General features: G+C 69.5%; 104 protein-coding genes, 2 tRNA genes and 1 riboswitch (2 of these 107 only partly in view). Of the genes, 48 read left to right on the forward strand and 58 right to left on the reverse strand.

The genetic code is table 11. The annotated features are described in order from the left end of the window. The 7 genes from gyrA to dnaA all read right to left on the reverse strand — a co-directional run. On the reverse strand, positions 1-63 hold the 5' end (the start) of the coding sequence (gene gyrA, locus AB0L75_RS06440) for a DNA gyrase subunit A (protein ID WP_365176196.1). 2535 nt of this gene lie to the left of the window's left edge; the window shows 63 of its 2598 coding nt (coding positions 1-63); its start codon is at positions 61-63; its stop codon lies beyond the left edge, outside the window. Positions 64-105: 42 nt separating this feature from the next. After that, positions 106-2214 (reverse strand): DNA topoisomerase (ATP-hydrolyzing) subunit B, encoded by a 2109-nt coding sequence (gene gyrB / locus AB0L75_RS06445; RefSeq protein ID WP_365176198.1) that lies wholly within the window; start codon positions 2212-2214, stop codon positions 106-108. Positions 2215-2642: 428 nt separating this feature from the next. Further along, positions 2643-3188, reverse strand: a complete 546-nt coding sequence (locus AB0L75_RS06450) for a DciA family protein (RefSeq protein WP_365176200.1) — start codon at positions 3186-3188, stop codon at positions 2643-2645. After that, a complete protein-coding gene (gene recF / locus AB0L75_RS06455) occupies positions 3185-4309 on the reverse strand; it encodes a DNA replication/repair protein RecF (protein ID WP_365176202.1) in 1125 nt (374 codons plus the stop codon). Before recF ends, AB0L75_RS06450 begins: the two co-directional genes overlap by 4 nt. A gap of 89 nt (positions 4310-4398) precedes the next feature. Continuing rightward, the gene (gnd, locus tag AB0L75_RS06460) at positions 4399-5277 is read right to left on the reverse strand and encodes a phosphogluconate dehydrogenase (NAD(+)-dependent, decarboxylating) (protein ID WP_365176204.1); all 879 of its coding nucleotides are present in this window, start codon (positions 5275-5277) and stop codon (positions 4399-4401) included. 184 nt (positions 5278-5461) lie between these two features. Then, positions 5462-6592 (reverse strand): DNA polymerase III subunit beta, encoded by a 1131-nt coding sequence (gene dnaN / locus AB0L75_RS06465; protein ID WP_365176205.1) that lies wholly within the window; start codon positions 6590-6592, stop codon positions 5462-5464. An 883-nt stretch (positions 6593-7475) separates the two neighbouring features. After that, entirely contained in the window at positions 7476-9482 is a 2007-nt protein-coding gene (dnaA, locus tag AB0L75_RS06470; protein ID WP_365176207.1) for a chromosomal replication initiator protein DnaA, read from the reverse strand. A gap of 395 nt (positions 9483-9877) precedes the next feature. On the opposite strand from dnaA, the gene rpmH reads away from it, so the two are divergent. From rpmH to AB0L75_RS06515, 9 genes are all read left to right on the forward strand, one after another. After that, positions 9878-10015: a 50S ribosomal protein L34 gene (gene rpmH, locus AB0L75_RS06475; RefSeq protein ID WP_003956500.1), complete on the forward strand. Its 138-nt coding sequence runs from the start codon at positions 9878-9880 to the stop codon at positions 10013-10015. 21 nt (positions 10016-10036) lie between these two features. Next, the gene (gene rnpA, locus AB0L75_RS06480) at positions 10037-10408 is read left to right on the forward strand and encodes a ribonuclease P protein component (RefSeq protein ID WP_365176209.1); all 372 of its coding nucleotides are present in this window, start codon (positions 10037-10039) and stop codon (positions 10406-10408) included. Next, positions 10405-10770, forward strand: a complete 366-nt coding sequence (yidD, locus tag AB0L75_RS06485) for a membrane protein insertion efficiency factor YidD (RefSeq protein WP_365176211.1) — start codon at positions 10405-10407, stop codon at positions 10768-10770. Before rnpA ends, yidD begins: the two co-directional genes overlap by 4 nt. 3 nt (positions 10771-10773) lie before the next feature. Further along, positions 10774-12060 carry a membrane protein insertase YidC gene (gene yidC / locus AB0L75_RS06490; protein ID WP_365176213.1) on the forward strand — a complete coding sequence of 429 codons (1287 nt, stop codon included), beginning with the start codon at positions 10774-10776 and terminating at the stop codon, positions 12058-12060. Positions 12061-12075: 15 nt separating this feature from the next. Further along, positions 12076-12588: a R3H domain-containing nucleic acid-binding protein gene (locus AB0L75_RS06495; RefSeq protein ID WP_365176215.1), complete on the forward strand. Its 513-nt coding sequence runs from the start codon at positions 12076-12078 to the stop codon at positions 12586-12588. Positions 12589-12704: 116 nt separating this feature from the next. Beyond that, positions 12705-13421 carry a 16S rRNA (guanine(527)-N(7))-methyltransferase RsmG gene (rsmG, locus tag AB0L75_RS06500; protein WP_365176217.1) on the forward strand — a complete coding sequence of 239 codons (717 nt, stop codon included), beginning with the start codon at positions 12705-12707 and terminating at the stop codon, positions 13419-13421. Positions 13422-13780: 359 nt separating this feature from the next. After that, positions 13781-14854, forward strand: a complete 1074-nt coding sequence (locus AB0L75_RS06505; RefSeq protein ID WP_365176474.1) for a ParA family protein — start codon at positions 13781-13783, stop codon at positions 14852-14854. After that, on the forward strand, positions 14851-15951 hold the full coding sequence (locus AB0L75_RS06510; RefSeq protein WP_365176219.1) for a ParB/RepB/Spo0J family partition protein: 1101 nt from the start codon (positions 14851-14853) through the stop codon (positions 15949-15951). The genes AB0L75_RS06505 and AB0L75_RS06510 overlap by 4 nt, the downstream gene beginning before the upstream one ends. Before the next feature lie 316 nt (positions 15952-16267). Beyond that, positions 16268-16885, forward strand: coding sequence for a GNAT family N-acetyltransferase (locus AB0L75_RS06515; RefSeq protein ID WP_365176221.1), 618 nt, complete (start codon positions 16268-16270; stop codon positions 16883-16885). Positions 16886-17013: 128 nt separating this feature from the next. On the opposite strand, the gene trxA is transcribed toward AB0L75_RS06515, so the two are convergent. The 7 genes from trxA to AB0L75_RS06550 form a co-directional block, all read right to left on the reverse strand. Further along, positions 17014-17343, reverse strand: a complete 330-nt coding sequence (trxA, locus tag AB0L75_RS06520) for a thioredoxin (protein WP_365176223.1) — start codon at positions 17341-17343, stop codon at positions 17014-17016. 49 nt (positions 17344-17392) lie between these two features. Next, on the reverse strand, positions 17393-18355 hold the full coding sequence (trxB, locus tag AB0L75_RS06525) for a thioredoxin-disulfide reductase (protein WP_365176225.1): 963 nt from the start codon (positions 18353-18355) through the stop codon (positions 17393-17395). Positions 18356-18508: 153 nt separating this feature from the next. After that, positions 18509-19444, reverse strand: a complete 936-nt coding sequence (locus AB0L75_RS06530) for a hypothetical protein (protein ID WP_365176227.1) — start codon at positions 19442-19444, stop codon at positions 18509-18511. Next, complete coding sequence (gene sigM, locus AB0L75_RS06535; protein WP_365176229.1) at positions 19441-20166, reverse strand: RNA polymerase sigma factor SigM; 726 nt, start codon at positions 20164-20166, stop codon at positions 19441-19443. Before sigM ends, AB0L75_RS06530 begins: the two co-directional genes overlap by 4 nt. A 25-nt stretch (positions 20167-20191) precedes the next feature. Then, positions 20192-21913 (reverse strand): protein kinase family protein, encoded by a 1722-nt coding sequence (locus AB0L75_RS06540; protein WP_365176231.1) that lies wholly within the window; start codon positions 21911-21913, stop codon positions 20192-20194. A gap of 118 nt (positions 21914-22031) precedes the next feature. Continuing rightward, positions 22032-24389 (reverse strand): murein biosynthesis integral membrane protein MurJ, encoded by a 2358-nt coding sequence (gene murJ, locus AB0L75_RS06545; protein WP_365176233.1) that lies wholly within the window; start codon positions 24387-24389, stop codon positions 22032-22034. Positions 24390-24435: 46 nt separating this feature from the next. Next, the gene (locus AB0L75_RS06550; RefSeq protein ID WP_365176235.1) at positions 24436-26835 is read right to left on the reverse strand and encodes a DUF6049 family protein; all 2400 of its coding nucleotides are present in this window, start codon (positions 26833-26835) and stop codon (positions 24436-24438) included. Positions 26836-27113: 278 nt separating this feature from the next. Here AB0L75_RS06550 and AB0L75_RS06555 point away from each other — a divergent pair, with 278 nt between their 5' ends. Further along, positions 27114-28556 (forward strand): CCA tRNA nucleotidyltransferase, encoded by a 1443-nt coding sequence (locus tag AB0L75_RS06555; protein ID WP_365176237.1) that lies wholly within the window; start codon positions 27114-27116, stop codon positions 28554-28556. A gap of 110 nt (positions 28557-28666) precedes the next feature. Here the strand turns inward: AB0L75_RS06555 and AB0L75_RS06560 are convergent, their stop codons facing one another. The 4 genes from AB0L75_RS06560 to AB0L75_RS06575 form a co-directional block, all read right to left on the reverse strand. After that, the gene (locus tag AB0L75_RS06560) at positions 28667-29161 is read right to left on the reverse strand and encodes a hypothetical protein (protein ID WP_365176239.1); all 495 of its coding nucleotides are present in this window, start codon (positions 29159-29161) and stop codon (positions 28667-28669) included. Between the two features lie 124 nt (positions 29162-29285). Continuing rightward, the gene (locus AB0L75_RS06565; RefSeq protein ID WP_365176241.1) at positions 29286-30548 is read right to left on the reverse strand and encodes an MFS transporter; all 1263 of its coding nucleotides are present in this window, start codon (positions 30546-30548) and stop codon (positions 29286-29288) included. Between the two features lie 146 nt (positions 30549-30694). Continuing rightward, positions 30695-31777 carry an inositol-3-phosphate synthase gene (locus AB0L75_RS06570; protein WP_365176243.1) on the reverse strand — a complete coding sequence of 361 codons (1083 nt, stop codon included), beginning with the start codon at positions 31775-31777 and terminating at the stop codon, positions 30695-30697. Between the two features lie 43 nt (positions 31778-31820). Further along, the gene (locus AB0L75_RS06575; protein WP_365176245.1) at positions 31821-32498 is read right to left on the reverse strand and encodes a helix-turn-helix transcriptional regulator; all 678 of its coding nucleotides are present in this window, start codon (positions 32496-32498) and stop codon (positions 31821-31823) included. A gap of 786 nt (positions 32499-33284) precedes the next feature. On the opposite strand from AB0L75_RS06575, the gene AB0L75_RS06580 reads away from it, so the two are divergent. Both AB0L75_RS06580 and AB0L75_RS06585 read left to right on the forward strand, forming a co-directional pair. After that, complete coding sequence (locus tag AB0L75_RS06580) at positions 33285-35552, forward strand: transglycosylase domain-containing protein (protein WP_365176476.1); 2268 nt, start codon at positions 33285-33287, stop codon at positions 35550-35552. 129 nt (positions 35553-35681) lie between these two features. Next, a complete protein-coding gene (locus tag AB0L75_RS06585) occupies positions 35682-37226 on the forward strand; it encodes a glycosyltransferase 87 family protein (RefSeq protein WP_365176247.1) in 1545 nt (514 codons plus the stop codon). An 81-nt stretch (positions 37227-37307) separates the two neighbouring features. Here the strand turns inward: AB0L75_RS06585 and AB0L75_RS06590 are convergent, their stop codons facing one another. The 3 genes from AB0L75_RS06590 to AB0L75_RS06600 form a co-directional block, all read right to left on the reverse strand. Further along, positions 37308-38339, reverse strand: coding sequence for an alanine racemase (locus tag AB0L75_RS06590; RefSeq protein ID WP_365176249.1), 1032 nt, complete (start codon positions 38337-38339; stop codon positions 37308-37310). An 83-nt stretch (positions 38340-38422) separates the two neighbouring features. Beyond that, positions 38423-39544, reverse strand: coding sequence for a peptidoglycan bridge formation glycyltransferase FemX (gene femX, locus AB0L75_RS06595; RefSeq protein WP_365176251.1), 1122 nt, complete (start codon positions 39542-39544; stop codon positions 38423-38425). A 174-nt stretch (positions 39545-39718) separates the two neighbouring features. Beyond that, positions 39719-40036: a hypothetical protein gene (locus tag AB0L75_RS06600; RefSeq protein WP_365176253.1), complete on the reverse strand. Its 318-nt coding sequence runs from the start codon at positions 40034-40036 to the stop codon at positions 39719-39721. 272 nt (positions 40037-40308) lie between these two features. Here AB0L75_RS06600 and rpsF point away from each other — a divergent pair, with 272 nt between their 5' ends. From rpsF to rplI, 4 genes are all read left to right on the forward strand, one after another. Continuing rightward, positions 40309-40599 carry a 30S ribosomal protein S6 gene (gene rpsF / locus AB0L75_RS06605; protein ID WP_004950685.1) on the forward strand — a complete coding sequence of 97 codons (291 nt, stop codon included), beginning with the start codon at positions 40309-40311 and terminating at the stop codon, positions 40597-40599. 76 nt (positions 40600-40675) lie between these two features. Then, positions 40676-41263 (forward strand): single-stranded DNA-binding protein, encoded by a 588-nt coding sequence (locus tag AB0L75_RS06610; RefSeq protein ID WP_365176255.1) that lies wholly within the window; start codon positions 40676-40678, stop codon positions 41261-41263. Between the two features lie 57 nt (positions 41264-41320). Further along, positions 41321-41557 (forward strand): 30S ribosomal protein S18, encoded by a 237-nt coding sequence (rpsR, locus tag AB0L75_RS06615; protein ID WP_003949403.1) that lies wholly within the window; start codon positions 41321-41323, stop codon positions 41555-41557. Positions 41558-41575: 18 nt separating this feature from the next. Then, positions 41576-42022, forward strand: a complete 447-nt coding sequence (gene rplI / locus AB0L75_RS06620; RefSeq protein ID WP_365176257.1) for a 50S ribosomal protein L9 — start codon at positions 41576-41578, stop codon at positions 42020-42022. A gap of 122 nt (positions 42023-42144) precedes the next feature. On the opposite strand, the gene AB0L75_RS06625 is transcribed toward rplI, so the two are convergent. Continuing rightward, positions 42145-43482 (reverse strand): MATE family efflux transporter, encoded by a 1338-nt coding sequence (locus tag AB0L75_RS06625; protein ID WP_365176259.1) that lies wholly within the window; start codon positions 43480-43482, stop codon positions 42145-42147. A gap of 482 nt (positions 43483-43964) precedes the next feature. Between AB0L75_RS06625 and dnaB the strand changes: the two genes are divergently transcribed. Together dnaB and AB0L75_RS06635 are read left to right on the forward strand one after the other, a co-directional pair. Then, positions 43965-45443 (forward strand): replicative DNA helicase, encoded by a 1479-nt coding sequence (gene dnaB, locus AB0L75_RS06630; protein ID WP_365176261.1) that lies wholly within the window; start codon positions 43965-43967, stop codon positions 45441-45443. A gap of 346 nt (positions 45444-45789) precedes the next feature. Next, entirely contained in the window at positions 45790-47175 is a 1386-nt protein-coding gene (locus tag AB0L75_RS06635) for a serine hydrolase domain-containing protein (RefSeq protein WP_365176263.1), read from the forward strand. A 65-nt stretch (positions 47176-47240) separates the two neighbouring features. On the opposite strand, the gene AB0L75_RS06640 is transcribed toward AB0L75_RS06635, so the two are convergent. Together AB0L75_RS06640 and AB0L75_RS06645 are read right to left on the reverse strand one after the other, a co-directional pair. Next, a complete protein-coding gene (locus tag AB0L75_RS06640) occupies positions 47241-47693 on the reverse strand; it encodes a GNAT family N-acetyltransferase (protein ID WP_365176265.1) in 453 nt (150 codons plus the stop codon). A 9-nt stretch (positions 47694-47702) separates the two neighbouring features. Beyond that, positions 47703-48161, reverse strand: a complete 459-nt coding sequence (locus tag AB0L75_RS06645) for a MarR family transcriptional regulator (RefSeq protein WP_365176267.1) — start codon at positions 48159-48161, stop codon at positions 47703-47705. 143 nt (positions 48162-48304) lie between these two features. On the opposite strand from AB0L75_RS06645, the gene AB0L75_RS06650 reads away from it, so the two are divergent. Next, positions 48305-49513, forward strand: coding sequence for an MFS transporter (locus tag AB0L75_RS06650; RefSeq protein WP_365176269.1), 1209 nt, complete (start codon positions 48305-48307; stop codon positions 49511-49513). A gap of 113 nt (positions 49514-49626) precedes the next feature. Beyond that, positions 49627-50046, forward strand: coding sequence for a heme-binding protein (locus AB0L75_RS06655; protein ID WP_365176271.1), 420 nt, complete (start codon positions 49627-49629; stop codon positions 50044-50046). 72 nt (positions 50047-50118) lie between these two features. Here the strand turns inward: AB0L75_RS06655 and AB0L75_RS06660 are convergent, their stop codons facing one another. Beyond that, positions 50119-50985 carry a GNAT family N-acetyltransferase gene (locus AB0L75_RS06660; protein ID WP_365176273.1) on the reverse strand — a complete coding sequence of 289 codons (867 nt, stop codon included), beginning with the start codon at positions 50983-50985 and terminating at the stop codon, positions 50119-50121. Between the two features lie 149 nt (positions 50986-51134). On the opposite strand from AB0L75_RS06660, the gene AB0L75_RS06665 reads away from it, so the two are divergent. Next, entirely contained in the window at positions 51135-51767 is a 633-nt protein-coding gene (locus AB0L75_RS06665; RefSeq protein WP_365176275.1) for a haloacid dehalogenase-like hydrolase, read from the forward strand. Between the two features lie 192 nt (positions 51768-51959). Beyond that, positions 51960-53288: a globin domain-containing protein gene (locus AB0L75_RS06670; protein WP_365176277.1), complete on the forward strand. Its 1329-nt coding sequence runs from the start codon at positions 51960-51962 to the stop codon at positions 53286-53288. 4 nt (positions 53289-53292) lie between these two features. Here the strand turns inward: AB0L75_RS06670 and AB0L75_RS06675 are convergent, their stop codons facing one another. From AB0L75_RS06675 to AB0L75_RS06695, 5 genes are all read right to left on the reverse strand, one after another. Beyond that, positions 53293-53775, reverse strand: coding sequence for an NUDIX hydrolase (locus AB0L75_RS06675; RefSeq protein WP_076089889.1), 483 nt, complete (start codon positions 53773-53775; stop codon positions 53293-53295). A gap of 88 nt (positions 53776-53863) precedes the next feature. Next, positions 53864-54769 (reverse strand): LysR family transcriptional regulator, encoded by a 906-nt coding sequence (locus AB0L75_RS06680; RefSeq protein ID WP_365176280.1) that lies wholly within the window; start codon positions 54767-54769, stop codon positions 53864-53866. A gap of 219 nt (positions 54770-54988) precedes the next feature. Further along, entirely contained in the window at positions 54989-56137 is a 1149-nt protein-coding gene (locus tag AB0L75_RS06685; protein WP_365176282.1) for a cystathionine gamma-lyase, read from the reverse strand. Beyond that, entirely contained in the window at positions 56134-56676 is a 543-nt protein-coding gene (locus tag AB0L75_RS06690) for a low molecular weight protein-tyrosine-phosphatase (RefSeq protein ID WP_365176284.1), read from the reverse strand. The genes AB0L75_RS06685 and AB0L75_RS06690 overlap by 4 nt, the downstream gene beginning before the upstream one ends. A 7-nt stretch (positions 56677-56683) precedes the next feature. Beyond that, entirely contained in the window at positions 56684-57061 is a 378-nt protein-coding gene (locus AB0L75_RS06695; RefSeq protein ID WP_365176286.1) for a phage holin family protein, read from the reverse strand. A 59-nt stretch (positions 57062-57120) separates the two neighbouring features. Between AB0L75_RS06695 and AB0L75_RS06700 the strand changes: the two genes are divergently transcribed. The 4 genes from AB0L75_RS06700 (at position 57121) to AB0L75_RS06715 (ending at position 59580) form a co-directional block, all read left to right on the forward strand. Further along, positions 57121-57438 carry a cupin domain-containing protein gene (locus AB0L75_RS06700; protein WP_365176288.1) on the forward strand — a complete coding sequence of 106 codons (318 nt, stop codon included), beginning with the start codon at positions 57121-57123 and terminating at the stop codon, positions 57436-57438. Between the two features lie 150 nt (positions 57439-57588). After that, positions 57589-57801 (forward strand): DUF5326 family protein, encoded by a 213-nt coding sequence (locus tag AB0L75_RS06705; RefSeq protein ID WP_365176290.1) that lies wholly within the window; start codon positions 57589-57591, stop codon positions 57799-57801. A gap of 528 nt (positions 57802-58329) precedes the next feature. After that, positions 58330-59043, forward strand: a complete 714-nt coding sequence (locus AB0L75_RS06710; RefSeq protein WP_365176478.1) for an IclR family transcriptional regulator C-terminal domain-containing protein — start codon at positions 58330-58332, stop codon at positions 59041-59043. Between the two features lie 99 nt (positions 59044-59142). Beyond that, positions 59143-59580 (forward strand): SsgA family sporulation/cell division regulator, encoded by a 438-nt coding sequence (locus tag AB0L75_RS06715; RefSeq protein ID WP_365176292.1) that lies wholly within the window; start codon positions 59143-59145, stop codon positions 59578-59580. A gap of 141 nt (positions 59581-59721) precedes the next feature. Here AB0L75_RS06715 and AB0L75_RS06720 read toward each other — a convergent pair whose 3' ends face one another. Then, positions 59722-61299 (reverse strand): YibE/F family protein, encoded by a 1578-nt coding sequence (locus AB0L75_RS06720; protein ID WP_365176480.1) that lies wholly within the window; start codon positions 61297-61299, stop codon positions 59722-59724. 81 nt (positions 61300-61380) lie between these two features. Next, a riboswitch (TPP riboswitch) is annotated at positions 61381-61558 on the forward strand. Between AB0L75_RS06720 and thiC the strand changes: the two genes are divergently transcribed. Then, a complete protein-coding gene (gene thiC, locus AB0L75_RS06725) occupies positions 61551-63335 on the forward strand; it encodes a phosphomethylpyrimidine synthase ThiC (RefSeq protein ID WP_365176294.1) in 1785 nt (594 codons plus the stop codon). Its footprint overlaps the riboswitch before it by 8 nt. A gap of 179 nt (positions 63336-63514) precedes the next feature. Here the strand turns inward: thiC and AB0L75_RS06730 are convergent, their stop codons facing one another. The 3 genes from AB0L75_RS06730 to AB0L75_RS06740 all read right to left on the reverse strand — a co-directional run bounded on the left by AB0L75_RS06730 (position 63515) and on the right by AB0L75_RS06740 (position 67108). After that, on the reverse strand, positions 63515-64375 hold the full coding sequence (locus AB0L75_RS06730) for a hypothetical protein (RefSeq protein ID WP_365176296.1): 861 nt from the start codon (positions 64373-64375) through the stop codon (positions 63515-63517). A gap of 180 nt (positions 64376-64555) precedes the next feature. Continuing rightward, positions 64556-65635, reverse strand: coding sequence for a metallophosphoesterase (locus tag AB0L75_RS06735; protein ID WP_365176299.1), 1080 nt, complete (start codon positions 65633-65635; stop codon positions 64556-64558). A 360-nt stretch (positions 65636-65995) separates the two neighbouring features. Continuing rightward, positions 65996-67108 (reverse strand): LacI family DNA-binding transcriptional regulator, encoded by a 1113-nt coding sequence (locus tag AB0L75_RS06740; protein WP_365176301.1) that lies wholly within the window; start codon positions 67106-67108, stop codon positions 65996-65998. A 430-nt stretch (positions 67109-67538) separates the two neighbouring features. Between AB0L75_RS06740 and hisC the strand changes: the two genes are divergently transcribed. Beyond that, on the forward strand, positions 67539-68618 hold the full coding sequence (gene hisC / locus AB0L75_RS06745; protein WP_365176303.1) for a histidinol-phosphate transaminase: 1080 nt from the start codon (positions 67539-67541) through the stop codon (positions 68616-68618). Positions 68619-68692: 74 nt separating this feature from the next. Here hisC and AB0L75_RS06750 read toward each other — a convergent pair whose 3' ends face one another. Further along, on the reverse strand, positions 68693-69076 hold the full coding sequence (locus AB0L75_RS06750; RefSeq protein ID WP_365176305.1) for a cyclophilin-like fold protein: 384 nt from the start codon (positions 69074-69076) through the stop codon (positions 68693-68695). A 208-nt stretch (positions 69077-69284) separates the two neighbouring features. On the opposite strand from AB0L75_RS06750, the gene AB0L75_RS06755 reads away from it, so the two are divergent. From AB0L75_RS06755 to AB0L75_RS06770, 4 genes are all read left to right on the forward strand, one after another. Further along, complete coding sequence (locus tag AB0L75_RS06755) at positions 69285-70793, forward strand: cytochrome ubiquinol oxidase subunit I (protein ID WP_365176307.1); 1509 nt, start codon at positions 69285-69287, stop codon at positions 70791-70793. Positions 70794-70808: 15 nt separating this feature from the next. Beyond that, a complete protein-coding gene (gene cydB / locus AB0L75_RS06760; RefSeq protein WP_365176309.1) occupies positions 70809-71828 on the forward strand; it encodes a cytochrome d ubiquinol oxidase subunit II in 1020 nt (339 codons plus the stop codon). Between the two features lie 59 nt (positions 71829-71887). After that, entirely contained in the window at positions 71888-75397 is a 3510-nt protein-coding gene (gene cydD / locus AB0L75_RS06765) for a thiol reductant ABC exporter subunit CydD (RefSeq protein ID WP_365176311.1), read from the forward strand. A gap of 143 nt (positions 75398-75540) precedes the next feature. Continuing rightward, positions 75541-77196, forward strand: coding sequence for a GAF domain-containing protein (locus AB0L75_RS06770; RefSeq protein WP_365176313.1), 1656 nt, complete (start codon positions 75541-75543; stop codon positions 77194-77196). A gap of 23 nt (positions 77197-77219) precedes the next feature. Here the strand turns inward: AB0L75_RS06770 and AB0L75_RS06775 are convergent, their stop codons facing one another. The 6 genes from AB0L75_RS06775 to AB0L75_RS06800 form a co-directional block, all read right to left on the reverse strand. Next, positions 77220-78089 carry an HAD-IIB family hydrolase gene (locus tag AB0L75_RS06775; protein WP_365176315.1) on the reverse strand — a complete coding sequence of 290 codons (870 nt, stop codon included), beginning with the start codon at positions 78087-78089 and terminating at the stop codon, positions 77220-77222. 148 nt (positions 78090-78237) lie between these two features. Further along, positions 78238-79140 (reverse strand): LLM class flavin-dependent oxidoreductase, encoded by a 903-nt coding sequence (locus AB0L75_RS06780; RefSeq protein ID WP_365176317.1) that lies wholly within the window; start codon positions 79138-79140, stop codon positions 78238-78240. A gap of 80 nt (positions 79141-79220) precedes the next feature. After that, positions 79221-79784 carry an RNA 2'-phosphotransferase gene (locus tag AB0L75_RS06785; RefSeq protein ID WP_365176319.1) on the reverse strand — a complete coding sequence of 188 codons (564 nt, stop codon included), beginning with the start codon at positions 79782-79784 and terminating at the stop codon, positions 79221-79223. Between the two features lie 138 nt (positions 79785-79922). Next, entirely contained in the window at positions 79923-80852 is a 930-nt protein-coding gene (locus AB0L75_RS06790; protein ID WP_365176321.1) for a MerR family transcriptional regulator, read from the reverse strand. A gap of 368 nt (positions 80853-81220) precedes the next feature. Next, the gene (locus AB0L75_RS06795; protein ID WP_365176323.1) at positions 81221-82975 is read right to left on the reverse strand and encodes an SDR family oxidoreductase; all 1755 of its coding nucleotides are present in this window, start codon (positions 82973-82975) and stop codon (positions 81221-81223) included. Further along, positions 82972-83814: a M24 family metallopeptidase gene (locus tag AB0L75_RS06800; RefSeq protein WP_365176325.1), complete on the reverse strand. Its 843-nt coding sequence runs from the start codon at positions 83812-83814 to the stop codon at positions 82972-82974. Before AB0L75_RS06800 ends, AB0L75_RS06795 begins: the two co-directional genes overlap by 4 nt. A gap of 243 nt (positions 83815-84057) precedes the next feature. Between AB0L75_RS06800 and AB0L75_RS06805 the strand changes: the two genes are divergently transcribed. The 6 genes from AB0L75_RS06805 to AB0L75_RS06830 all read left to right on the forward strand — a co-directional run bounded on the left by AB0L75_RS06805 (position 84058) and on the right by AB0L75_RS06830 (position 88271). Continuing rightward, positions 84058-85038: an ABC transporter ATP-binding protein gene (locus AB0L75_RS06805; RefSeq protein WP_365176482.1), complete on the forward strand. Its 981-nt coding sequence runs from the start codon at positions 84058-84060 to the stop codon at positions 85036-85038. Further along, a complete protein-coding gene (locus tag AB0L75_RS06810; RefSeq protein WP_365176327.1) occupies positions 85028-85945 on the forward strand; it encodes an ABC transporter permease in 918 nt (305 codons plus the stop codon). Before AB0L75_RS06805 ends, AB0L75_RS06810 begins: the two co-directional genes overlap by 11 nt. After that, positions 85942-86853, forward strand: a complete 912-nt coding sequence (locus tag AB0L75_RS06815; RefSeq protein WP_365176329.1) for an ABC transporter ATP-binding protein — start codon at positions 85942-85944, stop codon at positions 86851-86853. The genes AB0L75_RS06810 and AB0L75_RS06815 overlap by 4 nt, the downstream gene beginning before the upstream one ends. 10 nt (positions 86854-86863) lie before the next feature. Next, entirely contained in the window at positions 86864-87583 is a 720-nt protein-coding gene (locus tag AB0L75_RS06820) for an ABC transporter permease (protein WP_365176331.1), read from the forward strand. A gap of 99 nt (positions 87584-87682) precedes the next feature. Further along, positions 87683-87925 carry a hypothetical protein gene (locus tag AB0L75_RS06825; RefSeq protein WP_365176333.1) on the forward strand — a complete coding sequence of 81 codons (243 nt, stop codon included), beginning with the start codon at positions 87683-87685 and terminating at the stop codon, positions 87923-87925. 261 nt (positions 87926-88186) lie between these two features. Then, positions 88187-88271: transfer RNA gene (locus AB0L75_RS06830), tRNA-Ser, on the forward strand. An 18-nt stretch (positions 88272-88289) separates the two neighbouring features. Here the strand turns inward: AB0L75_RS06830 and AB0L75_RS06835 are convergent. From AB0L75_RS06835 to AB0L75_RS06875, 9 genes are all read right to left on the reverse strand, one after another. Next, entirely contained in the window at positions 88290-89090 is an 801-nt protein-coding gene (locus AB0L75_RS06835) for an HAD family hydrolase (RefSeq protein ID WP_365176335.1), read from the reverse strand. Further along, positions 89087-90364: a serine--tRNA ligase gene (gene serS, locus AB0L75_RS06840; protein WP_365176337.1), complete on the reverse strand. Its 1278-nt coding sequence runs from the start codon at positions 90362-90364 to the stop codon at positions 89087-89089. Before serS ends, AB0L75_RS06835 begins: the two co-directional genes overlap by 4 nt. A gap of 551 nt (positions 90365-90915) precedes the next feature. After that, a complete protein-coding gene (pheA, locus tag AB0L75_RS06845) occupies positions 90916-91848 on the reverse strand; it encodes a prephenate dehydratase (protein ID WP_365176339.1) in 933 nt (310 codons plus the stop codon). 171 nt (positions 91849-92019) lie between these two features. After that, positions 92020-93303, reverse strand: a complete 1284-nt coding sequence (gene efeB, locus AB0L75_RS06850; RefSeq protein WP_365176341.1) for an iron uptake transporter deferrochelatase/peroxidase subunit — start codon at positions 93301-93303, stop codon at positions 92020-92022. 8 nt (positions 93304-93311) lie between these two features. Continuing rightward, positions 93312-95231 carry a copper resistance protein CopC gene (locus AB0L75_RS06855; RefSeq protein WP_365176343.1) on the reverse strand — a complete coding sequence of 640 codons (1920 nt, stop codon included), beginning with the start codon at positions 95229-95231 and terminating at the stop codon, positions 93312-93314. Between the two features lie 17 nt (positions 95232-95248). Continuing rightward, positions 95249-95746, reverse strand: coding sequence for a copper chaperone PCu(A)C (locus AB0L75_RS06860; RefSeq protein ID WP_365176345.1), 498 nt, complete (start codon positions 95744-95746; stop codon positions 95249-95251). Continuing rightward, on the reverse strand, positions 95743-96396 hold the full coding sequence (locus AB0L75_RS06865; RefSeq protein ID WP_365176347.1) for an SCO family protein: 654 nt from the start codon (positions 96394-96396) through the stop codon (positions 95743-95745). Before AB0L75_RS06865 ends, AB0L75_RS06860 begins: the two co-directional genes overlap by 4 nt. Before the next feature lie 112 nt (positions 96397-96508). Further along, positions 96509-97255 carry a YcnI family protein gene (locus AB0L75_RS06870; RefSeq protein WP_365176349.1) on the reverse strand — a complete coding sequence of 249 codons (747 nt, stop codon included), beginning with the start codon at positions 97253-97255 and terminating at the stop codon, positions 96509-96511. A 181-nt stretch (positions 97256-97436) separates the two neighbouring features. Beyond that, on the reverse strand, positions 97437-98300 hold the full coding sequence (locus AB0L75_RS06875) for a hypothetical protein (protein ID WP_365176351.1): 864 nt from the start codon (positions 98298-98300) through the stop codon (positions 97437-97439). Between the two features lie 186 nt (positions 98301-98486). Between AB0L75_RS06875 and AB0L75_RS06880 the strand changes: the two genes are divergently transcribed. Continuing rightward, a complete protein-coding gene (locus AB0L75_RS06880; protein WP_365176353.1) occupies positions 98487-98933 on the forward strand; it encodes an ATP-binding protein in 447 nt (148 codons plus the stop codon). A 34-nt stretch (positions 98934-98967) separates the two neighbouring features. On the opposite strand, the gene AB0L75_RS06885 is transcribed toward AB0L75_RS06880, so the two are convergent. The 3 genes from AB0L75_RS06885 to AB0L75_RS06895 all read right to left on the reverse strand — a co-directional run bounded on the left by AB0L75_RS06885 (position 98968) and on the right by AB0L75_RS06895 (position 103447). Further along, positions 98968-100335 carry a PLP-dependent aminotransferase family protein gene (locus AB0L75_RS06885; RefSeq protein ID WP_365176355.1) on the reverse strand — a complete coding sequence of 456 codons (1368 nt, stop codon included), beginning with the start codon at positions 100333-100335 and terminating at the stop codon, positions 98968-98970. 67 nt (positions 100336-100402) lie between these two features. Then, on the reverse strand, positions 100403-101887 hold the full coding sequence (locus AB0L75_RS06890; RefSeq protein ID WP_365176357.1) for an aminopeptidase P family protein: 1485 nt from the start codon (positions 101885-101887) through the stop codon (positions 100403-100405). 147 nt (positions 101888-102034) lie between these two features. Beyond that, positions 102035-103447, reverse strand: a complete 1413-nt coding sequence (locus AB0L75_RS06895; protein ID WP_365176359.1) for a PP2C family protein-serine/threonine phosphatase — start codon at positions 103445-103447, stop codon at positions 102035-102037. Between the two features lie 636 nt (positions 103448-104083). Between AB0L75_RS06895 and AB0L75_RS06900 the strand changes: the two genes are divergently transcribed. After that, complete coding sequence (locus AB0L75_RS06900; RefSeq protein ID WP_365176361.1) at positions 104084-104749, forward strand: bifunctional DNA primase/polymerase; 666 nt, start codon at positions 104084-104086, stop codon at positions 104747-104749. Between the two features lie 163 nt (positions 104750-104912). Beyond that, entirely contained in the window at positions 104913-105572 is a 660-nt protein-coding gene (locus AB0L75_RS06905; RefSeq protein WP_365176363.1) for a hypothetical protein, read from the forward strand. 242 nt (positions 105573-105814) lie between these two features. Here AB0L75_RS06905 and AB0L75_RS06910 read toward each other — a convergent pair whose 3' ends face one another. The 3 genes from AB0L75_RS06910 to AB0L75_RS06920 all read right to left on the reverse strand — a co-directional run bounded on the left by AB0L75_RS06910 (position 105815) and on the right by AB0L75_RS06920 (position 108646). Then, a complete protein-coding gene (locus AB0L75_RS06910) occupies positions 105815-106804 on the reverse strand; it encodes a DUF5926 family protein (protein ID WP_365176365.1) in 990 nt (329 codons plus the stop codon). 184 nt (positions 106805-106988) lie between these two features. Next, positions 106989-107627 carry an ATP-binding protein gene (locus tag AB0L75_RS06915; protein WP_365176484.1) on the reverse strand — a complete coding sequence of 213 codons (639 nt, stop codon included), beginning with the start codon at positions 107625-107627 and terminating at the stop codon, positions 106989-106991. A gap of 188 nt (positions 107628-107815) precedes the next feature. After that, positions 107816-108646 (reverse strand): glycerophosphodiester phosphodiesterase, encoded by an 831-nt coding sequence (locus AB0L75_RS06920; protein WP_365176367.1) that lies wholly within the window; start codon positions 108644-108646, stop codon positions 107816-107818. 214 nt (positions 108647-108860) lie between these two features. On the opposite strand from AB0L75_RS06920, the gene AB0L75_RS06925 reads away from it, so the two are divergent. Then, positions 108861-110333 (forward strand): trypsin-like peptidase domain-containing protein, encoded by a 1473-nt coding sequence (locus AB0L75_RS06925; RefSeq protein WP_365176369.1) that lies wholly within the window; start codon positions 108861-108863, stop codon positions 110331-110333. Positions 110334-110382: 49 nt separating this feature from the next. On the opposite strand, the gene AB0L75_RS06930 is transcribed toward AB0L75_RS06925, so the two are convergent. Further along, positions 110383-110880 carry a hypothetical protein gene (locus tag AB0L75_RS06930; protein ID WP_365176371.1) on the reverse strand — a complete coding sequence of 166 codons (498 nt, stop codon included), beginning with the start codon at positions 110878-110880 and terminating at the stop codon, positions 110383-110385. Positions 110881-111391: 511 nt separating this feature from the next. Between AB0L75_RS06930 and AB0L75_RS06935 the strand changes: the two genes are divergently transcribed. After that, positions 111392-111476, forward strand: a tRNA-Ser gene (locus AB0L75_RS06935). 593 nt (positions 111477-112069) lie between these two features. On the opposite strand, the gene AB0L75_RS06940 is transcribed toward AB0L75_RS06935, so the two are convergent. After that, the gene (locus tag AB0L75_RS06940) at positions 112070-112828 is read right to left on the reverse strand and encodes a GntR family transcriptional regulator (protein ID WP_365176373.1); all 759 of its coding nucleotides are present in this window, start codon (positions 112826-112828) and stop codon (positions 112070-112072) included. A 188-nt stretch (positions 112829-113016) separates the two neighbouring features. On the opposite strand from AB0L75_RS06940, the gene AB0L75_RS06945 reads away from it, so the two are divergent. The 5 genes from AB0L75_RS06945 to AB0L75_RS06965 form a co-directional block, all read left to right on the forward strand. Continuing rightward, on the forward strand, positions 113017-113349 hold the full coding sequence (locus AB0L75_RS06945) for a hypothetical protein (RefSeq protein ID WP_365176375.1): 333 nt from the start codon (positions 113017-113019) through the stop codon (positions 113347-113349). Positions 113350-113351: 2 nt separating this feature from the next. Next, the gene (locus tag AB0L75_RS06950) at positions 113352-114689 is read left to right on the forward strand and encodes an FtsK/SpoIIIE domain-containing protein (protein WP_365176377.1); all 1338 of its coding nucleotides are present in this window, start codon (positions 113352-113354) and stop codon (positions 114687-114689) included. A gap of 78 nt (positions 114690-114767) precedes the next feature. Further along, positions 114768-114995: a hypothetical protein gene (locus AB0L75_RS06955; protein WP_365176379.1), complete on the forward strand. Its 228-nt coding sequence runs from the start codon at positions 114768-114770 to the stop codon at positions 114993-114995. Between the two features lie 5 nt (positions 114996-115000). Further along, positions 115001-115168, forward strand: a complete 168-nt coding sequence (locus AB0L75_RS06960; protein WP_365176381.1) for a hypothetical protein — start codon at positions 115001-115003, stop codon at positions 115166-115168. Positions 115169-115240: 72 nt separating this feature from the next. Further along, positions 115241-115343: the 5' end (the start) of a DUF2637 domain-containing protein gene (locus AB0L75_RS06965; protein WP_365176383.1), read on the forward strand. Its footprint extends 494 nt past the window's final position; the window shows 103 of its 597 coding nt (coding positions 1-103); it begins with the start codon at positions 115241-115243; its stop codon lies off the right edge, out of view.

The raw sequence follows: 115343 nt of genomic DNA on the forward strand, positions 1-115343 counted from the left end.
GACACGCATGACGATCTCGCCGCCCTCGGTCTCAGGGTTTTCCGGAGTGTTCTCGTCGGCCATTACTGGTGAAGATCCTTCCTGGTGCGGTCAGCTGAGACCGACTCAGATGTCGAGGAAGCGGACGTCCTTGGCGTTGCGCTGGATGAACTGGCGGCGCGCCTCGACGTCCTCGCCCATCAGGACCGAGAACAGGTCGTCGGCCTGAGCGGCGTCGTCCAGGGTGACCTGGCCGAGGACCCGGTGCTCCTGGTCCATCGTGGTCACGCGCAGCTCCTCGGCGTTCATCTCGCCGAGGCCCTTGAAGCGCTGGATCGAGTCCTCCTTGACGCGCTTGCCGCGCTGGCGGCCCATCTCCAGCAGTGCGTCGCGCTCGCGGTCGGAGTACGCGTAGTCGACCTCGTCCCGGCCCCACTTGATCTTGTACAGCGGAGGGCGGGACAGGAACACGTGCCCGGCCTCGACCAGCGGCCGCATGAAGCGGAACAGGAAGGTCAGCAGCAGGGTGTTGATGTGCTGGCCGTCGACGTCGGCGTCCGCCATCAGGATGATCTTGTGATAGCGGAGCTTCTCGATGTCGAAGTCCTCGTGCACACCCGTGCCGAAGGCCGAGATCAGCGCCTGGATCTCCTGGTTCTGCAGGATCTTGTCGATCCTGGCCTTCTCCACGTTGAGGATCTTGCCGCGGATCGGGAGGATCGCCTGGTACTGCGGGTTGCGGCCGGACTTGGCCGAGCCGCCGGCGGAGTCACCCTCGACGATGAAGATCTCGCACTTGGTGGGGTCGTTCGACTGGCAGTCCGACAGCTTGCCCGGCAGGGACGCCGACTCCAGCAGACCCTTGCGGCGGGTCAGATCACGGGCCTTGCGGGCCGCCACGCGCGCGGTGGCCGCCTGGATGCCCTTGCGGACGATGTCCGCCGCCTCGACCGGGTTGCGGTCCAGCCAGTCGTTGAGGTGCTCGTAGACCGCCTTCTGCACGAAGGTCTTGGCCTCCGTGTTGCCCAGCTTGGTCTTCGTCTGGCCCTCGAACTGCGGCTCGCTCAGCTTGACCGAGATGATCGCGGTCAGACCCTCGCGGATGTCGTCGCCGGTGAGGTTGTCGTCCTTCTCGCGTAGCAGCTTCTTGTCGCGCGCGTACTTGTTGATCAGGCTGGTGAGGGCCGCGCGGAAGCCCTCCTCGTGCGTACCGCCCTCATGCGTGTGGATGATGTTGGCGAACGAGTACACACCCTCGCTGTAGCCGCTGTTCCACTGCATCGCGACCTCGAGGGACAGGCTCTTGTCCTTGTCCTCCGCGTCCAGGTCGATGACGGTGGGGTGCACCGCCTCTCCCTTGCGGGAGTTGAGGTACTTCACGAAGTCGACGATGCCGCCCTCGTAGTAGTACGTGACGGTCTTGACCTCGGCCTTCTCGTCCGCGCCCGCCTCGTCCGCACCGCTGGTCGCCTTCGCCGACTCGCGCTCGTCGGTGAGTTTGATCGTCAAACCCTTGTTGAGGAACGCCATCTCCTGGAAACGCCGCGACAGCGTCTCGAAGGAGTACTCGGTGGTCTCGAAGATGTCGGAGTCGGCCCAGAAGGTGACCGAGGTGCCGGTCTCGTCCGTCGCCTCGTGCTGGTCGAGCGGGGCCGTCGGAACGCCGAGCTTGTAGTCCTGCGTCCAGCGGTGGCCGTCGGTCCTGATTTCGACGGCGACCTTCGTGGACAGCGCGTTCACGACGGACACACCCACACCGTGCAGACCGCCGGAGACGGCGTAACCGCCGCCGCCGAACTTGCCGCCCGCGTGCAGCACGGTGAGCACGACCTCCACGGCCGGCTTGCCCTCGGAGGGCACGATGCCCACCGGGATGCCACGGCCGTTGTCGACGACCCGGACGCCGCCGTCGGCGAGGATCGTGACGTCGATCGTGTCCGCGTACCCGGCCAGCGCCTCGTCGACCGAGTTGTCGACGACCTCGTACACCAGATGGTGCAGACCGCGCTCGCCCGTGGAACCGATGTACATGCCGGGCCGCTTGCGGACCGCGTCCAGCCCTTCGAGCACGGTGATGGCACTGGCGTCGTAGGAGGCGGAGGCCGCGCCGGAGTCTGCGGCCGCGCCGTTCACGGGGGCCTCGGCGGCCTCGCCGTTCACGCCGTCGTCGGTGGACGGGATGTTCTCGTTGGGGTTGCCGGAATCGGCCACGAAGCGCCCTTTCTGGCACAGCACGAGCCGGGCTCGTCGGCAGGTTGCCGGAGCGGCTGCGGCATGTTGCGTTGGTAAGCCTTGATCAGCGTTGCTCAGCTTTTCCCGGGCGGTCCCCACATTGGGGCGGGATTGTCTTCCAGTCTACCGGTAGCTCTGACATCGATGGGGGTTTGCCGGTACCTGAGTCCCCATGTGCCGCCCTGAACCGGCCTCGACCGGGTCCCGATATGCGGATGGGGGCTCCAAGGGGCTCACAGCGGCACTCAGCGCTTCGAGGCGTCAACCCTTGGCTACTGGGGGGTCAGATGGCGATCCGGCCACGTTCCGGCCGCCGCCCGCACCGGTGCACACGGGCACGCCGGCACCCCGGCGCGACCCCACGACGTGAGGTACGTCACCCATGCGCCAGCCACGCGTCAGCCGTACGTAACGCCGGGCCCGGAGCCGCGTCAGCCGTACGTGTCGCCGGGCCCGGAGCTGCCCGGAGCGCGCAGCGGACCGTAACGGCGGGCCGGACCGCCCGGATTGAGCACCTTGATCATCCGCACGGTGCCGTGCCCCAGATCCTCGTTGAGCCGCGCCACCAGCGCGGGCGCGAGATGGCGCAGCTGAGTGGCCCAGGCCGTCGAGTCACAGCTCACGACCAGCACCCGCTCGTCCTCGTCGTACCGCTGCGGCACACAGTGCTTGGCCAGGTCCTCGCCGACGATCTGCGGCCAGCGGCCCATGACCCCGCCCACCGCCGCGGGCGTCTCCCAGCCGCGCTCGGTCAGCAGCCGGTTGATCGCGGCGCTCAGCGCCATCGGATCCCGGCCGTCGGCCCGCGCACCGGAACGCAGCCCGCCGCCGCGCCGGACGTGCTTCTTCTGCCGCGCCGCGTCGCCACGCGCGCGTGCCTGCTCCTTCGCCGCGCGCAACGCCACGCGCGCGAGGTCGACACCGGAGGGTTCGGGCGCCTTCTCCGGGTCCTTGGGGGTGGGCTTCTCGCCGCTCATACGCGCTCCACCGTCCCTCCGGACACGGTGTACCGCGCCCCGGCCAGTACATCCGGTACGTCATCGTCCACGGCGGCGGTCACCAGCACCTGCTCGCCGGGCGCGACCAGCTCGGCCAGCCGCTCACGGCGGCGCGCGTCCAGCTCGGCGAAGACGTCGTCCAGGACCAGCACCGGCTCGCTGCCCTCGGCCCGCAGCAGGTCGTAGGAGGCCAGCCGCAGCGCGAGCGCATAGGACCAGGACTCGCCGTGCGAGGCGTACCCCTTGGCCGGCAGCTGACCCAGCTTGAGGACCAGGTCGTCCCGATGGGGCCCCACCAGGGTCACCCCGCGCTCGATCTCCTGCTTGCGCGCCTGGGCCAGGGCCGCCATCAGCTGGGCGTAGAGATCCTCGCGCGCGTGGGCCTCACCGGGCGCCGACGGCTTGTACTCCAGCGCCAGCGGCCCACCGCCGGGGGCCAGCTGCTCGTACGCCTTGTCGGCCAGCGGCTGCAGCACCCCTATCAGGTCCAGCCGCTGCGCCAGCAACTCCGCGCCCGCGCGCGCGAGATGCTGGTCCCACACATCGAGCGTGGACAGATCCGCCCCCGTCCGCCCGCCGTGCCGGCGCGCGAGCGCGGCGGTCTTCAGCAGGGTGTTGCGCTGCTTGAGCACCCGCTCGTAGTCGGAGCGCACACCGGCCATGCGCGGCGACCTGGCCGTGATCAGCTCGTCGAGGAACCGCCGCCGCTCGCCGGGGTCCCCCTTCACCAGCGCGAGATCCTCGGGCGCGAACAGCACCGTCCGTACGATCCCCAGCACGTCCCTCGGCCTGACCTGCGAGGACCGGTTGATGCGCGCGCGGTTGGCCTTGCCCGGGTTCAGCTCCAGCTCGACCAGCTGCTGCCGGTCGCCCTGCCTGACCTGCGCCCGGATGACGGCGCGCTCGGCGCCCATGCGGACGAGGGGGGCGTCGGAGGCGACCCGGTGGCTGCCCAGGGTGGCCAGATACCCGACCGCCTCCACCAGGTTGGTCTTGCCCTGTCCGTTGGGGCCGACGAACGCGGTGACGCCCGGGTCGAGCGGAACCTCGGCCCGGGCGTACGAGCGGAAGTCGGCCAGCGAAAGATGCGTGACGTGCATGGTCGTTTCGCCGGCCTTCCCCAGAGTGCTGATGGACTGTGGATCGCGGGGGCGATCCTGTGGACAAGTTGTCGGCTACGGCCTGTCGGCTAAGCCTTCTTCTCTACGGCGTGGCCGCCGAACTGGTTGCGCAGCGCGGCGATCATCTTCATCTGCGGCGAGTCCTCCTGCCGGGAGGCGAACCGCGCGAACAGCGACGCGGTGATCGCCGGCAACGGCACCGCGTTGTCGATCGCGGCCTCCACAGTCCAGCGTCCCTCACCGGAGTCCTGTGCATAACCGCGCAGGCCCTCCAGGTGCTCGTCGTCGTCCAGCGCGTTGACCGCGAGGTCGAGCAGCCAGGACCGGATGACGGTGCCTTCCTGCCAGGACCGGAACACCTCACGGACGTCCGTGACGGAGTCGACCTTCTCCAGCAGCTCCCAGCCCTCGGCGTAGGCCTGCATCATCGCGTACTCAATGCCGTTGTGGACCATCTTCGCGAAGTGGCCCGCGCCGACCTTGCCGGCGTGCACCGAGCCGAAGTCGCCCTCCGGCTTCAGCGCGTCGAAGATCGGCTGCACCTTGGCGACGTTCTCGGCGTCGCCGCCGTACATCAGCGCGTAGCCGTTCTCCAGCCCCCAGACACCGCCGGACACACCGCAGTCCACGAAGCCTATGCCCTTGGCGGCGAGTTCCTCGGCGTGCTTCTCGTCGTCGGTCCACCGGGAGTTGCCGCCGTCCACGACCACGTCACCGGGCTCCAGCAGCTCGGCGAGCCGGTCGACGGTCGACTGGGTGGCCTCGCCGGCGGGGACCATCACCCAGACCACGCGCGGCCCGCTGAGCTTGCCCACAAGCTCTTCCAGGCTGTGGACATCCGCGAGGTCCGCGTTGCGGTCGTATCCGATGACGGTGTGGCCCGCGCGGCGGATCCGCTCGCGCATGTTGCCGCCCATCTTGCCGAGGCCGACGAGACCGAGCTCCATCAGTTGTGTTCCTTAGGTCGCTGTGTGGCGGGACAGGCACCTTCGTGCCGAGCCGAGCCTAAACCCGCCCCTTCACGCACAGCTGTGGGCATACGCGCTCATGCGTTACCCCCCTGACCTGCGACTTCTCGATGCACACCAGTGCCGGGCACCCACAGGGGCACCCGGCACTGTGGACAACCGGTCAGCCGCTGAGCCGGACCGGCATGATCAGGTACTTGTACGCGTCGTCGGCCTCGGCATCCAGCGCCGGCTTCCCGCTGAGCAGCGCCGGCTTCGTGGACGTCGTGAACGACAGCTGAGCCACCGGCGAGTCGATCGCGCTCAGACCGTCCAGCAGGAAGGTCGGGTTGAAGGCGATCGAGATGTCGTCGCCGTCCAGCTGGGCGTCGACCCTTTCCACAGCCTGTGCATCGTCGCTGGAACCGGCCTCGAGGATGAGCACGCCCTGCTCGAAGCTCAGCCGCACCGGGGTGTTCCGCTCGGCCACCAGCGCCACACGCTTGACGGCCTCCACGAAGGGCGCGGTCTCGATCACGGCGACGGAGTTGAACTCGGTCGGGAACAGCGTCCGGTACTTCGGCAGGTCGCCCTCGAGCAGTCGCGTGGTCGTACGACGACCCGCGCCCTCGAAACCGATCAGCCCCTCGCCCGCACCCGACCCGGACAGCGCCAGCGTGACACTGTCACCGGCGCCGAGCGACTTGGCGGTGTCCAGGAGCGTCTTGGCCGGGACCAGGGCGACCGCGGAGGCGTCGGGGTTCTCCGGCTTCCACAGGAACTCACGGACCGCGAAGCGGTAGCGGTCGGTGGAGGCCAGGGTGACCGTGTCGCCCTCGATCTCGATGCGCACACCGGTGAGGACCGGCAGCGTGTCGTCACGGCCGGCGGCGATGGCCACCTGGGACACGGCGGCCGCGAAGACCTCGCCGGGGACGGTGCCCGTGGCGTTCGGCATCTGCGGCAGCGCCGGGTACTCCTCCACAGGCAGTGTGTGCAGGGTGAACCGGGAGGATCCACAGACCACGGTCGCCCGTACACCGTCTGTGGAAATCTCCACCGGCCGGTTGGGGAGGGCGCGGGAGATGTCGGCGAGCAGCCGGCCGGAGACGAGGACGGCACCGTCCTCGTCGACCTCGGCTTCCACCGACACGCGTGCAGAGACCTCGTAGTCGAAGCTCGACAGGCTCAGCTGGCCGTCCTCGGCCTTGAGGAGGAGGCCGGCGAGGACAGGAGCCGGCGGACGGGCCGGGAGGCTGCGTGCCGCCCACGCCACTGCCTCCGCGAGTACGTCGCGTTCCACCCGGATCTTCACCGTAAGCCGCCTCCTGCTGTTGCTACTGAGTCCTCCGACTCGGTGTCACCGCCCATTGCGAAGGGAAGGACACCGGGGACCAGTCTGACGCACCGCACTGACAGTAGGTGCCCGTCGGGGTCAAGTCGGTCGGAGGGGCAGCCGGGCTCGAAACAGCGAGTTGTGCACAGGCCCCGCTTCAAAGCGATTGCCAGGCTCTCTCTAGTTGGAAGTAGTAGTAGGGCCTGTGGATACCGTGGATAACCACGTTTTCCCAGCTCAGAGGCGGAATTTTGTCCACTGGCCCTGTGGGCGGAGGCAGTGGACAACTAGGTGTCTCTGTGGAGAACAGAAAGTTCTGCACACACCGCCCACAGCCCGAGGGCAGTTCTCCCCAGCTGCGTCCCCAGGTTTACCCACGTTTCCCACACCCCAACCCGGCACCTTCGTGTGACGCCTTTCACTCGACGCGGTGATCGGGTGCGTCGGGTTGCCGAACAGTGGACAGCCATGTGGAGAAGCTGAGGATCGCTGGGGACAACTGGCCCCAGCCTGTGGGTCGTCGGTGGACAACTCCGTGCACACCCTGTGGATCTTCTCTTTGTCCACAGTCTGTGGAGATCGTTCGTCCACGATTCCACAGGGGGCTGAGCTGGGCGAACGTCGTATGAACAGGCTTCCTGTGGATGCCGTTCGGGACAACTCGGCAGTCCCCAACATGTGGACGGAAGAAAGTCGGCGAATCTGTGGAGAGCAGCCGTAACCCGGCACCTAATCGAACACGGGGTGACGGCCGAGCAACACTCCACGCGGCTCGGTGCACGGCGACCCTGCCAAAGGGCGCCCTCGGGATGCGTATCCCGAGGGCGCCCTCGACGTCGGCGTAGGCCCGGCGCGGCCGCCGTCAGCCGTTCTTGATGCGGTTCGTCAGCTCGGTGACCTGGTTGTAGATGGACCGCCGCTCGGCCATCAGCGCGCGGATCTTGCGATCGGCGTGCATGACGGTCGTGTGGTCGCGTCCCCCGAACTGCGCCCCGATCTTCGGCAGCGACAGATCGGTCAGCTCACGGCACAGGTACATGGCGATCTGCCGCGCGGTGACCAGCGCGCGCCCGCGCGAGGTGCCGCACAGGTCCTCCACCGTCAGCCCGAAGTAGTCGGCGGTGGCCCCCATGATCGCCGTCGCCGTGATCTCGGGCGCGCTGTCCTCGCCGCCGGGGATCAGGTCCTTCAGGACGATCTCCGTCAGGCCCAGGTCCACCGGCTGCCGGTTGAGCGAGGCGAACGCCGTCACCCGGATCAGCGCACCCTCCAGTTCACGGATGTTCCGCGAGATCCGGGAGGCGATGAACTCCAGTACCTCCGGCGGGGCGTTGAGCTGTTCCTGCACCGCTTTCTTGCGCAGGATCGCGATACGCGTCTCCAGCTCGGGCGGCTGGACGTCGGTGATCAGGCCCCACTCGAAACGGTTCCGCAGCCGGTCCTCCAGCGTGACCAGCTGCTTCGGCGGCCGGTCGGAGGACAGCACGATCTGCTTGTTGGCGTTGTGGAGCGTGTTGAAGGTGTGGAAGAACTCCTCCTGCGTCGACTCCTTGTCCGCGAGGAACTGGATGTCGTCCACAAGAAGGATGTCCATCTCGCGGTAGCGCTTGCGGAAGCTGTCGCCCTTGCCGTCGCGGATGGAGTTGATGAACTCGTTGGTGAACTCCTCCGAGCTGACGTAGCGCACGCGCGTGCCCGGGTAGAGGCTGCGCGCGTAGTGCCCGATCGCGTGCAGCAGATGTGTCTTGCCGAGCCCCGACTCCCCGTAGATGAAAAGGGGGTTGTACGCCTTGGCCGGTGCCTCGGCGACGGCGACCGCGGCCGCGTGCGCGAACCGGTTGGAGGCGCCGATGACGAAGGTGTCGAAGAGGTACTTGGGGTTCAGGCGCGCCGTCGGCTCGCCGGGGCCGCTCGCGGGCGCGGGCTTCGCGGCCAGCGGACCGGGGGCACCCGTCGAGGGGATGTCCGGGCGCCCGGGGCCGCCGCGATGCGCCGGGCCGCCGCCCGCCGGCTGCTCGGGCAGCTCACGGCGGACGGGGTCGCGCTGGTCGTACTCGGTCCGGGAGGGGTCGTAGTCCCCGCGCGGGCTGTCGTACTCGGCGCGCTGCTGTTCGTACGACGGCCGGTCCATGCCCTGCGGGCGGTAGTCCGAGGACGGCGCGCCGTAGGTGTCCGGGCCGGAGCCGTAGGCGTCGTGGGAGGACGGGGACGCGTACGGGTCGCGCTCGGGGAAACCGAGCCGCGGCTGCTGCCAGCCGTACTCGTCCTGCGTGGGACGCGGCCAGGCGCCGGGCTCGCGGCGCTGGTACTCGGAGGGATACGCCGGGCGCACGACAGGGAGCTGGTCGGCACGGCCGGCGGGCGGCTGGTCGGCGCGGGACTGCTGCTCGGCCGGCGGCTGGTCGGCGGCGCGGTGGCGGCCGTAGCCCTCGTACGGCCGGTCCTCGTACGGCCGCTCCTCGTACGTGCGGTCTTCGTACGTGCGGTCCTCGTACGGCCGTTCCTCGTACGACGGGCCGGAGGGCAGTTCCGGCTCTTCATAGCGCGACTTGGGCGCCTGCTGCACGGGCGCCGCGGGAGCCGGCGGCTCGCCCGCGGAGTCGTCCACGGTGATCGCGATCCGGATGGGGCGGCCGCACTCGCGGCTCAGCGTCTCGCTGACGATCGGCGCGAGACGGCCCTCCAGTACGCCTTTCGCGAATTCGTTCGGTACGGCGAGCAGAGCGGTGTCCGCCACCAGCGCGAGCGGCTGGCAGCGGCGGATCCAGTGCTCGTCCTTCACCTCGACACCCTGTCCGCGGCCCTCTCCGAGGAGCTGCTCCAGTACTCGTGGCCACACTGCGGCAAGATCGGCAGGTACGTCAGCCACAGGGCACGCTCTCTCACAGGTCCCACGAACGTGTGATCGCGGGACGGGTCGGGGTGTACTTCGGGTGGTCGGGGGGGCAAACCCGCCGGGGCGGGGGACAAAAGAACGAATCGGGGTTCAGCCACGGTAGTCAGCGCGGCGGGTGCGGTTCAAGTTGTTGTCCCCAGCCTGTGGATAGTGTCTCTCGGCGACCCTCGGTTTGACCGGATGGCGTAGCCCCGCGTACCGTAACCAGGTCGAGTTGTCGATGGCTGCTGCCGCCTGCCTCCGATGGGCACAGGTCACGTCAGGTGATCGGGAAGCGGTGCACTCGGGCGTGACGCGAGCTACTCGTGGGCGCACGGTGACAGCCAGGGCGGCACCCGCCACCACCGATTGATTTCTGGAGCCCCCGAGTGAGCAAGCGCACCTTCCAGCCGAACAACCGTCGTCGCGCGAAGACCCACGGCTTCCGGCTGCGTATGCGTACCCGTGCCGGCCGCGCGATTCTCGCGTCCCGCCGTAGCAAGGGTCGCGCCCGCCTGTCCGCCTGATCCCGGTCAGGTCATGCCGTCGTGCTGCCCACCGAGAACCGGCTGAGGCGGCGCGAGGACTTCGCGACCGCGGTCCGACGAGGACGCCGGGCAGGACGCCCGACTCTCGTCGTCCACCTTCGTAGCGGTGCCACGGACCCGCACGCGCCTGGGGAGAGCGCTCCCCCGACGCGTGCGGGTTTCGTCGTGAGCAAGGCTGTGGGTGGCGCGGTCGTGCGCAACTCAGTGAAGCGCAGACTGCGCCATCTGATGCGTGACCGTATCGCCCTGTTTCCCCCCGGTAGCCTGGTAGTCGTACGAGCGCTGCCCGGAGCGGGCGACGTAGACCATGCACAGCTGGCCCGAGACCTGGATGCCGCGATCCAGCGGCTGCTGGGAGGGGGCGCGCGATGAAGTACCCGCTGCTGGCTCTGATCAAGCTGTACCAGTGGACGATCAGTCCACTGCTGGGGCCGGTGTGCAAGTACTACCCGTCGTGTTCCCACTACGGCTACACGGCCATCGACCGGCACGGTGCGATCAAGGGAACGGCACTCACCGCCTGGCGCATCCTCCGGTGCAATCCGTGGTCGCTGGGCGGCGTGGACCATGTTCCGCCGCGCAAGCGCCCACGGTGGCACGAAATGCTGCGCAACGCTTGGCGCGCACGCAAGGGCGGGCCCTCCGCCTCCGAACCGGCCACCGAAGCGAAGCCTCCTTCCGAGCTTCCTTCGAGCCCGGTCGCAGAGACCTCGTCCCATGCCCAAGGAGCATGATTAGTGGACACGATTGCCAGCCTCTTCAGCTTCATCACGACACCCGTTTCCTGGGTCATCGTCCAGTTCCACAAGGTGTACGGCGCGATCTTCGGGCCTAACACCGGGTGGGCCTGGGGCCTGTCCATCGTGTCTCTGGTGATCCTGATCCGCATCTGCCTGATCCCGCTCTTCGTGAAGCAGATCAAGTCGACGCGCGCGATGCAGACGCTCCAGCCGGAGATGAAGAAGATCCAGGAGCGCTACAAGAACGACCGGCAGCGTCAGTCCGAAGAGATGATGAAGCTGTACAAGGAGACGGGTACCAACCCGCTCTCCTCGTGCCTTCCCATCCTGGCGCAGTCCCCGTTCTTCTTCGCCCTGTATCACGTGCTCAACGCCATCGCGACGGGCAAGACGATCGGCGTCATCAACGAGCCGCTGCTCGCCAGCGCCCGTAAGGCACACATTTTCGGTGCCCCGCTCGCGGCGAAGTTCATGGACAGTTCGGACAAGGTCGAGGCGCTCGGCGCCACGCTGACCGACGTCCGGGTCGTGACCGCGGTCATGATCGTCCTGATGTCGTTCTCGCAGTTCTACACGCAGCGTCAGCTGATGACGAAGAACGTCGACACGACGGTGAAGACCCCGTTCATGCAGCAGCAGAAGATGCTGATGTACGTCTTCCCGGTCATGTTCGCCGTCTTCGGTATCAACTTCCCGGTCGGTGTCCTCGTCTACTGGCTGACCACCAACGTGTGGACCATGGGCCAGCAGATGTACGTCATCCGCAACAACCCGACCCCGGGTTCCAAGGCCCAGGCCGCCTACCTGGAGCGCCTGACCAAGCACGTCACGCACTCCAGCAAGGTCCGCCGGCGCAGCGAGAAGACCATCGTCAAGGCGATCGTCGCCAAGGGCCGCGACCGCAACGAGTTCGAGCGCAAGTTCATCAACGCCCTGAACAAGGCCGGCCTCGCTGCCCAGGCCGACGGCACTGTGGTGAAGAGCGTGGCCGAGGCCACCGCACAGACCGAGGACGGGGTGGAGACCACCTCGGCGACCGGTGTCGGCGCCACGGCCCGGCGTCAGCAGCCCAAGCGCCAGTCCAAGGCCCAGCGTCAGTCCGGGCCCAAGCAGGCGGGCGGCACCACCTCGTCCACCTCGCTGGAAAAGTCCGACGAGCCGCAGGACGCCAAGCCCGCCGCTGCCAAGCAGGACACGAAGCCCGGCTCCGGCACCCGCAGCAAGGCCCAGTCCGGCCAGCGCAAGGGTGGCCCGCAGCGGCCCAAGTCCCCGTCCAAGAAGTAAGAAGGAGCCCATCCCGTGACGGAAGGCACCACCTCCGCCGCTGCCGAGGGTGCAGACACCCTGACCCGCCTGGAGCAGGAGGGTGAGATCGCGGCGGACTACCTGGAGGGTCTGCTGGACATCGCCGACCTCGACGGCGACATCGACATGGACGTCGAGGCCGACCGCGCCTCCGTGTCGATCATCAGCGACACCGGCGGCCGCGACCTGCAGAAGCTGGTCGGCCGGGACGGCGAGGTGCTGGAGGCACTGCAGGAGCTGACGCGCCTGGCCGTGCACCGGGAGACCGGCGACCGCAGCCGCCTGATGCTGGATGTCGCGGGCTACCGGGCCAAGAAGCGCGCCGAGCTGTCCGAGATCGGCGCCAAGGCTGCCGCCGAGGTGAAGAGCACCGGCGAGCCCGTGAAGCTCAAGCCGATGACCCCGTTCGAGCGCAAGGTCGTGCACGACGCGGTCAAGGCCGCGGGACTGCGCAGCGAGTCCGAGGGCGAGGAGCCGCAGCGGTTCGTCGTCGTGCTGCCCGCCTGATCGGTCCCACGTTCCACCGGCCCCGTCTGTAGAGCAGACGGGGCCGAACTTTGTCAGCCTGGTAGTTCTGGTGGCCGGTGCGCGGAGCGCCGGCGCTGTACGGAAGGACGGTCCCCGTGACGGAGGCAGCGGAGCTTCCCCCCGCGCCCGAAAAGGCGCGGGAAGTGTTTGGTGATCGCTTCGCCGATGCGGTCCGCTACGCGGAGCTGCTCGCCGAGGCGGGCGTGCAGCGTGGCCTGATCGGCCCGCGAGAAGTGCCCCGCCTGTGGGAGCGGCATCTGCTGAACTGCGCGGTGCTCTCCGAGGCCGTCCCCGAGGGAGTGACGGTCTGCGACGTCGGCTCCGGCGCCGGACTGCCGGGGATTCCGCTCGCCCTGGTCCGGGAAGACCTGAACATCACCCTGTTGGAGCCGCTGCTGCGGCGCACCAACTTCCTCACCGAGGTCGTCGAGCTGCTCGGCCTGGACCACGTCACGGTCGTCCGGGGCCGTGCCGAGGAGGTCCTGGGCAAGCTCCCGCCGGTCCATGTGGTGACGGCCCGGGCCGTGGCCCCGCTGGACCGTCTGGCTACCTGGGGCATCCCGCTGCTGCGTCCTTACGGCGAGATGCTCGCGCTCAAGGGGGACACAGCCGAGGAGGAGCTGAAGGCCGCGGCCACGGCACTCAGCAAGCTCGGCGCGGTGGAGACGTCCATCCTGCATGTGGGTGAGGGAGTGGTGGATCCGCCGTCCACTGTCGTGCGGGTCGAGGTCGGCGAGAGCCCCGGTGGTGTGCGGTTCGCTGCGAAGCGGGCGAAGGCGGCCCGGACCGGCCGCGCCCGTCGACGCCGCTGACCCTGGAGATCGCCGAGTCCGAGGGGGCGTCCGTGCCGGCAGGCGAGGGCGCCTCTGATCCGTCCTGAGGACGAGACGTACTCCACACAAGCTGCCAAACCTATGCAGGCCGGAGTGTCGCGAAGATTCGGTCGCCGCTGCTGTGCATCGTGTTTCACGTGAAACGTCGCTCACTGCTGCACGGCATCATCAGTCGCGGCCGCGCTGCGGCCGAACCTCGCGACCGCAAGCCTCTCGGTTCCCTGGGAGAGAATCCCGTTTCTCCGGGCACTCCGCCCCTCTCCCGAGGCACGGAGTTGTCCACAGAGGTGGATTTCTCCACAGAACACCAGGCCTCACTGGTTCACGACCCCGAAGACATGGGAGGCTCTGTTCATTGCGAGCCTGAAGTCGAGGAGAGTGAATCCTTGCGGTCCGACGCCAACATCGCGGGACCGATGACCGATCCGGTCCCCGGTCCCCGTACCGAGTCGATGGGGGCGGATGTTTCACGTGAAACACCGCCTCCGATGGACGACACTCCCATCGGCCGTGCGGCCCAACTGGCGGTAGAGGCTCTGGGCCGCGCCGGCGAAGGTCTGCCGCGACCGGAGCAGACCCGAGTCATCGTGGTCGCCAACCAGAAGGGCGGCGTGGGCAAGACGACGACGACCGTCAATCTTGCTGCTTCGCTGGCTCTGCATGGCGGCCGTGTCCTGGTGATCGACCTCGACCCGCAGGGCAACGCATCCACCGCCCTCGGGATCGACCACCATGCCGAAGTCCCTTCCATCTACGACGTGTTGGTGGAGAGCAAGCCTCTCGCCGAGGTCGTCCAGCCGGTCTCTGACGTGGAAGGTCTCTTCTGCGCCCCCGCCACCATCGATCTCGCCGGTGCGGAGATCGAGTTGGTGTCCCTGGTGGCGCGGGAGAGCCGGCTGCAGCGTGCGATCCAGGCGTACGAGCAGCCATTGGACTACGTCCTCATCGACTGCCCGCCCTCGCTCGGCCTGTTGACCGTCAATGCGCTCGTGGCGGGGCAGGAAGTCCTCATCCCGATCCAGTGCGAGTACTACGCACTGGAGGGGCTGGGCCAGCTGCTGCGCAACGTCGACCTGGTGCGGGGACACCTCAACCCCACGCTGCATGTGTCGACCATCCTGCTCACCATGTACGACGGCCGGACGCGTCTCGCCTCCCAGGTCGCCGAAGAGGTGCGCACCCACTTCGGCGACGAGGTGCTGCGGACGAGCATTCCCCGCTCGGTCCGTATCTCCGAGGCGCCGAGCTACGGGCAGACGGTGCTGACTTACGATCCTGGATCGAGCGGTGCCCTCTCGTATCTTGAGGCGGCCCGAGAAATCGCGCTGAAGGGCATCGGCATCAGCTATGACGCGAGCCAGGCCCACATCGGCGCCCAGAACGACCCGAGCATGGTGGAGGGGATCCAGTGAGCGAGCGACGGAGGGGGCTGGGCCGTGGGCTCGGCGCACTGATCCCCGCTGCCCCGACCGAGAAGAACCCGGCTCCGGCCGCGCTGGGAGGCGGAGCCTCCACCTCCCCGGCGGCGGTTCCGGTACTGACGACAGACCGCGGAGTGGCCGCCGCGAAGGTGGCCACACTGCCGCCTGTTTCACATGAAACCGAGGAGCCCCCGGCGAGCCCGGCCATGGACACGCCGGCTCCTCCGCTGGGGGCGCACTTCGCCGAGATCCCTCTCGACGCGATCTCGCCCAACCCGCGCCAGCCGCGTGATGTATTCGACGAGGACGCGCTGCACGAGCTGGTCACCTCCATCAAGGAGGTTGGCCTCCTGCAGCCCGTCGTCGTACGGCAGCTGGGGCCCGCCCGCTATGAGCTGATCATGGGTGAGCGCCGCTGGCGCGCCTGCCGTGAGGCCGGACTGGAGGCCATCCCGGCGATCGTCCGGGCCACGGAGGACGAGAAGCTCCTTCTGGACGCGCTGCTGGAGAACCTGCACCGCGCACAGCTGAACCCGCTGGAAGAGGCCGCCGCCTACGACCAGCTGCTGAAGGACTTCAACTGCACCCACGACCAGCTGGCCGACCGGATCGGGCGCTCCCGGCCCCAGGTCTCCAACACGCTGCGTCTGCTGAAGCTCTCGCCGACGGTGCAGAAGCGGGTCGCCGCCGGAGTCCTCTCCGCCGGCCACGCCCGGGCACTGCTGTCGGTGACGGATCCGGAGGAGCAGGACCGGCTGGCTCACCGCATCGTGGCCGAGGGGCTGTCGGTGCGAGCCGTCGAGGAGATCGTGACCCTCATGGGCTCGCGGCCCCAGAAGCCGCAGCGCCCCAAGGGCCCGCGCGCCGGTGCCCGGCTCTCTCCGGCGCTGAACGAGCTGGCGACCCGCCTGTCGGACCGCTTCGAGACCCGGGTGAAGGTCGACCTCGGTCAGAAGAAGGGCAAGATCACCGTCGAGTTCGCTTCCGTGGACGATCTCCAGCGGATCCTGGGCACGCTGGCTCCGGGCGAGGGGCCCGTGCTGCACCAGGAACTGCAGGAGGACGCGGCGGAGGATCAGGACGACTGATCCTTATCCTCTCGGCCTGCGGGGAGCGGACTGTGTCCGGTGTGTACCGGAACACGGCCCGCTCTTTGCTTTGAGGCGGTATCGAGAGAATCACATCGTGGATACGATGCGAACGGGTATGGCACATCCACCGGACAGCATCTGCATCTCTGAGTGGGGAGTCGGAGGCCATGCGATCGATGAGCCGCACCGGACTGGTGAGCGCAGGCCTGAGCCTCGGAGCGGTCGGCGGATTCGTCGGCAGCCTGCTCAGGGAACGGAGCGCTCTGACAGCCGCTCGTGATGCGGCGGGCGAAGGAAGCGAGGAACAGCCTTCATGGGGCGTCGGCTCGTGCCGCTCACGCTGGACAACCTTCAGGACCTTCCCCCACGCTGCCGCTCGTGTGTCTTCTGGGAGCTGGACCCCGTCAGTGGAGAAGCAGCCGTAAAGGCAGGCACCTCGGCCCTGGAGAAGGAGGGCTGGATCTCCGCCGTCCTCTTGGACTGGGGCTCGTGCGGCCGGGTGGTGTACGTCGATGACGTGCCGGTGGGATTCGCGCTCTACGCACCTCCGGCCTATGTCCCGCGCTCGACGGCCTTTCCCACGAGTCCTGTCTCGCCGGACGCCGTGCAGCTGATGACGGCGTTCATCCTGCCCGGCTATCAGGGCCAGGGATTGGGCCGTGTGCTGGTGCAGACGGTCGCCAAGGATCTGCTGCGCCGAGGCTTCAAGGCAATAGAAGCCTTCGGTGACGCCCGCTGGAAGGAGCCCGCCTGCATGCTTCCGGCGGAGCATTTGCTGGCCGTGGGCTTCAAAACGGTCCGGCAGCATCCCACGCATCCCCGGCTGCGGCTGGAGCTGCGGTCGACGCTCTCCTGGAAAGAGGACGTGGAGCTGGCACTCGACCGGCTTCTGGGAGCCGTCCAGAAGGAGCCTGCACTGAGGCCGCTGTAGCGTCGCTGGCGTGAGGGCCGGCGTCAGGCCAGGGACCTCATGCGAATGGGCCAACCCTTCGGGGTTGGCCCATTCGTGTTTCACGTGAAACATGCGCCCGCGAGAGGGCGCCGATCAGGTTTTCTGCCTTACTCGGCGATGAAGTCCTCGAGGTCCCGGAGGATCGCGGCCTTGGGCTTGGCGCCGACGATGGTCTTGGCGACCTCGCCGCCCTGGTAGACGTTCAGCGTCGGGATGGACATGACGCCGTACTTGGCGGCCGTGCCCGGGTTCTCGTCGATGTTGAGCTTGACGACCTCGATCTTGTCGCCGTGCTCGGCGGCGATCGCCTCCAGGGAGGGAGCGATCTGGCGGCACGGACCGCACCAGGCGGCCCAGAAGTCCACCAGGACGGGCTTGTCGCTCTTGAGGACGTCCTCATCGAAGGAAGCGTCGGTCACGTTCTTCAGGTCGGCCACAGGGGGCTCCTCAACTTGATCATGCGGTGGGGCGGAGAAGGGAAGAAGATCAGGCGGCGGCGGGCTCAGCGTTGTCCTCGTCCGCGAGGGCGGCGAGGAAGCGCTCGGCGTCCAGAGCGGCGGAGCAGCCGGTGCCGGCGGCGGTGATCGCCTGGCGGTAGGTGTGGTCGACCACGTCACCGGCGCCGAAGACACCGGTCAGGTTGGTGTGAGTGGACGGGGAGGCGACCTTGAGGTAGCCCTCCTCGTCCAGGTCCAGCTGGCCCTTGAACAGCTCGGTGCGCGGGTCGTGGCCGATCGCGATGAACAGACCCGTCACGGGCAGCTCCGACAGCTCACCGGTCTTGAGGTTGCGCAGCTTCAGACCGGACAGCTTCTGCTCGCCCTGGATCTCCGCGACCTCGCTGTCCCAGACGAACTTGATCTTCGGGTCGTTGAAGGCACGCTCCTGCATCGCCTTGGAGGCACGCAGGCTGTCCCGGCGGTGGACGATCGTGACGGACTTGGCGAACCGGGAGAGGAAGGTGGCCTCCTCCATCGCAGTGTCACCGCCGCCGATCACGGCGATGTCCTGGTCCTTGAAGAAGAACCCATCACAGGTGGCGCACCAGGAGACACCGCGACCGGAGAGGGCGTCCTCGTTCGGCAGGCCGAGCTTGCGGTGCTGGGAGCCGGTGGTGACGATGACGGCCTTCGCCTTGTGGACCGTGCCGGCGGTGTCTGTGACGGTCTTGATCTCACCGTTCAGGTCGACGGAGACGATGTCGTCCGGGATCAGCTCGGCACCGAAGCGCTCGGCCTGCGCCCGCATGTTGTCCATGAGGTCGGGACCCATGATGCCGTCGCGGAAGCCCGGGAAGTTCTCCACCTCGGTGGTGTTCATCAGCGCGCCACCGGCGGTGACGGCGCCCTCGAACACCAGGGGCTTCAGCGACGCTCGCGCGGTGTAGAGCGCCGCCGTGTAGCCTGCGGGCCCGGAGCCGATGATGATCACGTTACGGACGTCGCTCACGGCTTGATTCCTCGTCTCTGGTCTGCGTCAGTCGACCGGGGAGAGCCCGTTTCCGAACTCTCACCCCACCCAACGGATCCTACGGGGCGCGCATTCCCGGTGTGTCGGGGCACACGCCCGCTGCGCGGGGACTGACGGAAGGGTCCAGCAGACTCAGGGCCGGGGGAAGGAGTGCTTCAGGAGCACCTTGCCGGCGGTGCCGGGCTGTTGCCGGATGCAGGCCGCATCGACGACGTAGGCCGTGACCTGTGTACTGTCATCGGCATCGGGTACCACGACCAGATAGGCGGACTTCCCGTCGTACGTTCCCGTCTTGGCGCCCAGGACGTCGTCGCTCCGGTGAAGCACCGCCCGGACACAGTCGGGGACAGCGGCATTCGTCTGGAGCAGGGTGTTCGCGCTTTCGGTCGATTGCGGGGTGTTGTGCTCGGACTCGAGGCCTGACCGAGGCCGCTGGCCGTCGGATCCCGGGTGAGTCTTCTTCTTGGTGGAGAGCAGGTCCTTCACCTGGCTCTGGACACTGCTGCCGGAGAAGGGCTCGACGGAAGCCGTCGGCCTTCCGTGTGCGGTGGTGTCGGAGGAATGGTCGCCGAGCGACTGCAGTACCAGCGACCCGGCCCCAAGGACGGCTGCGGTAAGGACAGCCCCGAGGACCACCCGCCTACGCCGTCGGCCCCGCTCACGCCCCTTGCGTCCCGGACCGGTCGCCGCCTGAGGGCGCCCGGCGGGTCGGTCCGAGGGAGGCGATGTTTCACGTGAAACATGGCCCGCGCTGCCCTCATGGCCCGGCTCTGTCTTTGAGGAGACCTGGGTGCTCAGCGGATCCGGAGCGGAGGCGCTCAGCAATGCCTCGGCGGCGAGGGCGGCATCGATACGACCAGCCACATCGGCCGGCATGCGTTGCGCTCCCGACACGGATCCCAGCAGCCCCCGGATCTCCTCCAGCGCGGCATGGACGTCCGCGCACAGCTCGCAGGTCTTCAGATGGCGCCGTATGTCCGCGCTACGGTCCGGAGGGAGAAGGCCTTCGGTGAGGTCGGAGATCTCCGCGACGTCCGGGTGCCCGGCCGTGTCTGTCGTCGAAGTCACGCTCGCCCACCTCCGCCCTTCACTACGGCTGAATCGCTCGGTCCGGTGTCATCAGGGCTCTCGTCGGGAGACCCCGTTGCCGGTGGGACGGATGTCCCCTCCACCCGGTTCCGTCCGGCGCCGGGTTCTTTTCCGTTTCCGGAGCCTTCAGGCCGTAGATGGGTGAGGAGGGGCAGTAGCCGGGCTCTGCCCCGGGCGCACCGGCTCTTCACCGTGCCCGTGGGCACATCGAGGATCCGGGCGGCCTCGGCCACGGGATATCCCTGCATGTCCACCAGGACCAGTGCGGCCCGCTGATCATGCGGGAGAGTGCCGAGCGCTTCCAGCAGCTGCCGGTGCACATCGTTGCGCTCGGCCGGCGCCGAGGCCGACTCATGCGGCTCCAGTAGCTGCTCCAGCCGCTCGGTGTCGTCGACCGGCGAGGTCTTCCGTGAGGCCACCTTGCGCGCGCGGTCCAGACAGGCGTTCACCGTGATCCGGTGCAGCCACGTCGTGACAGCCGACTGGCCCCGGAAGGTATGGGCAGCCCGGTAGGCCGACACCAGGGCGTCCTGGACCGCGTCAGCGGCCTCCTCGCGGTCCCCCAGTGTCCGCAGCGCGACCGCCCAGAGCCGGTCCCGATGCCGCCGCACGATCTCACCGAAGGCATCGGTGTCGCCTTCCACATGGCGGGCCAGTAGATCCTTGTCGCCCACTCCGTCGTATCCGGCGCCGTCCGCCATCTGCCCCTCCAGTCCGGGTGAGACGTCAGCCCGTGAACTGAACTTCGCCGATGGCCTGCTTGAAGCCGGCGCCGGTGTACAGCACCGGGTCGTATCCCGACTTCGGCATGGCGGTCAGCCAGACGAGGACGTACTGCGTCTTCACTGACTTCTTGAGCTTCACCGTGGCGGTGGTGCCCGTGGTCGTGATGCTGCCGACCTTGTGCATCGAGTCCAGCGAAGCCGGCGAAAGCGAGTCGGCGGTCCACAGCTCCACCGTGGTGTGGTCGCCGCCATAGCGCAGATCGATCGTGGCCGTGCTGAGGTTCCTTGCCGAGCCGAGGTCATAGACGATACCGAGACCCGGCTTGTAGGGCGCGAGCGGCGGACCTTCGTTGAAGCTCCTGGTCTTCCAGTACGTCGACGCGTTGCCGTCGTGGGTCTTGTCGACCTCATCCGGGTGCTGGGCGTCGCCCCCGGCCACGAACTCCTGGGCACCCTCGATCTTTATCGGCGTCGGCTTGGGCTTCGCGGGACCCTTGTCGCCGTCGTCCGTCTGCTGGCTCTTGTTGGTGTCGTCGGACTTGCCGCTCTGGCCCATCAGCGCGTCCGCCAACTGCCAGCTGCCCAGGCCCAGGGCGGCGATGAGGAGGGCCGACACGGCCCACTTCAGGGCCTTGCCGGTGCGGCTCTGCAGCGGGGGTGGCGGGGCCGGGATCGGCTGGGTGGCGCCGGGGCGGGGTGCCGGGCGGCCGTACGTGCCCTGCTGGTAGGTCGTGCGCTGGTACTCCGGCGGGGCCGTGAACGCCGGCTCCGGCGGGCGGATGCGCGGCATCTCGCCGATCGCCTTCACCAGCTCTTCCGGCGTGGTGCACGGAGCCTCGTGGCGCGAGGCGGTGGCCCCGTCGTTGGCGAGTGCGCGCATGGCCAGTTCGGACAGGCCCCGGTGCACACCGGCCCGTACCTGGTCCGGTGCGATGAGGCCGACGCCCTTGGGTAGGCCGGACAGACCGTACGCGTCGCTCTCGTACGGCCAGCGCTGGGTCAGCGCCGCGTACAGCAGGGCGCCGATCGCCTCGGTGTCGGTGCGCTGCGGGGTGTCGGAGCCGATGCCGCGCAGCGCGGCGTTCACGGCCAGGCCCCGGATACGCCACTGACCGGTCGAGGCGCGCAGCACGGCGTTCGGGTTCAGCCGCAGATGGGCAAGGCCCTCGCGGTGTGCGGCGGCCATCGCGGAGGCGACCTGACTGACCATCTGGTAGGCGTCGTGCGGCTCCAGCGGACCGGGTGCGAGGAGCGTGGTCAGCTCGGTGGCGTCGGGCAGCCATTCGTGCACGACGTAGACGAGGTCGTTCTCCTCCACGGCGTCCAGGACCTGGACGAAACGGGGGTCGCCGAGCAGTGCGGAGGAACGGGCGGCAGCCAGCACGGAACGAGCCCGTGTGTGGTCCGCGGGCAGGATGTGCACGCCGACGGCCCGCCGGAGCTTCTCGTCGACGGCACGCCAACTGCTGAATCCGTCCAGACGGGTGACGCACTCCTCCAGCCGGTAGCGTCTGGCGAGCTTGTGACCGCTGTGCAGCTCGGGAGGCGAGGCCTTCTTCCCAGGACCCTCAGTCCCGCCGCTCCCCTGTGCCTCGTTGCTGTCCGTGCCCCGCTCCAGGTTCTTGGCCACCCCGTCGGCCGTGGACTGGTCCGCCTTGGCGGTCAGCGGTTGCTCACCGCTGTTGTCTGCCACGTCGACGGCAGCCGTGCTCCGTTCCGCCACCGTCGTCCCTGCCTCCCCATCCGTTGCGCGCTGTCCGACGCCGAAACCAATTGTGCCCACAGTCCGCCGCTATGCACGACACACGACGGCGGACGATGGTTGTGCGCCTACCCCCGCCTCAGCGGCCCAGACGCCCGCGGACCATGCCCACGAGCGAGTTGAGTTCCTCGATGCGCATCCGCCGGGCTGCGACGAAGAAGACGACGACCAGGACGGCCCCGCCGGCGACGAGCGCGGCGAAGGAACCGATGACGCCCTGGCCAAGGGTGTGTCCGATGCCGTAGCACGCCGCGCCGCTGAGCAGGGCCGCCGGCACCGAGGCGATGCACAGGCGCGCGTACGTCCGCATGACACGGGTACCGTCCAGGTCGCCGCCGAGCCGCTTGCGCAGCCGCCGCCAGGCGACGCCCACACCGATCGCATAAGCCAGGCCGTACGCGGCGGCCATGCCGGCCACCGCCCAGCGGGCGGGCAGCAGGAAGTAGCAGAGTGCCGAGGCGCCCGCGTTGACGGCGGCGACGATGACCGTGTTGTAGAAGGGCGTGCGGGTGTCTTCATAGGCGTAGAAGGCACGCAGGACGACGTACTGCACCGAGTACGGGATCAGGCCGAGGCCGAAGGCCATCAGCATGTAGCCCATGTTGACGGCCGAGCTGGTGCCCGCGGAGCCGAAGATCAGCGTGCACATCGGAATGGCCAGGGCGAGGAAGCCGAAGGCGATCGGGACGATGGCGACCGCGGTGGTGCGCAGGCCCTGGGAGATGTCATCGCGGACGGCGCCCGTGTCGCCCTCGGCGGCAGAGCGCGAGATGCGCGGCAGCAGGGCGGCCATCAGGGAGACCGTGATGATGGCCTGCGGCAGGCCCCAGATCAGCTGGGCGTTGGCGTACGCGGCGAAGCCGGTGCCCTTGATGCCGGAGTGCTCGCCGGCGGCGGTGGAGAGCTGGGTGACGACCATGGCGCCCGCCTGGTTGGCGAGGACGAACAGGACCGTCCACTTGGCGAGCATCGCGGCCTTGCCGAGGCCGTGGCCACGCCAGTCGAACCGCAGCCGGATTCGGAAGCCCGTCTCGCGCAGGTAGGGGATCATCGCCAGTGCCTGGACGATCAGGCCGAGCAGCACACCGACGCCGAGCAGGCGTTGGCCCTCCGGCGGGATGTTCGTGACGGTCAAGCCGGAATGCGAGGCCGTGCCGTAGACCCAGATGAACAAACCGAGCGAGACGATGATGACGATGTTGTTCAGGACCGGCGTCCACATCATGGCGCCGAACTTGCCGCGTGCGTTGAGGATCTGACCCATCACCACATGGATGCCCATGAAGAAGATCGAGGGCAGGAAGTAGCGGGTGAAGGTGACTGCGACCTCGTCGGCGGCCGGGTTGCCGGCGATGGTGGGAGACAGCAACCGCACCAGCAGCGGCGCCGCGAACATCGCGAGTCCGGTCAGCGCGGCCAGCGCCACCATCACCAGGGTCAGCAGACGGTTGGCGAAGGCCTCGCCGCCGTCCTCGTCCTCCTTCATGGACCGCACCAGCTGCGGCACGAACACGGAGTTGAGGCCGCCACCGACGGTGAGGATGTAGATCATCGTCGGCAGCTGGTAAGCCACCTGGAAGGAGTCGGCGAGGAAGCCGAGGCCCAGCGCCGCGGCGATCAGCGCCGAGCGGATGAAGCCGGTGAGGCGGGAGACCATGGTGCCCGCCGCCATCACGGCACTGGACTTCAGCAGCCCGCCCGCCTTGCCGCCCTTCTTCGTGGGCGCGGCGGCAGCCGCCTCTGGTTCCGCTTCGCTGAGCGGACCGGAGGGAGCCGGCGCCGCGGCCGGGGCGGGCACGGGCGACGGGGCCGGGTTCCCCGGGGCAGCCGGGTAGGAGGCTTCGGCGTACGGGTTGCCCTGCTGCGGGCTCTGGCCCTGTACCGGCGGGTACGCGGCGGCGGGACTGTACCCGCCGCCCGGAGCGGCGCCCGGCCGGGAGAAGCCCGGCGGGTCCATGGGCGGCTGCCCGCCGGTCTGCTGCTGGTCCTTGAAGAGATGTGCGAAGGCGTCCGGCTCGTGGTGCTCCTCGCCCGAGTGCGTGACCAGGTCGTCCACGCCCACGAACTGGGTCGTACGCGGGTCGTCGCCGTACGGCATGTGCGGGGTCGCACCGTCCGGCTCCGGCGCCGGCGTCTGCGCCCACACCTGCGGGTCGGGCGCGTAGGGCGACTGAGCAGGCGGGCCGTAGAGCGGCTGCTGCTGGTCGTAGCTGCCCGGAGGGGGCGGCGGGTGCGCGGCGCGGTCGTAGAGCGCCTCGGCGACCGGGTCCTGGGCGGCCAGGTCCTGCGCCCGGTAGGGGTCGTGGTCGTAGGCGTCCTGGAGGTACATGTCGGCCGCTTGCTGCGGCGGTACCTGACCGGGCTCCGGCGGCGGCGTCTCGGGGTAGCCCGAGCCGGCCGCGGCCTGGCCGCGATCACCGTCGTACGGCGCGTTCATGCTTTACCCCACCTCATCGTCCCGGGCCCACCGGCCACGACATCGCTCAACGGTCCACTCTCTCACCCGTCCCGGACGGGTCGGCGCTTTCCGGTGCGGTGTCCGGCGCAGGGTCACTCGGGTGCTGCGGGGCTTCTGCCCCGGAAGCGGAGCCGGATTCCTCCGGTTCCTCCGGTTCCTCTGCTTCCTCCGGGAGACGGTCCGCGGGGGCGTCGGGGTTCCCGGGTTCGTCGGTGGGATCATCCGCCGTGCCGGGGCCGTCCTCCTCCGACTGACGGGCCGCGGCGCGCTTGCGCTGGGTGTACATGCGGAAGCCGGCCAGGACGAGGAGGAGCACACCGCCGCCGATGACCAGCATCACAGTGGGCGTGATCTCGGTGACCTTCACGTCGAAGCTGACGGCGTTGCCGTATCGCTGGCCGTCCTCGGTGTACAGCTGGGCGACGACCGTGACCCGTCCGTTGGCGTTGGCCGAGGTGGTGAACTTCACGGACTGGCTGTGTCCGCCGGAGATCTCGACCGGCTGCTCGGAGTAGGCCTTGCCGCCGATCTTCAGACGGGTCGGCATGCTCGAGGTCAGGCGCAGGACCAGATGGCCGACGGGCTGGACGAGGTTGTTCTGGACGGTCACCGGGATGGTGGCGCTGCGGCCAGAGAGCTTGGTCTCCGACTTGTCGATCAGCTTGACCTGGTCGGCCAGGTTGTCGAGCCAGGACTCCACGCCGTTGCGGTAGCTGTTCGCTTCCGCGCTCCGGCCGCGCCACGACGCGGACATCTCACGGTTTATGGCCCGCCCGAACGGTGTGACGACGCGGGACTGGTCGGAGAGGATCACCTGGAAGCTGCCGAGCTTGTCCTGGGTGCGTGCGATCTGCTCGAAGGCCGACCGTGGCAGTTCCTGCGCACGCAGTGACGAGGGGTAGGAGGACGCCGACGGGATGCGCGTGGTGGCGTTCGGGTCGGGCTTGTCCTTGGCCGCGGCGCCGAGGTCCTGGGACTCGGACCAGTTCCCGCCCTGGAGCGCCTTCAGCGCCGCGGCCATCGCCTGTGCCTGGCTCCCCGTGGGCATGCGCTGCGGGGCGACCACGATGCTGCGCTGCTTGTCGGTCTGCGCGTTCACCTCGAGGCTCTGGGCCAGGAACTCCTGCACGGACAGCGTGGCCGAGCCCGCCTTCGTGAGGTCGCCCGTGAAGGCCGTGGACAGCCGGGCGTCGGAGACCACCGCCGTGGTGCCTCCGCCGACCGGGCGGGCGGCGGAGGGCGTGTACGGCAGTCCGGCGGTGTCCTGGAGGCTGTCGCTGCGGGCGATCACGCGGTCGGCTCCGGCGGAGGTCGCGACCTTCATGATCGCTGGGTCCACGGAGCCGTCCACAGGCCAGGCGAAGTCGGTGCTCGGCGTGACATGGAGCACGGTCTTGACGGTGGTGGCGGCGACGTCGGTGGCGTCCTTGAGGTGGCTGAGCGAGCCGGTGACGCTGGTGCCGTTGTGCGCGAGGGACGCGAGATCCGGGTCGGCGAAGGGCAGCGCGACTACCTCCTTGCCCGTCACCGCGTCCTGCAGGTCCGCCAGCCACTGCTTGGCGATCGCCTGGTGGTCCTTCGGGCCGGGCGTGGTGGCGTCGCCGTCGCCCGGCAGCCGGTAGTTCCCGGTCGCCATCGCGTCCACCGAGGCCAGCAGGTCCGGGTCGATCACCCAGGTGACATCCAGGTCCTTGCCCAGTTCCACCATCTGGGCCAGCCGGCCGCCCGGTGCCAGCTCCTTGGCCAGAGCGTCGTTGAGGAACACCGGCGTCTGGAGTTCACCGGCACCCGTCTTGGCCGTCATATGGACCGTGGAGATCAACGGCCACAGGAACGTCGTCTTCGTCTTGGTGTCAGCCTCGGACGGCTGCCACGGCAGGAAGGTCCGCTGGATGCCCAGCACCTGGTCCCAGGGCTGTGCGGCGGTCTGGCCGGAGAGGGAGACACCGAACTCGTAGACGCCGTCGTCGCCGAGGTCGAGCTTGTCCACGGGGACGGAGATGCTGAAGTGCTCCGCGACGCCGGGGGACAGCTTCGCGAACTTCTCCACGTACTTGCCGCCGACCTCGGAGCCGGTGCCGCCCTGAGGGTCGTCGGAGCGCTGGGCGACGCTGTCGATCGCCGAGCGGGTGTCCAGCAGGGGACCCACGCGCAGGCCCACATGGGCGCCCGTGACGGTCTGCTTGCCGTTGTTGGTCACCGTGCCCGACACGGTCAGCGTGTCCCCGTCCGTGGGGGCACTGGGGGTCAGCGTGTCCAGGGAGACGGACACCGTGTCCGCGGAGGCGGCCTGGGCGGGCGCCGCGGCGGGCAGCTGGAGCAGACCGGCCAGCAGCGGCGCACCGGCGAGCAGCGCGCCGGTGCGCCGCAGCCACCGGCGGGCAGGTGAGGCACTGGTCCCCTGGAAGTCAGCCGCCTCGGCCACGCGCTCGCCCGTCCCTCGTCGTCAGTGGTCGTCGGAATGTGCGTCCACGCATGGTAACGATGCGCGCTGAGGGTAAGTGCCGCGGTCTCCTCGACAAGATCGAAGAACACCGGTGACCCGTCCTCTATATCCAGTATCGAGTGGAGAGCTTCCGTACGCCGTGAGAGCAGTGCTTACGGCGGGTATGCCGGGAGCCTGTCCGCAGCCGCCTCCGGGGGCCGTGGACGGGAGGAAATGGAGGGCGCCCCTGGTCGCCGGGGCACGTACCCTCTTCTGTTGTGCCGAACCCCAACGAAGACACTCCCTCTGCCCTGAGCCAGGCGCAGCAGCGCGCGGTCGCCGAGCTGCTGCGGGTGGCCCCCGTCGCCGACGATCTCGCCCGCCGATTCCAGGAGGCCGGGTTCTCCCTCGCCCTGGTCGGCGGATCGGTGCGCGACGCGCTGCTCGGCCGGCTCGGCAACGACCTGGACTTCACGACCGACGCCCACCCCGAGGACGTACTGAAGATCGTCCGGCCCTGGGCGGACGCCGTCTGGGAGGTCGGCATCGCCTTCGGCACCGTCGGCGCGCACAAGGGCGGCTACCAGATCGAGATCACGACCTACCGGTCGGAGGCCTACGACCGCACCTCGCGCAAGCCCGAGGTGTCCTACGGCGACTCGATCGAGGAGGACCTGGTCCGTCGGGACTTCACGGTCAACGCGATGGCCGTGGCACTGCCGGAGAAGGAGTTCATCGACCCGCACGGAGGCCTGGAGGATCTCGCGGCGCGGGTGCTGCGGACACCGGGTACGCCCGAGGAGTCGTTCTCGGACGATCCCCTGCGGATGATGCGGGCCGCCCGGTTCGCCGCCCAGCTGGACTTCGAGGTCGCTCCCGAGGTCGTCACCGCGATGACGGAGATGGCGGGACGTATCGAGATCGTCTCGGCCGAGCGGGTCCGGGACGAGCTGAACAAGCTGATCCTCTCCGTCTACCCGAGCAAGGGGCTGGCCCTGCTTGTCGACACCGGGCTCGCCGATCATGTGCTGCCCGAGCTGCCGGCGCTGCGGCTGGAGAGTGACGAGCACCACCGGCACAAGGACGTCTACGAGCACACGCTGATCGTCCTGGAGCAGGCGATCGCGCTGGAGCAGGACGGTCCCGACCTCACCCTCCGGCTGGCCGCGCTGCTGCACGACATCGGCAAGCCGCGCACCCGCCGCTTTGAGAAGGACGGCCGGGTCTCGTTCCACCACCACGAGGTGGTCGGCGCCAAGATGACCAAGAAGCGCATGACCGCCTTGAAGTACTCCAACGAGCTGGTGAAGGACGTCTCGCGGCTGGTCGAACTGCACCTGCGCTTCCATGGCTACGGCACCGGTGAGTGGACGGATTCGGCGGTGCGCCGCTATGTGCGTGACGGGGGCCCGCTGCTGGATCGCCTGCACAAGCTGACCCGCTCGGACTGCACCACCCGTAACAAGCGCAAGGCGGCCGCGCTGTCCCGGGCCTATGACGGCCTGGAGGAGCGCATCGCTCAGCTCCAGGAGAAGGAGGAGCTGGACGCGATCCGCCCGGACCTCGACGGCAACCAGATCATGGAGATCCTGGGCGTCGGCCCCGGCCCTGTCGTCGGCAAGGCGTACAAGCACATGCTGGAGCTGCGTCTGGAGAACGGCCCGATGGAGCACGACGAGGCGGTGGCGGCGCTCAAGGAGTGGTGGGCCGGGCAGAGCTGATCTCTGCTGGGCCGGCACCGGTGGTGTTTCACGTGAAACATTCCGTCTGAGCCTGGGACGCCGAGGGGCGATGTTTCACGTGAAACATCGCCCCTCGGCATGTTCGAGCGCTACTTGTTGTTTCCCAGGCAGAGGACGAAGGAGTCGCTGCCTTCCTTCCACGTGATGGCAGCGGTCGTTCCCGTGACCGACTGGCAGGCGAGCATGGCGAGGCTGGTGCCGCCGTCCTTCTTGAGCACCTTGTAGTCCGCCTTCGGGTCGCTGCAGTTCAGCTGCTCGATCTGCGGGTGATCGTTGCTTCCCTTGTTCGTCAGGCAGTCTCCGACAGCCAGCTTCTTGGTGTCGTCATCGTGGTTGAAGTACCAGCCGCCGGCTATGACGATGAGGCCGACGACGATGCCGGCTATGCGCAGGTACTGCCTGATGCCGCGCTTCGGCCGCTGAGGAGGCATCGGTGCATACGGTGCCGCGCCCTGCGGGGGGAACCCGGGCTGGCCCGGCTGCTGCGGGTAGCCGCCCTGCGGCGGGTACGGGGCCTGGGGCTGGCCGTACGCCTGCTGGCCCTGTGCGAATGGGTTCTGGCCCTGAGGCGGCGGAGTCGTCACTTGGGGTTCCCCCTGGGAGAGTTGGTGAGCGGCACGCATAAGCGGCGCGTAAGACGCACGTAAGCTACCGGGCTCCGCTGACACTCCTGTAATTCAGAGGGACTCTGTGGCTTTGATGTGACACTCACCGGTGCTCAAAGCGGCCCATAGCGCGAGCAACCGCTCCGTAGATGACAGAGATGGTGACAACCAGCGTCGCCGAGCGGCCGTCCGGCGGCAGCATCAACGCGGCCACCGCGGCGGCACCGACGAAGGCGATGTTGAACAGGACGTCATAGACGGAGAAGACGCGCCCGCGGAAGCCGTCGTCCACCGAGGACTGCACGACCGTGTCGGTCGCGATTTTCGCGCCCTGGGTGGTCAGGCCCAGAACGAAGGTCGCGACCAGCATGGGGCCGACGGCGAACGGGAGTCCGAGAGCCGGCTCCAGGATCGCGGCCGCCGCGGCGCACACGACGATCCAGCGTCCCGGACCGAGCCGTCCCGCGGCCCAGGGCGTCACCACGGCCGCCGCGAAGAAGCCGGCGGCCGACGTGCCCAACGCGAGCCCCAGCAGGCGCAGTCCAGCGTCTGTGTTCGAGGCGAAGGCGTAGCGGCACAGCATCAGCAGCATGACCAGCAGGGCGCCGTAGCAGAACCGCATCAGCGTCATCGTGACGAGCGCCCAGGCGGCTTCCCGGCGTGGCGGTCCGGTGAGGTGGCGTACGGCTGCCGCCAGGTCGCGGGCGGTTCCGGCGAGGGCCACCGTCAGGCGGGGCTGTACCAACTCGGGGTCCGGCCCCAGCTGTCCGGGCGCGAGGCTCAGGGACGCGAGTGCCGCGCACAGGTACAGGAGGGCGCCGAGCAGCACCACCGCGGCGTCGGAGTCCGCCGCCACCAGCCGTACGACGAAGGCGAGGCCGCCGCCCGCGGCCGCGGCGAGTGTCCCGGCGGTCGGCGAGAGAGAGTTGGCCATCACGAGGCGCTCGTCGTCGACCACGCGCGGGAGCGCGGCGGACAGGCCCGCGAGGACGAAACGGTTGACGGCGGTGACGCACAGCGCGGAGACGTAGAAGAGCCAGTCGGGGACCTGGGCCATGATCAGCACGGCCGTCGCCGATGCCATCAGAGCACGCAGCAGATTGCCGTAGAGGAAGACTTGCCGGCGCCGCCAGCGGTCCAGCAGGACGCCCGCGAACGGGCCGACCAGTGAATAGGGGAGCAGCAGGACGGCCATGGCCGAGGCGATGGCGGTGGCCGAGGTCTGCTTCTCCGGGGAGAAGACGACATACGCGGCGAGCGCGATCTGGTACACACCGTCGGCGCCCTGGGACAGCAGGCGGATGGACAGCAGGCGTCGGAAGTACCGCAGGCGCAACAGGATGCGCAGGTCACGGACGACGGGCATGGGGCACAGCCTCACATATGCGGAAGGTCCCCGGGTCGGTGAACCCGGGGACCTTCACAGCCCTGGCAGGAGCGTTCTCGTACGAGCGGTCCAGCGCGCCTCGGCGCGCCGTGCCGTGTCGAGCCGGCGCGCTAAGCCGTGTCGGCCTAGCGCTCGACCTCGCCGCGGATGAACTTCTCGACGTTGTCGCGGGCCTCGTCGTCGAAGTACTGAACCGGCGGGGACTTCATGAAGTAGGACGACGCCGACAGGATCGGGCCGCCGACGCCGCGGTCCTTGGCGATCTTCGCGGCGCGCAGGGCGTCGATGATGACACCCGCGGAGTTCGGGGAGTCCCAGACCTCGAGCTTGTACTCCAGGTTCAGCGGGACGTCACCGAAGGCGCGGCCCTCGAGGCGGACGTAGGCCCACTTGCGGTCGTCGAGCCAGGCCACGTAGTCGGACGGGCCGATGTGGACGTTCTTCTCGCCGAGGTCCCGGTCGGGGATCTGGGAGGTGACGGCCTGCGTCTTGGAGATCTTCTTGGACTCCAGGCGCTCGCGCTCGAGCATGTTCTTGAAGTCCATGTTGCCGCCGACGTTCAGCTGCATCGTACGGTCGAGGATGACACCGCGGTCCTCGAACAGCTTCGCCATCACGCGGTGCGTGATCGTCGCGCCGACCTGGGACTTGATGTCGTCACCGACGATCGGCACACCGGCCTCGGTGAACTTGTCCGCCCACTCCTTGGTGCCGGCGATGAAGACCGGGAGGGCGTTGACGAAGGCGACCTTGGCGTCGATGGCGCACTGCGCGTAGAACTTCGCCGCGTCCTCGGAGCCGACCGGCAGGTAGCAGACGAGAACGTCGACCTGCTTGTCCTTCAGGATCTGGACGACGTCGACCGGCTCGGCCTCGGACTCCTCGATGGTCTGGCGGTAGTACTTGCCGAGGCCGTCGAGGGTGTGGCCGCGCTGGACGGTGACACCGGTGCTGGGCACGTCGCAGATCTTGATGGTGTTGTTCTCGGAGGCGCCGATCGCGTCCGCGAGGTCGAGGCCGACCTTCTTGGCGTCGACGTCGAACGCGGCGACGAACTCGATGTCGCGCACGTGGTAGTCACCGAACTGCACGTGCATCAGGCCGGGGACCTTGGACGCCGCGTCGGCGTCCTTGTAGTACTCGACTCCCTGCACCAGCGATGCCGCGCAGTTGCCCACGCCGACGATGGCTACGCGAACCGAACCCATTCCGGTTGCTCCCTGTGTGTACGAGTGAGGCCCTTGGTGGGACTCACGTGGCGGTGTCGTCGGGCGTATCCGTCCGGGGGGTGTCCCCGGCACGGGGCAGGCCGCCCGTCGCTCCAGATGTGGTGTCCTGCTGAGCGGGGCCCCCGGATGCGGAACCTCTCAGGTCCCGCCCGGCCCGCTCGCTCTCGATGAGCTCGTTCAGCCAGCGCACTTCGCGCTCCACGGACTCCATCCCGTGGCGCTGGAGCTCGAGTGTGTAGTCGTCGAGGCGCTCCCGCGTGCGTGCCAGGGAGGCGCGCATCTTCTCCAGGCGCTCCTCCAGGCGGCTGCGCCGGCCCTCCAGCACGCGCATCCGCACATCGCGCGACGTCTGCCCGAAGAAGGCGAAGCGCGCGGCGAAGTGCTCGTCCTCGTACGCGTCCGGGCCCGTCTGCGAGAGCAGCTGTTCGAAGTGCTCCTTACCTTCTGCCGTCAATCGGTACACGATCTTCGCTCGGCGTCCGGCGAGGGGAGCGGCGTCCTCGTGAGTGCTGCCCGGTTCCTCGATCAACCAGCCGTTGGCGACCAGCGTCTTGAGGCACGGGTAGAGGGTCCCGTAGCTGAACGCGCGGAACACACCCAGGGACGTGTTGAGCCGTTTACGCAGCTCATAGCCGTGCATCGGGGACTCGCGCAGCAGGCCGAGCACGGCGAACTCGAGGATGCCGGAACGTCGGCTCATCGTCGCCTCCTCTCGGTCCCGCTGGTCGCTCCCGCGGGTCTCACAGTGCTTCTCAGCGTCTTTATCTCGCGCTGATGTATCGACTCGATACATCACGACGATAGAACGGCCTTCCGCAGGCGACAAGAGGGGCGGTGGTGAACGGGGTCACATCACCGATTCATACGGTGCGGGTTGCCTGTTTTGGGGTGAACTTCAGGGCTCGGCAGGTTTTGGCGGTGCGTAGTCTGTGCGGCATGCAGACCACCGGGAACCAAGTGACGCCTGGGGGGCGTCGTCGTCCCCGGTGCAGTACGGGTGAATGCAGAACCGACCACATCCGTACTTCGGGGGGACCGGAAATCAGCCGCCGTTCCAGGCGCGCACGGGTGCGCCTGCCCGAGGAGTAATCGTTCGATGAGCGAGCACCGTCGCAAACCGCCGCAGCCGCAGGGAGGCGGACGTGCCGCGGCCCGACGCGGCCAGTCCGGCTCGTCCTCCGGTCGCCGTGCGGCACCGCGAGGCGACACCGGGTCCCCATCCGACTCCTATGGCTCCAGTTCCTATGGGTCGGACTCCAGCGGTCCCGGAAGTGAAGAGCGTCCCTACGGCAGCCGTGCAGAGGCCCGCCGGGCGGCGCAGAGAGGCAGCCGCCGCAGAGGCGCCGAAGCGGGCCCGGGCGGCCGGCGCGGCGGTCCGGGCGGCCCGACCGGTCCCGGGCGCGGCAGGGGTCGTGTGCCGACCGCGCCCGTCAAGAAGCGATTCATCGACTATCCCCGGGGAGGACGGTACGGCTGGCGCCGCTGGGTGCCCTCCTGGAAGCTCGTCTCCGGGCTGTTCATCGGCTTCGTCGGCAGCCTGGTGGCGCTGGTCGGCGTCAGTTACGCGATGGTCTCGATCCCCAACGAGAACGACGCGGCCAAGTCCCAGAACAACGTCTACTACTGGGCCGACGGCACACAGATGGTGGCCACCGGCACGGGCGTCAACCGGCAGAACGTCAGCATCGACCAGATTCCCGATGCCATGCAGTGGGCCGTGATCTCGGCCGAGAACAAGAGCTTCTACCAGGACTCGGGCGTCGACCCCATGGGTATCGCGCGCGCCGTGCTCAACATGGCGCGGGGCGGCCAGACCCAGGGTGGCTCGACGATCACCCAGCAGTATGTGAAGAACACCTATCTGAGCCAGCAGCAGACCCTCACCCGTAAGTTCAAGGAGATGTTCATCTCCATCAAGGTGGGGACGAAGCTCGACAAGAAGCAGATTCTGCAGGGCTACCTGAACACCTCGTACTTCGGCCGCGGTGCGTACGGCATCCAGGCGGCGGCGCAGACGTACTACGGCAAGAACGCGGTGGACCTCACGCCGAGTGAGTGCTCGGTTCTCGCGGCGCTGCTCAAGGGCCCCACATACTTCGACCCGGCGGGCAACGCGGACCTCGACCCCACGGCGACACAGGCTGCCAACACGAAGCGCTCGCAGGACCGCTCGAGGTGGATCCTCGAGCAGATGCACAACGATCACCACCTCAGCGACGCCGACTACCAGAAAGCCATCTCGAAGTACCCCGTGCCCGACGGCCGCAAGGCAACCAGGGGCATGACCGGCCAGATCAGCTACCTGGTGGACACGGCGAAGAAGTACGTCCTCGCCCACTCCGACATCACGGAGGCGCAGTTCGACCAGGGCGGCTACCAGATCAAGACGACCTTCCAGAAGGCCAACGTCATCGAGCTGGCCGCGGCTGTGAAGAAGATCCAGAAGGACCGCATCGATCCAAAGCGCCGAGACCTGGACAAGTACGTCCAGTTCGGAGCGGCATCGGTGAAGCCCAAGGACGGTGCGATCGTCGCCCTCTACGGCGGTGACGGCTACGAGAACGGTCACTTCACGAACAACGCCGACACCTCCGGTGTCCCGGTCGGTTCGACGTGGAAGCCGTTCGTGCTCGCCGCGGCCATGCAGTACGGGACCTACAGGTCCGACGGGCAAGGCATCTCTCCGCTGAGCAAGTACAACGGCAACGACCATCTCAAGGTGCTCAACCAGGACGGCAGCACGGTTCTGAAGAAGGACAACTCGGTCTTCTATCAGCGCAACGAGAGCGACTACAAGTGGGGCTACATCACGCTGCGCAAGGCAATGGAGCAGTCCATCAACACGCCGTTCGTCCAGCTCGGCATGGATGTGGGGCTGACGCACGTCCGGGATGTCGCCCAGGCGTCCGGCATCCTCAAGGACAGCTTCTCCACGCTCAACCCGTCGTTCGCCATCGGTACCTCGACCCCGAGCGCGATCCGCATGGCCGACGCGTACTCGACCTTCGCGGCGTCCGGCCAGCACACGGACCCGTACTCCGTGACCTCGGTGAAGAAGGACGGCCAGGATCTGCCGGGCTTCACCAAGCCGAAGATCACCACGGCGATGCCGGCCAATGTGGCGAACAACGTCACGGACGTCCTGCAGAACGTCATCCAGAACGGTACGGGTCAGAACGCCAAGGCCCTGGGCCGTACGGCAGCGGGCAAGACCGGTACCACCGACAGCAACAAGTCGGCCTGGTTCGTCGGCTACACCCAGCAGCTGTCCACCTCGGTGGCGATGTTCCGCGAGAACCCGAAGGACCATGAGCTGCTGTCCATGAACGGCACGGCCGGCGTCCCGTCGATCCACGGTGGTGACATCCCGACGTCCGTGTGGACCGAGTACATGCAGGCCGCGCTGAAGGGCGACAACGACAGCGGCTTCCCGGACGCCACCGAGATCGGCAAGGTGCAGGACGAGCCCGGTGCCCCGTCTCCGAAGCCGACCCCCAGCATCACGCCGAGCCCGACGCCGAGCAACTCGCCGAGCCCGTCGCCCAGCCAGGCGTCTCCGTCTCCGTCCCCGTCGGCGAGCGACACCTGCCAGTGGAGCTGGGGCAACCCCTGCAACGGCAATGGCAATGGCGGCACGGACACGGGAGGCACCGACGGAGGCACCACTCCGACGCCGAGCGTCACGGATACAACCGGCCCCGGCAACACCCGTGGCAACGGCAATGGAGGCATCTTCGCAGGTCAGAATGGTTAGCCGCCGGTCCTGACCGGTTGGCGTCATTTCACCCACCGCGGGTGTTTCACGTGAAACACGGGCCGCCGTACCTTACGAGGTGCGGCGGCCCTCGGTGTTCTCCTAGGCAGGTACGGCAGGATGTGTCCCATGCCCAGTGCAGAGATGACGCCCGCGAGCATGCACGAGCCCGAGCCCGTGCGGCCCGCCACGGCAGAACCGGTGCGGCCGACCAGTGAGGACGAGATCGCCCGGGCCGGCAGTGAGCTGATCGGGGGTCCGCTCGGGCGGCGCGCCCTGCCAGGCACCTCCTGGTGGACCCCAGTCCGGGTCGTCCTGCTCGTGGCGATCGGTATGTTCGCCCTCGGCCTGGTCCAGAAGGCGCCCTGCTACAACAGCGCCTGGTTCTTCGGTGCGAGCAGCCAGTACACCCACGCCTGCTACTCGGACATCCCGCACCTCTACCAGGGCCGCGGATTCGCCGACCATCTCGTGCCGTACTTCGACAAGCTCCCCGACGACATGTCCGGTGGCATGGGCTACCTCGAATACCCGGTGCTGACCGGCGTGTTCATGGAGGTGGCGTCCTGGATGACCCCGCACAGCGGCACCATCCAGCACCAGGAGCAGTGGTACTGGTTCGTCAATGCCGGAATGCTGATGGTGTGCGCGGCGGTCATCGCCGTCTGCGCGGCCCGCACCCACCGCCGGCGCCCCTGGGACGGCCTGCTGGTCGCCCTGGCGCCCGCCTTCGTGCTCACGGCGACCATCAACTGGGACCTGCTGGCGGTGGCGCTCACGGCCGCCGCGATGCTGATGTGGTCCCGGAGCCGTCCCGTCGCCTTCGGCGTCCTCCTGGGTCTCGCCACGGCCGCCAAGCTCTATCCCGCGTTCCTGCTGGCCCCGCTGCTCGTGCTGTGCTGGCGGGCGGGCAAGTGGCGGGAGTACGCCCAGGCCGTGGGTGCCACGGCGATCGCCTGGGTCCTGGTGAACGCACCGGTGATGCTCTTCGCCTTCCAGGGCTGGTCGAAGTTCTACACGTTCAGCCAGGAACGGGGCGTTGACTTCGGCTCGTTCTGGTTGATCTGGGCGCAGAACTCCAGCAACCCGCCCAGCACTGGTTTCGTGAACACCGCCGCCCTGGTGCTGGTGGTGCTGTGCATCCTCGGTATCGCCGTGCTGACGTTCACCGCGCCGCGCCGGCCGCGCTTCGCCCAGCTGGCCTTCCTGGTGGTGGCGGCCTTCATCCTCACCAACAAGGTCTACTCCCCGCAGTACGTGCTGTGGCTGGTGCCGCTCGCGGTACTCGCCCGGCCCAAGTGGCGGGACTTCCTGATCTGGCAGGCGTGCGAGGTGGCGTACTTCCTGGGCATCTGGATGTACCTCGCCTACACAACCAGCGGAGATGCCCACAAGGGCCTGCCGACGCACGGCTATCAGTGGGCCATCGTGCTGCACCTGGTGGGCACGCTGTACCTGTGTGTCGTCGTCGTACGGGACATCCTCATGCCGGAGCGGGACGTGGTGCGCCGGTCGGGCGACGACGATCCCTCGGGCGGGGTGCTCGACGGCGCGCCGGACGTCTTCGTGCTCGGCGCGGCAGCCCACCCGCCGAGGCACGCCGCCCATCTCGAAGGGCCGCAGGTGGACTGGGGCAGGTCGCTTCCGCCCTCCCCCGAGAGCCGTTCGCTCTGAGCGAACGCGCCTGCAGGAGGCCATGAAGAAGGCCGTACACGAGCGATGCGTGTACGGCCTTCTCGCTGTCCTGGGACGGGCTCAGCGGTCCACGAGCCGGTCGAACTGCGTGGTGGTGTGCCGCAGATGGGCCACCAGCTCGTCGCCGACCTTCGGCTCCGAGGCGTCCGACGGGACGAACAGGATCGACACCTGCATGTGCGGCGGCTCGGCGAACCAGCGCTGCTTTCCGCCCCAGACGAACGGAGAAAGGTTCCGGTTGACCGTGGCGAGGCCGGCCCGTGCGACGCCCTTGGCGCGTGGCATGACGCCGTGCAGGGCCTTGGGGGCCTCCAGGCCCACCCCGTGGGACGTTCCGCCCGCCGCGACCACCAGATAGCCGTCGGAGGCCGCCTTCTGCTGCCGGTAGCCGAACCGGTCGCCCTTGGACACGCGCGTGACGTCCAGAACGGCACCGCGGTACTCGGTGGCCTCGTGGTCCCCCAGCCACAGCCGCGTACCGATGCGGGCGCGGAACAGGGTCTGCGGGAACTGCTGCTGGAGGCGGGCGAGTTCATCGGCCTTCAGGTGGCTGACGAACATCGTGTGCAGCGGCAGCCGGGCCGCGCGCAGCCGGTCCATCCAGCCGATGACCTCCTCGACGGCGTCCGAGCCGTCGGTGCGGTCCAGCGGCAGATGGATGGCGAAGCCCTCCAGCCGGACGTTCTCAATGGCCTGGTGCAGTTGGGGCAGGTCCTGCTCGCTGATGCCGTGGCGCTTCATCGAGGACATCACCTCGATGACGACACGCGCGCCGACCAGGCCGTACACGCCGTCGACCGATGACACCGAGCGCACCACCCGGTCGGGCAGCGGCACGGGCTCCTCGCCGCGCCGGTACGGCGTCAGCACCAGCAGGTCACCGCCGAAGAAGTCCTTGATGCGCGCGGCCTCGTACGTCGTGCCGACCGCGAGCAGGTCCGCGCCCAGCCGCGTGGCCTCCTCCGCCAGCCGTTCGTGCCCGAAGCCGTAGCCGTTGCCCTTGCAGACCGGGACGAGACCCGGGAACTGCTCCTGCACGTGCTTGTGGTGCGCCCGCCAGCGCGCGGTGTCGACGTAAAGCGTGAGCGCCATGGCCGGACCCGGAACCTTTCTCGTGGCTGCGGTGTATCAGAGAGGTGAAAGCTGTGAAGCCTATGGAATCAAACGCCCGCGGTTCAGCGGCGCGACATGTAGATGTCGAGTGCCTTGTGGAGCAGCTTGTTCAGCGGGAAGTCCCACTCGCCGAGGTACTCGGCGGCCTGACCGCCGGTGCCGACCTTGAACTGGATCAGGCCGAAGAGGTGGTCCGTCTCGTCCAGTGAGTCGGAGATGCCGCGCAGGTCGTAGACGGTGGCGCCGAGCGCGTACGCGTCGCGCAGCATCCGCCACTGCATCGCGTTTGAGGGCCGGACCTCTCGGCCGATGTTGTCGGAGGCCCCGTAGGAGTACCAGACGTGCCCGCCGACGATCAGCATCGTCGCCGCGGAGAGGTTCACGCCGTTGTGGCGGGCGAAGTACAGCCGCATCCGGTTCGGGTCCTCGGTGTTGAGGGCCGTCCACATGCGCTGGAAGTACGACAGCGGACGGGGCCGGAAGTGGTCGCGCACAGCCGTGATCTCGTACAGCCGCTGCCACTCGGCCAGGTCCTGGTAGCCACCCTGGACGACCTCGACGCCGGCCTTCTCGGCCTTCTTGATGTTGCGGCGCCACAGCTGGTTGAAGTTCTTGTGGACCTCTTCCAAGGAACGGTTCGCCAGCGGCACCTGGTAGACGTAGCGCGGCTGGACGTCGCCGAAGCCAGCACCGCCGTCCTCGCCCTGCTGCCAGCCCATACGGCGCAGCTTGTCCGCCACCTCGAAGGCGCGCGGCTCGATGAAGTCGGCCTCCAGGTCACGCAGGCGCTTGACGTCCTGGTCCTGGATGCCCTTCTTGATCGTCTCAGCGTTCCAGCGCCGGATGATCACCGGCGGGCCCATCTTCACGGAGAAGGCGCCCTGCTGCTTCAGGTGCGCCAGCATCGGCTGGATCCAGTCGTCCAGATTCGGCGCGAACCAGTTGATGACCGGGCCCTCGGGAAGATAGGCCAGGTAGCGCTTGATCTTGGGCAGCTGGCGGTAGAGGACCATGCCCGCACCGACCAGCTCGCCGGTGCGGTCGTCGAACCAGCCGAGGTTCTCCGAGCGCCACTCCGCCTTCACATCGGCCCAGGCCGGGACCTGCATGTGGCTCGCCGACGGCAGGCTCTGGATGTAGGCCAGATGCTGCTCGCGGCTGATGGTCCTCAGGGTCAGGCTCATGTCGGGGCGCTCCTCGGGCTGGTGTGTCCCCATGGGTACAGGGGCTCCGGCTCTCGCGCCGAAGCCTACTGCGCCGTGCGAGCGCCCCGACTGGGCGTACGGGCCTTAACCCCGGCCGGGTGGGCGACCGGGGCGGTTCGTGGGTTCGAAAGGACGTCGCGCGGACGCCGTCGGTCAGCGGCCGATGAGTCCGCCGAACAGTCCGCCGTGTGCCATGCCGATCAGGAAACCGACCCCGGCGGCGCCGAGACCCAGGATCAGACCGAAGCGCTGTCGCGTGGTCACCGAGATCCACTGTCCGTAGATGCCGACGCCAAGCCCCACCAGGCCTGTCCACGAGGTCAGCAGGTGGAGGCCGTGGAAGAAGGACGTGATGAAGGACAGCACGCCGAGGACGAAAGTGGCCGCCATCAGGCTGTCCTGAAGGGGATGGGGCTTGCCGTCCGTGGCGAAGAGGGAACCGGCGGTGTTGGGATGCAATGCCTGTGCCATGGGCACCTCCTGCGGAAAGCGGCGCATCGTAGCGCCGCGCACACCCGTCGTGTACAGATTGGCGGCCTTCCCGGCCGGATTTCAACCGGAAGCGGGTGTGCGGGTAGTCTGTACCGTCTGCACCGGTGTCTGCCCAAGCCTGCCCAGGTATCACTGCGGGAACCCTTTGGGACCCCCGATTGTCAGTGGTGGCCGATACCGTTGCGTACGCATCACAACCCTCCTGCCACGGAACGACCGTGGCCGCTGAGTCCAAAGGAGGTGGGTTCCACATGCGTCACTACGAGGTGATGGTCATCCTCGACCCCGATCTCGAGGAGCGCGCTGTCTCCCCGCTGATCGAGAACTTCCTCTCCGTCGTCCGCGAGGGCAACGGAAAGGTGGAGAAGGTCGACACCTGGGGCCGTCGTCGTCTCGCGTACGAGATCAAGAAGAAGCCCGAGGGCATCTACTCGGTCATCGACCTGCAGGCCGAGCCTGCGGTCGTCAAGGAGCTCGACCGCCAGATGAACCTGAACGAGTCGGTCCTCCGGACCAAGGTCCTCCGCCCCGAGACCCACTGAGCTTTTCCGCTCAGCTGATCTCGGGATTCGAGTAGCAGCACAAGCAGCCAGCAGCAAACCCGCCGAGAGGTTCCCCATGGCAGGCGAGACCGTCATCACGGTCATCGGCAATCTTGTCGATGACCCCGAGCTGCGCTTCACCCCTTCCGGTGCCGCGGTCGCGAAGTTCCGTGTCGCGTCCACCCCCCGCACCTTCGATCGTCAGACGAACGAGTGGAAGGACGGCGAGAGCCTGTTCCTGACCTGCTCGGTCTGGCGTCAGGCGGCGGAGAACGTCGCCGAGTCGCTCCAGCGAGGCATGCGCGTCATCGTGCAGGGCCGGCTGAAGCAGCGGTCCTACGAGGACCGTGAGGGCGTCAAGCGCACGGTCTACGAGCTGGACGTCGAGGAAGTCGGCCCCAGCCTGCGCAACGCCACGGCCAAGGTCACCAAGACCGCCGGTGGCGCTCGCGGTGGCCAGGGCGGTTACGGCGGCGGTGCCAACCAGGGTGGCGGCGGCTGGGGCGGAGGCCCCGGTGGCGGCCAGCAGGGCGGCGGCGCTCCGGCCGACGACCCGTGGGCGACCGGCGCTCCCGCCGGTGGCAACCAGGGCGGCGGTGGCGGCGGCTGGGGTGGAAACTCCGGCGGCGCTGGCGGCGGCTACTCGGACGAGCCCCCCTTCTAGGTCCTCGGACCGGAGGCGGGCCGTACCCCAACTTCTTGATCACACAGGAGAAACACCATGGCGAAGCCGCCTGTGCGCAAGCCGAAGAAGAAGGTCTGCGCTTTCTGCAAGGACAAGGTCACGTACGTGGACTACAAGGACACGAACATGCTGCGGAAGTTCATTTCCGACCGCGGCAAGATCCGTGCCCGCCGCGTGACCGGCAACTGCACGCAGCACCAGCGTGACGTCGCCACGGCCGTGAAGAACAGCCGTGAGATGGCGCTGCTGCCTTACACGTCCACCGCGCGATAAGGGAAGGGTGACCGACTAATGAAGATCATCCTCACCCACGAGGTCTCCGGCCTCGGTGCCGCGGGCGACGTCGTCGACGTCAAGGACGGTTACGCTCGCAACTACCTGATCCCGCGGAACTTCGCTATCCGCTGGACCAAGGGCGGCGAGAAGGACGTCGAGCAGATCCGTCGCGCTCGCAAGATCCACGAGATCCAGACCATCGAGCAGGCCACCCAGATCAAGGCCCAGCTCGAGGGCGTGAAGGTCCGTCTGGCCGTCCGCTCCGGCGACTCCGGCCGTCTCTTCGGTTCTGTCACCCCGGCCGACGTCGCGTCCGCGATCAAGGCTTCCGGTGGCCCCGAGGTCGACAAGCGCCGCATCGAGCTGTCCGCTCCGATCAAGACCCTGGGCGCCCACGAGACGTCCGTGCGTCTGCACCCCGAGGTTGCCGCCAAGGTCAACATCGAGGTCGTCGCGGGCTGATCGCTGCGTGATCGCTGCGCTCGTGTGAGCCAGTGAAAGGGGCCGCACCCGTACGAGGGTGCGGCCCCTTTCTCATGGCCGGAGCGACCACCGGACCATGTTTCACGTGAAACGGTGAGCGGTCAGCGGGTCGCGCCCGTGACGATCCAGCGGCCTGAGCGGGTGCGTAGCCACAGGGTCAGCATGCGGATGGTCATCATCAGTGTCATGGCGGCCCACAGGGCGGTGAGCCCGCCGCCGAGCGTGGGGACGAGCAGGGCGACGGGAGCGAACACGGCGAGGGTGACGACCATGGCCACGGCCAGGTAGGGCCCGTCGCCGGCACCCATCAGGACTCCGTCCAGCACGAAGACGATCCCGCAGACGGGTTGCGAGAGCGCCACCATCAGCAGGGCGGGCAACGCCGCATCCTTGACCACGGAGTCACTGGTGAACAGCGGAAGGAAGAGCGGCCGGGCGGCCACCACGAGCAGGCCGAGGACCACACCGGTCGCGACGCCCCACTGAACCATGCGGCGGCACGCCTCACGCGCTCCTTGCGGGTCGTTCGCGCCGAGATGGCGGCCGATGATGGCCTGTCCCGCGATCGCTATCGCGTCGAGCGCGAAGGCCAGCAGGTTCCACAGGGACAGGACGATCTGATGGGCGGCGATGTCGGCGTCGCCCAGATGCGCCGCGACGGCCGTGGCGATCATCAGGATCGCCCGCAGTGACAGCGTACGGACCAGGAGCGGAACGCCTGCCTGAGCCGAGGCCCGGATCCGGGCGGCGTCCGGGCGGAGGGAAGCCCGGTGCCGACGGGCCCCGCGTACGACCACGGCCAGATAGACGGCTGCCATGCCACACTGCGCGATGACCGTGCCCCAGGCCGAACCGGCGATGCCGAGCCCGGCGCCGTAGACGAGTCCCGCGTTGAGGGCGCCATTGGCGACGAAGCCTGCGATGGCGACGTAGAGCGGGGTCCTCGTGTCCTGCAGCCCACGGAGCACTCCCGTGGCGGCGAGAACGATGAGCATGGCCGGGATACCCAGTGCGGAGATGCGCAGATAGGTCGTGGCATAGGGAGCCGCGGTCGTGGAGGCTCCGAAGAGGTCCACGATGCCGGGGGCCAGGGGAAGGAGGACGGCGATCACGCCGATACCGAGCAGCAGTGCCAGCCAGATGCCGTCCATGCCCTGGCGAATGGCCGCCCGCGGATCGCCGGCGCCGACGCGTCGGGACACTGCGGCGGTGGTGGCGTAGGCGAGAAAGGCGAAGACGCTCACCGCGGTGGTGAGGAGGGCGGAGGCGACGCCGAGTCCGGCGAGCTGCGCGGTCCCGAGGTGGCCGACGATGGCACTGTCGGCCATGACGAAGAGTGGCTCGGCGACGAGGGCGCCGAAGGCCGGGACGGCCAGCGCGACGATCTCTCTGTCGTGCCGCCGGCGGGTGGCCTCGGGTATCGCGGGAGCCTGTGTCATGAGCATTAATCTAATCGTCCACAGGTAAGTGATGCAAATGGCTACTGACCATTACTTTGCCTGCGGGACTGTATCCTTTCGCGCAGCGTTCGAAGCGATCTTGGTCCGACTGGGAAAGTTTTTCTTCTGCACAGCCGGTGGACGGTAAAAGTGCAGGTCGGGGCGGTCTGTGGCGTGTGATCGAGGGCTTGTTCACAGAGCTGTCCACCGGGTCGTGCACAGGTTTCGGCGAGTTCTCCACAGCATCCGGGCCGTCGTCCACATGGCCTGTGGATAACCAGATTGGCTGACGGTGCCGAGGGGCCTACCGTGGTCCGGCGCCCGCTCCTCCCCTCGGCCTTGGACAGCGTCCTGGTTCCGGCCCTGGAACCGGCACAAATCCGACGCGTCGGAACCGGAGTTGGGCCTCTCAGTTGTCAGTGTCGTGCCGTACAAAAGAGGACACGGCGAGGTCCGCTGTGCGGACGGGAGGAGGTGGCTCGGTGAGCATTTCCGAGCCCTTGGACGATCCGTGGGCCGATGCCGGACCCAGTGATCGTCTGCCGGCCTCCCGCCGACGCGGTGACAGCGGCCGGGGTCGTGACGAACAACACGACCGGGGCCGGGAGAACGGCTCCTGGGACGGTGGGGGTTCTTCCTTCGAGCGGGTGCCACCGCAGGACCTGGATGCCGAGCAGTCGGTGCTGGGCGGCATGCTGCTGTCCAAGGACGCCATCGCCGACGTCGTCGAGATCCTCAAGGGCCACGACTTCTACAAGCCCGCGCACGAGACGATCTACCAGGCGATCCTGGACGTCTACGCCAAGGGCGAGCCGGCCGACCCGATCACCATCGCCGCCGAACTCACCAAGCGCGGCGAGATCAACAAGGTCGGCGGGGCCGCGTATCTGCACAGCCTCGTCCAGACCGTGCCGACGGCGGCCAACGCCGAGTACTACGCGGAGATCGTCCATGAGCGGGCGGTGCTGCGCCGCCTGGTCGAAGCCGGTACGCGCATCACGCAGATGGGATACGCGGCCGACGGCGATGTGGACGAGATCGTCAACCGCGCGCAGGCCGAGATCTACGCCGTCACCGAGCAGCGCACTAGCGAAGACTATCTGCCGCTCGGCGACATCATGGAAGGCGCCCTCGACGAGATCGAGGCGATCGGCTCGCGCAGCGGCGAGATGACCGGTGTGCCGACCGGCTTCACCGACTTCGACTCGCTGACGAACGGCCTGCACCCGGGCCAGATGATCGTCATCGCCGCCCGGCCTGCCATGGGTAAGTCGACGCTCGCGCTGGACTTCGCGCGAGCCGCCTCGATCAAGAACAACCTTCCCAGCGTCATCTTCTCGCTCGAAATGGGCCGCAACGAGATCGCGATGCGTCTGCTGTCCGCCGAGGCCCGGGTCGCCCTGCACCACATGCGGTCCGGCACGATGACTGACGAGGACTGGACCAGGCTTGCCCGCCGCATGCCGGACGTCTCGGCCGCACCGCTCTATATCGACGACTCTCCCAACCTGTCGATGATGGAGATCCGCGCCAAGTGCCGGCGTCTGAAGCAGCGCAACGACCTGAAGCTGGTGGTGATCGACTACCTCCAGCTGATGCAGTCGGGTGGCTCCAAGCGCGCCGAGAGCCGTCAGCAGGAGGTCTCGGACATGTCCCGTAACCTCAAGCTGCTCGCCAAGGAGCTGGAGCTCCCGGTCATCGCGCTCTCCCAGCTCAACCGTGGCCCCGAGCAGCGCACCGACAAGAAGCCCATGGTCTCCGACCTGCGTGAGTCGGGCTCCATCGAGCAGGACGCCGACATGGTCATCCTGCTGCACCGCGAGGACGCCTACGAGAAGGAGTCCCCGCGCGCGGGCGAGGCTGACCTGATCGTGGCCAAGCACCGAAACGGCCCCACAGCCACGATCACGGTCGCCTTCCAGGGCCACTACTCCCGCTTTGTGGACATGGCCCAGACCTGATCGACCCGTTTGTGGGAGCTCATTTCCCGTGTCGGAATCTCACGGTCGATGTCGGATGGAAGTCGGATCCGACATCGCGGTGAGACACCGCAGTTCAGCGGGCCACGCCGCAGCCGTCGGCCGGCGACGCCCTCGGTTCCCCGACACGGGGCTGAGACGCCGAGCGTCCGACACGACATGAGACAGTGGGCGGACTCGCAGGGCAGGCGGCCGACGTCCGACATGAGCCGCGAGACCCTACACCGTTGGCGTGGTCTCCCCTTCCGGTCCGAGTGGGGCGCGCTTCACCGGATGGTGTCCGTGAAATGAACTCGACGGCCGTCGCGTGACCCGATGGACTGGGCCCATGACGACACCTCAGGAAGAGCTGCTCCCCACGACCCGACGGGCCCTGCTCCACCGGATCGCCGTCGCACAGGCCGAAGGCCGGGCGCCGTCGTTGGTCGCGTCCGTCGTGCGGGGCGGGCGGGCCGTGTGGCACGGGACGCGGACTTCGGTGGACGGGCACGGGCCGGACGAGACCGTGCAATACCGGATCGGGTCCATCACCAAGACCTTCACCGCCGTCCTGGTGATGCGGCTGCGCGACGAGGGCCTGCTCGACCTCGGTGATCCGCTGGAGAAGCATCTGCCGGGCACCGGCGCGGGCGAGGCGACGATCGCCGAACTGCTCGCGCACACGGCAGGGTTGGCGGCCGAGTCGCCCGCGCCCTGGTGGGAGCGGACTCCCGGAACCCTCCGCCCCGAGCTGAGCGATGTGCTCGGCGAACATCCCCTCCTGCACCCCGTCGGCCGCCGGCATCACTACTCCAACCCCGGCTACACGGTGCTCGGCGCGCTGGTGGAGGAGGTGCGGGGCGCTTCCTGGGAGGAGGTGCTGCGCGATGAGATCCTCGACCCGCTCGGCCTGCACCGTACAAGCACGCAGCCACAGGCCCCGCACGCCGGTGGATGGGCCGTGCACCCGTGGGCGGACGCCATGCTGCCGGAGCCGCTGGAGGACCTGGGCAGGATGGCACCGGCCGGCCAGTTGTGGTCGACCACGGGGGACCTGGCGCGCTTCGCGGCGTTTCTGGTCGCGGGGGACGACCAGGTACTCAGCGCGGAGTCGGTACGGGAGATGCGCACACCGGCCGCGCCGGCAGAGGCGGCGGATGTGCTGGACGGGGCCACATACGGCCTCGGTCTGCAGATCCAGCGCCGGGACGGCCGACTTCTGGTCGGGCACTCCGGTTCACTGCCGGGTTTCCTGGCGAACCTCAGTATCAGCGTGGACGACGATGTGGCCGCGGTGGTGCTTGCCAACTGCACCAGTGGACCGCTGTTGGGAGCGGTGGGCGCCGACCTGGTGCGGATCGTCGCCGAGGCGGAGCCGCGGATCCCGGAGCCCTGGCGGCCGCTGCGCGAGGTCGATCCGGCGGTCCTGGAGCTGGCGGGGCAGTGGTACTGGGGGACCAACGCCTTCGGCCTGCGGGTGACCGCAGACGGCCTTCTCGCGCTGGGCCCGCTGACCGGCGCCGGCCGTCGCACCCGCCTCCGCTCGAACGGTGACGGCACCTGGACCGGCCTGGAGGGATACTTCGCCGGGGAGCTGCTGCGGCCCGTGCGACGCCCGGACGGGACCGTGGGCCATCTCGACCTCGGCTCGTTCGTGTTCACACGCCAGCCGTACGACCCCGCGTCCGCGATCCCTGGTGGAGTGGACCCGGAGGGATGGCGGGGCATTCGCTAGGCCCTGGGCAGCGGGGGTGTGTTTCACGTGAAACACACCCCCGTCGTGTTGTGGCCCCGCTGCGCTCAGAGGCGCAGTTTGAAGCCCTCGTGTGAGGCGCTGAATCCGAGCCGTTCGTAGAAGCGATGGGCGTCGGTGCGCGACTTGTCGGACGTCAGCTGGACCATCCGGCAGTCCAGGTGGCGGGAGGTGTCGATCGCCCACTCGATCAGCAGGCTGCCCAGACCGCTGCCCCGTTCGTCGGCGTGGATGCGCACGGCCTCGATCAGGGCGCGGGTCGCTCCCTGGTGGGAGAGCCCGGGAATGATCGTGAGCTGGAGGGTTCCGATCACGCGGTCTTCGCGGACCGCGACGACGAGGTGCTGGTTCGGATCGGCGTCCAGGCGTTCCAGCGCGGTCCGGTAGGGCGTCATGTCGTCGAGGGACTCGCGCTGAGCACCCAGTGGATCGTCGGCGAGCATCGCGACGATGGCCGGAAGGTCCTCGGTGGTCGCAGGCCGTATTTCAAGATCTCCCATACCCGCACCCTATGCAGGTATGTTCAGAGACTCCACAACCCTTACGAGCGGCGCCAGTTCGGGGTTTCTGGAGGCTTCGTCCAGGGCCTCGCGCAGGGCGGCGTCATTGGTGGGTCGTGCCTCTTCGAGCAGCCGCAGGCCCGTCTCGGTGACGTTGGTGTAGATGCCGCGCCGGTCGGTGGGGCAGAGATAGCGCTCCAGCAGGCCGCGGTCCTCCAGCCGGGTCACCAGGCGCGTGGTGGCGCTCTGGCTGAGGACGACCGCATCGGCGACCTGCTTCATCTGCAGATGGCCGCCCTCGCCGTCGTGCTGGCGGCTCAGCACATCGAGCAGCGAGTACTCCCGCACGCTCAGCTCGTGCTTCCCCTGCAGGGCGCGCTCGATGTGCGCCTCGATCCTGCCGTGCAGCGCAGAGAGGGCGCACCAGCCCTGCGCGAGGGCGGTGAGCGCGGGGTCCGTCGCTGTCATTGGCGTTTTCCTCCGTCCCGGAGTGGCTGCATCAAGAGTAGAGCAGGATCGCAATAGTGTGCGGTTGCCATTAACCCGCGTCTGCAATTAATGTGGACGCAGGCAAAGTGCTTCTGCAATCTTCTGGGAAGGTGTACCCCTCCATGCCTCTCGCGCTTCTGGCCCTCGCGATCGGGGCCTTCGGAATCGGAACGACCGAGTTCGTGATCATGGGTTTGCTGCCCCAGGTCGCGGGCGATTTCGGGGTCTCGATCCCCACGGCGGGTCTGCTGGTGACGGGCTACGCGCTCGGCGTGGTCATCGGCGCGCCGCTGATGACCGTGCTCGGCACGAAGGTCTCCCGCAAGCGCATGCTGATGCTGCTGATGGGCCTCTTCATTGCCGGAAACCTGCTCTCCGCGTTGGCCCCCTCCTTCGCGGTCATGCTGATCGGACGCGTGGTGGCCTCGCTCGCGCACGGCGCCTTCTTCGGCATCGGCTCGGTCGTCGCGGCCGAGCTGGTGGCGCCCCACAAGAAGGCCGGTGCCATCGCCATGATGTTCACCGGCCTGACCGTCGCCAATGTCGTCGGTGTCCCGCTGGGCACGCTCATCGGCCAGCACGTCGGCTGGCGCATCACGTTCGGTATCGTCGCGGGCCTCGGGGTCATCGGCCTCGCCGGTGTCGCCAAGCTGGTGCCCGAGATGCCGCGGCCCGAGGGGGTCCATCTGCGGCACGAGCTGGCCGCTTTCAAGAACGCCCAGGTCCTGCTCGCCATGGCGATGACCGTCCTCGGCTTCGGCGGCGTCTTCGCGGCCATCACCTACATCGCGCCGATGATGACCCACATCGCGGGCTTCGCCGACGGCTCGGTCACCTGGCTGCTGGTCCTGTTCGGCCTCGGCATGGTCGGCGGCAACCTCATCGGCGGCAAGTTCGCCGACCGCGCCCTGATGCCGATGCTGTACGTCTCCCTGGGTGCCCTGGCCGTCGTCCTGGCCCTCTTCACGCTCACGGCCCACAACAAGATCGCGGCGGCCGTCACCATCGCCCTGATCGGCGCCTTGGGCTTCGCGACCGTACCGCCGCTGCAGAAGCGCGTGCTCGATCAGGCGCACGGTGCTCCGACGCTCGCGTCGGCCGTGAACATCGGCGCCTTCAACCTTGGCAACGCGCTCTCCGCCTGGCTCGGCGGCATCGTGATCGCGGCCGGCTACGGCTACACCGCCCCCAACTGGGTCGGCGCCGCCCTCGCCGCGGCCGCGCTGGTCCTCGCCGTCTTCTCGGCGGCCCTGGAGCGCCATGACGACGCCCGCAGCACCGTCGTCACCTCCGGTGCGCCCGCCAAACGGCAGACCCCGGTCCACCACTGAATCGCTCGGACCACAGGGCGGCGCACCAGCCGTATCTCACAGATCTCCGTGCCGGGTCGCATCTCCGGCACGGCAGGCACCCCGATTTCAGCACCACCGAGGAGAGAATCTCCATGAGCACCACCGCCGTCGCCCCGCTGTCCATCGAGGACGCCGAGCTACTCGTCGCCACGGCCCGCCGCGCGGCCGAGGACGCCGAGGTCACCGTCAGCATCACCGTCCTGGACGCCGGCGGCCATCTGCTCGCCTTTCGCCGGGACGACCGGGCCGTGCTGATCTCCGGTGAGACCAGCACCCGCAAGGCCTACACGGCCCTGCAGCTGAACGCTCCCACCGCCGATCTGGTCGACGCCGTCCAGCCGGGTGGCCTCTTCCACACACTGCCCACGGCCCTCGACCGGCCCCTGCTGTTCATCGCGGGCGGAGTGCCCGTCCACCGGGACGGCAGGCTGATCGGCGCGATCGGCGTCGGCGGGGGCGCGCCCGAGCAGGACCACGGCTTCGCCACCGTGGCCGTGCAGGCGCTCGCCTGATCACCCCATCCGGTAGGGACAACGCCGGCCTGGCCGCATGACGCGGCAGGGCCGGCGCTCGTCGTACGACGGTCAGCCAGCGGCCACCGTCAGTGGCGCGAACCGCCGGGTCCAGTCCCCCGGGAGATCCGTGATGCCGTAGGTCATCACCGCGTTGAAAGCCACGGAGGCCAGCCCCCGTGCCTTCGCCCAGGTCCGCAGTTCCTCATGGCGCGTGTCGATGTCGGTGCGCAGCGGACGGTCTGTATGGGCGGCCAGCGAGCTGATGAGGGCCTGGGCAGTCTCCGTGTCCCGGGCGATCAGTGGACCGATGACATGGGTGTCCATGTTGGGCCATGCGGCCGCGTAGCCGATGATCCGGCCGTCCTGTTCGGCCACCCGCAACTGGTCGGCGAAGGCGGGCAGCCGGGTGATCAGGGGAGTGCGGTCGACGCCGAACACCTCCTCGTCGAGCCGCAGGATCGAGGGAAGGTCCTCCGCGGTAGCGGCGCGGGTGAGCAGGCCGGTCTCCGGACCGCCCGGAGTGAAGTGGCCGCACAACATCTCCGCCCGGCCCGTCACCTTGAAGCCCAGTTCTTCGTACAGGGGAAGGCCGTTGGGTGTGGCGTGCAGGGTGAGCGGAGTGGTCCCCATGGTCGAGACGACATGGCGCATCAAACGGCGTCCGACACCTTGGCGGGCATGGCGTTCGGCCACCAGAACCATGCCGATGGCACGAAGATCCGGGCGCCCCCACGAGCCGTACTCCGTGACGACGCATACGGCGACAAGCCCCCCTTGAGGGTCGTCGATGCCGAAGCCCTTTCCGGCCGCGAGAAGGAATCCCCACTTGTGCTCCTCGCGTGGCCACCCCCGGTCCTCGGACAAGTCGGCGCAGGCGGTGAGATCGCGAAGCGTCAGACGGCGGATGGGCAGAGCGGCAAGGGAAGGAGTCGACACGCAGGTCAGGCTGTCCGACCGGCGGCCCCGGCGTCCACCCGTTTCGGCGTAGACACACGTGCTTTTGGCCATGCCGTAGCCATATGCACAGCACACGGACAGCGGGACGTGTTTCACGTGAAACGTGGGCAGGCGGTTAGCCTCAGGCCATGCCGAGACTTCATCTCTTCGATCTCGATGGCACGTTGCTGCACGGCAGTACGGCACCGGTGGAGATTTCCCGCCAGTTGGGCCTGGAAGCGGAGACCGTGGCGCTGGACCGGGCCATCGCCGAGGGACGGATCGGTCCGCCGGAGTACGCGGCCCAGGTGTACGACCTGTGGACAGAGCTGACCGAGGCGGATGTCAGCGCCGCATTCGAGGCGGCTCCCTGGCTGGCCCGCATCCGTGAGGTCTGGGCAGAGATCAGAAGCGCGGGCGAATACTCCGCGGTGGTGTCGCTCTCGCCGTCCTTCTTCGTGGAACGCCTTCTCGACTGGGGCGCTCACGCGGCTCACGGATCCCGCTTCCCGGCCCTGCCGTTCACCGAACCGGTCGATCCGTCCGGGGTGCTCAGCTCAGCAGCCAAGGTGACCATCGCGGACCGGCTCTGCGAGGAGTTCGGAGTGGTTCGGGCGGACTGCGTGGCGTACGGCGATTCCTCGTCTGACAAGGATCTGTTTGCTGTCGTACCGGTTTCCGTGGCGGTCAATGCGGACGCCCATCTGGCCGGGCTCGCGACTCACTCCTACACGGGACGGGATCTGTGGGATGCCTATGCATTGGTTCGCTCTGCCCGCTAGCTGACGGACTCCGTGGTTCGCCCTCTTGTCCGATTCGTGACGGAGTCAGGGGGGACTTGTGTGTGCGGCGATGGCCGGTAGGGTCGACTCCGGTTCACGCCGTGCTACGGCTGACCGTCCGCCGGGGGAAAGCATGCACCTTCCGGGGAGGTGCGCAGACCGACCGCAAGACGTTCGAGGCGAGGGCACACCATGGACGCTCCGACCACCACGTCGGGGGAGAACGGCATATCGGGCGGAGGCGACTGGTTCACGCCGCGCAAGGCGCAACCGGCTCCGCCGCTGGACGCTGACCAGGAGACGCCGCAAAGCCCGCACCCGGCGGATCCGCTCAGCCAGTCCCCGATGGCCGCATCGGCCCCACCGCGTGTGCCGGACCAGCGGGCAGCCCCGCCCGTCGAGGAGGGGTCTCAGGACGCCATCCTCATACGCCGCACGATGACCGAGATAGGCCCGGTCGCCGACAAGGTCACCTCCTACTTCTACGCGCTGCTGTTCATCCGCCGCCCCGACCTGCGCGCGATGTTCCCGCCCGCGATGGACACCCAGCGGGACCGCCTGGTGAAGGCGCTGCTCACTGCGGCCGAGCACCTGGACAACACTCCGGTCCTCGTCGACTACCTGCAGAACCTCGGTCGTGGGCACCGCAAGTACGGGACGCATGCCGAGCACTATCCGGTCGTCGGGGAGTGCCTGATCGGCGCCTTGAGCAAGTACGCCGCCACCATATGGAACCCGGAGACCGAGGCGGCCTGGGTGCGGGCGTACACGACGCTCTCCCAGGTCATGATCGACGCTGCGGCGACGGACGAACTGCGGTCCCCGGCCTGGTGGCAGGCCGAGATCGTCACTCACGACCTCAGAACCCGCGACGTCGCGATCCTCACCGTCCGTCCGGACCAGCCCTATCCCTTCCTCGCCGGCCAGTACACGAGCGTGGAGACACCCTGGTGGCCACGGGTATGGCGGCATTACTCCTTTGCCTCCGCGCCCCGCTCGGACGGACTGCTGACCTTCCATGTGAAGGCCCTACCGGCAGGCTGGGTCTCCAACGCGCTGGTGCACCGCGCCCGGCCCGGAGACGTCATACGTCTCGGCCCGCCGATCGGCTCCATGACCGTCGACCACACGACCGACAGCGGACTGCTCTGCCTGGGCGGCGGTACCGGCATAGCGCCGATCAAGGCCCTGGTCGAGGATGTCGCTGTGCGCGGAGCACAGCGGCCCGTCGAGGTGTTCTACGGAGCCCGTACCGACCACGACCTCTACGAGATCGACACCATGCTGCGGCTTCAGCAGAGCAACCCCTGGCTGTCGGTCCGGGCCGTCATCGACCAGCAGGCGCGCCTCCGGCTTCCCGATGCGCTCCGCGACTACGGCCCCTGGAACGAGTACGACGCCTATCTCTCCGGTCCGCCCGGAATGATCCGCAGCAGCGTCGACACGCTCCGGAACATCGGCGTCCCGTCGAGCCGGATATGGCACGACGAGGTGGAGGAACTGCTCGTCATCGGGAACTGAGGCGCTATCCGAGGTCGGGAGCATGCATGGCGCGTACCCCCTCGATGTTGCCGTCCAGATAGTGGCGCAGCGACAGCGGGACAAGGTGGACGGAGGCGATGCCGACGCGGGTGAAGGGGACGCGGACGATCTCGTACTCACCGGCCGGTTCGTCCACTTCGGGGCCGTGCCGCAGGGCAGGGTCCATGGACTCCAGCCGGCAGACGAAGAAGTGCTGCACCTTCACGCCGGTCGCGCCGCCGTCCTCGCCGATGTGCTCGACGGTGTCCACGAAGCACGGCACGACATCGGTGATCTTGGCGCCGAGTTCCTCGGACACCTCCCGGTGCAGTGCGTCCACGACGGTAGGGTCCCCGGGTTCGACCCCGCCACCGGGAGTGACCCAGTAGGGATCGACACCGGGCTTGGTGCGCTTGATCAGGATCAGGTCGTCACCGTCCAGCAGAACGGCACGGGCGGTGCGCTTGACCACGGGTCGGACGGTCATGGGAGAAATGTGGCCCGGCTGGTTCCACGTGAAACATCGCATGGCGTCATCGCATGGCCGCCGTGGGTGGCGGCTGCGCCGAAGGGCCTCAGCACCAGTCCGCAGCGGCCCGCTGGAGCCATTCGTGAGCCCGCGCTATATGAGGCATGGCAAGGGTGCCGGTGCGCACCACCAGGAAGTAGGTGCGCAGCGGCGGCACCACCGGGTCGTTCAGGGGCGCGATCGTGCCGTCGTCGAGAGCTGCGGTGCACAGATACCGGGGCAGCACAGCGAGTCCGGCACCCGCGATCGCACAGGCGAGCACCGCCCGCAGATCGGGGACGATGACCGTGCCCGAGGCGGCCGGCCGGGAGTCAAAGACGGAGGCCCAGTAGCGCGAGACGAAGGGCAGCGACTCGTGGACCTCGACGACGGGCAGATTCTCCAGTGCGGGCGCCCCCTTCAGGCGCAGTGCCTCCGCACCGATCCGCTCCACCCAGCGAGGGGCGGCGACCAGCACATGCTCCTCGTCGCAGAGCGGAGTCGCGGTGAGTAGCGCACCGCGTGGTCGAGCCGTGCTGATGGCCAGATCGTGGTGTCCTGAGGCCAGCCCTTCCAGCGTCTCTTCCGCCGTGCCGAAGGAGGCGCGGAGCGCGAACCCCTGGCCGTCGTCACCGGTCAGCTCGGTCAGGGCGGGCAGGGCGCGTTCGGCGGTGAACTCGGGCGGACCGGCGAGATGCAGGGTTCTGAGCGAGGACTCGTCGTCCAAGCCGCTCTCGGCTATCTCCACCAGGGCGTCGAGATGGGGCGCTGCCTTGTGCGCGAGTTCGTCGCCGATGGTCGTCGGGGTCACTCCGCGCGCCTGGCGAAGGAAGAGAGGCTTGCCCAGCTGCCGTTCCAGCGTGCGGATCTGCGAGGTGACGGCGGGCTGGGAGAGGCCGAGCAGAGCGGCGGCGCGGGTGAAGGAACCAGCCCGGTGCACAGTGACGAAGGTGCGCAGCAAGGCCAGGTCCATGGTGGTGTGCCCTCCCTTATCCCTGCCCTCCTTCGGCCCCAGGCAGGCCCCAACTATAAATAAGTCGATAGGTCTCTGTCGCTAGCGTGATTGGACACTGACGGAGAGTCAACTAGCCTTGTTCGCGCGGTTCTTAGCGCGCGGAACCGAAGGCGGTCCGAGCCACGAGGGGGGAGGCTCGGACCGTCGTGCGCCACCGGCCGGCGGGCGGGCGAGGGCTCACTCGGCGGACTCGTCGAGCGCGCGCAGCACGTCGGCGATCAGGTCCTCGGGATCCTCGGCGCCCACGGACATGCGGATGAAGCCCTCGGGGACCGGGTCCCCGCCCCACCGGCGGCGGCGCTCGGCTGTGGAACGCACACCGCCGAAGCTGGTCGCGTCCTCCACCAGGCGCAGAGCCTGGAGAAAATGCTCCGCACGCGCGCGCGTGGGCAGCGTGAAGGACACCACGCAGCCGTAGCGGCGCATCTGCTGTGCGGCGATCTCGTGCGAAGGATCGTCGGGCAGCCCGGGGTAGCGCAGGTCTGACACCTCGGGCCGCTGCCTGAGGGACTCGGCGACCGCGAGGGCGGTGGCGTTCTGCCGGTCGACGCGCAACTGGAGTGTGGCGATGGACCGGTGCGCGAGCCATGCCTCCATGGGCCCGGAGATCGCCCCGCCGATCTTGCGCCAGTGCCGTACAGCGGCCATCGCCTCGGCGTCGCGGCCGGCGACATAGCCGAGGAGCAGGTCGCCGTGGCCGGTGAGTTGCTTGGTGCCGCTGGCCACGGAGAAGTCGGCACCCAGCTCCAGCGGGCGCTGCCCGAGCGGTGTGGCGAGGGTGTTGTCGACGGCCACCAGGGAACCCTGCGCGTGGGCCGCCCGCACCTGGCGCCGGATGTCGCACACGTCCAGCCCCGGGTTCGACGGGGACTCGATCCACAGCAGCCGGGCGCCGTCGAGGGCCTCCAGCTGGCCGTCACCGCCGGTGGCCGCCGTGCGCACCTCGATGCCGTACGCCTCCAGCTGGGCGCGGACCAGCGGCAGCACCTGATAGCCGTCGGAGGGCAGCACGACCGCGTCCCCGGCACGCAGCTGGGAGAACAGCACGGAGGAGATGGCCGCCATACCGGAGGCGAAGACCAGCGTCTCGACGTCATCCCGCCCGGGCGCCTCCAGCTCGCCGATGGCCCGCTCCAGCAGCGTCCAGGTCGGGTTGCCGTCACGGCCGTACACGTACGGGCCCGTCGCCTCGCCGGGCAGGTGGAAGTGCGCCGCGAACACTGGTCCGGGCAGGGGCGGCTCGTGTTTGACGGGCTCGGGCAGGCCCGCGCGTACCGCGCGCGTGCCGTCGCCGGTGCGACCCGCGTCCTCGGAGGTGTCGCTCATGCGACCCGTCCTCCCAGCTGCTCACGTACGGCGTCGAGCAGACCCACGCTCGCCGCCTCCACCATCCCGAGGCACTCCTCGAAACCGTCCCGGCGTCCGTAGTACGGATCCGGCACGTCGAGGTCGTCTTCGGCGTATTCAGAAGGGGCGTGCGAAGCACTCGTTGAGGAGTGGTGGCCGGGCGACGGGCGGGCGTAGGAGCGCAGGAGGCGGACCTTGCGCGCGTCCTTCTCGGCGGGCGCGAGGCGGCGCAGGGCCTTCAGATGGCCGTGGTCGAGGGCGATCACGAGATCGAGGCGGGAGAACCACGAAGGCTGGAACTGGCGCGCCGTGTGATCGCTGTCGTACCCATGCTCCTCGAGGACCGAGACGGTCCGCGGGTCGGCGGGTTCGCCCTCGTGCCAGCCGCCGGTGCCCGCGCTGTCGACCCCCACCCGGTCTTCGAGACCGGCCTCCGCCACCCGCGCGCGGAAGACGGATTCGGCCATCGGGGAGCGGCAGATGTTGCCGGTGCACACAAAACAGACGCGGTAGGTCATGGTGCGCTCAGTCCTCGTCCGGCAGGACGACGTGCAGCGCCCAGGAGACCACGGAGACGATCAGACCGCCGACGACGGCCGTCCAGAAACCCTGCACATGGAAGCTCAGGTCGAGCTTGCCGCACACCCAGGAGGTCAGCAGCAGCATCAGCGCGTTCACGACCAGGGTGATCAGGCCCAGGGTCAGGATGAACAGCGGGAAGGTGAGTACCTTCACGATCGGCTTGACCAGCCAGTTCACCAGGCCGAAGACCAGCGCGACGACGATCAGTGTGCCGGCCTTCTTGGCCGTGCTGTCACCGGTAAGAGTGATCTTGTCCAGCAGCCATACGGCAACTGCCAGGGCTCCTGCGTTGGCGATCGTCTTGACTACGAAATTCTTCATGTGTCTGATCGTGGCAGACCGGATCGGAACCGAGCAGTGAGGCGAGGGCGACAGCGGCGATGAAGGCATTCCGGCTGGACGAACTGGAGACGGAGCGCGCTGCGAACGAGGGGGCCTACCTCCAGTTCCTGCGGGAGCGGAACATGTCCGTCGGCTTGTACGCCCTCAACGCGGGCGAGCACGACCCGCAGAAACCGCACAACCAGGACGAGGTGTACTTCGTCGTGAGCGGCCGGGCGTCGATCACGGTCGGACTGGAGACGACCGAGGTGGCGCGGGGCAGCATCGTCTACGTGCCGGCCGGAGTCGCCCACAAGTTCCATCACATCAGTGAGGATCTGAGGGTTCTCGTCGTCTTCTCTCCGCCCGAGGCGTGAGCCCGGGTCTCGGGGTTCCCTAGGGGACGGGTCAGGGGAGGACAAGGGACGCGAGGCCCCCGCGGGACCCCCTGCCGGCCCTAGCATCGAGTGCAGAACACCAAAGCTGTACTGAGAACCCAGACGTACGACAAGCAAAGGACGAGGGCGATGCGTGAGATCTTCGCGGGACTGCCGTGGTGGGTGAAGTGGGTCGCGGTGCCGGTCATCGCCCTGGTCGTGTTCGGCGGCCTGATAGCGACCGTGGTCGGATTCGTGATCGGCCTGCTGTTCAAGGCGCTGATCTTCGTCGCCCTGGTCGGCGGACTCATCTACATCGTGCGCAAGTTCATGTCGAACTCCTCCTCGCGCAGCGACTGGTGACGTACGCGAGGACCGGTGACCGGCGAAGAGGCCACCGGTTCTCGGCAAGGTGAGCACCGGTTTCCCTCGGGCGAGGGAAGTTTCCCCGCGACGCCGTCTGGGTGCGGCAGCGGACGGTTAGAGTCCGGAACTCCCGCGGGGTCCGGCCCCGCGGGCGGCGCAGATCCCCTCCGTGCTCTTCCTCCGCACGGGCTGCCCCTCGTGCTCCGGGAGTGACCCTTGGCCACGGTTGACACCGCACCGCCAGAACCGCACGCACCCCCCACTCAACCGCGCTCGTGCGCACCCCCAGCCCAACGGCCGCCCACCGTGGCGGTCCCGGAACAACCGCACGCGACCGACGCTCCCAGCCCCTCGCACCCGACCGAGGCTCCCAGCTCCCCGCACCCGACGGACGTTCCTGGCCCTCCGCGCTCCACCGGCGTCGGTACGCCACTGCGCCCCAGCCGCACCTCTGGGCCCCCGCACGACGCCCACACCCCCGGCCGGCCGGCCGCCGCGACACTCATCGGATCCGTCCAGCGCGCCATGCGCCTGCTGGAGACCGTCGCCACACACGCCTACGGCGCCCCCGCCAAACAACTCGCCCGCGAGACCGGCCTCGCCCTCCCGACGACGTACCACCTGCTGCGCACCCTGGTGCACGAGGGCTATCTGCGCCGTGAGAAGGGGTTGTTCTTCCTCGGCGACGCGGCCGAACGGCTCGGCAGCAGCGGAGCGGAGCAGAAACGTCGCACCGCGGTGGCCGACACGCTCGCGCACTGGCGCGACTCCATCGGCGTCCCCGTGTACTACGCGATGTACCGGGACGGCGAGATCGAGGTCATGTGCGTCTCCGACTCGCCCGAGGCACCAGCGGTCGAGGAGTGGGCCGACTTCCGCGCGACCGGCCACGCACACGCGATCGGGCAGTGCCTGCTCTCACAGCTCGACGAGGACGCCCGCCGCGACCATCTCGCCCGCTATCCCGTGCAGTCCCTCACGCCGTACACCGTGCGTGACAACGATGCTCTGTTGCGTCGGCTGGCCCGGATGCCGCGTATGGAACCGGTGGTGGAGCGCCAGGAGTACGCGGTCGGGACGGTCTGCGCCGCGGTCCCGATCACGGTCGGCACCACCGTGGCCACGATGGCCATGTCGCTGCCCGCCGACCAGGCCGACCGGTTGCTGCCCGCGGCCCATCGGCTGCAGACGGAGATCGGGCGGCATGCAGGGACGCTCACCCTCTCTATCAGTATCTGAAAACTTACTCCTTGTGATCTCTCATGTACGTTCAGCAAGATTTGACCACCGTTAGAGGGACCAATCCCGGCCAGTCGACGTCATATGACGGGGTAGACGATGCGCGAGTCCGTACAGGCAGAAGTCATGATGAGCTTTCTCGTGTCGGAGGAGCTCTCCTTCCGCATTCCGGTGGAGTTGCGCTACGAGACCTGTGATCCCTATGCCGTGCGGCTCACCTTCCATCTGCCCGGTGATGCCCCGGTGACCTGGGCGTTCGGACGCGAGCTGCTGATCGACGGCGTCGGCCGGCCGTGCGGGGAAGGGGATGTGCACATTGCTCCCGCCGATTCCGAGATGCTGGGCGAGGTGCTGATCAGGCTTCAGGTCGGCGGCGACCAGGCCCTGTTCCGCTCCTCCGTACCGCCGCTCGTGGCCTTCCTGGACCGTACGGACAAGCTCGTGCCGCTCGGACAGGAGGGCGCTCTCGCCGACTTCGACGCTCATCTGGAAGAGGCCCTGGACCGCATCCTGGCCGAGGAGCAGAGCGCCGGCTGAAGCGTTACGGCACGGGGCGCCGGGTGCTCCGCAGCGCCGCGTGGAACCACGCAGGAACGCTTCTGCTCCCCAGTCGGCCGACGCATCCCCCCGGTGTCCGCCCCGGCGGGCCGACCATGTCCCGTGTCGGCCCGGCCGGCGTCACCGCTTGCGGCGCCGCCCGCGCCCGCCGCGTGCCGGGACGGGCTGTGCCGCTGCCGCTGCTGGGCCGTCCGGGCCAGGGCGGTCGGCCGCGACCACCAGGGCGGCGAGCACGGTGGTGACCGGGACCGAGGCGACCAGACCGATCGAGCCCACCAGCGTGCGCACGATCTCCTCTGCCACCAGTTCGCTGTTGGCCACGGTTCCGACACTGCTCTGCGCGATCGAGAACAGCAGGAGCAACGGCAGTGCGGCACCGGCGTAGGCGAGGACGAGGGTGTTGACCACGGAGGCGATGTGGTCGCGGCCGATGCGGATGCCCGCCCGGTACAGCCCTCGCCAGCCCATCGACGGATTGGCCTCGTGCAGCTCCCAGACGGCCGACGTCTGCGTCACGGTCACATCGTCCAGGACGCCGAGCGAGCCGATGATGACGCCGGCCAGCAGCAGACCGCTCATGTCGATCGACGGATACAGACCGTGGATGAGACCGGTGCTGTCGTCCGTGTTGCCGGTCAGGGCCGCCCAGCCGATGAACAGGGAGCCGAGCACACCGATCAGCGACAGGGAGATCAGCGTGCCGAGCACCGCCACCGATGTTCGGGCCGACAGGCCGTGGCACATGTAGAGGGCGATCAGCATGATGGCGCTCGACCCGACCACCGCCACGAGCAGCGGATTCGAACCCTGAAGGATCGCGGGCAGGATGAACAGGGTCAGCACCAGGAAGCTCACGGTGAGTGCGACGAGTGCCATGACACCACGCAGCCTGCCGACCACCACGACGGCGAGCGCGAAGATCCCCGCGAGCAGCGTCATGGGGAACTTCCGGTTCACATCGGCCACCGAGTACTGCAGATCCTTCGGTGCCGAGGGCTCGTAGGCGGCGACCACCTTCTCGCCCTGGTGCAGCTGCCGGGGCTGGTCCGGCTGGACGATCTCGGTGAACGTACGGCCCGTGTCCTTGCCGGTGTCGACCCGGACGGTCGCCTTCTTGCAGGCTCCCTTCGCTTCCTGTTCCGCCGAGGTGCCCTCGGCGGTGGAGGTGTCGCCGGTCGGGGTGTCGCCGGAGGCGTTCACCGACTTGCAGCTCACCTCGACGACCCTGGTCACTGTGGCCTGCTGTGTCTCCCGGTCGAAGCCGACGCCGGTGCGCTTGTGGGGTGGGGCTCCCCCGGGCCAGAGCACCATCAGGCCGACGACGACCGCCGCGGTGAACGGGACCAGGATCGCGGCGATGACCTTGCGCAGATGCTTCGAGACGGGGGCAGCGGGCCCGTGGCTATGGCTATGCCCGTGCCCGTGCCCTTGCGCGTGCCCCTGGCTGTGACCGCTGTCGTCGCCCCCGCTGGATCCCCGCTCGGCACCATGCCCGTCGCCCCCGCCGAAGCCGGCCCTCTGACCGTGACCGGCCCCCGAGGCCGCACGGGTGTGCTCATGGCTCTGCCCGGTGCCGGCCGTCTGGGCGCTGTAGCCATAAGGATCGCCGGCTGTGTGGCCATCGTGGCCGTAGCCGCCGTCCTGCCCCGAGCCGCCTCTGTGGTGCGGCTCGGACGGCCGATACGGGTACTGCTCCATCCTGGTCACCGCCAGATCATTGCAACAACGGCAGGGGGCCCACTGTTCACCGCGCCACATATGACGCTAGCGTGGAGGCACCTTTGCACACGCGGGAGCTCGGAGCACCGGGCTGAGAGGGCGCTGACCTCCGTAGGCGCGATGTTTCACGTGGAACAGGCGATGTTCCGCAGGAAATGTCGACAGACGGAAACCGCTGCGTCGACCGCCGAACCTGTTACCGGGTAATGCCGGCGTAGGGAGTAGGTCTCATGACCAACAAGGACGCACGCACGCCTGCCTCTGTTCAGGACGAGAAGTCCCAGGAGGCCGGGAAGTCCATCGGCTGGCACAAGGCGTACGTCGAGGGTTCGCGCCCCGACCTGCGCGTGCCGGTCCGCCAGGTGCACCTCACCAATGGGCGGGCGGTCACGCTGTACGACACGTCGGGCCCATACACCGATCCACTCGTCGACACCGACGTCCGCAGGGGCCTGCCGCCGCTGCGGGAGAACTGGATCATCGCCCGCGGTGACACCGAGGAGTACGCGGGCCGTCCCGCCCGTCCCGAGGACGACGGGATCAAGCACACCTCGCCGCGCGGCGGACTGCGCAACCTGGACGCGGTCTTCCCCGGACGGCCGCGCCAGCCGCGGCGGGGCCGCACCGGCCAGGCGGTGACGCAGCTCGCGTACGCCCGCCGGGGCGAGATCACCCCGGAGATGGAGTACGTGGCCCTCCGGGAGAACGTTTCTCCCGAGGTGGTCCGCGAGGAGATCGCGGCTGGCCGGGCGGTGCTGCCGGCCAACGTCAACCACCCGGAGATCGAGCCGATGATCATCGGCAAGCGGTTCCTGGTGAAGGTCAACGCCAACATCGGCAACTCCGCGGTGACGTCCTCCATCGAGGAGGAGGTGGAGAAGATGACCTGGGCGACCCGCTGGGGCGCCGACACGGTCATGGACCTCTCCACCGGCCGCAACATCCACACCACCCGCGAGTGGGTGCTGCGCAACTCCCCCGTTCCCATCGGCACCGTTCCGCTCTACCAGGCCCTGGAGAAGGTCGACGGCAGGGCCGAGGAACTGACCTGGGAGATCTACAAGGACACGGTCATCGAGCAGGCCGAACAGGGCGTGGACTACATGACCGTCCACGCGGGCGTGCGGCTGCCGTATGTGCCGCTCACCGCCAACCGCAAGACCGGGATCGTTTCGCGCGGCGGCTCGATCATGGCCGCGTGGTGCCTGGCGCACCACAAGGAGTCGTTCCTGTACGAGAACTTCGAGGAGCTGTGCGAGATCCTCGCCGCCTACGACGTCACCTACTCGCTGGGCGACGGACTCAGGCCGGGATCGATCGCGGACGCCAACGACGAGGCGCAGTTCGCGGAGTTGCGGACACTCGGGGAACTCAACACGATCGCCAAGCGTTTCAACGTACAGACCATGATCGAGGGCCCGGGTCATGTCCCGATGCACAAGATCAAGGAGAACATCGACCTTCAGCAGGAGATCTGCGATGAAGCTCCGTTCTATACGCTCGGCCCGCTGACCACCGACATCGCGCCGGCGTACGACCACATCACCTCCGGCATCGGCGCCGCGATGATCGCCTGGTGGGGCACGGCGATGCTCTGCTACGTCACGCCCAAGGAGCACCTGGGCCTGCCCAACCGGGACGACGTCAAGACCGGCGTGATCACCTACAAGATCGCCGCGCACGCGGCCGACCTCGCCAAGGGACACCCGGGCGCCCAGGAGTGGGACGACGCACTGTCCGACGCCCGCTTCGAGTTCCGGTGGGAGGACCAGTTCAACCTGGCCCTGGACCCGGACACGGCACGGGAGTTCCACGACGAGACCCTGCCGGCCGAGCCCGCCAAGACGGCCCACTTCTGCTCCATGTGCGGCCCGAAGTTCTGCAGCATGAAGATCTCGCAGGACATCCGCCGTGAACACGGCGGCAGCCGCGCCGAGGTCGAGGAGGGCATGGCCCAGAAGTCGAAGGAGTTCGCGGCGAGCGGCAACAGGGTGTACCTGCCGATCGCCGACTGAGCCGGATGCGCTGAACCTGCCGCGCCGGATCGCCTGTTGAGGCCTCCGGTGCGGTCGAGGAACGACGGGATGGCGGCTTACCGGGGTGGTGGCGCCACACCGGTTGGCCGCTCGGTCCGCTCGGTCGGCCCCATGCTGCTGTGGGGCGCGAGCCGGGGCTGTCCAGCCGAGGATGCGGGTTACTCGGTCTGGTGCTCCGGGCCGCCGAATTCCGGGCTCGTGTAGTCCGGGCTGGTATAGCTCGGACGGCCGGACTCGGCGCCGTCGTGAGGGCTGCTGAAGCCGGGGCGGTCGTATCCCAGGCGGGGCATACGGCCGCTCGGGGCGGGCGGGGTCGTGCGGTGCAGGGCGGCCGGTCCGGGCTCGGCGAGCGCCTCCTGCAGGAACGGCACAATGCCGCGCTCCAGCAGGGCGTTCCGCCAGGCCTCCCTGGCTTTGTCCAGTTCCCGGTGCGCCGCGTCCACCTCCTGGGCCTCGGCCGAGCTGCTGTTGCGCAGGGCGGTGAGGAGCAGTCCGACGGCGGCGACGAGGACCGCGGCCGCGGTCACCGCGCCGAACACCCAGCCGGCGGTGAGCAGGGTCTGGGCGAAGGCCTGACCGGGGCCCAATGTCTTCAGGATGTAGCCGACGAGCAGGAAGATCGCTGCGGCGGTTCCGGAGAGGACGGGCGCCAGTACGGCGATGACCGCGACGGCGCCCGCGCCGGTGCTCTCGGCTGCCTCGCCGAGAGTGGTGACGAACTCCGTCGTGGCCGAACCCGGCTGTGTGGAACCGGAGTCGCCGGCAGCCGAAGTGGCCATCGCCGGGTGCCGCACTTCCTCGCGGACCTTTACATAGTGCTGGTATTCGGCCGCGGCGGCGGCCGTGATCAAAGCGGTGGCGTTGAGCGCCATGGTGCGCAGTTGTTCGAGGTTGAGCCGCTGTCCGACAGCGGCCAGTTCCGGTCGATGTGGTGCGGAGCGCAGCGCCTCATTGAGGAGCCGCTCGAATTCCTGGCGGTCCTCGCTCTGCAGGTGCTGCGGAACGCTGTTCATGTGCATCCCCCGATGCTCCGTAGGGCTTGGGGCTCGCACGCCGGCGAGCCGTCGGGCAGAAACGGAGGGGAGCCTGCTACGGATAAGCCGATGGTAGAGCCGTGACGGCACGCGGTGACAGGGGGTTGCCGGAATTTGCCCCCAGCCTGTGTGTACTCCGCCGGGAGACGCCTGCCCAGGGAACGGTCAGGTAGTCAGAGGCAGTTGCCGGACCAGTAGCTTTCCGGCCATGGTCACCCCGCCGTCCATCGCGATGGCGAGCCCGTCGGCGTAGATGTGCGGTCCCTCCACGACCGGGCCGGTGCCCTCCTCGCCGTCTTCCGAGCCGACCTCGCCGAGGAGGTAGGGAATCGGGCTGTGGCCGTGAACGATGCGGGTGCCGCCGTACGTATCGAGGAGGGAGCGCACGGCGTCGGCGCCGCCCTCGTCGCGGAAGGAGAAGCGCTTGGTGAACTTGCGGAACAGATCCCAGCACTCGTCCGCGTCGTTACGGGTGAGGGTCTCGCGGACGGTGTCGTTGACCGCCTCGATGGAGTCGCCGTAGTCGAGGTAGGCAGTGGTGTCCGAGTGCACGAGAAGGTAGCCGTCGACCTCTTCGATGGCGTCGAGGCGGGCCATCCACTGCAGATGGTGGTCCTGGAGGCGGTCCATGTCGGTCTTCTGGCCGCCGTTGAGCAGCCAGGCCGCCTGGAAGGTGGCGGTGCCCGCGCCGGAGTTGACGGGGGTGTCGCCGAACCGTTTGGCACCGAGCAGCAGCAGCTCGTGGTTGCCCATGAGGGCTTTGCAGTAGCCGCCGGCCGCCGCGGCCTCGGCGGACAGCCGCATCACGAGGTCGATGACGCCGATGCCGTCGGGCCCGCGGTCGGTGAAGTCACCGAGGAACCACAGCCGGGCGGTGCCGGCGCACCACTGGCCCGAGGCGTCGATCAGCCCCTGCTCCTGCAGGGCGGTCACCAGTTCGTCGAGGTAACCGTGGACGTCTCCGACGACGAACAGCGGTCCGGGCCCGGTCGCGGGCTGCGGCGCCGGGGCGGCAGCCGCCGGCTCGACGGGGACCTGGAGCGTCGCCGACCGGTTGATGACGGGAAGATCGCGCTGGGTGGGTGTGTAGCCGTCGGGGTACGCCTCGTCGGCGGGCGGCGCGGTGTCGCCCGGGTGGGCGGTGCGGACGTACGGACCGGTCTCGTGGACGTACGCAGGTACCCGGAAGTCGCGCAGCGTCGCCGTCCGCTCCACTTCGGGTCCCTGACCGGCCCCCTGAGTCATCAGACCCCTCCACCATCGCGCCGCAGCTGCACCGCTTCGGACTGCCTGGTCGCAGCGGTCCACGGTGTCGTGGGCCCATCATAGGAATGCGCGTCGCGCCGTGTGATGACCCAGGGGTGGTGAATCGGAACAAGACTCCAGTTCACCGCGGCTTTCGCCCCGTTTGGGCAGATGTTCGGCCGGCTCTGTGCCGACCGGACACCCGGTCCACCGGTCGCCGGCCTGTCGCGTCCCCTCCCTCCGCCGGTTCAGGTACGGGGTGAGCGCCCCGCTTTGCGGCGCCGTTCCTCGTCCCCGCCGCCTCCGGTCCCCGCTGTTTTCCGTCCCCGCTGCCTCCCGGCCGCGTTGCTTCCGTCCGCGCTACTTGTCGTCCGGCATCCGCGGCGGGCTGACCGTCGTGCGCGGCGGGCGTCGCTGGGAGGAGGTGCGCACGATCAGCTCGGTCGGTATCACCTGCTCGACCGGCTGGTCCGAATCCACGCCCTCGATGGCGTCGATCAGGAGCTGGACCACGGCGGTGCCGATGCGGCGTGGTTTCAGGGAGAGCGTGGTGATGGGCGGCTCGGTGCTGGCGTACACCATCGACTCGCTGCAGCACACGAGCAGCAGGTCGTCGGGGACGCGGAGCCCGTAGCGCCGGGCGGCGGCCAGCAGGTCGGTGCCGTTGGGGTCGAAGAGGCCATAGACCGCGTCGGGCCGGTCGGGGCGGGCGAGCAGCCGGTCGGCGGCGACGGCGCCCGCGCACGGGTCGTGCGCCGGGTAGGCCTCGTAGACGGGGTCCTGGCCGACCCGCTCGCACCAGTGCAGATAGGCGGTGGTCGACAGATGGGTGTACGTGTCGGTCGTCGTGCCGGTGAGCAGGCCGATACGGCGGGCGCCGGCGGCGGCGAGGTGGTCGAGGATGCCGAGGACGGCGGCCTCGTGGTCGTTGTCGACCCAGGCGGTGACCGGCAGCGAGCCGGCCGGGCGGCCGTCGGAGACGACCGGCAGTCCCTGGCGGACCAGCTCGCTGACCACCGGGTCCTGGTCGGAGGGGTCGATGACGACCGTGCCGTCCAGGGCGACGTTGGACCACACGTCGTGGCGGGAGGTCGCGGGCAGGATGACGAGCGCGTAGCCGCGGGCGAGCGCGGCCGAGGTGGCAGCCCGGGCCATCTCGGCGAAGTACGCGAACTCCGTGAAGGTGAAAGGTTCATCCCCGTACGTCGTCACGGTCAGGCCGATCAGTCCCGACTTGCCGGTACGGAGGGTGCGGGCGGCGGCCGAGGGGCGGTACCCCAGCCGGTCGGCGACCTCGCGGACATGGCGCCGGGTGGCATCCGGGAGCCGGCCCTTGCCGTTGAGGGCATCGGAGACGGTTGTGATGGAGACCCCGGCTGCGGCGGCCACATCTCTGATGCCCGCCCGGCCCGGCCGACTGCCTCGACGTGAGGTTTCCGCGCGGCTCACCTGGTGCTTCCCTGCTGCTGTCATGGCGAGCCGATAGTAGGGCTCATGCGGTGGGGTAGTGCGGACGCATATGCACGCGTTGACAGGCACGTTTCTGCATGGTCATTCAGGGTCAACTGCCTTAGAAATTAAGGAAGTTGATCGATCCATTGATAGGACGTGACTTGTCAACGCGCATGGGCCTGCCAAGTGTCCGATGTTTCGAAGAGGTCTCAACTCACCTGCACGGGGGATGCGCGCCACGGCGCGAGCCACCGGCGCATAGATATATGTACAGCGCGCCCCTTGATGCGTACGCCTTCGTACGGTGATGCCCCTGATGGTGCCGGGCCGGAAGCGGCTCATGTATTGCTGGCCCGCCACCTGTACGCACCGGGGCCGAATCCTCATAAGGTGAGGAGTATTGGAAGCCGGCGGCGTCGACGGTCCGCCGGTGGTCGCGAGGAGGACTGCGGTGAGCGAGACGAGCCCCAAGCTGCGCGCTGAGCTGGAGGGTATCCCCACCTACAAGCCGGGCAAGCCCGCCGCGGCCGGCGGGCCGGTCGCCTACAAGCTGTCCTCCAACGAGAACCCCTACCCGCCGCTGCCCGGCGTGATGGAGAGCGTGACGGCTGCGGCCTCCAGCTTCAACCGCTACCCGGACATGGCCTGCACCGGCCTGATGGACGAGTTGTCGGAGCGCTTCGGCGTCCCGGTTTCCCACCTGGCCACCGGCACCGGCTCGGTGGGCGTCGCCCAGCAGCTCATCCAGGCCACCAGCGGTCCGGGCGACGAGGTGATCTACGCCTGGCGGTCCTTCGAGGCGTACCCGATCATCACGCAGGTCAGCGGCGCCCGATCGGTGCAGGTGCCGCTCACGCCCGGCGATGTGCACGACCTGGACGCGATGGCGGAGGCCATCACCGACCGGACGCGTCTGATCTTCGTCTGCAACCCCAACAACCCGACCGGCACGGTGGTACGGCGGGCCGAGCTGGAGCGCTTCCTGGACCGGGTGCCCGGCGATGTCCTGGTCGTGCTCGACGAGGCCTACCGCGAGTTCATCCGCGACCCCGAGGTGCCCGACGGCGTCGAGCTGTACCGGAGCCGGCCCAACGTCTGTGTTCTGCGCACCTTCTCCAAGGCCTACGGGCTCGCCGGGCTGCGCGTCGGTTTCGCGATCGCCCACGAGCCGGTCGCGGCCGCGCTGCGCAAGACGGCGGTGCCCTTCGGGGTCAGCCAGCTCGCGCAGGAAGCGGCGATCGCCTCGCTGCGGGCCGAGGACGAGTTGCTCGGCCGGGTCGGCTCGCTGGTGTGCGAGCGCACACGTGTGGTGGACGCACTGCGTGCCCAGGGCTGGACGGTGCCCGAGACGCAGGCGAACTTCGTCTGGCTGCGGCTGGGGGAGCGTACGGTCGCATTCGCTCAGGCCTGCGAGCAGCACGGTGTGGTGGTCCGGCCGTTCCCGGGCGAGGGTGTGCGGGTGACGGTCGGAGAGAACGAGGCGAACGACATCTTCCTGAAGGTGGCGGAGGCGTTCCGCAAGGAGCTGTAGCCCTTGAGGGCCAGGAGCTGTAGCTCCTGGTGATGTGTGTGCCGTGACCCCTGGTGTGTGTCGTGCTCCTGGGGTCAGCCCTGGCTGTGGATCAGTTCCACGCGGATGGGGTCGCCGTCGCGCACGGTCGCCAGGGCCCGGGCGTCTCCGTCGAGGCGCCCCAGGATGTTGCACGGGCTCGCGAGGCGGCATTCGTCGCCTCGCGAGATCGGCGTAGGGCCGTAGGGGAGGGCAAGCGCGTTGCCGTCTGTCCAGAAGGCGACCGTGCCCGGTTCCACGACCTGCCGGGCGTCCGTTTCACGTGAAACAGCGACACCTGTGTCGAAATAGACCTCCTCGCCCCATGTGCAGGCGGTGGAGGTGAGCGGCAGTGCCTTGGCGAGGGCCTGTGCGGTCGGTGTGTCCGCGTCGAGGGTCGCGGTGATGTTTCCCGTGGGCCAGGAAAGACGTATCTGCATGGAGCGCAATTCAACAATATGTTGAAGTCGCTGCCAAGGTCTTGACGCGGAGGCGAAGGGGGGACCCCCCTTCGGTTGCCGAAAATCAGTGCGTCATAATGGCTTGTGAATGTGAACGCGTTCACAAGCGCATCCCGATTGTCCTGTATGTGCGCGATAAACAGGGCAAACCGCCGCTGTACCACGGCGTAGTAAGGAGAGTGACGACGTGGACCTGGCTTTGGCGCCGGAGACACTGGCGCGCTGGCAGTTCGGCATCACCACCGTCTACCACTTTCTGTTCGTCCCCCTGACCATCTCCCTGGCCGCTCTCACGGCTGGGCTGCAGACGGCCTGGGTGCGCACGGAGAAGGAGAAGTACCTCAGGGCGACGAAGTTCTGGGGCAAGCTCTTCCTGATCAACATCGCCATGGGCGTGGTCACGGGCATCGTGCAGGAGTTCCAGTTCGGCATGAACTGGTCCGACTACTCCCGCTTCGTCGGTGACATCTTCGGTGCCCCGCTCGCTTTCGAGGCGCTGATCGCGTTCTTCTTCGAGTCGACCTTCATCGGCCTGTGGATCTTCGGCTGGGACAAGCTGCCCAAGAAGATCCATCTGGCCTGCATCTGGATGGTCTCGATCGGCACGATCCTGTCGGCGTACTTCATCCTCGCGGCCAACTCCTGGATGCAGCACCCGGTCGGATACAAGATCGACAAGACCAGGGGGCGGGCCGAACTGACCGACTTCTGGGCCGTGCTGACCCAGCACACCGCACTCAGCCAGGCCTTCCACACCCTGTCCGCGGCCTTCCTGACCGGTGGCGCCTTCATGGTGGGCATCGCGGCCTACCACCTGGCCCGCAAGAAGCACATCCGCGAGATGAAGACCTCGCTGCGGCTCGGCCTGATCACCGTGGTCATCGCCGGTCTGCTCACCGCGGTCAGCGGTGACACCCTCGGCAAGGTCATGTTCAAGCAGCAGCCGATGAAGATGGCGGCGGCCGAGGCGCTGTGGGACGGACAGAAGCCGGCACCCTTCTCGATCTTCGCCTACGGCGATGTGGAGAAGGGCCACAACACCGTGGCGATAGAGATACCCGGCCTGCTGTCCTTCCTGGCCAACGACGACTTCACCTCGTCCGTCCCCGGCATCAACGACGTCAACAAGGCCGAGCAGAAGAAGTTCGGCCCGGGTGACTACCGGCCCAACATCCCGGTCGCCTTCTGGGGCTTCCGCTGGATGATCGGCTTCGGCATGTCCTCCTTCGCCATCGGCCTGGCCGGACTGTGGCTGACCCGCAAGAAGTTCATGCTGCCGCAGCATCTGCGGGTCGGCGAGGACGAGGTGCCGCATCTGGTGCTGTTCAAGAACAAGGCACTCAGCCCGAAGCTCACGAGCTGGTACTGGCGCATCGCGACCTGGACCCTGGCCTTCCCGCTGATCGCCAACTCCTGGGGCTGGATCTTCACCGAGATGGGCCGCCAGCCGTGGGTCGTCTACGGCGTCCTGCAGACCCGGCACGCGGTCTCCCCCGGTGTCTCCCAGGGCGAGGTCCTCACCTCGATGATCGTCTTCACCTCGCTGTACGCGATCCTCGCCGTGGTCGAGGTCAAGCTGCTCGCGAAGTACGTCAAGGCCGGCCCGCCCGAGCTGACGGAGGCCGACCTCAATCCGCCCACGAAGATCGGCGGCGACACGCGTGACGCCGACAAGCCGATGGCCTTCTCGTACTAGGCCGGGGGAACAGTCATGGAACTTCACGACGTCTGGTTCGTCCTGATCGCCGTCCTGTGGACCGGCTACTTCTTCCTGGAGGGCTTCGACTTCGGGGTCGGCATCCTCACCAAGCTGCTGGCGCGCAACCGGCCGGAGCGGCGGGTGCTGATCAACACCATCGGGCCCGTCTGGGACGGCAACGAGGTCTGGCTGCTCACCGCCGGCGGCGCGACCTTCGCCGCGTTCCCGGAGTGGTACGCCACCCTCTTCTCCGGTTTCTACCTCATTCTGCTGGTCATCCTGGTCTGCCTGATCGTCCGCGGTGTCGCCTTCGAGTACCGCGCGAAGCGACCCGAGGAGAACTGGCAGCGCAACTGGGAGACGGCGATCTTCTGGACCTCGCTGATCCCGGCGTTCCTGTGGGGCGTGGTCTTCGGGAACATCGTGCGGGGCGTCAAGATCGACCAGCACTTCGAGTACGTCGGCAGCCTCGGGGACCTGTTCAACCCCTACGCGCTGCTCGGCGGGCTGGTGACGCTCACGCTGTTCACCTTCCACGGAGCGGTCTTCACTGCACTCAAGACTGTGGGTGACATCCGGGTGCGGGCACGGAAGCTGGCTCTACGGGTCGGTCTCGTCACGGCAGTCGTGGCGCTGGGCTTCCTGTTGTGGACGCAGGCTGACAGCGGTGACGGCAAGAGCCTGGTGGCCCTCGTCGTGGCAGTCGTCGCCTTGGTGGCCGCTCTGGTGGCCAATCAACTCGGGCGTGAGGGTTGGGCGTTCGTGCTATCGGGTGTCACCATCGTGGCAGCCGTGGCGATGCTCTTCCTGTCGCTCTTCCCGAATGTCATGCCGTCCACGCTGAACGGGGACTGGAGCTTGACGGTCACCAACGCCTCGTCGAGCCCGTACACCTTGAAGATCATGACGTGGCTGGCTGCTATTGCCACGCCTCTGGTGCTGCTCTACCAGGGCTGGACCTACTGGGTGTTCCGCAAGCGGATCGGCACGCAGCACATCGCTCCCGATGCTGCGGGCAGCGCCGCACACTGAGTCTGCCGAGGGTGTGTTTCACGTGAAACACACCCTCCGGACCGAAGGGCACGTTCCACGTGAAACCAATCGATCCACGCCTGCTGAAGTACGCCCGCGCCACCCGTCTCTTCCTCGTGGCGGTCGTCGGTCTGGGTGCCGTCGGTGCGGGGCTGGTCATCGCCCAGGCGATGCTCATCGCCGAAGTCGTCGTCGGTGCGTTCCAGCACGGGCAGTCCGTCGCTGAACTGCGCGCTCCCCTACTGCTGTTGGCGGCCGTGGCCGTCGGTCGATCGGTCGTCGCGTGGCTCACCGAGCTTGCCGCCCACCGGGCAAGCGCGGCGGTGAAGTCCGAGCTGCGGGGACGGCTTCTCGACCGGGCGGCGGCGCTGGGTCCCGGGTGGCTGGCCGGGCAGCGCACCGGGTCGCTGGCCACTCTGGCCACGCGCGGAGTCGATGCCCTCGACGACTACTTCTCGCGCTATCTGCCCCAGTTGGGGCTCGCAGTGGTCGTGCCGGTGGCGGTTCTGGCGCGGATCGTCACCGAGGACTGGGTGTCGGCGGCGATCATCGTCGGCACCCTGCCTCTCATCCCGCTCTTCATGATGCTGATCGGCTGGGCCACCCAGTCCCGGATGGACCGTCAGTGGCGGCTGCTGTCCCGGCTGTCCGGGCACTTCCTGGACGTGGTCGCCGGACTGCCCACGCTGAAGGTCTTCGGCCGGGCCAAGGCGCAGGCCGAGTCCATTCGCCGGATCACCGGCGAGTACCGGCAGGCCACCCTGCGGACCCTGCGGATCGCCTTCCTCTCCTCCTTCGCACTGGAGTTGCTCGCCACGTTGTCGGTGGCCCTGGTCGCGGTGACGATCGGGATGCGGCTCGTGCGCGGCGACATGGATCTGTACATCGGTCTGGTGATCCTGGTGCTGGCGCCCGAGGCGTACCTTCCATTGCGCCAGGTCGGTGCGCAGTATCATGCAGCCGCCGAGGGGCTTGCCGCCGCGGAGGAGATCTTCACCGTGCTGCAGACGCCGGTTCCGGCGCCCGGTTCCGGTGCGGTGCCCGCGGGCGCCGTGGCCTTCGAGGGGGTCACCGTTCGCTACCCCGGCCGTTCCGTGGACGCGGTGACGGATGTGTCGTTCAGCATCGAGCCCGGTGAGACGGTCGCGCTGGTCGGGCCGAGCGGGGCGGGCAAGTCGACGCTGCTGAACGTGCTGCTCGGGTTTGTCGAGCCCAGCGAGGGGCGGGTGCGGATCGGTGGAGCGGATCTCGCCGGTCTCGATGTGGAGGAGTGGCGGTCGCGGGTCGCGTGGGTGCCGCAGCGGCCGCATCTGTATGCCGGGAGCATCGCGGAGAACGTGCGGTTGGCCCGGCCGGGCGCGGACGATGCCGATGTGCGGCGGGCGTTGCGGGACGCTGGGGCGCTGGAGTTTGTGGAGGCGCTGCCCGAGGGGGCCGAGACCGTGCTCGGGGAGGACGGGGCCGGGCTGTCGGCGGGGCAGCGGCAGCGGTTGGCTCTTGCTCGGGCGTTTCTCGCGGATCGGCCCGTGCTGCTGCTGGATGAGCCGACGGCCTCGTTGGACGGAGGGACGGAGGGCGAGGTCGTGGCGGCGGTGCGGCGGCTTGCGGCGGGCCGTACGGTGCTGCTCGTTGTGCATCGGCCGGCGCTGTTGGAGGTCGCCGATCGGGTGGTGCGGCTCCAGTGTGCGGAGTCGTTGACCGACCGGAGCTGCAGTCGGCCGTCCAGGGAACTCCGCCCCCTGGACCCCCGTCCTCGTCCACCCGCCACCCGACTCGGTGGACTGGATGGCGGGTCGGGTGAGGCGGCTTCGGGGCGTTCTCGGCGGGTGCTTGGGCGGGTACGGGGGCTTGCTGGGCCGCGGCGGGGGCGGCTGTGGTCGGCCTGGGTGCTGGGCAGTCTGGCGCTTGGCAGTGCCGTGGGGCTGATGGCGACGTCCGGGTGGCTCATCTCGCGGGCCTCGCAGCAGCCGCCTGTGCTGTATCTGATGGTGGCCGTGACCGCGACGCGGGCCTTTGGGATCGGGCGAGCCGTGTTCCGGTACGCCGAGCGGCTGGTGTCCCACGATGCGGTGCTGCGGATGCTGGCCGACACCCGGGTCGCGGTCTACCGGCGCCTGGAACGACTCGCGCCCGCGGGGCTGCTGACCGCCCGGCGCGGCGATCTGCTCTCCCGGCTGGTCTCGGACGTGGACGAACTGCAGGGCTACTGGCTGCGCTGGCTGCTGCCCGCGTCGGTCGCCGTCGCCGTCTCCGCCGTCTCCGTCGGCTTCACGGCCTGGCTGCTGCCCGAGGCCGGCGTCGCGCTCGCGGTGGGCCTCGTGGCGGCCGGCGTCGGTGTACCGCTCGTCACCGCGACCGTGTCCCGGCGGACCGAGCGACGGCTGGCCCCCGCCCGGGGCGCCCTCGCCACCCGCGTCACCGAGCTGCTCACCGGTACGGCGGAGCTGACCGTCGCCGGTGCGCTGCCCGCTCGTACGGACGCGGCCCGGCGAGCCGACGGCATCCTGACCCGGATCGCCTCGCGCGCCGCCGCCGTGACCGCGCTCGGCGACGGCCTCACCGCACTGATCTCCGGGCTGACCGTCACGGCGACGGCACTGCTCGGAGCCCAGGCGGTGGCCCCGGGCCGGCTCAGCGGCGTGGCGATGGCCGTGGTCGTCCTCACTCCGCTGGCCGCCTTCGAGGCCGTACTGGGACTGCCGCTCGCCGTGCGCCACCGGCAGCGGGTGCGGCGGAGCGCGGAGCGCGTCTACGAGGTGCTCGACGCTCCGGAGCCGGTGCGCGAGCCCGAGCGGCCCCGACCGGCGCCCGCCTCGCCGTTCCCGGTGGTGGTCAAGGGGCTGGCCGCGCGGTACGAGGGGCAGGGGAGGGAGGCGCTGGCCGGTTTCGACCTCACCCTGCGAGAGGGGCGGCGGATCGCGGTGGTCGGGGCGTCGGGCTCCGGCAAGACGACCCTCGCCCAGGTGCTGCTGCGCTTCCTCGACCCGCAGGAGGGCTCGTACACGCTCGCCGGTGTGGACGCCTGCGCGCTGGCCGGTGACGACGTACGAAGGCTCGTCGGGCTGTGCGCTCAGGACGCGCACCTCTTCGACAGTTCGGTGCGCGAGAACCTGCTGCTGGCCAGGAAGGACGCCACCGAGGCCGATCTGCGCCGGGTGCTGGACCGGGCCCGCCTGCTGGACTGGGTGGACGGGCTGCCCGACGGCCTGGACACGCTCGTCGGCGAGCACGGGGCGCGACTGTCGGGCGGTCAGCGGCAGCGGCTGGCGCTGGCCCGGGCCCTGCTGGCCGACTTCCCCGTGCTGGTCCTCGACGAGCCCGCCGAGCACCTGGACCTGCCGACGGCGGACGCGCTGACCGCCGATCTCCTGGCCGCCACACAGGGCCGTACGACACTGTTGATCACCCACCGGCTAGCCGGGCTGGAGGCGGTGGACGAGGTGATCGTGCTCGACGCCGGCCGAGCGGTGCAGCGGGGCACGTACGCGGAACTGCTCGCGGTGGACGGGCCCCTGCGGGCGCTGGCGCGGCGGGAGGCGGAGGCGGAGTCGCTGGTGGGGGCGTCCTGACGGGTGCTGGGGGGGGGCCGGTCGGCGGCGGTTCTGGTCCTCCCTCCGGTCCCACTCCCGTCCCCCTCCGGTCTCCCTCCAGTCGGTCACCCCGGGTCTCGTCTCCGGTTTCGGTGATAAACGGGACTAATTACGCTCGGGGCATGTGCGCTCCATCCCCACCCGGACCCGAGCCCGCGCTGCGGGTGCCGCAGTTGCTGGAGGCGATGCGGTCCGTGGGCAGCGGGCTGGAGCTGCACTCCACGCTGGACCGGATCTGCGAGACCGCCGCCGGTCTGACCGGTGCCCGGTACGCGGCGATCGGGGTCGTCGCCGAGGAGGGCGACGGGCTCTCCGACTTCGTCTACCAGGGCGTGCACGAGGAGACCGCCCGCCGGATCGGCCGGCTGCCCGATGGGCACAGAGGGCTGCTCGGCGCGCTCATCAGGGATCCGGAGCCGGTCCTGCTGGCCGCTCTGAGCGAAGATCCGCGCTCGTGCGGCTTTCCCGAGCACCATCCGCCGATGCGCAGCTTCCTCGGGGTGCCGATCCGGGTGCGGGGCGAGATCTTCGGCAATCTCTATCTGACCGAGAAGCGCGACGGCCGGCCCTTCGACGACGACGACCTCGCCATGGTCCAGGTGCTGGCCACCGAGGCCGGCATCGCGGTCGGCAACGCCCGGCTGTACGAGGCGGCCATGCAGCGGGAGCGCTGGATCGACGGATCCGTGGCCGTGACCACGGCGCTGTTGTCGGGCGGGGACGCCGACGACGCCCTGCAGGTCGTGGCGGAGCAGGCGCGCCGGCTGTCAGGAGCGGCGGCGGGGATCGTGCTGCTGCCCGCGGAGGAGGGCGGCCTGGAGGTGGTGGCCGTGGCAGCCGACGAGCCGACGGGCATGCTGGGCGCGGTGATTCCGCCGGAGAGCCGGATCGTCGCCGAACTCCTGGACGGCCAGGCGGTGTTCGTCGCGGACGCGGCCACCGACTCCCGGATGCTGACGCAGTACGCGAGCGGCTACGGACCGGCGATGATGGTGCCGCTGCAGAGCGACGGGCGGGTGCTGGGCACGCTGGTCACACCCCGTGCGCGCGGCGGACGGCCGTTCACTCGGGCCGAGCGGACGCTGGCCGTGCAGTTCGCCTCACAGGCGGCGCTGGCGCTGATCATGGCCGAGGCGCAGCGCGACCGGGAGCGGCTGGCGGTGTTCGAGGACCGTGACCGGATCGCCCGGGACCTGCACGACCTGGTCATCCAGCGGTTGTTCGCCACGGGGCTGATGCTGGAGAGCGCACAGCGGCGGTCCGTGGTGCCGGAGGTGCAGGAAGGCGTCGGCAAGGCGGTGGACGAACTCGACGTCACCATCCAGGAGATCCGCACCGCGATCTTCGCGCTGCAGCAGGGCCCGGCGGAGGTGCCGTCGGGGTTGCGGACGCGGGTGCTGCGGGAGATCAACATGGCTGCCGTGCCACTGGGGTTCAAGCCCTCGCACCGCCTCCTCGGTCCCGTCGACACCGTCGGCGACCTCACGGGCAAGAACCTGATCGCGGCGCTGCGGGAGGCGCTGTCCAACGCGTTCCGGCACGCCGGCGCCGCCCGTATCGACGTCGTGGTCGATGCGACGGTCACCCTCGCCGACGGGCGCCCGGGGGTACGGCTCACCGTCGCGGACGACGGCGTCGGCATCCCCGAGGGCGGCCGGCGCAGCGGGCTGCGGAACCTGAAGCGGCGGGCCGAGTCGCTCGGTGGGGACAGCAGGCTCGGCCCGGGCATCGGGGAGAACGGCGGCGGGACGACGGTGCTGTGGGAGGCGCCGTACTAGACGCTAGCCGCGGCTGGACGGTGTCACAGGCGGGCGGCGAGGAGTTGCTCGATCACGACCGCGACTCCGTCCTCGTTGTTGGCGACCGTACGGCCCGACGCGGCGGCGATGACGTCCGGGTGGGCGTTGCCCATCGCGTACGACTGGCCGGCCCAGGTCAGCATCTCGACGTCGTTGGGCATGTCGCCGAAGGCCACGACCTCCTCGTGCGAGATACCGCGCTCGGCGCAGCACAGGGCGAGTGTGCTGGCCTTGGAGACGTCGGGGCCGCTCAGTTCCAGCAGGGCGCTGGGGCTGGAGCGGGTGACGTTGGCGCGGTCGCCGATCGCCAGCCGGGCCAGGGTGAGGAAGGCGTCCGGGTCGAGATCCGGGTGGTAGGCCAGGATCTTGAGCACGGGCTGGTCGGCGTCCGGGCCGTCGGGGGCGAGGAGTCGCTCGGCGGGCAGGAGGTGGTCCGGTATCTCCATGTGCAGCTTGGGATAGTCCGGCTCCTGGTGGAAGCCGTAGGTCTGCTCGACCGCGAACACCGTGCCGGGTGCCGCCTCGCGCAGCAGTCGTACGGCGTCCAGGGCGTTCGCGCGGGCCAGTTCGCGCACCTTCACGAAGCGGTGGGTGCCGGGGCCGCCGTGCAGATCGACCACGGCGGCGCCATTGCCGCAGATCGCCAGGCCGTGGCCGTGGACGTGGTCGCTGACGACGTCCATCCAACGGGCCGGGCGGCCGGTGACGAAGAAGACCTCGATGCCCGCCGACTCCGCTGCGGCCAGAGCGGCGACCGTGCGCGGGGAGACCGACTTGTCGTCCCGCAGCAGCGTGCCGTCGAGGTCGGTGGCGATCAGCCGCGGGGGTGTGGCGGCGGCAGGGGTCCCGGGCTGTCTGGTCGCTGAGGTCACCGCGCCATTCTCGCGCATATGCCCGCACGGCCGTGCGGGACTCCGCGCAGATGAGACACAGATGACGCTCAGTCCCGCTGCGGCCCGGTCCGCCCTGTGGTGATCCGGTCAGTGCTCACGTCGGCCCCTCTGCCCCGCGGCGGGCCGGTCAGCCCAGCTGAGCCGTGGCTTCCATGGCGATCTGCTCGAAGATCTTCTCGTCGGCGGCGAAGTCGGAGTCCGGGATGGGCCAGTGGATCACGATCTCGGTGAAGCCCAGCTCCTGGTGCCGGCCGGCGAAGTCCACGAAGGCGTCCAGGGACTGAAGCGGCCGGGCGCGGTCCGGGGTGAAGCCGGTGAGCAGGATCTTGTCCAGGCCGGCCAGGTCCCGCCCGGCGTCCGCGCAGGCCTCGGACAGCTTGGCGACCTGCCCGCGCAGGGCCTCGACGGACTGCTCCGGGGTGCCCGTCTCGTACAGCTTCGGGTCGCCCGTGGTGACCCAGGCCTGGCCGTACCGCGCGGCGAGCTTCAGGCCGCGCGGGCCGGTGGCCGCCACCGCGAACGGCAGCCGGGGCCGCTGCACACAGCCCGGGATGTTGCGCGCCTCGTGCGCCGAGTAGAAGCGGCCCTCGTGGGACACCGCGTCCTCGGTGAGCAGCCGGTCCAGCAGCGGAACGAACTCGGCGAGCCGGTCGGCGCGCTCGCGCGGGCTCCACGGCTCCTGGCCGAGCGCCGTCGCGTCGAAGCCGGTGCCGCCGGCGCCGATGCCGAGGGTGATCCGGCCGCCGGAGATGTCGTCGAGGGAGATCAGCTCCTTGGCGAGGGTCACCGGGTGCCGGAAGTTCGGCGAGGTCACCAGCGTGCCGAGGCGCAGTCGGTCGGTGGCAGCGGCGGCGGCCGTCAGCGTCGGGACCGCGCCGAACCACGGGCCGTCGCGGAAGCTGCGCCAGGACAGGTGGTCGTAGGTGTACGCGGTGTGGAAGCCGAGCTGCTCGGCCCGCACCCAGGCCGAACGGCCGCCTTCGCTCCAGCGGCGGTAGGGCAGGATCACGGTGCTCAGGCGCAGACTCATGCGTTCGAGGGTAAGCGGCCCGACTGACAACGGACCAAACGGTCACCGAACGCGGGTGCTCGGCCACGGGCTGAGCAGGATCAACGGGGCCCGGGAAAGCGCAGGTAACGCGGGGGTACAGCCTGGGTCAGCCAGACCCCGTTGGCGCTGATGCGGAAGACGTGGCCGTCGCGGTGCATGGCGCCGGCGTCGACGGTGAGCACCACGGGGCGGCCGCGGCGGGCGCCGACCCGGGTGGCGGTCTCACGGTCGGCGGACAGGTGGACGTCTTGCCGGTTCATGGGCCGGAGGCCGTCCGCACGGATCGCGTCCAGGTTCCGGGCGACGGTGCCGTGGTAGAGGTACGGCGGCGGGGTCGCCGGGGGCAGGCCGAGATCGACCTCGATGCTGTGGCCCTGGCTGGCGCGGATCCGGCTTCCCTCGATCGCGAAGCGCTGCTTGTCGTTGGTGGCCACCACGTGGTCCAGCTCCTCGCGCGTGAACCGGAAGCCGTGGGCGGCGGCCGCGGCGACCAGCGTGTCGATCTCCACCCAGCCGCCCGGGTCCAGGGTGAGCCCGATGCGCTCCGGCTGGTGGCGCAGGTGTTTGGAGAGGTACTTCGACACCTTCACGGTGCGTCTGTCGTCGATGTTTCTTTCCTTCATGCGTCCAGCCTGCGCGAGAGACACGGATCACGCAGGTTTTTTTCTTCGCAGGTTTGATCCACAACCAAGTGAGGTTATCCACAGGGGAATTGACAATTCTGTGGACAAGTGACGTACCTGTTGCGGTGATTCGCGAACTTATCTGCCCTGTGCGGTGCCAGAGGCAAGGCGGTCCAAGCTGCGTGCCTGAAGCTCGCGTTCGGTGGCCAGTGCGATGAACTCGGAAACGTGTTCCCGCCCAACGAGCTGTTCCACCACCCCGATTGTGCTGGCGGGAAGAGCGACGGATCGGTCGCCGCACGGCGCCTTGGCGGGTTGCTCGGCGCCGAGGTGCGTGCGCAGATGCCGGGTCGCCAAGGAGCGCATGGCGCGCGCCAGTTCGGCGTCGATCGTCTGCCGGGCCAGCGGGCGCAGCCGGCGCACCAGCGAGGCCGCTTCCGCCGCATGCGCGTCCGTTCGGTGCTCGGGGTCGTCCAGATAGCGCGCGAAGACGTACTCGGTGGTGAACTCCAGGAATCGGGCGGCGATGTACTCGACCTGACCCCTCAACTCCCTCAGATGGCCCGAGATCGCGGACAGCGGCACACCGGCGGCGTGCAACTCGACGGCCACGGACAACTCTTGGGGACTCGGCACGAGGAAGGTGTCGGGGTCGCCGTCGATCCGCTCCAGTACGCCGAGTTCGACCGCCTCGCCCACGGCGCCGTCGTCGGGCGTGCCGCCGAAGCGGGCGTCCAGTTCGGCGCGGGTGATGCGATCGGGGCGTTCGTCCGTCCAAGGCCCCTCCACCTCGGTGACCAGACCGAGGACGCCGCCGAGGCCGCGGCCGGTGTCCCAGGCGTCCAGCAACTCCTTGATCGAGGCCAGGGTGTAGCCGCGGTCGAGGAGGTGGGCGATCTGGTGGAGGCGGGTGACATGGGTCTCGGAGTAGAGGTTCGCGCGGCCTCGGCGTTCGGGGCGGGGGAGCAGGCCGCGGTCCTGGTAGGCGCGGATGGTTCTTACGGTGGTGCGGGTTTGGTGGGCCAGGTCGTCTATGCGGTAGGTGTTCTGGGCCGGAGGGTCGGGCATGTGCGACTCCTTGCCTGGTGGGCCTGGGCTGGGGACGGGCGGTGGTGGGGCCGCTCACCTGCGCCGGCAGGGTGCCGCTGCGCCCACCCGTGCCGCCCCAGCGGCACGACTGCCTGCGGCTACGGCGGTGCGACTGCCTGTGGCTACGGCGTGCGCTTGCCCGCAGCTACGGCGGTGCGCCTGCCCGCAGCTACGCGGGTACGACTGCCCGCGGTGGCGGCGGCACTGTGAAGCCCGCGGGACCGCACCCCCAGGGGCGCGGGGAACTGCGCGATCAGCCCACCCGCACCCGCACGCGCACCCGCACCTGCACCCGCCTCCGCACCCGGCAACGGACCTGCACCTACACGGCGCGAGCCCTGCCGCTCTCACAACTTCGGCTCCACGCGCGCGAGCCGGCGCAGTGCCCCCGGCATGACGCGTGACAAGAGATGGGCGCCCCGGGCCTCCGGGGTCACCGGAACGACCGCTCTGTTGTGTGCCACGGCGTCCAGGATTGCCTCGGCCACCTTTTCCGGCGGGTAGTTGCGCAGGCCGTACAGCCGGGCGGAGTTCTTCTGGCGACGGCGCTCCTCGGCCTCGTCGACGCCGGCGAAGCGGGCCGTGGCGGTGATGTTCGTGTTGACGATCCCGGGGCATATGGCGCTCACCCCAATGCCCTGCCCGGCGAGTTCGGCGCGCAGGCACTCGGAGAGCATCAGCACCGCCGCCTTGGAGGTGCTGTAGGCGGGCAGGGCCCGGGAGGGCTGGAAGGCCGCCGCCGAGGCGGTGTTGACGATGTGGCCGCCCTGGCCGCGCTCGGCCATCCGCGCGCCGAACAGCCGGCAGCCGTGGATCACGCCCCAGAGATTGACGTCCAGGACCTTGCGCCAGTCCTCGGTCGTCGTGGCGAAGAAGGAGCCCGACAGACCGATGCCCGCGTTGTTGACCAGCACGTCCAGCACGCCGTACTCGCGGTGCACCTTCTCGGCGAGCTTCTCCATCGTCTGCTCGTCGGAGACGTCGGCCGTCTCCGCCCAGGCCTCGGGCGCGCCGATCAGCCGGGACAGCTCGGCGGTGCGGGCGGCGGCCTCGGCGTCGCGGTCGACGGCCACCACGCGCGCGCCCGCCTCCGCGAACGCGAACGCCGTGGCCCGGCCGATGCCGCTGCCCGCCCCGGTGATCAGCACCAGCTGCCCGCCGAACCGGTCGGCGTGGCGGCCGGTGGCCTTCGGCTCGGGGCGGCCGCCGTCCACGGACATGATGAATTCCTCGATCCAGGAGACGAGTTGATCAGGGCGGGTGCGTGGGACCCAGTGCTTGGCGGGGAGTGTGCGGCGGGTCAGCTGGGGCGCCCACCGCTCCAGGTCGTCGTAGAGACGCTCGGAGAGGAACGCGTCCCCCTGGGGCATGATGAGCTGCACGGGCGCGTGCGCGTACGCGTCGGGGCGCGGTCTGGTCAGGCGGGCGCGGACGTTGTCCCGGTACAGCCAGGCGCCGTGCGCCGCGTCCGAGGGCAGGGACGCGGTCGGGTAGTCGCCGCCGGGGACCTTCTCGACCCGCTCCAGGATCCTCGGCCACCGCTTGCCGAGCGGCCCGCGCCAGGCCAGCTCCGGCAGGACCGGTGTGTGCAGCATGTACACGTACCAGGACTTGGCGCCCTGGCCGAGGAGCTGGCCCACGCGGCGGGGCGTCGGACGCTTCACGCGTGCGTTGATCCAGTGCCCGAAGTGGTCGAGGGACGGGCCGGAGATCGAGGTGAAGGAGGCGATACGGCCCTCCGTGCCGCCCACCGTGACGAACTCCCAGGACTGCACCGAGCCCCAGTCGTGCCCGACCAGGTGCACCGGCCGGTCCGGGCTGACCGCGTCCACGACGGCCAGGAAGTCGTCGGTCAGCTTGGCCAGCGTGAAGCCGCCGCGCAACGGCTTCGGCGCCGTCGAGCGGCCGTGGCCCCGGACGTCGTACAGGACGACGTGGAAGCGGTCGGCGAGGCGGACGGCGACCTCCGACCAGACCTCCTTGCTGTCGGGGTAGCCGTGCACCAGCACCACCGTCGGCTGCTGCGGGTCGCCCAGCTCGGCCACGCACAGCTCGACCCCGCCGGTCGCCACCCGGCGCTCCCGGGCACCTTTCAGCGTCACTTCTCCTCCGCCCAGCGCCGCACGTGCGGCAGATCGTCGTCCAGCCAGAACGCGCTCTCCTCGGCGTCCTTCGAGTCGGTGACCACGAGGATCTCCTCGAACTTCGCGCCCGTCCCCCGGAAACCGAGGTGCGGCTCGACCGCCCACAGGCCCGGCTGCGGCGGGTGGTCCGAGAAGCGGTACGGCGACCACAGGGGCGACCAGCCCTCGCGGTGGCCGTGCAGCGCGTCGGCGGCCAGGCCCTTCAGGGACTGGGTGCCGAATCCGAACAGGTGGGGCGAGAAGCGGCGTTGCCGCACCCGGTCCACTTTGTGGGCGATCACGCCGAACGGGTAGGCGCGATGCCGGTTGGCGTAGCCCTGGTGGACCATGAGCCGGTCCACGTCCTCGTAGATCTCGCGCAGCGGGCGCCGCTCGCGCACCTCGCGCAGGATCAGCTCGCGATGCGCCTCCAGGTCGGCCAGCAGCCGGTCCTGCACCGGGTTCACACCGAGCGAGCCCGAGTAGCCGATGTCCGCCGTACAGCCCTCGTACACCGGCGCCATGTCCAGGATGAAGGGCATCCCGGGCTCCAGAGCCCGGTCGGTGGGGAAGAACTGCAGGGGGATGCGGAAGTTCACGAACGCCGTGCGGTCGCCGAACCAGGCGAAGGGCAGGTGGAACCAGTCCCGCACCCCGCGCTCGCGCAGATACTCCCGCTGCATCCGCGCCGCCTCGCGCTCGGTCACGCCCGGCTCCAGCCGCGCCGCGACCGCCTCCGCGCACTCGTAGGCGAGGCGCTGCACCCGCCTGAACCCCCGCAGTTCCACCGAGAGTTCACTGCTCACTGCCGTCGTCATGCCGCCCCGTCCCGTCGTGCCGTCGACTCGCGTCGACTGCGGTACGCGTCCGTAACTTGACACTGGTGAATGTGACAGTTGTTAGAGGCGGCGTCAATAGGAGGGCGGCAGGCTGTGGAGAACCCGGGGTAACCCCTAGGCGGTGTGACCCTTAGGGTCCCGTAATACCTGGGTCTGACGCGAAGACGGCTCTGAGGTCTGACGACCGGCGTGGTCCGGATCACTACGGTCGTATGCGTGACTGTGATCGCGACCGAAAGCCTGAGCAAGCGGTTCCCCCGGGTGACCGCGCTCGACCGGCTGTCCGTGGACATCGGGCCCGGTGTGACCGGACTCGTCGGAGCCAACGGCGCCGGCAAGTCCACCCTGATCAAGATCCTGCTGGGTCTGTCCCCCGCCACGGAGGGCCGCGCCGAGGTGCTCGGCCTCGACGTCGCCACCAAGGGCGGCGCCATCCGTGAGCGCGTCGGCTACATGCCGGAGCACGACTGCCTGCCGCCGGACGTCTCGGCCACCGAGTTCGTCGTCCACATGGCGCGCATGTCCGGCCTGCCGCCCACCGCGGCCCGTGAGCGCACCGCGGACACCCTGCGCCATGTCGGTCTGTACGAGGAGCGCTACCGCCCCATCGGCGGCTACTCCACCGGCATGAAGCAGCGCGTGAAGCTCGCCCAGGCCCTGGTGCACGACCCGAAGCTGGTCTTCCTCGACGAGCCGACCAACGGCCTCGACCCCGTCGGCCGGGACGAGATGCTCGGCCTGATCCGCCGTATCCACACCGAGTTCGGCATCTCGGTCCTGGTCACCTCCCATCTGCTGGGCGAGTTGGAGCGCACCTGCGACCACGTCGTCGTCATCGACGGCGGCAAGCTCCTGCGCTCCAGCTCCACCACCGACTTCACCCAGACCACGACCACCCTCGCGATCGAGGTCACCGACAGCGGCACCCACCCCGACGGCACCCGCGCGGTCCGCGACGCGCTCCACGCGCGCGGGGTGGAGACGCACGCCGAGGGCGCGGGCCTGCCCGGCGCCGGGCACATCCTGCTGCTCACCGCCCAGGGCGAGGAGACGTACGACCTGGTCCGGGACGTGGTCGCCGACCTCGGCCTCGGCCTGGTCCGCATGGAGCAGCGCCGGCACCACATCTCCGAGGTGTTCACCGGCGACGCCGAGCACCACAGCGACGAGCAGCGGAAGGAGGCCGTCGGCCATGGCGGTTGAGCACCCCTTGCAGCCCCTGACCTCGCCCGGGGGCGACCAGACCCGCATCCACGACATCGGCTACCGCGGCTACGACGGCCCCCGCCTCGGCCGCGCCTACGCCCGCCGTTCGCTGTACTCGCAGTCCCTGCGCGGCTCCTACGGCCTCGGCCGCTCGGCGAAGTCCAAGGTGCTGCCGATGCTGCTGTTCGCGGTGATGTGTGTGCCCGCGGCCATCATGGTGGCCGTCGCGGTCGCCACCAAGGCGCATGAACTGCCGGTCGCCTACACCCGCTACGCGATCATGATGCAGGCCGTGATCAGCCTGTACGTCGCCGCGCAGGCACCCCAGGCCGTCTCCCGCGACCTGCGCTTCAAGACCGTGCCGCTGTACTTCTCGCGGCCCATCGAGACCGCCGACTACGTCCGTGCCAAGTTCGCGGCCCTCGCCTCGGCGATCTTCATCATGACCGCCGCTCCCCTGCTCGTGATGTACGTGGGCGCGCTGCTGTCCAAGCTGGGCTTCGCCCACCAGACGAAGGAATTCGCCGAGGGACTGGTCTCCGTGGCCCTGCTCTCCCTGCTGTTCGCCGGCATCGGCCTGGTCATCGCCGCCGTCACCCCGCGCCGCGGCTTCGGCATCGCCGCCGTGATCGCCGTGCTGATCATTTCCTCCGGCGCGGTCAGCACGCTCCAGGCCATCGCCGATGTGCAGAACCACACCTCCGCCATCCCGTGGATCGGCCTGTTCTCGCCCATCACGCTCATCGACGGCGTCCAGTCGGCCTTCCTGGGCGCGACCGCCCGCAACCCCGGAGCGATCAACCCGTCGGCCGGGCAGGGCGTGCTCTACGTCGCGGTCGTGCTCGCCCTGATCGCCGGCAGCTACGGCCTGCTGATGCGCCGCTACAAGAAGGTGGGACTGTGACGACCCTCAGCATCGACCACGTCTCCCGCTGGTTCGGCAACGTGGTCGCCGTCAACGACATCACCATGACCATCGGCCCCGGCGTCACGGGCCTGCTCGGCCCCAACGGCGCCGGAAAGTCCACCCTGATCAACATGATGGGCGGCTTCCTCGCCCCCTCCACCGGCACGGTCACCCTCGACGGACAGCCGGTGTGGCGCAACGAGAAGATCTACCAGCACATCGGCATCGTCCCCGAGCGCGAGGCGATGTACGACTTCCTCACCGGCCGCGAGTTCGTCGTCGCCAACGCCGAGCTGCACGGCCTCGGCGCCAAGGCGGCCCAGAAGGCGCTGGCCACGGTCGAGATGGAGTACGCGCAGGACCGCAGGATCGCCACGTACTCCAAGGGCATGCGGCAGCGCGTGAAGATGGCGAGCGCGCTGGTCCACGAGCCCTCGCTGCTTCTGCTGGACGAGCCGTTCAACGGCATGGACCCGCGCCAGCGCATGCAACTGATGGATCTGCTGCGGAAGATGGGCGACGAGGGCCGCACCGTGCTGTTCTCCTCGCACATCCTCGAAGAGGTCGAGCAGCTCGCCCGGCACATCGAGGTCGTGGTCGCCGGACGGCACGCGGCCAGCGGCGACTTCCGCAAGATCCGCCGGCTGATGACCGACCGCCCGCACCGCTACCTGGTCCGCTCCAGCGACGACCGCGCCCTCGCGGCCGCGCTGATCGCCGACCCCTCCACGGCCGGCATCGAGGTCGACCTGACCGAGGGCGCACTGCGCATCCAGGCCGTCGACTTCGGCCGCTTCACCGCCCTGCTGCCCAAGGTCGCCCGGGACCGAGGCATCCGGCTGCTCACGGTCTCGCCGTCCGACGAGTCCCTGGAGTCCGTCTTCTCGTATCTGGTCGCGGCGTAGGAGGCCGAAGATGTACGACCCCACCGTCGCCCGGCTCACCTACCGGGCCCTGCTCGGCCGTCGCCGGGCCCTCATCCTCGGCGCGCTGCCGCTGCTGCTGATCGTGCTCTCCGTGGCCGTACGCGCCCTGACCGGAGCCGACGACCAGACCGCCGCCGACGTGCTCGGCGGCTTCGCGATCGCCACGATGGTGCCGATCATCGGCGTCATCGCGGGCACCGGCGCGATCGGCCCGGAGATCGACGACGGCTCCGTCGTCTACCTGTTGTCCAAGCCGCTGAAGCGGTCCGCGATCATCTTCACCAAGCTGATCGTCGCCATCGCCGTGACCATGGTCTTCTCGGCGGTGCCGACCCTGATCGCGGGCCTGATCCTCAACGGCAACGGCCAGCAGATCGCCGTCGCCTACACCGTCGCCGCGCTGGTGTCCTCCATCGCCTACTCGGCACTGTTCCTGCTGCTCGGCACGGTCTCCCGGCACGCGGTGGTCTTCGGGCTCGTCTACGCGCTGGTCTGGGAGGCGCTGTTCGGCTCGCTGGTGCCCGGCGCGCGCACGCTCAGTGTCCAGCAGTGGTCGCTGGCCGTCGCCCACAAGATCGTCGGCGGGGATCTCGTGACCTCGGACGTGAGCCTGCCGACGGCCACCGTGCTGCTGGTCGCGGTCACCGTCCTGGCCACCTGGTACGCCGGGCAGAAGCTGCGGACGCTGAAGCTGGCGGGCGAGGAGTAGGCGCCCCGGAGGTCCCCGTCCGGCCCCGGTGGCTTGACGGGGACTTCACCTCGGCCCGGGCACACTGGGCGAAGCGGATGTACGGCTAGGAGGCCGGTGATGGCAGAGGAGATACCGCAGCACGACGGGCGTGGGCGATCCGGCGAGGACGCCTTTGACGGGCTGGTCCTGGACGAGGCCTTCGTACACGCCGCCGAGACCTCCGAGCCGTCCGCGAGAGCCCGGATGCTCGCCGCCCGCTGGCGGGCCGAGGAGCCCGAGCCGCAGCCGTGGCGCTCCGACGAGCCGCCGGCGGGCTGGTTCTTCAGCAAGGCGCGGCGCCGCAGATGGCGCCGCCGGTAGTGCGGGCTTTCGGCGCCGGTTAATTCAGTGGCGCCCCACTCGGCGGCGGGGCAGAGTGATGGTGCCCCATCCGCCGGGATCGTCCCGGCGCCGCGTTCTGGGAGTGGAGGTGGGCGATGTCCATGCACGGCAGTACGCCCGGCTCCCGACAGGGCGGTCCGAGGCCGGCTCCGGTGTAGTTACCCCGCCGTGGAGCCACAGGAACCGCCCGGGGCGGCCGCTTCGAGCACGCGATGTGTCTCTCGCGTGGGCCGCCCTCCCGGAGGATTGGCCGAGTGGTAAGGCACTGGCTTGCTAAGCCATGGTCGGGGGCAACCCCGCGCACGTTCGATCCGTGCATCCTCCGCAGAAGAAGCTGAAAATCTCAGCCCAGCAACCGCTCCAGTACCACCGCGATACCGTCCTCCTCGTTCGAGGACGTCACCTCGTCCGCCACCGAGCGCAGCTCCTCGTGGGCGTTGGCCATCGCCACGCCCCGGGACGCCCAGGCGAACATCGGGATGTCGTTGGGCATGTCGCCGAAGGCGATCGTGTCCGCGGCCTTCAGGCCCAGACGGCGGGCCGCCAGTGACAGCCCCGTGGCCTTGGACAGACCGAGCGGCAGCAGCTCCACGATGCCCTCGCCCGCCATGGCCACCGTGACGAAGCCGCCGGCCGCCTGCCGGGCCGCGTCCGCCAGAGCGTCGTCGGAGAGCGTCGGATGCTGTATGTAGATCTTGTTCAGCGGCGCCGCCCAGAGGTCGGACGCGTCCGTAAACGGGGTCGCCGGCAGCGTGCCCGTGACCGTGTAGCCCGGGCCCACCAGCACATCGCCGTCGAGGCCGTCGCGGCTGGCCGCCAGGTACAGCGGGCCCACCTCGGCCTCGATCTTGGCCAGCGCGACCCCTGCGAGCTGCCGGTCCAGGGTCACGGACGTCAGCAGGCGGTGCGCCCCGGCGTCGTAGACCTGTGCGCCCTGGCCGCAGACGGCGAGGCCGTCGTAGCCGAGGTCGTCCAGGATGTGCCGGGTCCAGGGGACGGCGCGGCCGGTGACGACGATGTGGGCCGCGCCCGCCGCGGTGGCCGCGGCGAGCGCGTCACGGGTGCGCTGCGATATGGACTCGTCGGAGCGCAGAAGCGTTCCGTCGAGGTCGGTGGCGATCAGTCGGTACGGGAAGCCGGTCACTTGGCGACCGGCTCCAGGACCTCCCGGCCGCCCAGGTACGGGCGCAGCACCTCGGGCACGTACACCGAGCCGTCGGCCTGCTGGTGGTTCTCCAGGATCGCCACGATCGTGCGCGGTACGGCGCACAGCGTGCCGTTGAGGGTGGCGAGCGGCTTGACCTGCTTGCCGTCGCGGACACGGATCGACAGACGGCGGGACTGGAACTCGGTGCAGTCCGAGGTCGAGGTCAGCTCGCGGTACTTGCCCTGGGTCGGGACCCACGCCTCGCAGTCGTACTTGCGGGCGGCCGAGGAGCCGAGGTCAGCGCTGGCGACGTCGATGACGCGGAACGGCAGCTCCAGCGAGGTCAGCCACTGCTTCTCCCACTCCAGCAGGCGCTGGTGCTCGGCCCGGGAGTCCTCGGGGGCGACGTACGAGAACATCTCGACCTTGTCGAACTGGTGCACACGGAAGATGCCCCGGGTGTCCTTGCCGTGCGAGCCGGCCTCGCGGCGGAAGCAGGGCGAGAAGCCCGCGTACCGCAGCGGCAGGCGCTCGGCGTCGATGATCTCGTCCATGTGGTAGGCCGCGAGCGGCACCTCGGACGTGCCGACCAGGTACAGGTCGTCCTTGTCGAGGTGGTAGACGTCCTGCGCGGCCTGGCCGAGGAAGCCGGTGCCCGCCATGGACTGCGGGCGGACCAGCGCCGGGGTGAGCATCGGGGTGAAGCCGGCCGCGGTGGCCTGGGCGATCGCCGCGTTCACCAGGGCCAGCTCCAGCAGGGCGCCGACGCCGGTGAGGAAGTAGAAGCGGGAGCCGGAGACCTTGGCGCCGCGCTCGACGTCGATGGCGCCGAGCAGCTGGCCCAGCTCCAGGTGGTCCTTGGGCTCGAAGCCCTCGGCACCGAAGTCGCGGATGGTGCCGTGCGTCTCCAGCGTGACGAAGTCCTCCTCGCCGCCGACGGGCACGTCGGGGTGGACGAGGTTGCCCAGCCGGAGCAGCAGCTCCTGGGTCTCGGCGTCGGCCGCGTCCCGCTCGGCGTCGGCGGTCTTGACGTCCGCCGCGAGCTGGCTCGCCTTCTTCAGCAGCTCGGCCTTCTCGTCGCCGGTGGCCTTGGGGATCAGCTTGCCGAGCTGCTTCTGCTCGGCACGCAGCTCGTCGAAGCGGACGCCGGAGGACCTGCGCCGCTCGTCGGCAGAGAGGAGGGAGTCGACGAGCGCGACGTCCTCTCCACGGGCGCGCTGGGACGCGCGCACACGGTCGGGGTCCTCACGGAGCAGGCGAAGGTCAATCACGAGGCCAAGGCTACCGGTGCGGGCTCGCCGCCCACGAATCCCTATTTCGAGGAGTTCTGATTTGCCACTCTTCGCCCGCTTACGTTCTGTTATGCGCAAAATGCGGAACGTGTCAGAACGCGTCAAGGAAAAGTGTCTCACTCCCTGGGACGGGGCATGCCCAGGGCGTCGGGTTGACTGGATCTCCTTGTGGAGAACGGGACTTGGCGAGACCGCTGTCCACAGAAATCCACACCCCCCGAAGAGTTATCCACAGGCTGTGTGGAAGATCTGTGGACTTCGGAATTGATCACTCCGGAAGTTGTCTCCGGACCAAGGAATTCCCAGGGCAAACCCGGGTCACACCCACTTTTGGGTGGAAAGGGGTCGCCCCAAAAGATGAATCAACGGAAACGAGTGGACGAAGGGCGAGGTGTGGAGTGATGGCCACCTCGGGGCCGCGAGAGGTGATTTGTCGACCGTCTCACCCACCCTTGTCGACTTGTCCCCAGGTCGAGAAGCGGACCTGTGGATAACTTCTGTGGATAACGATGATATGAGGGTATGACCGGCTAGAACCGGCCGTCCTGGCAGCGTGCCACCCAGTCCGCCGCCGCCATGAATTCCTCGTCCGATGTCCCCGGGAGCGTCCGCCGGGCCTCGGCCGGCGTGATGTCCGCGCGCGGATAGGAGCCGAGGAACCGCACCTGGAGACAGATCCGCTTCAGCCCCATCAGCGCCTCTGCCATCCGACGGTCGGAGATATGGCCCTCGGCGTCGATGCAGAAGCAGTAGTTGCCGATGCCGGCGCCGGTCGGCCGGGACTGCAGCAGCATGAGGTTGATGCCGCGCGAGGCGAACTCGCCGAGCAGGTCGCGCAGCGCGCCCGGATGGTCGTCGCGCTGCCACAGCACCACCGAGGTCTTGTCGGCACCGGTCGGCGCGGCGGGCCGGGCCGGGCGGCCGACCAGCACGAACCGGGTCTGTGCGTTCTCCGCGTCGTGGATCCCGGTCTCCAGGGCCTCCAGGCCATAGCGGGCGGCGGCGAACTCGCCCGCGAAGGCGGCGTCGTAACGGCCCTCCTGGACCAGGCGGGCGGCGTCCGCGTTGGAGGCGGCCGACTCCCAGACCGCGTCCGGAAGGTGCTTGCGCAGCCAGTTGCGCACCTGCGGCTGGGCCGCCGGGTGGGCGGAGACGGTCTTGATGTCCGCGAGCTTCGTGCCGGGCCGGACCAGCAGCGCGAAGGTGATCGACAGCAGCACCTCGCGGTAGATGGTCAGCGGTTCGCCCGCGACCAACTCGTCCAGGGTGGTGGTGATGCCGCCCTCGACGGAGTTCTCGATCGGCACGAATGCCGCCTCGGCCTCGCCGGAGCGCACCGCGTCCAGCGCGGACTGCACCGAGACGAACGGGACGAGTTCCCGGGTCGCGGCTTCAGGGAGCGTCCGCAGGGCGACTTCGGTGAAGGTGCCCTCGGGGCCGAGATACGCATAGCTCGCTGGCATGTCCCTCACCCTAATGGCCGCGCGTCGCCCCGGCGCGGGTGTCTCACGAGAGTCACTCGACCGAGTGGTTTGCCCCGGGAAAGCCCAGTAGAACCGGTAAACCCCGTGAACCCCATAGACCCCGTAAACCCCGTAAACCCTGCAACCCCATGAACTCCGTCAGGCTCCCGGCTACCCCTCCAGCAGCCGCTGCCCCACGTACTCGCCCTTCGCAGCCCCGCCCGGCACCGCGAACAGTCCGCTCGCCTCGTGCCGGATGAACTGCGACAGCGCGTCGCCCCGGTCGAGCTTGCGCTGCACCGGTACGAAGCCGCGCAGCGGGTCCGTCTGCCAGCAGACGAAGAGCAGGCCGGCGTCGGGCGTGCCGTCCGCGTCGAAGCCGTCGTGGTAGGAGAAGGGGCGCCGCAGCATGGCCGCGCCGCCGTTCTTGTCGGGCCGGGTGATCCGGGCGTGCGCGTTGAGGGGGACGACGTACTCGCCCTTGGCGTTGGCCTTCTCCAGGTCCATCGGGGTGGTCTCGTCGCCCCCGGACAGCGGCGCCCCAGTGGACTTGCGGCGCCCGATGACCGCCTCCTGGGCCGTCACCGACAGCTTCTCCCAGTCGTCCAGGAGCATCCGGATGCGGCGTACGACGGCGTAGGACCCGTGCGCCATCCAGGCCGGGTCGCCGGAGGCAGGCAGGAAGATCCGCTGGTCGAAGTCGGAGTCGGTGGGCTTGGGATTGCGGGTGCCGTCCAGCTGGCCCATGAGGTTGCGGGCGGTCATGGGGTGGGCGGTGGCGCCCGGGGTGCGGTTGAAGCCGTTCATCTGCCAGCGCAGCCGGGCCGCGCCGCCCGCGTCCTTCTGGATCGCGCGCAGGGCGTGGAAGGCGACCAGGGCGTCGTTCGCGCCGATCTGCACCCACAGGTGGCCGTCGCTGCGCGCCTTGTCCAGATGGTCGGAGGAGAAGTCCGGTAGCGGGTCCAGCGCGCTCGGCCGCTGCTTCTCCAGGCCCGTCCTGCCGAAGAAGCCGTGCCCGAAGCCGAAGGTGATCGTCAGCGAGGAGGGCCCGGCGTCGCGGGCCACGTCGGTGTCGTCGTGCGGCGCGGCCTCGCCGGCCATCAGCCGCTCGGCAGTCGCCGACCAGCGGCGCAGCAGGGCTGCGGTCTCCTTGCGGCCCGCGCCCGGCGCCAGGTCGAAGGCGGCGAGATGGCCGCGCGCCTGGAGCCCCTCGGTGATGCCGGGCTGATGTTTCCCGTGAAACATCGCCCGTTCGGAGCCCACCGAGGTCAGCGGGGTGGCCTGGGCGGGCGCGGCGGCATAACCCACGGCTCCGCCCGCCGCGCCGAGCACGAGCCCGCTGGCGCCCGCGGTGCCGAGCAGTGCGCGCCGGGAGATGCCGTGGCCGCCCGCGGAATCGGGCGCCTGCGCGACCTCGGCGGAGGTACGGACCTGGGGGATGGACTGGTCGGGCATGGTGGGGGTCAGCCGATCTGCGCGTTCTTGGAGACGGTCGCCTGGTCGATGTCGGAGGTCCGCACGGTGACGGCGATCTTCCAGTCGCCGGCCATGGGGATCTGCACTCCGCTCGCCGACCAGTGGCCGGTCGTGATGTGGTCGGGGGTCACGGGAAGCGGGCCGATCTTCTTCGCCTCCAGGGTGAAGGAGACCTTCACCTCAGGGATGTCGAAGGCCCGGCCGCCCGGCCGCTGGACGTACACATGCATCTCGTTGCCGCCCACACGCGCGGGGTCGAGGTCGATGCTGACGACGCCCTTGCCGTCGGTGCCGCCGGTGTCGAAGGGCATGTCCAGGGTCAGCGCGCCGTTCGAGGGCGCCGCGGCCGAGCCGGCGGAGGACGTGGCGGCCTTGGCGTCCAGCTCGGTGCGGCCCGGCTCGGTCTGGGTCAGCCAGGTGGTGACCGCGAGCAGTACGACCGCGACGCCCGCCTCGACCAGCACCGAGCGGCGCAGTCCGAAGCGGTTCGTGTCACCGTCCCGCAGGCGCTTCTGCCGGGCGGCGTCCATGGCGGCCCGCTGCCGGGCGAGCTGCTCGGCGCGCCGGGGGTCTCCGCTGGTCCTGCCCTTGCCGGCGGACTGCTTGGCCGCACCGGAAGCGACCCGTTCCCGCTCGGGCTCGTCGGCCGCGCCGGCGACCGTGTCGGCGAGCCGGCCCGTCCACCGCCGGGATACCGAGGCGATGCCGACCAGCAGCGCCACCAGCCCGATCTTGACCAGCAGCAGCTGTCCGTACCGGGTGTCGGTGAACGCCGACCAGGAGCCCAGCTGGCGCCAGGACTGGTAGGTGCCGGTCGCGACAAGCACGAGAACGGAACCGAAGGCCACGCGCGAGAAGCGGCCGACGGCGGCGGCCTCCACCGGTGTCTCGGCGGGCGCCCGGTACAGGGCGACCAGCAGGGCGGTGAGCCCGCCCAGCCAGGCGGCGACGGCGAGCAGGTGGAGGACGTCGACGGGCATGGCGATGCCCGGCTGGAGCCCGACCGAGGCGTGCTCGGCCATGGCCCAGCTGGTGGCGAGCCCGGCTGCGACGACCACTCCGCCGATGGCGAGCCCGAAGGTCAGGTCGCGCTTCTCCTGGCCCTCTTCCCGCTTGGTGTAGGCGCCGAAGAGGACGGCGATGAACAGCGCGGCGGCGGCGAGCAGCAGCAGCCGGGAGACCAGGGCCGCGCCGGTCTTGGTCTGCAGCACTTGGCCGAGCAGTCCGAGGTCGAAGACGTCGGCGAACTTCCCGGAGGTGGTGTACGAGCCGCGCAGGAGCAGCAGCCACAGGGTGGCCGCGGTGAGCGTGAGCCAGCCGCCGACGACCAGCCGCTGCAGGGCCCGTACGCCCGCCCCGCGCTGCCAGCAGGCGAGCACGAAGGCGGCACCGCCCGCGAGCACGATGAAGCCGGCGTACGACGCGTACCGCCCGAACGCGTAGAGCGCGCCGACCACTCCGCCGCCCGCGACCGGCCCGGTGCCGGAGACCACGGTCTGCGAGGGCGCCCCGATGGAGAAGGTGTAGGCGCCGGAGACGGGGTGGCTGTCGGCCGAGACGACCTGGTAGGTGACCGTGTAAGTGCCCTTGCCCAGGCCGCTTCTGAGCCGCACGGCGTATGTCGTCCCGCTCACGTTGGCGGGCTTGCCGCTCTGCACCGGCTTGCCCCGGGGGTCGAGGACGCGCAGGGAGTCGTCGTTCGTCGCCACCTTCTCGGAGAAGGTGAGCGACACCTGGCTGGGTGCCTGCTTGACCACCACCCCCTGCGCGGGGTCGCTGCCGGTCAGCGCCGCGTGCGCGGCGGCCGGTCCGGCGCCCGCGAGCAGTGCGCCGGTGACGGCGAGGAGCAGCAGCACCAGGATGCGCAGGCTGCTTCGCTGTCCCTTGGGGGTGATGGTCCGCGTCACGGTGGTCGGTCCCTCCCTCAGTGGCCGGTCGACGGGTTGTACGTGGCGGACTTCACCGGCATCTCGATGGTGAGGGGCCCGGATTCGGCGAAGGTGAGCTTCACGGTGACCGTCTGGCCCTGCTTCGGCGTGCGCTTCAGCTTCTCGAACATCAGATGGTTGCCGCCGCTTTTGAACACGAGTTGACCGTGGGCGGGTATGGCGAAGGAGTTCTGCTCCCGCATGGCGCCGCCCGCGGTGCTGTGCATGGTGACCTGGCCGGCGACGTCACTGCTCACCGAGGTCAGCTCGTCCTTGGAGCCGCTCTTGTTGGTGATCGTCAGAAAGCCTGCGGCCATGTCGGCGGAGACCGGCTGCGGGATGTACGACCCGCTCACCGACAGCTCGGCCTTCTTGGTGCCGGAGCCGGACCCGGACGTCGAGCCGGACGTCGAGCCGGAGTCCGAGCAGCCCGCGAGGGCCAGCGCACCGGCGAGCGCGGCGGCCGTGGTCAGGACGGCGGAGCGGTGCCTCACGGGTTCTCCCCCTTGATGAGCTTGGGCAGGTCCTTGGTGTAGTCGTCGACCGTGGCGCTCTCGCCGTAGAGGACGTAACCGCCGTTCGTCTTCGGGGAGAAGGCGATGACCTGGGTGCCGTGGACGGAGACGAGCTTGCCGTTCTTGTCCTTCGTCGTCGGCTCCACGGAGATGCCGACGGAGCGGGCGCCGGCCTGGATGGTGGCGAAGTCCCCGGTCAGACCGATGAACTGGGGGTCGATGCCCTTGAGCCACTTGCCCAGCTCGGCCGGTGTGTCGCGGCCGGGGTCGGTGGTGACGAACACGACCCTCAGATCGTTCTGCGCGGCCTTGGGCAGCGACTTCTTGGCGACGGCGATGTTGCTCATCGTCGTCGGGCAGATGTCGGGGCAGTGCGTGTAGCCGAAGTAGACCAGGGTCGGGTGGCCCTTGGTCTGCGCGCGGAGGTCGTACTTCTTGCCGTGCGTGTCGGTGAGGACGAGGTCCGGCTTCTCGAAGGGCTGGTCGAGGACGGTGGCGGCCTTGTTCGAGCCGGACTCCTCCGCGACCACGGAGACCGGCGACTTGTCGTCGTTCCCGCTGCCGCAGGCGGACAGGGTCAGGGTGGCGGCGGCGAGCAGCGCGGCCGCGGCGAACGTCTTCTTACGCATAGAGAAATGTCCCAGATGTAAGTAATCCGGCACGCACCGGGGTCGTACGACGGCCACGACAGCGTCGCATGCGCCGCACGAGCCCCGGGGCGCGGTTCCGGAACGGTGGGGCTCAGGCGGTCCGGCGGCGGCCCGCGAGGACGCCGTAGGCGACGCCTGCGGCGCCGACGACGATGCCGACCACGCCGAGCACGCGGGCGGTGGTGTCGGTGTCGGAACCGGAGTCCTCGGCGGCGGCCGTGTTCTCGGTCTTCTCGGCGGTGTCCTTGGCGTTCGCCGAGCCGTGGTGGTCGTCGCTCGCATCGGACAGCCGCAGGACCGGCGCCGGGTTCTCCGGCTCGTCCTGGCCGGCCCGCGGCACCTCGATCCAGCGCACGACCTCGTTGTCGGAGTACGTCTGGAGCGCCTTGAACGCGAGCTGGTCGGTGTTCTCGGGCAGGGCGCCGACGGAGAGCGGGAACTTCTGGAAGTAGCCGGGCTGGATGCCCTTGCCGTCGGCGGCGGTCCAGGTGACCTTGGTGACGGCCTGGTCGATCTTCTCGCCGTGCATGGTCAGCGGCTTGTCCAGCTTGGCCTTGGTGACCTGCACGTTCCAGCCGGGGACGGGCTCGGGCATGACCGAGGCGAGCGGGTGGTCGGCCGGGAAGGCGACCTCGACCTTGGTGGTCGAGGCCTTGTCGCGCTCGTTGGGGACCTTGAAGTCGACGACCGCGTAGCCGCCCTTGGCCGCGGTGCCCTCCGGCTCCACGGCGACGTGGGCGAAGGCGGGGACGGACAGCGCGAGGACGGCCGTGCCCGCGGCGGCGGTGGCGGCGGCGACGCGAGAGGCGATACGAGAGGCGATACGAGATGCCTGCATGGCAGGAGCACTCCACTCTGAGAGTTCCGGTGACGAGGAGGTAGGCGGGCGCGTGGCCGTGCCGCAGCTCGGAGCCGTGCCGAGCCTGCGGAGATGCGCACGCGCGCGTGCCGCGCGACGGCAGCGGCCGCTCCCGTGGCTCTCTGATGGGGCTCTTGCGTGGAGTGGTGTGCGCGTCGCGTCAGGCGGCGAGGAGGAAGGGTGCGGCGGGCGGGCCGCGCCGGATCACCGTGTGCTGGAGTGCGGTGGTGTGCGGGGCGGGCGGCTCGTCCCGGGCGGTACGGCGGTGGCGCGGGCCGGGCGCGGAGGCGGGCAGCAGCCCGGCGCACAGGGCGCGCGCCAGCGCGAGCGCCGCGCGCAGGGAACGTACGAGAGCCCCCTCCGCGACTCCGTGCGTCGACAGCTCGGTCAACCGCAGCAGGGCCAGATCGCCGCGGCGCAGCAGCCAGCCCGCGGCGACGGCCGCGAGGACGTGGCCGAGCAGCATCGGCAGCGAGGGCAGCAGCGCGGCGGAGGAGCCGGTGACGTCGTACGCGTGGTACCTGCCGCCCGTGCCGGCCAGGGGCCGGCCCGAACGGTCGATGAGATGTGCGGCGAGCAGGACATGGAAGGCGCGCCCGGGGGTGAGGGCGCTCGGGCTCGCCCCGCACAGGAACCGCGCGGCCTGCTCGACCAGCGCGGTGTCACTGAGCGAAGAGCCCGTCGAGCCCCCCGAGCCGGCGGGGTTCATCGCCCCCGTCGCCATCCGCCCGGAGGCCATGGCGGCCCCGTGCTGACCCAGCCCGAACAGCAGGTGCAGCGCGGTCTGGCCGAGCGCGAGGGACGCGGCGATGCCGGGCAGCGAGCGAGCCCGCCCGGCAAGCGGCACCACGAGCAGCAGACAGCCGGCGAAGCCCGCACCCAGCGTCCACAGCGGCACGCTCGCGCAGGAGGCGAGGGCGTGCCCGCACGCGGCCAGCGCGACACAGACCGCGGCGAACACCGCGGCCCGCAGGATCCGGAGCCCGGCTCCGGGGCGCGCCGTGCGCGGGTGGGGGGCAGTCATGGCGGGCCCATCATCGCACTGGGCTTATCGGAGCCCTACGGCAGGGCCGCGGGATCGTCCCTCATACACCGATTCCTCCCGCGGCGCATCGGCTGTATGGGCGGAGTCACGTCAACGGTGTGCTTACGGCCCCCTATGGGCGGCAATAGGTATCGGTATGTCGAGCCGCGGCCAGGAGGCTGGAGCATGAGCATCTGGTGGTCACTCCATCTGCGCCGCGAGGCCGCGAGCGTGCCGCTCGCCCGGCGGCTGCTGATCGGCACCATGGAGACGGCGGGCGTCGACCCCGAGATCTCCTACGACCTTTCCGTCGCCCTGAGCGAGGCCTGCGCGAACGCCGTCGAGCACGGCGGGAGGCTGCCGCACGGCGGCTCCCCGGGGGCGTACCGGGTGACCGCGTATCTCGACGGCGAGAAGTGCCGTATCGAAGTGGCCGATTCCGGGCCGGGAATCCCGCGTGTGCAGGAGATCCGTCCGGCCCGTCCGGACGCCGAGCACGGCCGCGGGCTCTGTCTCATCCGGGAACTCGCCGATCACGTCCAGATCGGCGCCAAGCCCGGCCGGGGCGGCACGGTGGTCAGCTTCGACAAGATCCTGAAGTGGAAGAAGGATCCTTCACTGCTGACGGCGTGACAGCCGGCGGGAGAGGCCGGCGGGTGCGGTCGGCTCAGCCCTTGTCGAGGACCTTCGCCAGCGCCTCCAGCGCCTCCGGATACGCCCGTTCGCGGGGTGTGCCGTAGCCGACGACCAGGCCCTGCGGGCGGCCGGGACCGGGGGTGTGCCAGTGGTCGCCGAGGGCGCCGAGGGCGAGGCCCTCCGCCTCCGCGCGGGCCAGCGCCTCGGCCTCGTCGGGCACGTCGATCAGCGCGTGCAGCCCCGCCGCGATGCCGCGCACGCTGCGGCCCGCCCCCAGCCGGTCCAGCAGCTGGTCCCGGCGGCGCCGGTAGCGCAGCCGGCAGGCGCGCACATGCCGGTCGTAGGCATGGCTGTCGATCAGCTCGGCGAGCGCGAGCTGGCCGATGGTCTCGGTGTGGTGGTCGCTGTGCAGCTTGGCGTCGGCGACCGCGTCGACCAGCTGCGGCGGCAGCACCATCCAGCCGAGTCGCAGCGCCGGGCCGAGCGTCTTGGAGGCGGTGCCCAGGTACACCACCTGACCGGGTGCCATGCCCTGCAACGCGCCCACCGGCTGGCGGTCGTAGCGGAACTCCCCGTCGTAGTCGTCCTCGACGATCAGCCCGCCACGCGCGCGTGCCCAGTCGCCGAGCGCCCGCCGCCGCTCCGGGTGCAGGGTCACGCCGGTCGGGTACTGGTGTGCCGGGGTGAGCACCACGGCGGCCGCCTCGCCCAGCTGCTCGGGGCGCAGCCCGCGCGCGTCGACCGGCACCGGCAGGACCGTTCCGCCGTTGCGCCGCACGACCTCCCGGTGGAAGGGCAGCCCGGGGTCCTCCATGGCGACGGCGGCGCCGTCCAGCACGCGCGTGAGGAGCGCGAGACCCTGGACGTACCCGGAGGTGATGACGATCCGCTCCGGCGGCGCGAGCACCCCGCGCGCCCGGCCCAGATAGCCGGAGAGCGCCATGCGCAGCTCGACGCGCCCGCGCGGGTCGCCGTAGTCGTACGCCAGTGAGGGCGCCGTCGCTATGGCCCGGCGCAGTGCGCGCAGCCAGGCGGCCGCCGGGAACGCGCCGACGTCCGGGCTGCCGGGGCGCAGGTCGAAACGCGGGGCACGCGTGCGTGTCGCCGTGCCGGGCTCCGCCGACTCGACGGTCGGCAGCTCGGCGACCCGGGTGCCCGAGCCCTGGCGCGCCGTCAGGTAACCCTCGGCGACGAGCTGGTCGTAGGCGGCCTTGGCGGTGCCGCGCGAGATGCCGAGTTCGGCGGCGAGCCGCCGGGTGGCCGGCAGCCGGGTTCCGGGGGTGAGCCGCCCGTCCCGTACGGCGTCTCTCAGGGCCCGCTCCAGCCCGATACGGCGGCCGTCCGCCGAGTCGGGTTCGAGATGCAGATCCACACCCACACCGGACCAGAAGTCGTTCACGAGAACCTTCCCCCTAGGCACGCGAATGGCCGGGCACCTCCCCGGTACCCGGCCATTCAAACCCAGATCAGCCCTTCAGCGACGCCATCCATGCCTCGACCTCGTCGGAGCGGCGCGGCAGACCGGCCGAAAGGTTTCGGTTGCCGTCCGCGGTGATGAGGATGTCGTCCTCGATGCGGACGCCGATGCCCCGGTACTCCTCCGGCACGGTCAGGTCGTCGGCCTGGAAGTACAGCCCCGGCTCGACGGTGAGCACCATGCCCGGCTCCAGCGTGCCGTCCACGTACGTCTCGGTCCGCGCGGCGGCGCAGTCGTGGACGTCCATGCCGAGCATGTGGCCGGTGCCGTGCAGGGTCCAGCGGCGCTGCAGGCCCAGCTCCAGGACCCGCTCGACCGGGCCCTCGACCAGGCCCCACTCGACGAGCCTCGTGGCGAGCACGTGCTGGGCGGCGTCGTGGAAGTCGCGGTACTTGGCGCCCGGCTTCACGGCCGCGATACCGGCCTCCTGAGCCTCGTACACGGCGTCGTAGATCTTCTTCTGGATCTCGGTGTACGTGCCGTTGATCGGCAGCGTGCGCGTGACGTCGGCGGTGTACAGGGTGTGCGTCTCCACGCCGGCGTCCAGCAGGAGCAGGTCGCCGGAGCGGACCGGGCCGTCGTTGCGCACCCAGTGCAGGGTGCAGGCGTGCGGGCCGGCGGCGCAGATGGAGCCGTAGCCGACGTCGTTGCCCTCCACGCGCGCGCGAAGGAAGAACGTTCCCTCGATGTAGCGCTCGGAGGTCGCCTCGGCCTTGTCCAGGACCTTGACGACGTCCTCGAAGCCGCGGACCGTCGAGTCGACGGCCTTCTGCAGCTCGCCGACCTCGAACTCGTCCTTGACCAGCCGGGCCTCGGAGAGGAAGACGCGCAGCTCCTCGTCGCGCTCGGCGGTGACCTTGTCGGTCAGCGCGGCCTCGATGCCGGCGTCGTGGCCGCGCACCACGCGCACCGGGCCGGTGGCCTCGCGCAGCTTGCCGGCCAGCTCGCGCACATCGGCGGCCGGGATGCCGTAGAGCGCCTCGGACTCGGTGAGGGAGTGGCGGCGGCCGACCCACAGCTCGCCCTGGCCGGAGAGCCAGAACTCGCCGTTCTCCCGGTCGGAGCGGGGCAGGAGGTAGATCGTCTCCTCGTGGCCGTCGTCCTTCGGCTCCAGCACCAGGACGCCGTCCTCGGTCTGGTTTCCGCTGAGGTACGCGTACTCGACCGAGCAGCGGAAGGGGTACTCGGTGTCGTTCGAGCGGGTCTTCAGGTTGCCCGCCGGGATCACCAGGCGCTCGCCCGGGAAGCGGGCGGAGAGCGCGGCGCGGCGGCGCGCGGTCTCGGCGGCCTGCGGGATCGGCTCCAGGTCACGCAGCTCCGTGTCGGCCCAGCCGGACTGCATGTTCTCGGCCAGCTCGTCGGAGACGCCCGGGTACAGGCCGTTCTTCCGCTGCTTGATGGGCTCCTCGGACTCGGTCTCGGGGCCCTCCGCGGTAGCGGAGTCGGGCACAGCCGGGTTGAGCTCGTCGGACACGTGATCCTCCTCGATACGCCTTGTGATCTCCCCCGGGGCCCGCGACGCTCCTGCTTGTGGCCGAGCGGGGACCTCCATCATCGTACGGTCGTACCAGGAGCGGGCGAGGGCCGGATGCCCTGTTATGCCCGGTCATTACAGGCGGGCTCAGTCGAAGCGGGCCGCCAGCAGCACCACGTCCTCCTCGTTGTCGTCCCCCAGTCTCGAATTCGCTCGACCGGGAGGTGCCCCCACATCCAGGCCGTTCGGCAGGACGGTGCGCAGGACATGGTCGGCGACGGCGCCGGGGTCGTGGCGCAGCGCGCGCGGGATGCTCGCGGCGGCCGCGTGCAGGCGGGCGAAGGCGCGGTCCATGGGGTCGCCGGTACGGTGCAGCAGCCCGTCGGTGTAGAGCAGGACCGTCTCTCCGGGCTCGGCCTGGATCTCCACGCTGGGCGCCTCCCAGCAGGCGAGCATGCCGAGCGGCGCGGAGACGGAGGTCTCGGCGAACTCGGTGCGCCGCTCGCCGATCAGCAGCGGCGGGCTGTGGCCGGCGCCGGCCAGGGTGACCTTGCGCAGGGCGGGCTCGCAGTAGGCGAACAGCGCGGTGGCCGAGCGGGCGGGCTCGGTCAGCCGCAGCAGCAGCTCCAGGTCGGACAGGACGGCGACCGGGTCCTCGCCCTCCATCACGGCGTAGGCGCGCAGGGAGGCGCGCAGACGGCCCATCGCGGCCACCGCGCTCGGACCGGAACCGGTGACCGAGCCGACGGACAGACCGAGCGCGGCGTCCGGCAGCGGCAGCGCGTCGTACCAGTCGCCGCCGCCGTGCGGGCCGGTGCGGTGCCGGGCGGCGAGCTGGACGCCGGGTACGCGGGGCAGCCGGGTGGGCAGCAGTTCCTCGGTGATGGTCGCCACGCGCGCGCGGGTGCGTTCCACTTCCAGCAGCCGGGCGAGGTGCTCGGTGGCCTGCCGGACGTAGAGGCCGACGAGGTGGCGCTGCCGCTCGTGCGGCTCGGCCGGTTCGTCGTAGAACCAGACGGCGGCGCCGAGGCGGCCGGCGGAGTCGGAGGCGAGGGGCAGGGCGTAGCTGGCGGCGTAGCCGAGGCGGGCGGCGACCTCGCGGTGCCGGGGGTCGAGGCCCTCCTCGGCGAGCAGGTCGGGGTGGACGATCTCGGCGGCCGTGCCGGTGTCGTACGGCAGCGCGCCGCGCGGGACGGTCTCGATATGGCCGAGGTCGGCGCGGCCGAGGCCGAGGCCGAGGGTGGTGCGGGGGCCGAGTCCGTCACCGGGCTCCAGGGCGACGAGGCCGCGGCGGGCGCCGACGAGGGCGGCTCCGGCGCGCAGCAGCTCGTGCAGGGCCGGCTCCAGGGCGTGCGTGCGGGACAGGCGCTCGGTGAGTTCGTGGAGGGTCGTCAGGTCCGAGACCCAGCCGGCCAGCCGGTCCTGGAGGAGGGTGCCGGGCGCGGGGGCGTGCGGGGCGGGGACGGGAGCGGCGTCGGGGGAGGGATCGTCGCCGGGGCCGTGGGGGGCGGGCGCGACAGTGTGTGCGGGCGTTGGAACCGCAGGATCGATTCCAGCCACTTTCGGAGGGTGCGGGGCGTTCATGGCGTCCGGCCTTCAGACCGGTGCGTATTGCTGAAAAGCATCGCAAAACCCCCATGTCATTCTGCGCCGCTAGCGGTGTCTCCACATGTACACGCACTCGTGAGGGGATGTCCAGCATTGTCCTGCAGGGATTCCTGGTGTCCATGGGGCGGACGAGGGTTTCTTTCGAACCCCTTGCCTTACTGCCAAGTTGGCCTAAAACTGCCTCGGGTATCGGTTCATTGCGGTCGACTGGCCTTGCTCCACAGAGCGTCACAGCGGTCGTGATGGGTACGTACTCGGAGAAGGCCAGGGGTGGTTGGGGGCCACCCGGAACCTGGCGACGGACCCGGGCGTCATAGCCACCGACGGCCGAGCCCCATCCTCCCTGGCGGAGGCGGAGAGAAACACGCGCGACGGCAAAACGCCATACTTCGCCACCCCCGCGCCGCAACCGTGCTTTTGATGGACGCACTACGGACGTGGACGCGGCTCATGCTCAACCCCCTGGGGTTCCCCCTGTCCTGTGCAGGGGTGTGATGCGCCAATAGGTACGCACAGTGAAGTGATCGACACATGGTGTGATGCGGACCACGGTGTTGCCAGCGGTGCAACGGAAAGGAACGAGCGCTCATGCGCGAGATCCTCGGAAGGCGACGCAGGCTCCTGTCCAGGCGGAAAGCCGGGAGGCCTGAGCTGATCGGCGCGGCCCTGACCTTCGCGACCGAGTGGCAGTGGCCGGTACTGCCGGGTGTGGCCCCGGACCCGCAGGGCCGGGCCCGCTGCGCCTGCCCCGACCCGGAGTGCACGGTGCCCGGTGCGCACCCCTTCGACCCGGGCCTGCTCGCGGCCACGACCGACGCGCGGATGGTGCGCTGGTGGTGGACCAACCGGCCGAGCGCGCCGATCGTCCTGGCCACCGGAGGCAAGGCGCCCTGCGCGGTCAGCCTGCCGGCGCTCGCCGCCTCCCGGGCCCTCGCCCTGCTCGACCGGCGGGGCATGCGCCTCGGCCCGGTGATCGCCTCCCCGAACCGCTGGGCACTGCTCGTCAAGCCGTACTCCATGGAGCAGCTGGGCGAACTGCTCTACGCCAAGGACTTCGTCCCCGGCTCCCTGCGCTTCCACGGCGAGGGCGGATATCTCGCCCTGCCCCCGTCCGAGACCGGCCAGGGCGCCGTCCGCTGGGAGCGGGCCCCGCTGCCCGGCTCGGCCGCGCCCTGGGTCCCAGGCGTGGAGGCCGTGGTGGATGCCGTGGTCGACGCCCTCACTCGTACGGGTGTGAGCGCACCCGAGTTCTAGCGGTGTCCGGCGCGGACGTGTCAGGCGAGCCCCGCTCGCTCGTTATCTTCCGCACATGCTGCGAATTTCTGGGGGACAGGGCGGTCGGTCGTCGGGGCGGCACGGCCGTCGAGCGCCGCGGCGCGCGCCGCGGCCGGCGGGGGTGCGTGGACCGGACAGCCGAATGTGGTGGCTGTTCGGGCTCATCGGTGTGGTGGCGGCCGCGGTCGTACTGCCACTGGCCGTGGCCTCCGCGGGGCAGGTCCGCGAGGCGGCCCGGCAGGCGATGACGGGCAGACCGCACGACGCCGTAGGGACCCCGGGGGGCGGGGGCACCTCCGGGAGCGGCCGTCACTCCGGGCGCGGCCATGCCGGCAAACCCCGCGAGAAGGCCGGGTCGCACGAGGACGCGGCCGGGGGCGCGGACGCGAAGGTCCCCGCGCCCGGCTCGCCCCGGCTGCTCGGGCTCGGCCTGGACACCGCCACGCGCTGCGGTCCCCAGCTGACCGCTCCCGACGGCCTGGAGGCCCAGACCTGTGTGCTGACCCAGGGCGCGGACACCTGGGCCCGTACCTACTACCGCAACGCCACCGGCCAGCCCCTGGACTCCATGCTGAGCCTGATGGGTCCGGACGGCCGCAGTGTGCAGATGCACTGCGTCACGAACGAGGACGACGAGCCCGCCACCTGCGAGACGCCCCGTCAGCGCACCAAGGGCCGGCCGGACGGCTACACGGCCGTCGACGAGTTCGCGACCCGGGGGATTGATAGCGCGCTGCTGCTGCGCTCGGGCAGTGATGCGGCGGGCGGTGACCGCAACTCCCCGCCCACTGACGGGAGTTGACGCACCGCGACGGACTGTGCACCGTACACGGACATGGAAAGACCCGGTTGCTGGCGACGGGGGATGCACCAGCAACCGGGCTATGGGAACCGTAACAAGAGATCGGCGGTTCGCAAATTCCGTCTGGGGCATTCGGCCACCGATTTCCCTGTCTCCAGGGGGAGTTGTGACAGGAGTCACCTGTTTCGCGGGCGCGGCACCACTCACCGACCGTTCAGTCGAGAACCGCGCCCGCGAACGCGTCAGCTGAGCGTGACCTGCCGGTTGGTCAGTCCGCCGCGTGCCCGGCGCTCCTCCGGTGTGAGCGGCTCGGTGGTGGCGAGGGCGGCGGCGAGTCGCTCGGCGAACTCGGTGGCCGGCTTCTCCACGTCGTCCGCCGTGACCCCGCTCGGCAGGTCCCAGACCGGCACGGTGAGGCCGTGAGCACGGAAGGAGCCCACGAGCCGGGTGCCCTCGCCCAGGTTGGAGCGGCCCGCCGCGTGCAGCCGCGCGAGAGCGTCCAGAAGCTGCTCCTCCGGGTGCGGCATCACCCAGCGCAGGTGGTTCTTCTCCGGGGTCTCGCACCAGTACGCGGCGTCCACGCCGGTCAGCTTCGCCGTCGGGATGGCGGCGGCGTTGGCCCGCTCCAGGGACGCGGTCACCTCCGGCGTGGCGTTCTCCGCGTCCGGCACCCAGAACTCGAAGCCGCTCTGCACGACCGGCTCGAAGGGCGCGTCGAGGTCGAGCACGTCCTGCAGCCGCGGACCGCCGGACGGGGCGCGGCGGCCCTGCACGGGGGTGCCGGGCTCGGCCTCCAGTGCGCGCAGCAGGGTGTCGGCGAGGTCGCGGCTGAGGTCGCCGGACGCCGTGTCGTTCTGCAGGCCGAGCAGGACCGAGCCGTCGTCGCGGCGCAGCGCGGGCCAGGCCATCGGCAGCACCGTGGCGAGCGTGACCGAGGGAACGCCCTCGGGCAGGCCGTCCTTGAGGGTCAGCGTGACGGTCGCGGCCGGCACCAGCTCGCGCAGTGCCACCCAGTCGCCCTCACCGGGCAGTCCCTCGAACGGGCGGGGCACCAGCTCGGTCGCCGCGTGCGCCGCGGCCCGGCCGTGGCACGCCTTGTAGCGCCGGCCGCTGCCGCAGGGGCAGGGCTCGCGGGCGCCGACCACCGGAATCTGTCCATCAGCGCCTGCGGCGCGGGCGCCGCCGGTCGGCTGCGGCCGCCCGGCCTTCGTCTGGGGTCGCTTCTTGGCCATCGTGGGTGTCTCCCGGTTACGGCTCTTCTCGTACGGGCGGGAGCCTAGCCGTTCAGGCCGTGACCGGCGGGAACCTGTGGACAACGCACGCCGGCTCGACGCCAAGGGTGTGAACCTGTGGACGACTTGGGGGCGTTCCGCGTGTTGTTCCGGACCCGCACCGGACCGTCCTCGGCCGGGTCCGTCAGTCCAGGTCGTCGAACGCGTCCGCGAAGTCCAGACCGGCGATGTCCGCGAGCGCGGGGGCAGTGACGCGCGTAGCGAAACCGTCCTGGCGGCACCCGGCATCGGGATCGTGGACGTCCACGTGGACCACCACCCAGACCGTCACCTCGCCGCGGACGTCGTCGCGCACGCCCCAGTCGTCGGCGAGGGCCGTGATGATGTTGAGCCCCCGGCCGCCGTGCGCCGTCACCGACGGGGTGGCCGGCGCCGGGCGGGTCGGACCGCCGCCGTCCGTCACCTCGACGATGAGCCGGCCGCGTGGGTCGACCCGCCAGGCCGCGAGCACGTCGCCGTCGCCGACCGTCGCGTCGCCCAGGGGCCGCCCGTGTTTGCAGGCGTTGCTCAACAGTTCGGAAAGGATCAGTACGGCATCGTCGATGACCGATTCGGAGACGCCGCCGCTGCGCAGCTGCGAACGCATCCGGTGCCTCGCCTTCCCCACGCCCGCAGGGCCATGGGGTACGGCCATGCTCGACGACGTGGGCACCTCCTGTGCCACCACCAACGCCACCCCCGAGACCTCCTTTGCCCCACGCCACGGTGTGGATGCCCCATTGGCCTGTACCGGAAACCGGCCAATCCCCTTCCGGTGACGCATTCGCAATGGCCCTGCACGGAGCGAACGCGCCGGAGCACTCCCTGTGACGAAGGTCTTTTCCCTGGTCGCCGTATGGCTGGATTTCATTGGTGTGGCCGAGACTGGAGGATTCAGCAGCCGCACAGCAGGGTCAAGGGATGTGCGCGGCTCTTTACCGGCCTCTTGAGGTCACAATCGGTCTTTCGCGGTCAGATACGCCCCAGTTGGCGCAGGACCGCGCGCGGGCGGTTGGTGATGATGGCGTCGATGCCCAGGTCCACACAGAGATCGACGTCCTCGGGCTCGTTCACGGTCCAGACGTGGACCTGGTGACCGGCCCGTTTCAGCCGTTCCACATAGCCGGGGTGGTTGCGCACGATACGGATCGAGGGCCCCGCGATCCCCACGCCTGCGGGCAGCCGTCCGTCGCGCAGCCGCGGGGTGAGGAACTGCACCAGGTAGACCGTCGGCAGCGTCGGCGCGGCGGCACGCACGCGATGCAGCGAACGCGCCGAGAAGCTCATGATGCGGACCGGGGACTCGGCGGCCGAGGCCGGCGCGTCCAGGCCGAACCGCTTCAGCAGCGCCAGCAGCCGCTCCTCGACCTGTCCGGCCCAGCGCGTGGGGTGCTTGGTCTCGATGGCCAGCTCCACCCGCCGCCCGGCGTCCGCGACCAGCTCCAGCAGCCGCTCCAGGGTGAGCACGGAGGTGTCCGCCGGATCCTCCGGCCGGTGTACCCAGTCGGGCTCCTCGTCCCGTCCGCGCCAGGCGTCGCGCGTCTTCCAGGAGCCGAAGTCGAGGGCGGCGAGATCGGCCAGTTCCAGGGCGGAGACGGCGCCGCGGCCGTTGGAGGTACGGTTCACGCGGCGGTCGTGGACGCAGACCAGATGGCCGTCGGCGGTCAGCCGTACGTCACACTCGAGGGCGTCGGCGCCGTCCTCGATGGCCTTCTTGTAGGCGGCCAGAGTGTGCTCGGGCGCGTCTTCGGAGGCGCCTCGGTGGGCGACGATCTGGATGGAGCGCTGTGGTGCGTGGGTCACCGCGACATGGTGCCACCGTCGCGGGGTACGCGCGGAGGCGCGGATGCGTCCGCGCGGCGAACGGCGGTTGTTCGACCTGTCCGTTTATATAACTTTTGTGTGAAAGATCCTATGTAAACAAAGTCCCCGGACCCACAGGCACCGCTTATGGTGCTCTGACGGCCCGTGGGAAAAGCTGACTGCATACAGCAGCCGTGGATCGAGGAGAAGAGCTGTGAGCACCGAGAACGAGGGCAACGAGGTACCCCCGGCCCCGTCCGCACCCCCCGTGCCGGTGGCCTCTCCCGACTCCCCGCAGGGCTCCGCACCCGAGGGGACCGCACCGACGGCTCCCCTTCCGCCGGTACCCCAGGACGCTACGGCCCCCGAGGGCTCCTGGCCGCCCCCGGCCACCCCGCCGCACGGCGAGGGCCCGGCCCATAGCGGGGGCCCGGCCTACGGCGCAGGCGGTGCGGGCGCCGACGGAGGCTTCGGCGGTGCGGGCGGTGCGGGCGGTGCGGGTGGCGCGGCCGGAGTCGGCGGCTGGGGCGCGTCGTACCAGCAGCCCGCCCCCAAGCCGCGCAACGGACGCGGCGGGCTCGTCGCCGCGGTCCTGGTGGCCGCGCTGGTCGCGGGCGGCCTTGGCGGCGGCCTCGGCTACACCCTGGCCAAGGACAACGACAACAGCGGCTCCACCACCGTCTCCGCCTCCGACAGCAGCGCCGCGCAGGTCAAGCGCGCGCCGGGCACGATCGCCAACGTGGCCGCCAAGGCGCTGCCCAGCACGGTCACCATCGAGGCCGAGAGCAGCAACGGCGAGGGCGGCACGGGCACCGGCTTCGTCTTCGACAAGCAGGGCCACATCGTCACCAACAACCATGTGGTGGCCGACGCGGTCAACGGCGGCAAGCTCACGGCCACGTTCCCCAACGGCAGGAAGTACGACGCCGAGATCGTCGGCCACGCGCAGGGCTACGACGTCGCCGTCATCAAGCTCAAGAACGCCCCGTCGGACCTCACACCGCTCGCCCTCGGCGACTCCGACAAGGTGGCCGTCGGCGACGAGACGATCGCCATCGGCGCCCCCTTCGGCCTGTCCAACACCGTGACGACCGGCATCATCAGCGCCAAGAACCGCCCGGTGGCCTCCAGCGACGGCAGCTCCACCAGCAAGGCGTCGTACATGAGCGCGTTGCAGACCGACGCGTCGATCAACCCGGGCAACTCCGGCGGCCCGCTGCTGGACGCCTCCGGCGCGGTCATCGGCATCAACTCGGCGATCCAGTCGAGCACCAGCGGCGGCGGCTTCGGCGGCTCCGGCCAGTCCGGCTCGATCGGTCTGGGCTTCGCCATCCCGATCGACCAGGCCAAGTACGTCGCCCAGCAGCTGATCAAGACCGGCAAGCCGGTGTACGCCAAGATCGGCGCCTCCGTCTCGCTGGAGGACTCCACCGACGGCGCGAAGATCACCGACCAGGGCGCGGGCGGCGCCGCCGCGGTCGAGTCGGGTGGTCCGGCCGACAAGGCGGGCCTCAAGCCCGGTGACGTGATCACCAAGCTGGACGACATGGTGATCGACAGCGGCCCGACCCTGATCGGCGAGATCTGGACCCACAAGCCCGGCGACAAGGTGACGATCACCTACAAGCGGGGCGGCCAGGACCACACGGTCGACCTGACCCTGGGCGCCCGGGCGGGCGACAGCTGAGCCGGGCGCCCGTACCCCGTCAGGGTTCTCAGAGCCGAGGTCCGGACTTTCAGAGCCGGAAGACGCCTCGCCAGATCCACCCCGCGCCGAGCACGGTGTTGCGCAGCGGGTCCCGCATGTCACGGGAGTCGAACAGGACCACCTTGTGCCGCCGCCCGTCCGGTCCCCGTTCGTACGTCCACTGCCGCTGGACGGACGGTCCACGACTCCACTGCCGGGACAGACCCCGCCGTGGGGGGTTCCCGACCAGGGCGACTTCTCTTACTTCATCGAGGACATGCACCTCGCGCCTGACGGGAGCGAAGCGCATTCGGGCCTTCATGGTCCGCTCCACGTTCTTGGCGGAGAGCATGTCGCCCGAGTAGGGCACCACGACCTGCCACTCCGCCACCAGATCCGCCTTCTCCGCGCCGAAGGCCTGACGTATCCGGAACGGCACGCCCGTCCCGTTCAGAGCGAGCAGCGCGGCCCGCAGCTCCTGGGCGGGCAGTGGACTCACCCCGTCCTCGGGGTACTTGGTGCCACGGAGCCGGTCGAGGAAACCCATGCCGTCACCTTGCCATGGGCACCTGTCGGCCGGGCAAGGCCGGGTGACCATGTAGCCGACGGTGTCGGCGATGTCCTGGCTCTATGGCCGTTCGATGCCGTCCATGTGAGCGGCGAGCTGCCTGGTCGTGGCCTGTCTCCTGACCAAGGATCCGCTCGCTCTTCCAGGGGCTGCTCACCCGGCTCGGCCACGCCGACCCGGAGTCGGCCGCCGGTGCGCTGCTGATGCTGTACGACGGCGCGATGGCCGCGGGTTACCTGGACGACTCGACAGCCGCCCACACGACCCTGCTGAACGCGGTCCGGCTGCGGATTCCCATAGAAGCTCTGATCTCTCGGGAGGCAGGAAGACCGGTCGTTCTGCCTCTCGGCCATAACCTCCTCGCCGTCCTCGCGCCACCGGCGGACCCCCGGCCGCCGGACCCCGTGTGGATCTCCTGTGGACCGCGCCGCCCGCGCGATAGCGGAGACCGGTACGCTGTACCCGCTCCGTCCCAGGTGGACGGAGGCCAGGTGGGTTGCCCGAGCGGCCTAAGGGAACGGTCTTGAAAACCGTCGTGGCGCGAGTCACCGTGGGTTCAAATCCCACACCCACCGCGCAGGTTGAAGGCCCCTGACCAGCAACATCGGTCGGGGGCCTTCGGCGTGCACGTTGCCTGTTGGTGACCGCGATTCCCCGTGATTTCCCGGTCTATCGGGCACGGACGGGGCACGGTCGCACACGGCTTTGAGGTTGGTCCTCCTACTAGTGACTAGTAGGTGATCCGCTCGCTACTCCCATCTTTCCCTGCTCCTGTCGGCGGAGAGCCAGCAACGGCGAGAGGTCGGCTCCGAGGCTTTGGGCGGGAGCTGCCATGGGGCGAGTGATCATGGCCCCGTAAGCTTCCGGCGCGTCGGGCAGTCTGTGGACCTGCCCGGTAAAGCACGACGTTGGGGCCATGATCTTCGAGGCTCGCCCCATGGTGGCTGCCTAAAGCCTCGGAGCCGACCGGCCCCGCTGGCGGTTTGGCAGTATGGGCCTCCACTCATGGCCACGGGCCCTATCCACATGTGGGCGCGCGTCGGCGCAGCGCGGGCGGAGCGGGCCGGAGGCAGGAGCGTCGCCCGCAGCGGAGCCGGGAGCGCGCCCGGCGGAGCGGAGCGCAGCCGGGGCTTGATGAGGTAGAGAAACCTGTAACAGCCTGCGAGGGCTACGCGTCGAAGTCGTACTCCAGGATGTACGAGGCGGCATCGAGCGTCATTTCGTTGATCTCGACGGGGCGGCCCTCGTCCGCGAACGCGGTCCGGCAGATGAGGATGACCGGCGTACCCGCAGAGATGCTCAACTGCCCAGCCTCATCCTTTGAAGGCATGCGTGAGCGGATCTCCTCGCGGAAGTGCACTGGCTTGTATCCGAGTTCGGCAAGCCGGGCGTAGGTGCCGCCGGGGCCCGTGTCCTCCTGCGTGATTGCGGAGCCTGCGACCACCGACGTTGGAAGATAGCTCGTCGCAAGCAGGACGGGCTTCCCATCTAGGACGAAGCGTCGGCGCCTCACGCACACGCTGTCCTCGTCGGCCAGCTCCAGAACCAACTTGACTCGCTCCGGCGGCGCCTCCTCCGACACCGTCACCTGATCCACCACAAGCGAGCGGTTCTCGATGTCGGCGGCCCAGATTGACCGGCCGCTACCCCACTGTTCCTGCGCGAGCCGTTGGATGCCTCGACGCCTCAGGGGGCGGAAGTCGCGCACGAACACGCCTGCACCCTTGCGGGACTCGGCGACCCCTTCGTCCTTGAGTACGCCCAGGGCCTGGCGAGCCGTCATACGAGCTACGCCATGCTGGGTCATCAGGTCGTTCTCTCCCGGAAGCCGATCACCGGGACCGTACTCGCCCGACTGGATCGCCTCACGTAGGGAGTCCGCGATCCGCTGGTACTTCGGCCGACGGTCGTCGTCGGTGTTGGCCATTCCGGAACCCTCCTCGCTTCTCTAGACAGCCTAGGCCATAGGTGGGGCGCCCGCTCGGTGCGTGTATCCGCGATCCTTCGCCGACAACATCTCTAGACATCTCTCTTGCAACGTCTCTAGACATGTGCTTTCCTGGAGATGTCTAGAGAGGTCGCGAGAGGCGGCCTCCCAGAACGAGGGATGTGCTCATGCCGTCTTTCAAGATCGACCTTTCGACCGCTGTGGTGTTCGTGGCGACCGCCCCGGAGCCCAAGATGGTCAACAAGAAGGCCGGGGAGCGGGCCGTGGACCGTGAGACCAACGCGAGCCTCTCGACGGTGGGTCTGCTGGTCTCGGATGAGGGGGAGGGGAACCTCTACCAGGTGACCGTGCCGGAGACCGGCGTCCCCGAGGGAATCGCGCCGGGTACTCCGGTGGCCGTGACCGGACTGAAGGCCCGTGACTGGGAGAACGAGTTCAACGGCCAGAAGCGGCACGGGATCTCGTTCCGCGCGGTCGCCATCACACCGCTCGGAGCCTGACCATGACCGACGTAGCCGCCTGGTTCGAGCTGGGGAGTGCTGCGGCCGGTGTCGGTGGGCTCGGCTACGCCAAGACCCGAGCCCCCCGCGTGTACTGGTCGCTGGTCGGCCTGCCGGTCACCTGGTCCCGGTTCACCTGGTCGTACGGGTCGACGATGGAGGTGTGCGGGCTGGCGGTTCAGCCGTCTCGCCTGCGGGCCTTCATGACCCGGAACGTGGCCCGTCGGGAGGTGCGGCCGGTGCCGCCGAAGGTCCGCCGGGTCCGGCCGACCATGACCGGGCTGCGGGTCACGCTGCGGCTTCCGGCGGGCCTGGAACCGGCGGACGTGGCCGCGTCCTCCGAGCGGCTCCGGCACGCGTTCGGGGTGCAGTCGGTGACCGTGGCGGAGATCAAGCCGGGGTACGTCGAACTACGGATGACCGGCTACGACGTGCTCCGCCGGGTCCGGCTGCCTCGCTCGGCGCACCCTCGTGACCTGGTCGTCCCGGTCGCGCTGCGCGAGGACGGCACGGTCTTTGAGCGGGAGTACCGCAAGGTGCCGCACGCCCTGACCCTGGGTGCCAATCAGTCGGGCAAGTCGGTGTATCAGCGCAACCTGGTCAAGGGCCTGGCCCAACTGCCCGTCGCCCTGGTTGGTATCGACTGCAAGCGTGGGGTGGAACACAGCGCCTATGCCCCTCGGCTGTCGGCGCTGGCCACCGACCCGCAGAGCGCCGGGTACCTGATTGACGCGCTGGTCGGCGAGATGGAAGACCGCTTCGACCTGCTGGCCCGCCACGGCGTATCCGACGTGTGGGCTCTGCCGGACAAGGTCCGCCCGGTCCCGCTCGTCGTCCTGATCGATGAGGTGGCTGAGCTGTTCTGGGTGACCTCGAAGAAGGACGAGGCGGCCCGGGACCACACGGTCATGCAACTGGTCCGGCTGGGCCAGATGGCCCGCGCGATCGGGATCTACCTGGAAGTGTGCGGCCAGCGCTTCGGCTCCGACCTCGGCAAGGGCGCGACGGCTCTGCGGGCTCAGCTCACCGGGCGGGTCGTGCACCGGGTCAACGACAAGCAGACCGCAGAAATGGGCTTGGGCGACATCGCCCCCGACGCGGTCTCGGCCGTGACCACGATCCAGCCGGACCGCCCCGGTATCGCGGTGGCGGGTGACACCTCCGGCGGCTGGTCCCGCATCCGCACCCCCGAAACCACCCCCGCAGAAGCTGCGGCGGTCTGCCGCGAATTCGCCCACCTGACGCCGGAGTTGCCGTTCCTGGCCCCGTTCCGGCCCTTCCTCGGCATCCCGACGCCGAAGGGTGCCCCGGCCGTCGAGTCCATCCCGGCCGCTCCCTGACCACCCCTGCTCCACGGTCGGCGTGACCGCATCGCGCCAAGTCCCTACCCGACCCATGCCGAAAACAGGAGGACAGCAATGCCCAGCAGGCCCTGGTTCGACTTCCCCCCGCAGGAGCGAGACGACGCCAACCGGCTCGGCTTCCTGTTCGAGACCTTGCACAACGACATGCATCTCGGTCTGGAGACGGACCAGTTCGTCATGGTCCTGGGTGACGCCCTGGACTCCGAGTTCGCTGCCCGCGCAGATGGCGTCTACCCGCCCGCCGGTCACGGCTATCCCCGCCTCGACTCCGACGGGGAGTGACCGGCATGGCCAGGCGAAAGGTCACCGTCCCGGAGTCCCCGAAGTGCCCGGTCTGCAAGGGCACCGGAGAGGTCTCCCGCACCGTCCGGGTCGGCCGCAAGCGTCACGCGGTCGGGGCTCAGACGGGCCTGTGCCTGAACTGCCTCGGCTCCGGCGACGCCCCCGCCGACTAGCCCCCTGCCGGGACCGGGCGGCCGGACAAAGACCGCCCGCCCTGGCTCAACCCTCTGAAGGAGGTGAAGACGATGGTCCGTTCGATCCGCCCGGATGCCGTTCTGGTTCAGGCTGTGATTGCCGGGGCCCTGTCCTTCGCCCACCTGCATGACCTTGCCGCAGCGGCCGGACAGT

It is taken from the genome of Streptomyces sp. NPDC052101 (assembly GCF_040680235.1).
Taxonomy (GTDB): domain Bacteria; phylum Actinomycetota; class Actinomycetes; order Streptomycetales; family Streptomycetaceae; genus Streptomyces.

Bases quoted from the DNA above. Each gene is read 5' to 3' on its own strand.
- AB0L75_RS06450 (WP_365176200.1), bottom strand. From the start codon at position 3,188: ATGAGCGGCGAGAAGCCCACCCCCAAGGACCCGGAGAAGGCGCCCGAA.
- recF (WP_365176202.1), bottom strand. From the start codon at position 4,309: ATGCACGTCACGCATCTTTCGCTGGCCGACTTCCGCTCGTACGCCCGG.
- gnd (WP_365176204.1), bottom strand. From the start codon at position 5,277: ATGGAGCTCGGTCTCGTCGGCCTCGGCAAGATGGGCGGCAACATGCGC.
- yidD (WP_365176211.1), top strand. From the start codon at position 10,405: ATGAAGTACCCGCTGCTGGCTCTGATCAAGCTGTACCAGTGGACGATC.
- AB0L75_RS06505 (WP_365176474.1), top strand. From the start codon at position 13,781: ATGGGAGGCTCTGTTCATTGCGAGCCTGAAGTCGAGGAGAGTGAATCC.
- AB0L75_RS06515 (WP_365176221.1), top strand. From the start codon at position 16,268: ATGGGGCGTCGGCTCGTGCCGCTCACGCTGGACAACCTTCAGGACCTT.
- sigM (WP_365176229.1), bottom strand. From the start codon at position 20,166: ATGGCGGACGGCGCCGGATACGACGGAGTGGGCGACAAGGATCTACTG.
- murJ (WP_365176233.1), bottom strand. From the start codon at position 24,389: ATGAACGCGCCGTACGACGGTGATCGCGGCCAGGCCGCGGCCGGCTCG.
- AB0L75_RS06565 (WP_365176241.1), bottom strand. From the start codon at position 30,548: ATGCCCGTCGTCCGTGACCTGCGCATCCTGTTGCGCCTGCGGTACTTC.
- AB0L75_RS06570 (WP_365176243.1), bottom strand. From the start codon at position 31,777: ATGGGTTCGGTTCGCGTAGCCATCGTCGGCGTGGGCAACTGCGCGGCA.
- AB0L75_RS06575 (WP_365176245.1), bottom strand. From the start codon at position 32,498: ATGAGCCGACGTTCCGGCATCCTCGAGTTCGCCGTGCTCGGCCTGCTG.
- AB0L75_RS06585 (WP_365176247.1), top strand. From the start codon at position 35,682: ATGCCCAGTGCAGAGATGACGCCCGCGAGCATGCACGAGCCCGAGCCC.
- AB0L75_RS06590 (WP_365176249.1), bottom strand. From the start codon at position 38,339: ATGGCGCTCACGCTTTACGTCGACACCGCGCGCTGGCGGGCGCACCAC.
- femX (WP_365176251.1), bottom strand. From the start codon at position 39,544: ATGAGCCTGACCCTGAGGACCATCAGCCGCGAGCAGCATCTGGCCTAC.
- AB0L75_RS06600 (WP_365176253.1), bottom strand. From the start codon at position 40,036: ATGGCACAGGCATTGCATCCCAACACCGCCGGTTCCCTCTTCGCCACG.
- rpsF (WP_004950685.1), top strand. From the start codon at position 40,309: ATGCGTCACTACGAGGTGATGGTCATCCTCGACCCCGATCTCGAGGAG.
- AB0L75_RS06610 (WP_365176255.1), top strand. From the start codon at position 40,676: ATGGCAGGCGAGACCGTCATCACGGTCATCGGCAATCTTGTCGATGAC.
- rpsR (WP_003949403.1), top strand. From the start codon at position 41,321: ATGGCGAAGCCGCCTGTGCGCAAGCCGAAGAAGAAGGTCTGCGCTTTC.
- rplI (WP_365176257.1), top strand. From the start codon at position 41,576: ATGAAGATCATCCTCACCCACGAGGTCTCCGGCCTCGGTGCCGCGGGC.
- AB0L75_RS06625 (WP_365176259.1), bottom strand. From the start codon at position 43,482: ATGACACAGGCTCCCGCGATACCCGAGGCCACCCGCCGGCGGCACGAC.
- AB0L75_RS06635 (WP_365176263.1), top strand. From the start codon at position 45,790: ATGACGACACCTCAGGAAGAGCTGCTCCCCACGACCCGACGGGCCCTG.
- AB0L75_RS06640 (WP_365176265.1), bottom strand. From the start codon at position 47,693: ATGGGAGATCTTGAAATACGGCCTGCGACCACCGAGGACCTTCCGGCC.
- AB0L75_RS06645 (WP_365176267.1), bottom strand. From the start codon at position 48,161: ATGACAGCGACGGACCCCGCGCTCACCGCCCTCGCGCAGGGCTGGTGC.
- AB0L75_RS06650 (WP_365176269.1), top strand. From the start codon at position 48,305: ATGCCTCTCGCGCTTCTGGCCCTCGCGATCGGGGCCTTCGGAATCGGA.
- AB0L75_RS06655 (WP_365176271.1), top strand. From the start codon at position 49,627: ATGAGCACCACCGCCGTCGCCCCGCTGTCCATCGAGGACGCCGAGCTA.
- AB0L75_RS06665 (WP_365176275.1), top strand. From the start codon at position 51,135: ATGCCGAGACTTCATCTCTTCGATCTCGATGGCACGTTGCTGCACGGC.
- AB0L75_RS06670 (WP_365176277.1), top strand. From the start codon at position 51,960: ATGGACGCTCCGACCACCACGTCGGGGGAGAACGGCATATCGGGCGGA.
- AB0L75_RS06675 (WP_076089889.1), bottom strand. From the start codon at position 53,775: ATGACCGTCCGACCCGTGGTCAAGCGCACCGCCCGTGCCGTTCTGCTG.
- AB0L75_RS06680 (WP_365176280.1), bottom strand. From the start codon at position 54,769: ATGGACCTGGCCTTGCTGCGCACCTTCGTCACTGTGCACCGGGCTGGT.
- AB0L75_RS06685 (WP_365176282.1), bottom strand. From the start codon at position 56,137: ATGAGCGACACCTCCGAGGACGCGGGTCGCACCGGCGACGGCACGCGC.
- AB0L75_RS06690 (WP_365176284.1), bottom strand. From the start codon at position 56,676: ATGACCTACCGCGTCTGTTTTGTGTGCACCGGCAACATCTGCCGCTCC.
- AB0L75_RS06695 (WP_365176286.1), bottom strand. From the start codon at position 57,061: ATGAAGAATTTCGTAGTCAAGACGATCGCCAACGCAGGAGCCCTGGCA.
- AB0L75_RS06700 (WP_365176288.1), top strand. From the start codon at position 57,121: ATGAAGGCATTCCGGCTGGACGAACTGGAGACGGAGCGCGCTGCGAAC.
- AB0L75_RS06705 (WP_365176290.1), top strand. From the start codon at position 57,589: ATGCGTGAGATCTTCGCGGGACTGCCGTGGTGGGTGAAGTGGGTCGCG.
- AB0L75_RS06710 (WP_365176478.1), top strand. From the start codon at position 58,330: ATGCGCCTGCTGGAGACCGTCGCCACACACGCCTACGGCGCCCCCGCC.
- AB0L75_RS06715 (WP_365176292.1), top strand. From the start codon at position 59,143: ATGCGCGAGTCCGTACAGGCAGAAGTCATGATGAGCTTTCTCGTGTCG.
- AB0L75_RS06720 (WP_365176480.1), bottom strand. From the start codon at position 61,299: ATGGAGCAGTACCCGTATCGGCCGTCCGAGCCGCACCACAGAGGCGGC.
- thiC (WP_365176294.1), top strand. From the start codon at position 61,551: ATGACCAACAAGGACGCACGCACGCCTGCCTCTGTTCAGGACGAGAAG.
- AB0L75_RS06730 (WP_365176296.1), bottom strand. From the start codon at position 64,375: ATGCACATGAACAGCGTTCCGCAGCACCTGCAGAGCGAGGACCGCCAG.
- AB0L75_RS06735 (WP_365176299.1), bottom strand. From the start codon at position 65,635: ATGACTCAGGGGGCCGGTCAGGGACCCGAAGTGGAGCGGACGGCGACG.
- AB0L75_RS06740 (WP_365176301.1), bottom strand. From the start codon at position 67,108: ATGACAGCAGCAGGGAAGCACCAGGTGAGCCGCGCGGAAACCTCACGT.
- AB0L75_RS06750 (WP_365176305.1), bottom strand. From the start codon at position 69,076: ATGCAGATACGTCTTTCCTGGCCCACGGGAAACATCACCGCGACCCTC.
- cydB (WP_365176309.1), top strand. From the start codon at position 70,809: ATGGAACTTCACGACGTCTGGTTCGTCCTGATCGCCGTCCTGTGGACC.
- AB0L75_RS06770 (WP_365176313.1), top strand. From the start codon at position 75,541: ATGTGCGCTCCATCCCCACCCGGACCCGAGCCCGCGCTGCGGGTGCCG.
- AB0L75_RS06780 (WP_365176317.1), bottom strand. From the start codon at position 79,140: ATGAGTCTGCGCCTGAGCACCGTGATCCTGCCCTACCGCCGCTGGAGC.
- AB0L75_RS06785 (WP_365176319.1), bottom strand. From the start codon at position 79,784: ATGAAGGAAAGAAACATCGACGACAGACGCACCGTGAAGGTGTCGAAG.
- AB0L75_RS06790 (WP_365176321.1), bottom strand. From the start codon at position 80,852: ATGCCCGACCCTCCGGCCCAGAACACCTACCGCATAGACGACCTGGCC.
- AB0L75_RS06800 (WP_365176325.1), bottom strand. From the start codon at position 83,814: ATGACGACGGCAGTGAGCAGTGAACTCTCGGTGGAACTGCGGGGGTTC.
- AB0L75_RS06810 (WP_365176327.1), top strand. From the start codon at position 85,028: ATGGCGGTTGAGCACCCCTTGCAGCCCCTGACCTCGCCCGGGGGCGAC.
- AB0L75_RS06820 (WP_365176331.1), top strand. From the start codon at position 86,864: ATGTACGACCCCACCGTCGCCCGGCTCACCTACCGGGCCCTGCTCGGC.
- AB0L75_RS06825 (WP_365176333.1), top strand. From the start codon at position 87,683: ATGGCAGAGGAGATACCGCAGCACGACGGGCGTGGGCGATCCGGCGAG.
- pheA (WP_365176339.1), bottom strand. From the start codon at position 91,848: ATGCCAGCGAGCTATGCGTATCTCGGCCCCGAGGGCACCTTCACCGAA.
- efeB (WP_365176341.1), bottom strand. From the start codon at position 93,303: ATGCCCGACCAGTCCATCCCCCAGGTCCGTACCTCCGCCGAGGTCGCG.
- AB0L75_RS06865 (WP_365176347.1), bottom strand. From the start codon at position 96,396: ATGCGTAAGAAGACGTTCGCCGCGGCCGCGCTGCTCGCCGCCGCCACC.
- AB0L75_RS06870 (WP_365176349.1), bottom strand. From the start codon at position 97,255: ATGCAGGCATCTCGTATCGCCTCTCGTATCGCCTCTCGCGTCGCCGCC.
- AB0L75_RS06875 (WP_365176351.1), bottom strand. From the start codon at position 98,300: ATGACTGCCCCCCACCCGCGCACGGCGCGCCCCGGAGCCGGGCTCCGG.
- AB0L75_RS06880 (WP_365176353.1), top strand. From the start codon at position 98,487: ATGAGCATCTGGTGGTCACTCCATCTGCGCCGCGAGGCCGCGAGCGTG.
- AB0L75_RS06900 (WP_365176361.1), top strand. From the start codon at position 104,084: ATGCGCGAGATCCTCGGAAGGCGACGCAGGCTCCTGTCCAGGCGGAAA.
- AB0L75_RS06905 (WP_365176363.1), top strand. From the start codon at position 104,913: ATGTGGTGGCTGTTCGGGCTCATCGGTGTGGTGGCGGCCGCGGTCGTA.
- AB0L75_RS06910 (WP_365176365.1), bottom strand. From the start codon at position 106,804: ATGGCCAAGAAGCGACCCCAGACGAAGGCCGGGCGGCCGCAGCCGACC.
- AB0L75_RS06915 (WP_365176484.1), bottom strand. From the start codon at position 107,627: ATGCGTCACCGGAAGGGGATTGGCCGGTTTCCGGTACAGGCCAATGGG.
- AB0L75_RS06930 (WP_365176371.1), bottom strand. From the start codon at position 110,880: ATGGGTTTCCTCGACCGGCTCCGTGGCACCAAGTACCCCGAGGACGGG.
- AB0L75_RS06940 (WP_365176373.1), bottom strand. From the start codon at position 112,828: ATGGCCAACACCGACGACGACCGTCGGCCGAAGTACCAGCGGATCGCG.
- AB0L75_RS06945 (WP_365176375.1), top strand. From the start codon at position 113,017: ATGCCGTCTTTCAAGATCGACCTTTCGACCGCTGTGGTGTTCGTGGCG.
- AB0L75_RS06950 (WP_365176377.1), top strand. From the start codon at position 113,352: ATGACCGACGTAGCCGCCTGGTTCGAGCTGGGGAGTGCTGCGGCCGGT.
- AB0L75_RS06955 (WP_365176379.1), top strand. From the start codon at position 114,768: ATGCCCAGCAGGCCCTGGTTCGACTTCCCCCCGCAGGAGCGAGACGAC.
- AB0L75_RS06960 (WP_365176381.1), top strand. From the start codon at position 115,001: ATGGCCAGGCGAAAGGTCACCGTCCCGGAGTCCCCGAAGTGCCCGGTC.